We start from the raw sequence: 94976 nt of genomic DNA, 5'->3' as shown, positions 1-94976 counted from the left end.
ATTCGCAGAAAATATCAGACAGCTCCCGTTCGGTCAGAGCATAGGGCTTTGCAGGATCACTGACCACCGGCTCCACGGAAATCTGGTCAAAGCCTGCATCATACAGGCTGAACACATCATCGGAGAAATCCAGATTGTACTTGGTAAAGGTGCCCCGCACATAGTAATCCTTATCCCCACGCTGTGCCACCAGCTTCTGGAACGCAGGCAGGATCCGGTCGTAGCAGCCGGTACCGTCCACACGCTTGCGCACCCGGTCGTTGACCTCCCGTCTACCGTCCAGGGACAGCACCACGTTGGACATTTCCTTGTTGATGAAGTCGATCTTATCATCCGTCAGCAGCATGCCGTTGGTGGTAATGGTAAAGCGGAACCGCTTGCCGTATTCCTGCTCCTTGCTGCGAGCGTATTTCACCACTTCCTTGACCACATCAAAGTTCATCAAAGGCTCACCGCCAAAGAAGTCCAGCTCCAGAGTCTCCCGATCCCTGGACTGCTCCAGAAGAAAATCAATGGCTTTTTTGCCGATCTCCAAGGGCATCAGCTTCCGACCCTTGCCGAAATCACCGGTGGATGCAAAGCAGTATTCACATCTCAGGTTGCAGTCATGAGCAATATGCAGACACATGGCCTTGACCGGTGCTGCAACGGAATACTTGGCAAATTTCTCGTAATCATCCTCCGAAAAGAGAATCTTGTCCTTGTACAGCTCCAGGATCTCCTCATAGCAGGAACGGATATCCTCCGGCGCATAGAACCGGGTCAGCTTGCTGACAACCTCCTGGGGACATTCCGGTGCAAAGGGCGGCTGCACATTGTCCAGCAGATCGTAGGTCAGCTCGTCCACCACATGGACACCGCCGCTGTTCACGTCCAGCACAATATTGAATCCGTTTAGTTTAAACTTGTGTATCATATCCAGTTACCCCGTTCCGCCGCATGGCAGCGGCATAAATCTGCTGATAAAATGAAAAGGGACACTGCTGCCCCTTTTCATCACGCTCATTTTTTGAATCAATTATTTCTCACACTTCTGATTTGCAACTGTGCAAGAAGTCTTACAAGCAGACTGACAGGATGCCTGGCACTTGCCACAGCCGCCCTTCTTTGCAGTTTCCTTCAGGTTTGCCTTATTGATTGTCTGAATGTGTTTCATACTAACCTCCACCAATCTCATCAGAATTTACATCTATTATATCACAGGATCCGCGACATTTCAACCCTTTTCTAATCATTAAATAATAAAAATATGTAGAATCTCGACTCAGATATACAGAAAGTATGAAATCTACTCCTCCGGCACCCCTGGCTGCTTCTGATTGACGCCTTGTACGCCCCCTGCGCCGCCGCAGACCGCCATCCACACCAGCCGCACCAAAGCGTGCAGATGCGGTACATGTCCTGTACAGGCTGTACTGATCCCAAGCACGCAGATTCCCAACAGCACCCCCAGCAGTCCCCCGTTCCGCAGCCCATGCCGACGGTGGCGCCGCCCTGCCAGTAAGCCGGTCAGATATGCGCCGCAGCCCAGCGCTGCCAGCACCAGGCTGTTCATCACCCACCGGGGCAGATCCGCCAGAGATGCAGCCAATGCCCCCAAGCTGAGAATGCCTATACAAAGAAGCAGCCCCCCGGCAATCGCAAGCCAATACTTGCGATACCACGGAGCTGCTCTGCGTGTTCGTCGGCTCATACCCATGCCCTCCATGTCCTATGCTGTTTGAGCATATGCATGGATGCAAGGGCTTATTCCTCGGATTCGCTCTTTTCCTTCTTGGGCTTTTCCTTTTTCGGTGCGCCGGGGGTCAGCTTGGCATTCTGCTTTTCCTTCTTCTCCTTAGCCGCTTCCTCCTGTGCAGTCAGATTTTCCTGCACAGCCTCGATCCGGATCCGCAGCTTGCTGCGGTCGCCGCCGGTTTCAATGACTACAGTATCCTCGCCCTTGCGCACAACGATGCCTACAATGCCGCCGATGGTCAGAATCTCGTCACCGATCTGGATATTGGAGCGCATCCGGATAGTCTCTTTTTCCTTCTTGCGCTGCGGACGAATCATAATGAAGTACAGCGCAACCAGAACGATCACCCAGGGCAGGATCCCCACCAAGCCATACGCACCACCGCTGGTGGCACTCTGTTCAGCTGCGAATGTGTGCAAACTCGTAAACATACTGTTCCTCCTCGTTGATTTTACTTGTTCTGAATGTACTTGTCGATGGACTGGGCAGCAGTCTTGCCGGCACCCATGGCCAGGATTACCGTTGCTGCACCGGTCACTGCGTCACCGCCGGCATACACACCTTCCTTGGTGGTACACATAGCCTCGTCCACGATCAGACAGCCCCGCTTGTTTGCCTCCAGACCGGAAGTGGTAGTCCGGATCAGAGGATTCGGAGAGGTGCCGATGGACATGATTACCGTATCCACCTCCAAATTGTAGTTGGAGCCCTCCACCGGGATGGGGCTGCGACGTCCGCTTTCATCCGGCTCGCCCAGCTCCATGCGGATGCACTCCATGGCGCAGACTCTGCCGTTTTCGTCTCCGATGATCTTCACCGGATTGTTCAGATTCAAAAACTCAATGCCCTCTTCCTTGGCGTGATGTACCTCCTCCTTCCGGGCAGGCATCTCCTCCTCGGAACGGCGGTACACGATGTATACATGCTCAGCGCCCATACGCATTGCGCTTCTTGCAGCGTCCATGGCAACGTTGCCGCCGCCCACCACTGCGACCCGCTTGGACTTGATGACCGGAGTATCATACTCTTCCAGATAGCCCTTCATCAGATTGATCCGGGTCAGATACTCGTTGGCGGAGCAAACGCCTACCAGTGCCTCGCCCTCGATGCCCATGAACCGGGGCAGACCTGCACCGGAGCCGATGAAAATCGCCTCGTAGCCATCCTCCAGCAGCTCATCCACGGACAACACCTTGCCGATCACCATATCGGTCATAATGTTCACGCCCAGTGCCTTCAGAGTCTTGATCTCCTTCTGTACAATGGCCTTGGGCAGACGGAACTCCGGAATGCCATACATCAGCACGCCGCCGGCAACGTGGAATGCCTCGAATACGGTAACCTGATAGCCCAGCCGAGCCAGATCCCCCGCACAGGTCAGACCGCTGGGGCCTGCGCCGACTACCGCTACCTTATGTCCATTGGAGGCAGGAACCTCAACCTTGGTATTTCCCTGCTCCATCTTGTAATCCGCTACAAAGCGCTCCAGTCGACCAATGCCCACCGGTTCGCCCTTGATGCCCCGAACGCACTTGCTCTCGCACTGATGCTCCTGGGGACATACACGACCGCAGACCGCCGGCAGACCGTTGGTGGAGGTGATGATGTCATACGCCTTGTCAAAATCCCCTGCTGCAACACATGCAATAAACTCCGGGATCCGAACTCCCACCGGGCATCCGGACACGCAGGGCTTGTTCTTACAGTTCAGACAGCGGGAGGCTTCCTCCATTGCCATTGCCTTGGAATAGCCCAGGGTTACTTCCTGAAAGTTCCGTGCCCGCACTTCCGGCTTTTGCTCCGGCATAGGCACCTTCTTTAAAGACATGTTAGCCATAGCTTTCTATCAATATGGGCAGAGCCTGTCCATATATGCTCCTTTCCGATTATTTTTCAGCCTGTGCCATCAGCCGACAGTGCTGCTCGTATTCTCTGTATGTGCCGTTACGGCGCATCAGCTCGTCAAAGTCCACCTGGTGGCCGTCGAAATCCGGGCCCTCTACGCAGGCATAGCGAATCTTGCCCCCCACTGTTACCCGACATCCGCCGCACATGCCTGTGCCGTCGATCATGATGGGGTTCAGGGATACGATGGTCTTCAGATTATAAGGCTCTGTTACCTTGCAGACAAACTTCATCATAGGCACCGGTCCGATGGCAATGACAGCGTCATAATTTCTGCCTGCATCGATCAGCTCCTGCAGGGCGTTGGTCACAAAGCCCTTCTTGCCGTAGCTGCCGTCATCGGTGCAGAGCACCAGTTCATTGCACACAGCCTTGAACTCATCCTCCAGGATCACAATATCCTTGCTGCGGAAGCCGGCAATTACGTCCACATAGATGCCCCTACTGTGGAGCGCCTTGGCCTGGGGATATGCAATGGCGCAGCCTACGCCGCCCCCCACAACGCATACCCGCTTTACATCCGGATCCAGGTGGGTAGGAACTCCCAGCGGCCCTACCAGATCCAGAATGGTATCCCCTTCGTTGAGGGTGGCAAGATGCTGTGTGGACTTGCCCACGATCTGAAAAATGATTGTGATGGTGCCGTTCTCCCGGTCGTAATCAGCAATGGTCAGCGGAATCCGCTCCCCCTGCTCATCGATGCGGAAAATAATAAACTGCCCTGCCTGTGCCTTCTTGGCAATGTAAGGGGCTTCAAATTCCATCAGTACTACCGCATCATTGAGTACTCTTTTCTGAACAATTCGGAACATATTTTAAGTATGACCTGCGTGAATACGCAGACCTTTCTCCTTTCCCGTTTTTTCACAGAGGGATGCTGTAACTCCGCCCTGCATCATAATATTGTACCATATTCCCTGTCGCCTTGCAAGCATTTTTCGAAAAAACCCAGTGCCGTATCATGCAAAAACGGAATGGAGTTACATTTCCGCAAGAATATCCCCGTAACTGCCTCCGGTGGCTTTGATAAAATCGTCCGGTGCGAGAAAAATCTGGCTGCCGATGCGTCCGCCGCTGATGATGATCCGGTCAAATTCCCCGGCAGACTGATCGATCACCGTAGGATACTGCTTTTTCATGCCGATGGCAGTACAGCCGCCCCGGATGTATCCGGTGACAGCGTTGATCTCCTTCACCGGCAGCAGTTCCACCGCCTTGGCGCCCACTGCACGGGCGGCTTTTTTCAGATCCAGTTCCCGGGCAACCGGCAGTACGAATACATAATAGCCGCCCCCCTTGCCGCTGCACACCAGGGTCTTGAAGGACTGGGCAGGATCCTGCCCCAGCATATCCGCAATGTGTACCCCGTCAATGAACTCCTTGCACTCGTAGCTGTTCAGCGTATAGGGCAGCTTCAGTCTGTCCAGGATCCGCATCGCATTTGTCTTTACTTCTTTTCCCATTCTGATCCCTCACATCTGGTGTCTGACCACACCGTATTCATCATCCAGCCGGTAATAGGGACAGCTGCGGCATTCTCCCCGGAGGAATCTGCCGTATTCGTCCTCGTCCAGCTCTACCAGGCAGCTATAGCAGTCCAGCTCCTCATCATATACATAATAGACACAGCTTTCACATTGCATGACGCTCCGCCTCTTCCCACTGCTTCCATATCTCCGGACAGTAGCCCACAGTAGCCTGTCTGCCGTTGCGGACGATGGGGGTGCGGTACAGGCTGGGCTGCTCCATCAGCTTTTCTAGCTTTGCATCCTCCAGCAGATATTTGATCATGCAGTAGTCCTTTGCCGTATCGTCAATCACCGCCTCCAGACCGCCCACTGCCCGAAGCACGCTGTCCAGTTCGCCCCGGCTCAGCCCCTTCCGAAGAATGTCTACCGACTGAAAGGGAATGCCCCGTTCCTTGAAATACCGCTCCGCCTTCTTGGTGTCAAAGCTTTTTGCCTTTCCGAATATCTGAATTTTCATATGCTACCTCCCTGCTTTCTGTCGACACCATTATAGCACACTTTTTCCCCAGCCGCAAGCGGATATCCCTGCCGCTTGCATTTTTTCCGGGATTCGCTTATAATAAAAGGGTATATCAATCAAAGAAGGAAGATAAACATGGCAGTCATTACAAACATGCCCCTGATCCCCGTGGATACCATCAGCGGTTTTCCGGTACGTCCAGGCAATCACCTGATCCAGGGGGCAACCGCAATGCCCAATGCAGTCAACTTTACCATTTCCTCCGCCAACGCCACCAGTTGTGAGCTTCTGCTGTTTCACCGGAAGGAAAAGACCCCCTATGCAGTGATCCCCATTCCGGACTCCTACCGGATCGGAGATGTGTTCTCCATCATCGTGTTCGGGCTGGATATTACGGAATTTGAGTACGCCTACCGGATGGACGGCCCCCACGATCCCCGGAAGGGACTGCTGTTCAACAAGGAACGGATCCTGCTGGATCCTTACGCAAGAGCCGTCACCGGTCAGCATGAATGGGGCGAAAATGCCGCAAACGATCACCAGTATCACGCACGGGTGGTTACCGAAAGCTTTGACTGGGGCGATATGCGCAGTCCGGAGCTCCCCCTGCGGGATCTGATCATCTATGAAATGCATGTCCGCGGCTTTACCCGGAGCAGCACTTCCGGCGTTGCCCATCCGGGCACCTTTGCCGGCATTCTGGAGAAGCTGCCCCATCTGCTGGCGCTTGGAATCAATGCAGTGGAGCTGATGCCGGTGTTTGAATTCAACGAGCTGGAGGATGCCAGAGTCATTGACGGCAAAACCCTGTACAATTACTGGGGCTACAACACCGTCAGCTTCTTCTCTCCCAACACCAGCTACAGCTCCGAAAACGAATACAACCGGGAGGGCAATGAACTCAAGCAGATGATCCGTGTGCTGCATGAACACGGCATTGAAGTGATCCTGGATGTGGTGTTCAACCACACAGCAGAGGGCAATGAACAGGGCTCCGCCTTCAGCTTCAAGGGCATCGACAACAACGTGTACTATATGCTCACGCCGGACGGCAGCTACTTCAATTTCAGCGGCTGCGGCAACACCTTCAACTGCAACCACCCGGTGGTGCAGCAGTTCATCCTGAACTGTCTCCGGTACTGGGCAACGGAATACCGGATCGACGGCTTCCGGTTTGACCTGGCAGCCATCATGGGCAGGAACGAGGACGGCTCTCCCATGCGGAATCCGCCCCTGCTGCGGAATCTTGCCTATGACCCGGTACTCAGCAAGGTAAAGCTGATCGCCGAAGCATGGGATGCCGGCGGGCTGTACCAGGTGGGCAGCTTCTCCTCTCTGCGCCGCTGGGCGGAATGGAACGGCAGATACCGGGACGATCTGCGCTGCTTCTTAAAGGGAGATGCGGACATGGCGCAGGCAGCCATCAACCGGATCACCGGCTCTACGGATCTGTACGACCCGGTATACCGGGGGGACAATGCCTCTGTCAATTTTCTCACCTGTCACGACGGCTTTACCCTGTATGATCTGTACGCCTACAACACCAAACACAACGAAGCCAACGGCTGGAACAATACGGACGGGGACAACTGTGGAAACAGCTGGAACTGCGGCGCTGAGGGAGACACGGACAATCAGGAAATCCGGGCACTGCGCATGCGGCTTATCAAGAACGCCTTTGCCACCCTGCTGTGCAGCCGGGGTGCAGCCATGTTCCTTGCGGGAGATGAATTCTGCAACACCCAGTTCGGCAACAACAATCCCTACTGTCAGGACAACGAAGTATCCTGGCTGGACTGGTCCCTGCTGGAGAAAAATCAGGAAATCTTCCGGTTCTGCCGGGATATGATCGCTCTGCGGAAGGCACACCCCTGCATTACAGAAAATCTGGAACCGGCAAGCACCAACTTCCCCGCCGTCAGCATTCACAATGCATTTCCCTGGCATACAGACTGTCACCCGGATACCCGGGTCATTGGCATTCTCTTTTCCGGCAAGCATCCGAAAACCGGAGCGGACGATATGGTATTCCTGGGCATCAACACCTTTTGGGAAAACCAGAAGATCCAGATGCCGGATCTGCCGGAGCATCTGTACTGGCACATTGCCTGCAACACCGCCCTGCCCCATGCGGATCCCCCCATTTACCAGACCCAGAGCAGTTGGGAGGGCTGCACCAACATCTGGGCTGCCCCTCGTTCCGTGATCGTGGCTTATGCCCGGGTGAAGGGAACCTGATCCGTCACCGTGCAAAACTTGCGTATGATACAGCAAACGACCCGGAGGGATATTCCCTCCGGGTCGTTTTTTATGATAGAAAATGATTCAGCACGGGAGCGCCACATCCAACGGAAAAGGCACTCTCCATGGCACAGGACAGATACCGCTTCGCCCCCTGTACCGCCTCCGGCAGCGCCATGCCCTGTGCAAGCCCTGCCGCAATGGCGGAGGACAGGGTACAGCCGGTGCCGTGCACATCCCTGCCGGGAATACGCTTCCCGGTGAAAACATGCAGACTGCCATCATACAGCACATCCACCGGCTCTCCGGCACTGTGCCCCCCCTTGATGAGCACGCCGCAGCCATAGGTGCGGTACAGCAGCTGTGCCGCTGCCTTTACAGCATGCAAATCCGACAAGGGCAAGCCGGTCAATGCCTGTGCCTCCGGCAGATTGGGGGTAATCAGAGCTGCCCGTGGAAACAAAAGCTGCTCCATGGCGGATACTCCCTCCGGATCCAGTAAGGGGTGTCCGGAGGTGGACAGCATGATGGGATCCAGCACCACCGGGACATCCGGATACTGAGCCAGCACCCGGCTGACAGTCCGGACGATGTCCCCATTCCCCAGCATGCCGATTTTGATGGCTGCCGGATGCAGATCCTCCAGCACGGCGGAAAGCTGTGCCGCCACAATCTCCGGGGGCAGCGGATAGCTTTCCCGTACCCCCAGAGTATTCTGGGCAGTCACTGCGGTAATGACAGATGCTCCGTACAGATGATGGGCAGCAAAGGTTTTCAGATCCGCCTGGATCCCAGCGCCGCCGCCGGAATCCGAACCGGCAATGGTCAATGCGCAGCGCACGGTGCATCCTCCAGCAGTGTCCGGACGGCTTCCTTCAGCAGCCGGGTTTCCAGTGCCGGATCCGCTGCCTTCATGATGGCGGACACCACGCAAACGCCCCGGATGGGCACGCCCCGCAGTATCTCCAGGTTCCCCCGGTTCAATCCCCCGATGGCATTCACCGGAATGGGCACGCTTTCGCAGATCTGCCGGATGGTTTCCACAGGAGTCAACACCGTGCGCACCTTGGTGGTGGTGGGATATACTGCACCGCAGCCCAGGTAATCCGCCCCCTGGGCATAGGCGATCCTCGCCTGTTCCAGGGTTTTCGCCGTTGCTCCCACGATCTTGTCCGCTCCCAGGATCCGCCGGGCATCCTCCACAGGCAGATCCTCCTGCCCGACATGCACCCCGGCACAGCCGCATGCAGCAGCCACATCTGCCCGATCATCCAGGATCAGAGGAATCCCGTACCGGTCAGTAATCTGCCGGACAACCCGTGCCAGTCGGAGGTATTCCCGGGTAGAGCGTTCCTTTTCCCGCAGCTGCAGCAGAGTGATACCGGCGCTGCACACCCCATCTATGACGGAAAGAAATGCGTCCTCCTCATACAAACTGCTGTCGGTTACCAAATACAATGTGGGGTCAAATTTCATAGCTGTTCCTCGATTTCACAATACTTACAAAGCTGTTCCGGCGACAAATTCCACAGTCCGTCCGCCAGGGCGCTGCGGAGACTGCCCGGACCGGATACACCCGGCAACACTGCCGAAGCGGCAGCGTCCAACACGGCTGCACCGCACACTGCCGCCTCCAGGGGCGCACCCACCGCCAGGTAAGCGGCGATCAAAGCCCCCTGCATACAACCGGTGCCGGTCACATGGGAAAGCAGCTCCGTGCCTCCCAGCACACGCACATGCTTCTGTCCATCGGTCACATCATCCGCAGCGCCGCTGGTCAGCACCACCGTGTCATACCGAGCGGCAAGTTGCCGGGCGGCATTGAGATACGCTCCCGTATCTGCTGCATCCTCCCGGGACACGTCCACGCCATCCGCATGAATCTGCTCCTGCATGGCACGGATCTCGGTTCGGTTTCCCCGAAGCACCGCCGGATGCATCTGCTCCAGCAAATGCAGGGCAAATTCCCGCCGCAAATCGGAGCATGCCACCCCAACCAGATCCAGGATCACCGGTACCTTTGCCTGCATGGCTGCCTGCCCTGCCAGCTGCATGGACTCCATCCGCACATCCGTAATGTTTCCCAGATTCAGCAGCAGCGCCCCGGCATGGGCGGTGATACCCGCCACCTCCCGGGGATGCTCCGCCATCATGGGTCTTGCTCCAACTGCCAGCAGAGCATTGGCGCAATCGTTGATGGAAATGGGGTTGGTGATGCAATGTACCAGAGGCTGCTTCTGCCGGAGCTGCTCCAGCAGCATGCAAATCCGCTTCTTCATGAAAAGCCTCCCTTATGCCTGCTGCCGCAGCTGACTCCGATTCCGGATCAGATAAATGACAGCCGCCAGCAATGCCGCACCCACCAGCGCATAGGGCACAACGGTCACCCAGGTGCCGGACAGCTTCAGCAGCATTTTCAGCAAAACCACCGATGCCAGATAGCCGATCAGCCCCAGTGCCGCAATACCAACCGCATTGCTCCACACATCGGAGGAGACTGCGTAGGACACACTGCCCAAAGCGGTCTGAAACCGGGCAAGCTGTCCGTTTTTCGCCAGCGCCCGCAGGAACACAAAGGCAAGACTGCCCCCGATCAGGGTGCCGCTGATGAAGGAGGGCACATAGAAAAACCAGGTCAGCCCGGTTCTGCCCACCAGATAGGTCATCACCGGATAGGACACAATAGCCCCGATGATGCCGGTGCCGAACACCTCACCCAGAAAGGCGGCGATCAGCTTCCCCTTGGACAGCCGGTAGAACATGCCGGACAGGAATGCACCGAAAACCGCACCGGTCAGTGCCAGCGGCGGAATACCCATAAAGGCCATGCGGATGATGCCGATCAGCACGGCGCACAGCAGGGAATACCAGGGACCCAGCAGCACAGCGCAGACAATGTTGATAAAGTGCGCCATGGGGCACATGCCCTCCACCCGGAGAATCGGGGAGATCACCACGCCGATGGCCACCAGCATTGCCAGCATAACCAGTTTCATCAGATTGCTTTTGTGTGTTGTTTTCATGTTTCTCATCCTTCTTGTACAGATTTTCGGATTCCACTGTACAAGCCCAAGCTATGCACAGAGGGATCCCCTTTGACGGTCGGTAATGGAAGCATCGCTTCAATACCCTCTCAGCCTGTTCCACAGGCTCCCTCGCATAGCTTACCGCCCCAGGGCGCTCCCCCTTTGACGGGCCGGGCAGGATGATGCCCGGCATTCAGTTGCTGCTCTTATTTTTCAGAGCAGAATGTGACCTTCTTGCCCTCCAGGATCATGTTGGTGGTACGGACAGCGCACATCTTGCCGCACATGGAGCAGGAATGCCGATCCTGGGGCGGAACGGATTCAAAGTAGCGCCGTGCCTTTTCTCCGTCCGCTGCGATCTTGAACATTTCCTCCCAGTCCAGCTTGTGCCGTGCCTGCGCCATCAGATCGTCCTGCTCTCTTGCGCCGGGAATGCCCTTTGCAATATCCGCCGCATGGGCAGCGATCTTGGTGGCCATAATGCCCTCCCGCACATCATTCACATCCGGCAGCCGAAGATGCTCTGCCGGCGTCACATAGCACAGGAAATCTGCGCCGCTGGAGGCAGCAATGGCACCGCCGATGGCTGCGGTAATGTGGTCATATCCCGGGAAAATATCGGTCACTACCGGCCCCAGCACATAAAAGGGGGCATTGTGGCAGATCCGCTTTTCCAGTTGCATATTGGCGGCAATTTCATTGATCGCCATATGCCCCGGCCCCTCAATCATGACCTGGACGTTTCTGTCCCATGCCCGCTTGGTCAGAGCACCCAGCTCGATCAGCTCGGAGATCTGCCCTGCGTCGCTGGAATCATCAATGCAGCCGGGACGCAGTGCGTCACCCAGGCTGACGGTCACATCATACTTATATAAAATATCCAGCACTTCATCAAAATGCTCATAGAAGGGATTCTCATTTCCGGTCATTTCCATCCAGGCGAACAGCAGAGAGCCGCCCCGGGATACGATATTCATCGTCCGCTTGTCCCGTTTCAGAGCTTCCACGCAGCGCCGGTTGATGCCGGCGTGGATGGTCATAAAGTCCACGCCTTCTTTGGCGTGCGCCTCCACCACCTTTAAAAAATCCTCCGCCTTGATCTCCAACAGATCCTTTTCCAGATAGCCGATGGCGTCGTACATGGGCACCGTGCCGATCATGGCAGGGGACATCTCGATCAGCTTCTTGCGGAAGGTGTTGGTCTTGCCGTAGTTGGACAGATCCATGATGGCCTCCGCCCCGTAGCGAATGGACATTTTCACCTTCTCCATCTCAGCGTCATAATCCTTGCAGTCTCCGGAAATGCCCAGATTCACATTGATCTTGGTGCGCATACCGGTACCGATGCCCTCCGGAGACAGGGATTTGTGGTTGATGTTTGCGGGAATGGCAACCCAGCCCTTCGCAACCAGCTCCCGGAGCTTTTCCGGCTCCATGCGTTCCTTCTTTGCCACAATTTCCATGGCTTCGGTGATGACCCCCGCTTTCGCAGCTTCCATCTGTGTATGATACATCATAGCTTCCTCTTTCCTGCAAAATAAAAAAGCAGAATGTATCTGCCTTTCCCGATACATTCTGCTTTCTGTTTCATGAGAAAAGCAAAAAATCCCTACGGCGGCATTATCCGCATCAGGTCGGGTCGAAGCATACTTCCTCTCAGCCGAATCTTGTCCAGCTCCCCTATTTTGCATTTGATTTCAGAATACGCCGCATGCTCTGCGGCAACAGTGTCATTATACGCCCTTTTTCGCCCTTTGTCAAGAGCATACCCCAAAAGTGTGAGAGAACAATTTTTTCGTTGCCGGGGTTGAAAAATGCAGCACGATATGCTATAATGCTTTTGATATAGTAGCAACACGCATAAAGGGGAGTAACTGGCGGGCATCTGCCCGTGTCTTTGGCGTCAATACACGGCTTCGGCAATCTGGCACGAAGCCCGCTTCTGACTGAAACAGTAAGACTTTTATCGGATTTCTCGGCACAGTACCGCACAGCAGCTGCGGCACTGCTCCGGCATTCGGTGAAGGTCTTTTCTTTTGCGCTGCTGCAGGCGGCATCCCGGATGGCTCTGGGGATACTGCCTCAAAAAAGGAGGAATTTTATGCTGGAGCTTTTTTCAAATGTGACCAACATTACCTGGCAGCAGGTGGTCATGTGGGTGATCGGCGGCTGTCTGATCTACCTTGCCATCAAAAAGGACATGGAGCCAACTCTGCTGCTGCCCATGGGGTTCGGCGCCATTCTGGTAAACCTGCCCCTGTCCGGCGCCGTCACTCAGATCTACGACGGAACCGAGGAGGTAGGCGTCATAGACGTACTGTTCGGGGCGGGCATCGCCAACGAGCTGTTCCCCCTGCTGCTGTTTGTGGGGATCGGTGCCATGATCGACTTTGAGCCTCTGCTGTCCAACCCAAAGCTGATGATTTTCGGTGCCGCCGCCCAGTTCGGCATCTTCTTCACCTTCAGTCTGGCGTCCCTGCTGGGCTTTGACGTGAAGGATGCAGTATCCATCGGCATCATCGGTGCTGCGGACGGTCCCACATCCATTTTCGTTGCCAACTACATGCACTCCAAGTACATCGGCGCCATTATGGTTGCCGCATACTCCTACATGGCGCTGGTTCCCCTGGTGCAGCCCCCGGTGATCAAGCTGCTGACCACCAAAAAGGAACGGCTGATCCGGATGCCCTATCATCAGCGGAAAATTTCCAAGCGCACCAAGATCCTGTTCCCCATTATCATCACCATGATCACTGGCATCGTATCTCCCCGGAGCGTGGCGCTGATCGGCTTTCTGATGTTCGGCAATCTGATCCGGGAATGCGGTGTACTGAACTCCCTGTCGGAAACGGCGCAAAAGGTGCTGTCCAATCTGGTGACTCTGTTCCTGGGCATCACCATCGCCACCAAAATGCAGGCGGAATATTTCCTGACTCTGAACACCCTGCTGATCATCGGTCTGGGGCTTGTGGCATTCATCTTTGACACCGCCGGCGGCGTGCTGGTAGCAAAGATCATCAACCTGTTCCTGCCCAAGGAAAAGAAAATCAATCCTATGATCGGTGCCGCCGGCATTTCTGCGTTCCCCATGTCCGCAAGAGTGGTACACAAAATGGGACTGAAAGAGGATCCGGAAAACTTCCTGCTGATGCACTCGGTGGGGGTCAACGTTTCCGGACAGATCGCATCCGTCATTGCGGGCGGACTGCTGCTGAATATGCTGGGATGAGGTGAAACAAATGAGTTTGAATGTACAGGCGTTTCTGGATACACTGCCCATTATGGGCAAGGGCATGGCAGGCATTTTCATTGTCACTGGTGTGATTATTCTGGCGATGATCCTGCTTCGGGCTGTGTCCGACTCAGATCAAAAAAAGAACTGAAACGATACTGCCCCCGCACAAAGCCGTCCGGAAGCCATTCCGGGCGGCTTTTCTGTACGGATTAAAAACATATTGCGAAAGTCACAAAAGTATATTGACATGTTATGAAAATACTAGTATAATTGTATTGTTAACAAAATGTGCATACATTACGCACAGAACAGGGGGAAAACATGAACAGAATCCATCGCATCCATGCAGGGCTGCTGGCTACTGTCTGCGCAGCCGCCATGCTGCCGGGACTTTCGTCCTCAGCGGCAAAGCAAGCCGTCCTCAAGGGCTACCGGGGAGATCTGAACCAGGATCAGACCGTAACCATTGCGGACGCCGTGATCCTCTCCAAGCACCTGACCAATGCCCAGCCGCTGACGGCGGAATACGGGCTGAATGCGGATGCTGACGCAAACGGCACCGTAGACGGCTTTGACCTGGCGTATATCAAGCGCATCTGTCTGGGCTTTGCAGAGCCAATCGGCATTTATGAGGAAATCGACGTTCCGGATGCGCAGTTTATCAATGCGCCCATCAAGGAAGTCAAGGCGTCCCTCCCCTCCCAGGGAGAGGCAGAGCTGGTGATCTTCTATGTAGACTTCCCGGATTGCCAGTATACCTATGATCCCTCCGCCGAATACATCGATCAGATTGCCTTTGGACCGGAGAGTACGGAAAGCGCCATCTATCCTTTTGAAAGCATGCGTGCCTTCTACAGCCGCTCCTCCAAGGGGGCTATGGAACTGAGCGGAAAGACCTTCCGCTATACCACCAGGGAAAACGCCTCCGCATACGGGACTGATAAGGTAAAGCTGGCAAAGGAGTGCTACGAAGCCTTCAAGGACAGCGAGGACTTCACCAAATTTGACGGCAACGGAGACGGCAAGATCGATGCCACGCTGTTCACCGTGCCCACCGCTGCAGGGGATACGGACTGGTGGCCCTGCGCCGGTGCATTCGGAGACGAAAGCTACCGGGTAGACGGCATGGCGATCGGCCACATTATCACGGGCAATGCCCAGATTGAAAGCGAAACTGACTATAAGAACTTTGTCAGCAGCTATCTCCACGAAATGGGGCACTGCATGGGTCTGCCGGATTATTACCTGTACTGGGGCACGGACAGCGAAGGCATGCACGGCGCTGCCGGCATTGAACTGATGGATACGGACGCATCCTCTGATTTCGGTGCCTTCTCCAAGCTGATGCTGGGCTGGTATCAATCCGACCAGATCGCAGTGTATGACAATGCCACTGGCACCCAGACCTTTACCCTGCACAACGCACAGACCCAGAACGGCAACTGCGTCATTATTCCCTACGGGGAACTGGATGGCCAGTATTTCTCCGAATATTTTGTGATCGAATACGCCAGTGCCCAGGCCAACAACAGTGGTCTCCCCTGGTGGCAGACCAGCGGCAGCGGCGTGCGCATTTACCACATCAACGCCACCCTCCAGCGGGATTACTGGTACACCTACCTCAAGTACCAGAATGGTACCGAGTACAACAATGACGGAGTGGGCATCCGTGCCATCCGCATCGTCAATGACACAGATGGGGATAACTTCTTCCACCAGGGCGATGTAATCAACAACAGCGTATCCGGCTTTGGCTGGTATGACAGTTCCGAGAACGAGTCCATCGATCCGGGGGTTACCATCACAGTGGGCGCCCTGGAAAACGATGCATACACCATCACCATTACAAAATAAGCAAAAAATCCCCCGGCATACGGCTCCTTCCGTACACCGGGGGATCACTTTATCTTGATCGGGACAACACGGCCGCATCCAGAAAAGGTGCCACGCCCCGTTCCAGCCGGTTCAGCACATGCTCCATATCCCCGTTGCAGGCTATGGTCATATCCGCATACTGCTCATACAGGGGGCGGCGCTGTACAAATAGCTCCCGGACGGTCATGCGGTTGGGAGCCACCACGCCCCGGTCGGATAAATGCTCCGGCAGCCGTGCCTGCAGCACCTCCAAGGGGGTATCCAACCACACGATCACCCCGTTTGTCTTCAGATGTTCCATGGCACCAGATGAAAGCACCATGCTTCCCCCAGTGGCAATCACGGTGCCCTCACATGTAAGACCGGACGCTACCTGTCCTTCGATGCGGACAAAGCCATCCACCCCCTCCTGCTCCAGCAGCACCGGCAGGGGTCTGCCGGTTGTTTTGCAGATGGCAATATCCGTATCCAGAAAATCATAGCCGAGACGCTTGGCAAGAATTACACCCACCGTGCTTTTCCCCGTTGCCGGCATCCCGATCAAAACAATGTTCCTCATGCTATCCTCTACTTTCCGGGCGTGCTCCGCCCTGCATATTATAGCACACCCCGGCGGCAAATGCAACGGAGCAGCACCGTCTGTTTGTCATCTTTGCGCAGCATGCAATAACGTGTTTTATGCAAAAAGTCCATGGCATTCCATGCGAAAATATGGTATCATATAAATAGGACAGCATACGCTCCGGCACCGGAGGGACTGTCCGTTGAAACGGAGGCATGGAACATGGAATTTGAAATCGGCTCCTGGGTGATGTACAGTGCCACAGGCATCTGCCGGATCCTGAGCAGGGAGAAAAAATGCTTCGATGGAGTACATGAAACGGAATATTATAAGCTGGAGCCTCTGCGGGAGGGTACACATTCAGTATACTATATACCTGTCCTCACTGCGGCTTCCAAGCTGCGACCCCTGATGGATGCCCCACAGGTACACGAACTGATTCAGCACATACAGGATCTGCCATGCAGGTGGTGTGCGGATCGAAACGCCAGAAAGGAGCTGTTTCATCATATTCTGAGGCAGGATGACCCGAAGCAGCTGCTTGCAATGGTCAAATCCCTGCACACCCAGCAGGAAGCACAAAGTCGAGCCGGCAAAAAACTGTCCTCCTCGGACGAAGCCGCCCTGCACAGCGCAGAGCAGATACTCAACGAGGAATTTGCCCTGGCGCTGCATATGCAGCCCGGAGAAATCCCCCTATTGGTACAGCAAGCGCTCCATACAACGAGCCGAGCCGAGTCATGATCCCCAACAACAGACAGCACCGTACAAGGCAATTGCATGCTTTGTGCGGTGCTGTCCGTATATATGGGATGGAGAAAACGTAGGACAACTCCGTCAAGCCCTTATGGGGCTGACGGGTCATCCTGAGAAGTAAGCAAGTTCAGACAATCCCCCGCCAAGATGGTGTGGTACTGCCTTCAGATCAGCCAACCTGCACCAGGCAAAGATAGCTGACGGAATTGGTACGATCCACTGCGATGAGGGTATACTCCCCCGCCTCCGCAGGCAGATCCAGCTTCCGACTGGCGCTTTGACCAGCCACCTGGGGCGCTGTAACTGCTGCCAGCTTGCCGTCTGCATGCCGGTAAATATAGCAGTCCACATGCTTGGCATCCAGGTTCAGGGTCACGCTGTGCCGGGTCACGGTGCGGTATTCAATGCCTACCGCATTTTTGGTATCGATCAGTCGCTGATCCACAGCCTGGAGCGTCCCGTTCGGCAAAACGGATGCCCGCTGCACCTGGATGGAGGTGGTGGGATAATTGGCTGCGGTGCCATCGTCAGCAAAGGGACTGTCATCCGCCGTAGACAGATACTGGGTCATTTCGTCCTTGCTAATAATCTGCATAGAGGTGATGGCACTGTCCTTCAGCACCGCATCCTCCAGTCGGATGTTCAACTTCAGATCCGTCCGACTTTCCGTCACCGCCTGCATGCGGAACAGGTACTGCCGGGTATGCTGACAGCCGTACTGACTGGAAGTCTGTACGGTATACGCACCATTTTCCAGCCGGTAAGTGCCTGCCGCCTCTTCATCGATCATGCTGTAGCACTGATTCTGAAGACACATATAAGCATCCGCCGTCACCAGAAACGCTCCATCGTCCAGTTCAGTCACCTGCATGCTGTTCCGATCCAGGATCGTGCCCCCTTTTTCAATATTGCTCTGGGAGTTTAAACAAGAGAACACGCCGTCCCGATAGGTCACACCAGCCATCTTTGCCAGAAGCTCGTAATCCGCATCCTTGGGCAGTGTGATCGTCTCATTATAGGTAAGCTGCAGATATTGTTCGATCTCCTCCAGGGTGAAGTCGGAGACAACGGACAATTCCATATGACGCATGTATTCTACCTGCCGCAATGCCCATACCAGAAAGTCCTGGTCCTTTGCGGTGATCCTGGACAGATCCTCCACCGACGGCATAGCTGCCGCCCGCTGGGCGTAGTAATAGATAAAATCCTCAAGCTGGGTGTAATCGTCCGTATCATTCGGAACGTGTACAAGCGCACCCTCCTGTTCCAGAGGATACTTGTTGTACAAAGTGAAGGTATCGCCGTTGGCATCCGGACTGGTCAGTTCAAACAGGTATGCAGTGCGCGCAGTGCCCTGCTCCAGTTCAAAGGTGTATCCGGAATCGTAACTGCCGTATTTGGCATCGGCAAGATCCATCTTGGCAGAATAACTGTCGTTGGTAAAATAGCTGCCGATCACATCTCCGGTGGACGCATCCGTCACAGTCCCCTCCGGCGTCAGCAGGTACTCGTACACGATCACGCCCCAGTGCACCTCATTGTCAGTGGTGGTATATGCTGCCTCCTGCACATCATAATAGAGCTGATTGTATCCGGCACTTGCCACCCCGTTCATGGCGCAGAAGGTGCCACCCCCATCCGACAGATAAGAAATCTTCCGGCAATTCCGGGACAATTCTGTAAAATCCTGATTCGGGGTCAGCAGCACTGCCTGTGTCTGCTCCCCCAACACTGCCTCCTCCAGCTTCGTTTCAAAGCCGTCATAATTGTAGCCTTCAAACGCAAGCTCCTGACCGCTTGCCTGGATGTTTGCATTTTCCTGCTGGTCAAAGCCGGTCATCATCTGCATCAGCCACGCCTGCATGGCAGGCTCGGTCACCCGCTCCAGGAAAGACAAATGCAACGCAGGATCCCCGTCCGGCATTTCGGTATCATAATAGAACCAACTGTTGATGCGGCTTTCCAGCCTGTTGTACTGCTCCGGATCCACCGTATGCTCCATATCCTGATACAGGGCAAACGCCGTCCCGGTAAAGGGGTATTCCCGCACCGTCAGAATCGAACTGGTCAGCTCCTGACTGGTGTCGGAAAGGGATCCGTTACCCGTTCCGCTTCCCGGCGTCAAAGGGATAACGCCCTCATTGATGGGAAGCGTCATATTCACGGTCAGTGCAATAATCGCGGCGGCAGCTGCAATCGTGCCTGCCACACTGACCCACTTTCTGCGGTGCCGGCCGGGCTGCCCCGGATCCATTTCCATGACTTCTATATGCTCTCGATTTGTTGCCGCCTCTGTCATCTGGTCTGCCAGTTTTGCGATAAATGCATCATCCAGATGCATCTGGTCAATTTTCTGTCTGTAAGAGTCATCAAAACGCATAAGATTCAGCTCCTTCCAGAATATCTTTCAGCAATGCCCTTCCTCTGCTCAGCTGTGTTTTAATAGTAGGCTCCCGCAAGCCGGTCAGATCACTGATCTCCCGCACGGAGTAGCCCTCATAGTAAAACAGATGCACTACCATTCTATATTTTTCCGGCAGCGTCATCACCGCATCGTACACATCCGTGGTCTTTTCCTTGAACGGAATACAGCCGCATTGCTCCGGGATCAGCTGCATGGTTTTCTGATTCCACACGGCTTTGCGCATATCCTTTGCAAGATTGATGGCCACCCGGAGCAGCCATGCTTTTTCATGTTCCTTTGAAACGAACCTGGGTGCGGAGGTGGCATAGCGCAGGAAGGTTTCCTGCACCACATCCTCTGCGTCAGCGCGGTTGCTGAGCTGCATCATGGCAGCACGCAGCACGTCATCGCCGTGTTCCCGCACAACGGCTTCAAACCGGGCACGAAGCTGCACAGGCGTATTCTCCACATGATCGCCCCCTTTTTTGACTTATAAGACGGAATATTCATTCCGTAAGCGCTTTCACTCATAATACGATTCAGCACATCAAAAGGTTTCACGATTTTCAAAATTTTTTTCGGTTTTTTCAAAATCAATTGTACCCGGATTTCCCGGCATTGTCAAGGCAACACGCCCTCGGCAATAAAGTGTTGCTTTTGCAACAGATTTCCCGGAAATTCCGTGATAAAATAAGAAAAAAAGCACACCATAGCATCATAGCATGCAAAGGAGGATGTTTTATGGAAATTACCGTGACAAAGGATAATTTTGCGCAGCAGGTGCTGCATGCAGAGCAGCCGGTTCTGGTGGACTTCTGGGCTACCTGGTGCGGCCCATGCCGCATGCTGGCACCGGTCCTGGAACAGATCGCCCAGGAGCGGCAGGATATCCGTGTCTGCAAGATCAATGTGGATGAGGAGCCGCTTCTGGCGCAGCAGTTCCAGATCGACAGCATTCCCACGCTGCTGATCTTTCAAAACGGCAAACAGCTGGCACGGATGACCGGCTACTGTGACAGGCAGACACTGCTGCAAAGACTGGACGAAGCACTGGCATAATCAGATTACAGGAGGTATGACACGATGTATCAGCACAGAGCAATTACAGAGGATCTTTACTGGATTGGCGGGAACGACCGCCGGCTGGCGCTATTTGAAAACGTCTACCCCATCCCCCGGGGTGTGTCCTATAATGCGTACCTGCTGATGGACGAAAAAACCGTGCTGCTGGATACGGTGGACAAGTCCGTCAGCGACGTGTTCCTGGAAAATCTGGAGCATTTGCTGGGAGAGCGGCAGTTGGATTATGTGATCGTGAACCATATGGAGCCGGATCACTGCGCCGCCCTTGGACAGGTGCTGCACCGATATCCGGAAGCTGTTGTGGTATGCACCCAGAAAGCACTGGACATGATCGGACAGTTTTTCGGAGCGTTCCCGGCACTACGCAGTCAGACCGTCAAGGAGGGTGATACTCTGACCACCGGCAGACATACCCTCTCCTTTGTGATGGCACCCATGGTACACTGGCCGGAGGTGATGGTCACCTATGACGCCGCCGACAAGATCCTGTTCTCCGCTGATGCATTCGGCACCTTCGGCGCACTGGGAGGCAATCTGTTTGCGGACGAAATCCCCTTTGAAAGTCAGTGGCTGGAGGATGCACGCCGCTATTACACCAATATCGTGGGCAAATACGGCCCCCAGGTGCAGGCTCTGCTAAAGAAGGCTGCCAGTCTGGAGATTCAAATGCTCTGCCCCCTCCATGGTCCCATCTGGAGAGAAAACATCGGCTGGTTCCTGGACAAGTACATGCACTGGAGCAGCTACACACCGGAGGAATCCGCCGTCATGATCGCTTACGGCTCCGTGTACGGCAATACAGAGGCGGCCGCCTTTTTACTGGCATCCCGACTGGCGGAACGGGGCGTCCGAAACGTGCTGCTGTATGACGTGTCCGTGACCCACCCCTCCCTTCTGGTGGCAGAAGCTTTCCGGTGCAGCCATCTGATCTTTGCCAGCGCCACCTACAACGCCGGGATCTTCCCCTGCATGGAAACGCTTCTGCTGGAGCTGAAGGCACACAGCCTGAAAAACCGCACCATCGGGCTGCTGGACAATGGCACCTGGGCTGCCACTGCCGGCAATCAGATGCGCACGGTACTGGAATCCATGCAGAACATGACCATCCTGGAGCCGGTGATCCACATCAAATCCGCATTGACCGAAGCCCAGCTACCGGAGCTGGATGCCCTGGCGGATGCGGTTGCGGCATCCTTGTAACAAAACAGAAAAAGGGACTGCATAACGCAGTCCCTTTTGGTTTGCAGGAACGAAAATCAGCCAACCAGAGAAGCCGGATATGTCATAATATCAGCTGCTTCTTCCCGGGTTACCTGCTGATACTCAGAGGTCTTGCCGTCCTCATCGGTCAGGCTCAGCACACTGCCGCCTGTTGCAATGTCCCATTCCTGCTTTACAAGCTCTACATAGTTTGTGCCGTGTTGCCTTAAGAAAATCGGCATTCTCCTGCTTTTTTATTCTGGTATACAGCTTTTTGTTACAATTGTCAAAAAGCGTCATAGTCGCCGCAGCCGGCACAAAGACGCAGAAAAAGCCGCCGGAGCAGACACTCCGGCGGCACTCTTTTACAACATTCGCTTCATCATACAAAGATCAACGGAATCGATCCGACCGTCTCCGTTCAGGTCACCTGCCTGCCAATCCGACAGTGGGTCGCCCCCACAGAGCCACTTTTGCAGGGAGACTACGTCCGCAATGGAAAAGGCGCCGTCCGCATTCACATCCCCCACCAGCCGGCTGGCACCGACGGCAAACACCGCATATCCCACACAGCCAGATGACTGGCCATTGCTGCCCAGGGTGATCTGCTCCCCCTTTGCCGCCTGACGGCTGTACAATACAAACTGTACACCCTTGTCAGTTTCCGCAGTCAGCCCGGTGGCTGTCCAGTCCTTCAGCCATGCAGGTAAAGCCGTTACCCGGCTATCCAATGCCGTATACACGGTAATATGCGCCCCGGCGGTGAACACTGCCAGATCCGAACTGCTGTTTTTGGAATCGCATGCGGTGCGGATATATTCCGCCCCGGCAAGCTGTGCCGGCAGTGTCGTATACACAGCATCCCGGTCGCCGAATACCGGGTCTCCGTTCTGTATGCTCTGTACAATGGACCAGTCTGCATCATTTTCCCTATCCTGCACCAACAGGCTCCGGATCAGAGTACCCTCCAGCGGCTCGATCCGCTGCTCCAACATCCACTTCTGATTGTCACTGCCATCCCTTGCCCACTGTACCACATTGGCGCCCTCCTCCTTGGAGCCGGTTGCAATGCCAATACAGCTCTGATCCTTGGTAGGCTTGGTGGCAATGGTATAGGTACCATCCCCGTTATCCAGGAATTTAAACAGCTGTGCATCGCTTTGTGTATTGCTGTAGATGCCGATGTTGGTGCCGTTGTCCGTCTTGCCGTAATCCAGATCCAGGTAATAGGTCTTGCCGTCCCCCACTTCGGAGCAGATCCGGTAGTAGCCGTCCCCTGCATCCTGCATCATCCAGCCATTGGCACTGCCGCTGCCCTGCTGCACATTGGTTCCGTTTGCAGCAGTACCTCCTGCCACCTCCAGGAACAGACCACTGCCCACATTCCGGAACTGATAGATGTGGGCTGTGTCCATCACAGCGCCTGACTTCACCGGATCCTTTTCCGGTGAGAGCGTCACCACGCCTGCCGGAAATGCATCCACCGTCAGGTCATTCAGATAGTATTCAATATTGGTGTAGCCCTGTCCACAGTAATCCCCGTTTACATCACTGGGATCCTTGGGATTCAGTCCTCTTGCCACCTCCCAATCATCCGGCATGCCGTCATTGTCGCTGTCGGTAATGGTTTTGTTCAGAACCGGCGACGGGTATTCATAAGTCACGCCGCACTGGATCTTGTACTTATCAATGGTCGCCTTCTGGGAATCATTTGCCTCGGAATAAGGTCTGGCGCCGGTGAGATAACCGGTGCCGGTACGAGTCTCGTATGCCACCTGCTGATCGATGGCAGTACGGGTATCCGAAGTAATGCCATTGCCTGCATGGTCAATGACGTGGTTGTAAGCATCCGCCGCAGACTCCAGAGTCAGGGCAGCAGATACGTCCACCCCGTTGGACATCACCGGGAAGTGAGAATCCGACCGGGTGGTGGCTTCGCTCTTGCCGGTCTTGAAGCTGATGGCAGACCAGTTGGCGTTCTCCCCGTTCCGCACAGAATCGTCCTTGTTCAGGATCCGGTTCCCCTCCAGGAATACCTTGAATTTGTCATCGTTGGACACTTGGATATAATGGGTGCCCCCATTGGTGGAGGGACCCAGTTTCAAGGTGTTCCCTGCATAGTTCACATGGGCAATGGTGCCGTAGGCGGTCTGGTATCCCCAGTTATAAATCACGTTGTTGGTAAAATCAGAAGCATTCTGATCCGTAACCTTGCCCCGGTAATTCCGGGATACGTTATGTACGATCAGATTGTGATCCCAGGTCACATTGGCACGACCCAGCATGATTCCAAAACCGTGAATGCCCTTGCTGTGATAGGAGAAGGAATTGGAAGGGCCGATGACAGAATACTGTACCGTCAGATTGTCGCACTTGGAATACAACCCCCACTGCTCATCGTTTGCCCAACCCAGGGAGCAATGATCCACAATGGAATTGGCACCGTTGGCACCGCCCCATGCGTCATAGTCCGCATTGGTACCCCGCTCGCCCGGCCGGGAGCTGATAAACCGGACGATGCAGTTTTCGCCCCCAAGCCCCAGCTTGTAATTTTTCAAGGTGATGCCGGCACCGCCAGGTGCGGTCTGTCCCGCAATGGTCACATTGGAGGACACCACGACATCCTTTTTCAGCTCAATGGTACCGCTTACGTCAAACACCACGATCCGATTGGGCTGGCTGACTGCATCCCGGAAGGAGCCGGTGCCGCTGTCGTTGAGATTGGTCACATGCACCACCGTGCCGCCTCTGCCGCCGGTGGCATAGCTGCCGCCCCCCACTGCGCCGGGGAAAGCCTTGATGAGTCCGGCAGCGTCCGCCCTGGTATCCATCTTGGGCGGCATGGATACGGATGCGGACAACACCGTCACCACGCCCATCAGCAGCGCCGTCAGGCGCCTGAATCTATTCTTCATTCCATTTCCCTCCGTATGAACAGCAGTATGTACTGCTGTCTACATTGTTTTTGCGTATTTTTTTCTGTACTGGGTGGCGGAAATCCCTGCCCGCTCCTTGAACTGCCGCATAAAATGCGTCGGAGTTTTATAGCCGCACTGGTCGGCAATTTCCTGCACCGTCAGTGTGGTATCCGCCAGCAGCTTTTTTGCTCGCTGCATCCGTGCCTGAATGATATCCTCTCCGCAGGAAATGCCGAACTGGGCTTTGTAATTCCGCTGAAAATACCCCCGGCTGATGCCAACACTCCGGCAAAGCTCGTCAATGTTCCAGTCCCGTTCCGGAAAAGCGTAGATCCGCCGTTGCGCATCCGAAAGGGCATCCTGCAGTTCTGACCGAAATGGGGAAAGCGCCGTTTTGGAGGTCATCTCCAGCATGCAGTCATCAATCTGCTCCTGAGCATGCTCCAGGTCGGTAATCACGCAAACAGCATACCGCACGTTTGCATGCTCTCCGCCGGGGGACACACGCTTCAGATCCTCCAACGCCTGCTCCATCCGCAGGATCCACAGATCCATGGTCTCCCGCAGTTCCTTGGGTTCCCCGGCGAAAGCGGCAGCAAACACAGAATCACTGAATCTTGCATGCAGACCGCCTCCATGCAGCAGCCGAAGCACATTTGCCAGCATGAACACATGCTCCGTACTCTCCGCCCGGGGGCACTGAATCAACAGTATCCCGATTCCGCCCTGGGCGGCATGCTGGGGCAGCTGCTGCAAGAAGCCCTTGTGATTGTAAAAACCAGTGAGGATATCATGGGTATCGTACTGCGCCATCTTCTTCTGGAGAAAATCCGTATAAAGCTTGCTGCGCAGCATACGGAACCCATTGGAAACGGCGCCACACCAGTTGGAATAATGAAAATCCATCTGACAATCTGCAGCATGCTGAAACGCTGCAGCACAGTAGCCGTAAATATCCTGATCGCTGTGCAGCGGGGTCAACCGCACCAGCATGGGCGCATGAGGCTCCGCAAAACGGGGCAGAATCTGCCGTGCCGGAAAGCTGGCACCGGCACGGGCATATTCTCCGACCCGGGTGCCCATCAGAAGCAGCATCCGGTCTGTATACCGATGCAGCTGGTAGGACTGTCCCTGTTGAAATTTCCCCAGCCAGCCGCTGCATACGCACACGTCGATTTCCGTCCAGTTCGGCACCAGATAGGCAATTTCGCTGATCCGGAGCTGCAGCGCCTGCACATCCGCCGCACTGGACAGCCGGACAATGTGGTTGGCGTTCATATACGCCTCCGTCAGCATCTGCTGCCGGGTAATGGTATTGCTTTGTTCCACAGCAGCGACAGCAACCTCCGGGGACACCGGACAGCCGCAGCTGCCTCCCAGCATCAGCGTCGGCTCCAAAGGCTTACACGATCTTTGCGTGCCCAGCTGTTTCAGCAGGTTTTCCACCGCCAGCTGCCCTGCCTGCTGCCCGCAGCCTTTGACCGTCGTCACCGGCGGATCGTGGATCAGTGCCTGCATGGTGCCGTCATAACCGGTCACCGCTACATCCCCGGGCACGGAAATTCCCCCTGCCTGCAGGGCATCACACAGGGCAATGGCCATCATATCGTTGGCGCATACCACCCCGTCCGGCTTTGGCACCTCTCCGTTCAGGATCTTATTGGCGAAATCCTGCGCAGTGTTCATCCAGAAGTTCCCGTAGAAAACCTGTTCCTCAGAAACCGGAAGTCCATTGTCCCGAAGCGCCTCTAAAAACCCATCCCGCCGCTGGATCGCTTCAAACCGATCCTTCTGACCGGTCAGACAGTAGAGCAGCTTGCAGCCGTGCACCTGAATCAGATGCTCTGTGATCCGGTAAACGATCTTCCGCTGTTCTGCATACACATAGGGGTACAACTTATTCTCCTTTTCCAGCACCACGCATCTTGCGCCCCGCTGATGGAACTGCCGTAAAAGCTCTCCCACAAATTCCTGATCAAAAAAATAGTCCGCCAGGATGATATATCCATCCAGATCCGCCCGAACCGCCAGGTCATAGATCTCCTTTTCACCACTAATATGGTGGATATAAAAAGGATCCCGCACCTTAGAATAGGGCTGCTTTGGATTGGTGGAACAGGTGAACACTACCACATCATATCCGGCTGCTCGTGCTGTCCGGTCAATGCCGTCCAGCGCATCCACGATCAGCGCATGGGTGATCGGCGGTGCGATCACCCCAATTTTTCCTACTGCATGCATAGCTTCCTCCGTGCGTCATTGCTGTCCTATGCTATTATATATAGTATACAATTTTCCGCGCGGAATGTCAAATGAAATGGTATGACAGCTCAATCCAGCAGCATGGATTTCAGAATGGCAAGATCAGCTGCGTTCAAAATGCCGTCCCCGTTCAGGTCGGCTGCCTGGGCATCCGGCAAGGACGCCGTCCGACGTACCAGGTAATCACGCAGAAGCTTTGCGTCTGCTGCATCCACATCGCCGTCCGCATCCACATCTCCAAGCAGCGGCGATACGCCCTGCAAAGTCACAAAGGCAGTATAGAACACACAGCCGCTGGACTGACCGTTTGCACCAAGAACCACAGTGTCTCCCTTGGACACATCCTTTTTATAGATCCGGAATGCAACCTGGTTGGAGTTAACTACCGTATCCTCTGTCCGAGTCCAGCCCTGGAGCCATGCAGGCTCGCTGGTCACACGGGTGTCCAGACCCACATACACCGTCAGATCCTCTCCGGCAGTAAAGGATGCTGCATCCGTTGTGCATGTTTTGGAATCTGCCGCCGTACAAATGTACTCTGCACCGTTCAGATACTTGGGCAGCGTGACAAAGGTCACCTCCCGGTCGCCGAACACCGGATCCCCTGCCTTCAGATCATAGCGAATGGACCAGTCCATGTAGTTTTCGTTGTCCAGTACCTCCAGACTCCGGATCAGCTTTCCGTCAATGGGATCCCGCTTCACCGGCGTTCCATTGTATTCCACCGGATCTCCTGCCAGCTCGTTCAGGAACATTTCCAGATTGGTGTAGTCATCCCCGGACAGGCTTACCTTTGCTCCATCTGTGGGATCCTTCGGATTCAGCCCATGCTCGATCTCCCAGGCATCCGGCATACCGTCCCGGTCAGTATCGTTCTTCGCATTGCACACCCCATCAGTGCTGTGCTTGAAGTTGTTTTGATTGGGATAGCCTCCCGCATCGTTCTGGCTGTCGATAATGCCCTTGAGTCCCTGCTTGCTGCCCGTATAGGTATAGGTGCCCTTGGTGACCTCCTGAATATACCGGGCGTCAATGTAATCCCAGCCGGTCTCGGATGCGCCGCCCGCCCCTGCTCCGGCAATGACGCTCTTGTAGGCATCCTCCGCAGACTGGGTATTCACATAGGATTCAAAGAAGGGCTGATCGCTGCGCACGTCCGCTGTGGTGCAGTTTCTGTTGGCAGAAACCGCTTTGCCCTTGTCCCAGGCATTGTCCGATGCCCGCAGCAGGTAGTTACCCTTCTGATCCAGCATCACGTTGCCGGATACATACATCTTCTGGCAGTCCGCCCACCCAAGCTCATTGCCGTCGGTGGATACCACATGAAGACTGGTATTGCTTTCTGCTCCTGCTTTATAATAGTTGTTTACAAAGTTAAGCCGTCTTGCGCCCCCATCCGTGGTTCTGTCCCGCCAGTTGTAGACCACATTATTCCGGATATCCAACTGTCCGCCGTAGGTCTCATCCTGCTCCGTTCCCCCTGCCAGGGACCAGTTCCGTCCGGTGCAGTCGATGAGCAGATTGTGGTGGAAGCTGCCCTTGTTGCCGCTGATGGATGCAGCAAAGGCATGGGTCTCCGTGCCAGTACGATCTCCGTCATAATGCACAGAATCGTGGAGGGATTCTCCGATGATGTTCCACTGGAAAGAAATATTTGCTGCACTCCGGGAGGAGAAGCCCTCATCCGTCGCCCAGGAAATGGAACAGTGATCCACAATGGAGTGATTGCAGCTGCCAAGACCCATGCCGCCGGAGGATTTGCCGTTCATATCCCCCACGCGCACACGCACATCCCGGATCACCAGATCCGAGGTTCCCATGCCGCCGAAGTCATAATTGATCAGGGTGATGCCGTCTCCAGGTGCGGTCTGTCCGGCAATGTATACGTTGCCTCCGTTGTCCGGGATCACCAGACGATCCTTCAGAGCGATCACGCCACCCACATCGAACACGATCACACGGGGCACGCCCTGCCAATCCTCTGTCAGCCACTGGGGATCACACAGCGCCCAGCGCAGGCTGCCCTCGCCGCTGTCGTTCAGATTGGTAACATGGATCACCTGTCCGCCTCTGCCGCCCCGGGCAAATCTGCCATAGCCCTCTGCGGTAGGAAAGGCAAGCCGGTTAAGCTGGAAGGAATTCACGGCACCCTTAATGGTGTTTCCATTTTTATCGATTGTGTCTACCCGCCAGTAATAGGTGGGAATGGAGGAATAACTGTCATCCAGGCTATAGCTGGTGCCAGTCTGACTCCCCTTGAATTCCGGAGACTGATGGGTTGCGGAAAAGACGCTGTTGTAATCCGTACCGATATACACATCCTGGCTCTTCATATTCTTTCCTGCCGTCCAGGACAAGCCTTTTGCAGCATCATGGTGGAACTCCTGGTCTGCCGGCGACATTTTGGAAATGCCCTGTACCGGGTCTCCCCCATCCAGCTCAAAGGCGTTGAGCCAGGCATTGCCCTTACCCTCCGGTGCAATCAGCACAGTCACAGTCTGTCCCTTTGTCACCTCAAAGGTGGAGTAGGAGATCCCGGCATCATCCTCACTGGTCACACGGGTGGGGCATGCCACGCCGGTCTGGGTGGTCTTGCCGTTAATGGTAATTTTCATGGATCCGGCAGAATTGCCCTTACCCACACAGCTGTGCCAGGTCTTGAGGGAATGAGTACCGGCGGACAAACCGGCGATCTCCAGCTTAATGATGCCGCCGCCGTTGGTATTGTCCACCGTCACCCCGTCCATGGTCAGATAGGGATGGCTCAGATCCAGCTTTTGCAGTGTCTTATCGTTTTCACTGAGCAGATTGCCTGCTGCACCGCCCCCGTTGCTGAGGGTAAAGGTGATGCCTTGAAATTTCACTGAGCCGGATGCGCTGCCTCTGGGGAAGCACCAGTTGTTTGCCTTTCTGGAATAGGATGCTTTTCTGCCATCGTTCCGGTTCAGATCCACCAGGATCCGGTTCCCCGTTTCGGCAGAGCCGGTATTCTCCAGTTCCCAGTAATTCCCTCCATTGTCGTAGGTTTCGGCGGATGCGGGATTCCGGCTGCCGAGAGCATTGGTTCCGGCAAAGGTGACAGTCATTGCCACGGCAAGCGCCAGACAACGCTTCATTTTGGATATCATATTCAATTCCTCCCTGTTTCCCTGCCCCACGCGGCAATCTGCATATATTTTTCTGCCGCATGCGTTAATTTCTATACATACAGCATATCACATGAAAAGCGTCCAAAGCAATAACAAATTGCATCTATTTTATGACCAATCCAGCACAAAAAACAGCATTTCAGTGCTACCGAAATGCTGTTTCCTAAAAATCAGTACAATATTGCTTTATCCGAGTAATGCACGCTTCATACGTACCAGATCCATGCCGGTCAATACACCGTCCCCATTATAGTCCCCTGCTTTGGAATCTGCCAGCGTGTCCGTCTGCTTAATGAGATATTTTTGCAGTGCTACCACATCTGCCACGCTGCATACGCCATCCGCATTCACATCCCCCATCAGCCGCTCAGCGATGCTTTCCACCTGCCAGCTGCGGAATGCAATATTCTTGCCGGAGAACACAAAATACAGATCGTGGGTGCCGCCGATGCCGGTAAATGCCTTGCCGGATACCTTGGCGAATGCATCCGGAGCATCAAAGCTGACACTGGTCAGCAGCTGTCCCGTAGGCGCATCCAGCCGCACCTCCATAGTGCCGGTACCCCGTACCTCTGCGGTCAGCACTGCCGAATCCTCCAGCAAAGGTGCATTTGCCCCGGTTCCTCCGGATGCTTCTCCGGTATAAAGCTGAATTGTATCCGCAGACTTGCTGTAGCGGAATGCAGCATTTTCGCCGGTGTATACCGTGTCCCCATCGGAAAAGCCGTTCCAGATATTCCGCAGACCGTCCGCCCATTCCCGGGTATTGGTCAGCTCCGTGGACAGGTCAAAGGCATAGGTGCCGTTTACCAGCATGGTATCAATGGTAAAGGTGATCTGCGCATCATCGGATGCAGTAAAGTAGCCCATGTTGAACATACCTTCCGCACCACCCATGTCACAGGTAATGGTGTAATTCCCGGTGCCGGTGATCTCCGCTGTGCCGGTGCAGTCCGTCCCCGCCTTGGTGGATGGATGCATGGACAGAGTAGTGGCTTTGTCCACATCCGTCACGGAGATCTGATATGTAATGGTATCCACCTTGGTCAGCACATAGTCCGCCGGATCCACCGTGGGCTGTGCAGGTACTCTGGAGCCGGTAAAGGTCACGCTGCGGACGCTGCTCCAGGCACCGGCTGCATCGCTAATGAGGTATGGGTTCTGCATGCTGTCAGTGTTGTATACCATATCCGCTGTATTGTTTAAAGAAGCGGCATTCTGCACTGCAAAGGGGTCTACCCCCTGGATGGTCTGTACACCCTTTTTCGTGCCGCCGGTTTTTGTGATGGTCACTGTGTCCTCATCCACACTGATCCGATCCACCTGCATGCTGCGGTAGCTGCCCTTGATGCCCATACCCTGCTTCAGCATCAGGGTATGATAGAACATATAGTATTGATCCCGGAACTTCTGCATGTGAGTGTGGTTGTTGGAGTAATCAAAACCGCTCTGCCCCGGGTTCTGGAAGCATTCGCCCCGCATAACCCAGCTGTCCGGATCCAAGGGGGTCTTGGTGGTCATGTACACCATGCTGCATCCGGAAGGGGGATCACAGTCGTACTCCCACTGCTTGGAATGATCCGACCAATCCGTATTGTAGGTATACACATAGGTGCCGTTGATGTAATTCAGCTCGCTTGCCTCAAACAAATAGGGTGCCGGAATGTTCTGAAAGTCGCTGTCGAAGGAAACCATATCCTCCCCTAGCCGGACGATCCGGGCAGAGCCGGGCATATAATCTGTGCCGCCGGGTGCCTTTCCGGCACCGAAGGACAGCCAGCCCACGCCGTTCTCATCGATCACTGCACCCGGGTCAAAAGGGTTGGGGCAGCCATTCAGTCCGGGGGTGGAAGTGGAAATCAGAGGCTTGCCCAGGGGATCCGTCCAGGGGCCCAGCGGATCCGTTGCGGTGATCACGCCCACACCCAGACCGTTGTTGGAGAAATACAGATAAAAGTGGGTCAGTCCGTCATCCTCCACCCGGGAAACAATGGAGGGAGCCCAGGAGTTGGTGATCCAGGGAGCAACCTGATCCACATGAATCTCCCCATGATAAGTCCAGTTTACCATATCATCTGTAGAAAGCACCACCAGAGACTTGATCTGCTCATAGGTATTATCCACCTCGGAGCCCTTGACCTCAAACTGCTGGTGGTCGTTGGTGCCAAACAGGTACAGCCTGCCGTTATACTCCACTGCGGTGGGGTCGGCACAGAAAAATGCCGGGGAAATCGGGTTGTTGTAATTGATATTTTTAAACTGGTTGGTGCTGATCTGACTGTTTGCGATGGTACTCGCCTCCTCTGCGGCTTCTGCAATGGATCCGGCAGTGAGCCGGGATGCGGGATACGTTCCGAAGCACAGCGTCAGAGACAATGCTGCCGCCGCTGCGTATGCAAATGCTCGTTTTTTCATAATACCCTCCTGCCCTTTGTATGGTGATATAATCAGTATAGCACATCCAAATGCAGGGCGGTAGAAGGATGCTGTCCGATTTTTAGCACAAAACAGACATGGCATTGACAGGCTCCAGACTCCATGCTACAATAGAAGCATACAACCGGAAGGGGGAGAAATATGATACGTCTGCCGCTGTGGATCTTTACAAAATCTGAAGACTTCCCGTTTTTCATTCAATACGGCTACCATGATTCCGAGTGCTATCTGCACAGTCATGAGGACTTTTCGGAACTGGTCATCGTGCTGGAGGGCAGTGCGGAGCATACCGTAGGCACGGAGCATTACCCCATCTCCAAGGGGGATGTGTTTGTCATCAACCAGGATACGGAGCACGGCTTCACCGGGGTCAGCGATTTTCGGATCTGCAACATCATGTTCCGGCCGGAGGTGCTGTTTGAACACATTTACAACATCCGCCAGTCCCCCGGTTTCCAGGCACTGTTCGTAGTTGCGCCCCACTATTTGCAGAATCACCGTTTTTCCAGCCGGCTGCATCTCCAAAGTCAGGAATTTGCCGCAGTCAAGGCCATGATCCGGGACATGATCACCGAGTACAACCGGAAGCAGGAGGGATGGCAGACCTATTGCTACGCCTGCTTTCTGCAGCTTTGCGTCCGGCTTTCCCGGCTATACCAGCTGACTAATACGGAGCAGCACCGATGCGTCATGCAGCTTGCCGCCGCCACCGCCTACATGGAAGGACATTTTTGCAGCAGCATCAGTGTAGCGGAGCTGGCACAGATGTCCGGCTATTCCCAGCGGCAGTTCAGCCGTCTGTTCAAGGAAGCATACGGCGTGTCCCCCAACGCCTACATAACCAATCTGCGGATCCAGAAAGCCCAACAGCTGCTCCAGAACACACAGCTTCCCATCGGCGAAATCGCCTGGAACTGCGGCTTTGAGGATCAGAATTATTTCAGCCGCATGTTCCGGCAGACCGCCGGGGTCACCCCCTCCGCTTACCGGAATCGGGAACGGAACAATGTCGGCAAGTCTGCCCAGTAATCTTGCCTTAGCGTCAAAACAGGCTATCCGAATACACTCGGATAGCCTGTTTTTATGTATGCTCTGATATTAGTCTGAATCAAAAAAGTGCCCGGTAAAAAAGTTTTCATTGCCCAAGGGGGTTGCAGTCAGCCGGAACAACACACAGCCATCCGGACAGACCACAGTAGTCTGATAGCGGCCGTCTCCTCCGATCCGCTCCAGATCACCGCCTGCCCGGATCGCCTCCATCTTCGGATACAGCACCAGCATTGCTTTCGGACAGATGCCGTAGCCGTCCTGATTCACCGGACAGCCATAAGTACAGGTGTATTTGTCGCCGATCTCCTCACCGTTCCGGCAATACCGCTCGGTATGCTTTCCCCGCAAAAAGCCAGCCACTTCAATTTCAAATTCGTATTCCTCCGCATACCACTTCTTCATACAATTCCTCCTTTTGCCGCATCCGGATCGGCTGCCGCAGCAGGGTTCGCAAACGATCCGGCGGAATCTTTCTCGCATCCGACAGATAAATCTCGTGGTGCTGTCTTTGCTCCGTCAGATCAAAGGCATAGCCATTTGCCCCAAGGAAGTGATGCATCCGCTCAATGGTGCGAGCCCGTTCCGCATAAGAACCAATGTGCAGGCACTGGACGCACAGCCCCTCCTCCATGGTCACAAACCTGGCATAGGCACAGTCCATATCCCGCTGCTCCGTTGTATGCTGCACTGCCCAGTCAAAATCCGCCCGGGTCACAAAATCCGGTAACCGACTTGCCAATGTCCAATATAGCATGCCCGTTCCGGCTGCATCCGATCTCCCCTCCTGGCTCTTGTACCAGAATCTTTCCAAGGGCGGCAACACATAGGGCACAAACCCGTCGATCTGATGAGCTGTCCGGTAACTCATTTTTAAAGTGCGACCCACTGCGTACAGGATCATGACCGCCTGCTTGAAAAAACTGTTTTTCAGGCTGGATTCCCCGACTCCACGCACCACTGCGTAATGTACCGCCGGTACCGTCACGATCATCGGCTGATTGGTTGCCATATAAAATTCCCTATGGGCTTTTTTCAAATCCAGTGGCATTCCGCCGTCTCCCCTTTATGCTGCCGCCCTATTTGCCGGATCATGATTTCCGGATCCGGCTGCCGATCAGCGCACCGATCAAAGCGCCTGTGCCCAATGCCATTCCGTAATTGAGCCCTATGACCGATGCCGCAGCCACACCCACGCACATGCCGATGCAGGCACCTTCGTTGATCCGGCTGTCCTGCTGTTGCTGGCGCTCCGGATGCCGCCGGCGATCCGCCTTCTGCCGCAGATGCAGCGAGATACCCAATACCAGGCACAGTGCTATGACAATCCAGGGCATTGCCCGCATCAGAAACGTCTGCATGGTTTACTCTGCAACCAGCTTCCGAAACTCTGTATCCCGGTCAAAGCTGCCCTCCACAAATCCCGGTACTTCCTTGATGGCCTTGCAGATACTGATGCTGATGCCGGTCATCATGGAACTGATTTCCTCCTCCGTGTAGGTACACCCTCCGGTCACAATCAAGGTTGCGATTCCGTGAGTCATGAGCCACACATCCCGGAAGTACAGATCCGCAGCCGCCGCATCCAGATGATACACCTGCTGCAAACAGGTACGCAGCAGCTCCTGTGACCGATGCATGGCACCCATGGCTCCGCCGTTTTCGCTCTCTGCCGGCGTCAGAAACAGCAGCTTGTAAAGCTCTGGCTCTTCCCGTGCAAAACGGATATACTGCATGCCGAAGCCGTAAAATGGAATGGGCATACCCAGTCCCCGTTCTGCATAACCCCGATAAATCCGCTCTGCTGCGCAACGAATTTCCCGCTTGGCCTCTTCCATGGTGTGAAAACAGGTGAAAATCGGCTGGGTAGACACTCCCAGCTCATCGGCAATGTCTCTGGCGGTCACTGCGTCGATCCCCTTAATCCGGGTCACACGCACAGCAGCGTCTATCATTTCTTCCCGTGTAAATTTATATTTTGGCGGCATTTCCGCTCCTCCGCTCCTTAAATTCCGGTCTGTATATACCGGATCATCTTGCATGTTTCATTGACAGCACCATACAGAGCCTGCATGATGCGCTGCATATATATCATTCGATATATATTGAATTTATTATAGCACATCTGGCGAAACCTGTCAAGAGGCTATCCGGCCAAAAGCTTTACGAAATTGCGCCTGTCATCCCCGCTATCCGGAACGCAGACATCAACAAAATCCCATGGTCACAGCCATGAAACAATGGAAATCACACACGGGTTCTTGTTGAGTAAATTGTTTCTAGGCAAACAGGAAATCGCCTGAATACGTCCTTTTTTTGTATCTACTCACAAAAATCATCACACATTTTTTACCCATCTCACAAATTTGCCTGCACACACTGGTATTTTCCTGTATACGCTTGACAAGCGGAGGAAGTACCGCTATAATAGGTACAAAGGTTTAAGGAACGACCGAGCGTTTCATAAGCCGCAAGAAAGAGGTGATTCCCTTGGACAGTATATGCTCCCAGCAACCGCACTTCAAACCAAACAATGAAAGGATGATTAGAATGACGAAATTCAAAAAAGCGCTCATCACGACCGCTGCCCTGGCAACCGCCGCCCTGTGCTCACTAACAGCTTATGCCGCTGTCCACATTGTGTGGGTCGACACGTACCAGGATGGCGTTGTCGTTTCCTCCGTCGGGATGGCCGCAGACAGCATAAAGGGCGAACAGGTTTCAAAAACCGTCGGGAACATGACTACCTATTACACCCACACCACCGCAGCTACAGCCAGCACGCAGGTGCTCGTCATGAATGCAGTGAACAATTCCAGCGAGACAAAGTACATGTCCGGATACGTTACCGTTTGTGATAGATCCGGAAATATTATCTGGTCACACTATCAGGCAAGCAGCGGTCATGTAAGTTCCCACACGCCACTGCTGGCTTCTAATTCCTTTAGCAACTCTTCTCTCTCAAGTGGGGATTACTATTTGGAATACTCATCCAACATCTTTAAGGCAAACGATTCCCATTCCCCGGTCGCATACAGCACACAGCTTGATGTACCCTTTAGAATCTCGTAAGCAAACCGCCCGTCCGGAGCATATGCTTTATATGCTCCGGACACCACTCTGAATTGAAGGAGGACACCTTCATGCTGATTCGCAGTCTGCGCAGTTTCCTGCAAAGCCACACGCCTTTCTTTCTGATGATGATCCTATGCATTATGATCTCCTCCCTTCTGATGCTGTTCGGATACGGTCTTTACCAGGATTATATGCTGGAACAGAAAGATTTCGACAGTTCTTCAAAAAGATTTCTTTTTAACACAGCCGCCAAATCCGATGATATGGATCTGGATGGTTTTTTTTTGAACAAGGATCTTATAATAACCAAGAGCGAATTAGATCATTGCATTGCTTCCATTCCAGATCAATATCTTGAGACATCGTCCCTCGTTACTGTGTATTTTTATAATCCAGACATCATAATGACCGGACCTTCGGTAAAAGACATCTGTACTTGTTATTTTTTTGTAAAAGATGGAGTCAAATATCCTTCTAAAGAAACATTTACAAACAGAATGGAGCATCCAGGAGCAAGCGGACGTATGTTTTCCGATAAAGAATACACTTCAGGTGAGTCAGTTATAATACTAGGAAAAGGCGGACAAGGGAATCCGGGAGAAACTGTAGAATTTTACAATAGAGAAAAATATACAGTGATTGCCAAAGGAGGGTTGTTTCAAGAAATTCCATATGACCGTGTCCCCTCCGACTCTATTGTTGAATATGTTTCCCTGGACTTTGACAAGCCCCTGTCCTTTGAACAATACAACACACTAAAAAATGCCTTCTCCTCCATTCTGGATCGGATAGAGGTCTGGCGTTACATTCCCTTCTACGACGAGGACTACTGGATGTACAACTCCGCCATGCTGGCGTCCCTGCTGATCGCTGTAGTGGCTGCCTTTAATCTGGTGGTGCTGTATCACTATGTGCTTGTCCGCCGGCAAAAATCCCTGGCGATTTTCCAGCTATGCGGCTGCACCAAGGGCAGAGCCATCCGGCTGTATGTGGCAGAAAGCCTGATGCTGACCGTGCCCTGCTACTGTCTGTCGGCGGTGCTGTACCACTTTGTGCTGTTGAAGCCCTTCACCCGGATTTTCCCCTACATTGACACTGCCTACTCCTGGCGACTGTATGCCACCGGCTTCGGCATCTTTGTCACTGTCTGCACCATTGCTATCTGGATCCTGTCCGCACGGATCGTTTCCAAGCATTCTATCGTGGAAAGAAAGGGGGGTGTGGTATGATACACTTTTTGCAGTATTCCTTTCCCAGAATACTACTATTGATTGGAGGAAATAATATGCTCTTTCGCAGTCTGCGCAGTTTCCTGCAAAGCCACACGCCTTTTTTTCTGATGATGATCCTATGCATTATGATCTCCTCCCTGCTGATGCTGTTCGGATACGGTCTTTACCAGGATTATATGCTGGAACAAAAGAGCTTTAACCACTCCACACAAAGGTTTACTTTGAATGCAAATGCACGCTCTGAAGATATGGAGCGTGACGGTTTTTTTATGAACCCGGAGCAGCTTATAACTAAGGACGAACTGGACGCTTGTATCGACCGAATTCCAGAAAAGCATCTGGGCACGTCATCCCTTATTAGCGTATACTTCATCAACCCAGCCAGCGTTATAATGGGTGCATCTATTTACGATATTTGCACCTGTTATTTCCACATAAAAGATGGAGTAAAATCCCCTTCGGAAGAAACATTCGGCTCCAGAATGGAACATCCTGGAGCAAAAGGACGTATATTCACAAACGAAGAATATGCCTCCGGTACCCCTGTTATAATAGTTGGGGCTGGAGAATCCAGACAATTAGGTGGAAAAATACAGTTCTATGATGGAAAAGAATATACAGTTATTGCAGAGGGCGGACTATTCCGAGAAATTCCCTACTGCTTGGTTTCTCCTGACTCTGTTGTAGATTCTGTTTCCATAAAATTAGAAAAGCCCTTATCCTACGAGCAGTACACCGAGCTGAAAAACGCCTTTTCCTCCATCGAGGATCGCGTTTCCTTTTCTCGATACATTCCCTTCTACGACGAGGACTACTGGATGTACAACTCCGCCATGCTGGCGTCCCTGCTGATCGCTGTAGTGGCTGCCTTTAATCTGGTGGTGCTGTATCACTATGTGCTTGTCCGCCGGCAAAAATCCCTGGCAATTTTCCAGCTATGCGGCTGCACCAAGGGCAGAGCCATCCGGCTCTATGTGGCAGAAAGCCTGATGCTAACCGTGCCCTGCTACTGTCTGTCGGCGGTGCTGTACCACTTTGTGCTGCTGAAACCCTTCACCCGGATTTTCCCCTACATTGACACTGCCTACTCCCTGCGGCTGTACGCCACCGGCTTCGGCATCTTTGTCACTGTCTGCACCATTGCTATCTGGATCCTGTCCGCACGGATCGTTTCCAAGCATTCTATCGTGGAAAGAAAGGGGGGCGTGGTATGATACAGCTGCGTCTGGCACTTCGAGAGTGCAAAAAGGAGTGGCCCAAGCATATCCCCATGGTTCTGCAAATGGCATGCATTCTGTTTCTGACCATCGTCAGCGTCTCCACTGTAATTTACCGGTTCTCCTACTTCCTCCCCTTTGCAAATTACTGGAAGCATGATGGCTTCGTATTCTACGCCGACACGGTGCAAATGTACGAGGAGGATTTTTACCAGGAGATGACCGGGGTAACAGATGTGGCACTGTCCTATCGGTATACGGGTCTGAAGCTGAGTATTGATAATCCCTTGATCTATTCCGATAAATTGCTGGAACGCTACACACCGCCGCTAAAAAGCGGAAAGCTGGTGCTGTCCGATCCGGCGGATCCCCTGCCCAATGTGCTGGTGAACGAAAGCAGCGGCTACCGGGTGGGAGATGAGATCCGTTTTTATCAGATCCAATACGAATATACATACGACGACGAGGGCAATGTGACCGATTCCCGGGAAAAGGAACCCACAGAGTCGGATTACCAGTCCCTGCGGGTTTCCGGTGTCTATGGGGACAATACCAAGCTGCTGCTGATGAACGGCGGTGCCGTAGATTCCGAATTGGCGGATTACCGCACCATCTACAATGACATCTCCTCCCTGCAGAGCGGAGGCTGCACGATTCTGATGTCGGAGTCCGAAGCCAAGAAGTACTGGAACAACCAGGAGCACTACGCAGTGTTCGGCATCGGCATGGTGATGTATGAGGACGGTCTGGACAGCAGCGTGAAGCGTGCAAACCTGGAAGCCTTCACAGCCAAAAATGTCGGCCAGAACTGGACACTGAACAACAGGGATCTGTACAAGGACAGCCACACCTACTGCTTCCAGCAGGTGTACACCATGATGCCCTTTATGATCGGCATCCTGATCCTGTTCTTCCTGAGTATGATCAGCGTCAACAGTGTTTCTGCAGTGAGAAAGCTGCGCACCTACACCATCTACCGGGTCTGCGGCATGCCCTGGGGCAAATGTCTCAGCATCGCCGCATACAAAAGCCTGCTGATTACAGCGGCGGCAGGCATTCTCTGCGGACTGCTGATGCTGCTCAAGGAACGGTTCAATCTGTTCAGCAACTTCCTGGTTTCCTTCGGTTGGATGCAGGGGCTGTTCTGCCTGCTGTTCCTTCTGCTGAATATGGGCATCGCCGTCCTGATCAGCGCCGTGGTGCTGCGGCATGCACAAATCAACCAGCTGCTGCACGAAACATAAGACTATGCAAAACATCCCCCTGGCAGAATTTCTGTCAGGGGGATTGCTTTTTCACAGGTTTACGCAGATCCTGCGGAGTGGATGGGGCTATATAGGCAGTCATAGTCCCCTGCAAAATGCGAAGACAGCCTTGACAGGATCACCGGAAAGGCGTATAGTTAAGGCAATACCGCAAGGAGATTGCACGAAAGGAAGAACCCCCATGAAACGCCAATTACAGCCCCATCAGATCATCACCCAGAGCCTCACCGGCCCTTTTCAGAAAACCATCTGGAAGCCCTTTGTCAAAGCAGTGGATACCTATGCTCTGATCGCACCGGGAGACCGGATTGCCGTGTGCGTATCCGGTGGCAAGGACTCCATGCTGCTGGCAAAGCTGATGCAGCAATTACAGCGTGTCCGGCAAAACGACTTTACCCTGGAGTTTCTCACCATGGATCCTGGCTACGATCCGGCACATACCCAGCAGCTATTGGACAATGCAGCTCTGCTGGGCATCCCGGTGCAGGTGTTTGAGACGAATATTCTCCGGATCGTCAACAAGCAGGCGCAGCACCCCTGCTTTCTGTGCGCCCGCATGCGCCGGGGGCATCTGTACGCCAAAGCCCAGGCATTGGGCTGCAACAAGATCGCCCTGGGACATCACTTCAACGACGTAATCGAAACCACCCTGATGGGCATGCTGTACGGGGGACAGATCCAGGCCATGCTGCCTCGGCGCAGGAGCGACAACTACGATGGCATGGAACTGATCCGGCCCCTGTACTGCGTCCATGAGGAGGACATTTTAGCGTGGCGGGATGCAAATGCACTGCATTTTCTACAATGCGCATGCCGCTTCACCAGTCGCAGCCAGGAGGATGCCGCATACTCCCGCCGTGCCCGGGTGAAGGCGCTGATCGCCCATCTGAAAACCGAATCCCCGGAGGTGGAACGGAGCATTTTTCACAGCATCCACACGGTTCAGCTGGACTCCATGCCCGGCTATAAGTCCCGGGGCATAGCCCATAGCTTCCTGGAACGGCTGGAATGAAAATTTGAAAATGCAGTGCAATTTATGAACGAAATCCATTCATGCTGTTTCAGACATTCGATTGCCCCAGCAGCATGGACACAAAGCCCTGGGTATGGAACACATCCGTCCGATAGCTTGCCTCCGCCAGGGTGTCCAGATTTTCCATAGAGTATTCCACCTCCTGGGAAAAGATCTTTGCCTGCCGGATGATTTGCTCCAGGGACAATGTTCCGCTCTGGTTCCAGTCCGCCATACAGCAGACCCCCAGGATCAGAGTGGCAATGACGGTCAGCTGTGCCTTTGCCACCAGATCCCCGTCAAACACCGCCTTGAGAAAATACCGGTATGTATGGTACACCGCCCCATGCTCAAAAGCGTAGGCAAAGGGAGCCGCAGTCTCCCGAAAGGCATGCCCCTTGCAGAAAAGCACCTCCGGCTGTTCTGCAAGCTGCTCCAATCCCCGCTTCCAGGCGGTGTCCAGAATGTCCAGGCCGGTAATCAGCTCCAGTAAAGCCCGCCAATGGGCGGCATGATCCGGATCCTGTCGGCTCCGGACAGAGAGTGTGTTCAGCAGAGCCTTGCAATAGGCAGTATCCGAAAACTGCCGGATGTCCTGGTAAATCTGCTCCGGCTCGTCCAGATCCAGATCTTCCTGCAAGCCGTCTGCAAACACCAGGAACAGGGCAAGCCGTTCCGTCAGAGGCATGCTCCGGTTCTGCAGCAGCTGAAATGCAGTCTCCCTGGCGGCAAACAGGGCATCAAACACTGCCGGGTCATAGTCAAAATCGTTGTCCTCCTGGCTCTCCTCCGTGAGAAACGTATCCGGTGCCGGATCCGACAAAATCAGCCGGGCAGCCTCCTCACAGCACATGCCCACCCCTGCTTCGGTCAGCCCGCGAAACCAGGCGTAATACCGGGGATGCTCCCGGCAGATCTCTCCCAGCATATCCGCTCCAAGGATCTGCTGGATGCTGCAAAGATTCTGTGGATCCAGAAAGGGGCACTTCCCATCCACCTGTCCCATGCAGGTGCAGCCATCCTCCTCATACAAAGCCGCCCGGAGCCGATCCCCCAGTTCTCCCTCCATGTTGCGGTACGCCTGTGCAGTATCCGGGTCGATCTCAATCTCCCAGCCCACACAGCAGCAGTTATCCCGGCAGGCTGTGCCGGTACAGTGAAAATCGCGAAAATAATGCGGCATTCTGCGCATAGTTCCCACCTCAATCCAATTGTCGTGCTTTATCATGTTGATTATATCACATTTACGAGAGCTTGGCAATTATGCAGTGGTGTTTCCGGAAATGGACGGTTGGCAAAAAGGCTGAATTACATTATGTGTAAATCTCAGAATCGACGTAAGATCGGGAATTACTTATGCAAATCTTCAAAATGGATTGTGATAAGGAGGTCGTTATGTATTCATATACTTTAGCTAGGGAAATAAACAGTCAACTGTTCAAAGAAACTTGCGATAAAATAGAAAAATCGTTTCCTTTTGTTGAAAAGAAAAAACTACTGATTGATGTTGATGGATCACTGCTTCAGGATTACTTCATCAATGGTAAAAAGATTCGTGTACAAAATGATTGCGATGTATACTCTGTTTATGTGGACTCCGAAATTGATTTGAAGGATATATTTGTGTCACTAGTCTAGCGTCAAAGTCTTCCATTTCATTATTTGCAGCAAGCGGATATTTCAGAATCGCTACCAACCTTGCTTTCCGTGATAGCCTTTACAAGCAGGAAGTTCGCAGCGCACCTTCATCCGGCTTGGGCTTTCGCCCTCCGATCAGGAATGTATCTGCACAGAAAAAGCCCGCTGACCGAAATCAGCGGGCTTAAATTGTATGGACTTTTCATAGGTAATCTCAATCCATCTTTATTGGATAAATGCACTCGATGGGTTCCTCCGACAGCTTGAGATACATACCCCTTATACAGCCTTATTCAGTCCAACGGCTTCATTGTCGGGATTTTCGTGACCAGCCTTAGATAAGCTCCGCTTAGCGTCTATAAGTCCCGACCGGCACCTACTCATTTGAAGCTGGGGTAAGCTCAGTTACGCCTAATTCAGATAGCGGAAAATCTAATGGCGTAAGCCGTGGAGTAAGCTGGCGTAAGGTGGCTTCATTTTTTTGAAAACGAGCCGTGTGCTATACTGAAACTTACGACTAAAACAGTATAACACACGGCTTAACGAAACTCAATATTTTCCGTTCAGTTTACAAGCATTTCGATATTTCCATTCTAAAAATCTCTCTCGAAGCACTTGAACATCTTTCTCGGAATCCGTATGGAGATAGATATGATTGCGGATAAATAGCGTTTTGATTTCCGCTGCCATTTGCGAAGCATCCGCAGTTCTTTTAATAAGGTAGTAACCCAGCCGGTTACTTTGACAAATGTGGGCTTTCACGCTTTGCTCTCTTTTCTCCGTCACGGTTGCTCCGGCAATATCGACCGCACAATGTAATTCAGGGAGGTATGCAACAAGTCGCATTCCAAGCTCCGAGTCGCTATTGCTTTTGACCGTAATGCCGTTCTGTGCTCCATACATCATTATCAGCATCTGCGGGAGAGCCTGTTGAAACTCCGCTTCACATTGAGGGCAACCCTTTTGCTCAATAGTTCTATCTGTGATTTTGGCACGGTAAGAGTGTCCTGCTCCGCATTTCCACCAAACGACCTTCATTGAGTTTCTCGATACATTGCTCGGTGTCCACTTGGAGTTCTTTTCATAGTCCCATTCTGAGAGCAAGTGAGGATCAGTTGTTCCAAGATCATTATAGCCTTGCAGAACGGCTCTCTCAGCACAAACAGGACACATACCGCCTTTGACCCGTGCTTTGACGACGGCTTTCCATTCATAGCCGCAGGTACGGCATTTCCACCAAACATTCTTTGTTGACTTCTCATTGACTGCATCGGGAGTCAACGGCAGATTCTTTTCCGACCACTCTGCGGCAAGGGATGGGTACTTTGTTTTTAAGTCATTAAATCCTTTGAGTAGCTTAATCCCACTACAATAGGGACACTGACTTCCTCCGGCACGGGTTGAAATCAATGTGTTCCATTCGTGACCCAAGTGACATTTCCACCAAACTTTAATATTCTTGAAAGCCGTAACCTGATCCGGCGTCAGTGGAAGGTTGCGCTCTGACCACTCCTTAGCGATTTCAGGGAAACGGCTTGCCAAGTCGTTGAAGCCCGGTAGTACAAAGTTGTGTGAGCAGTAGGGACAACCTGTGCCGTTCACCGTCCGGCTTTTCACAGATGCCGTCCATTCGTGTCCGAGCTTGCACCGCCATATTACCTTCCTGTGCGTAGCCGCTGTAATCATCGACGGTCTTAGCGGCTCATTCTTGGGCGACCATTCCTTCGCAAGCTCAGGGAACTTACTCTCAAAGTCGTTATAACCTCGAAGCACCCTCGCTCCCGAACATATTGGACATTGCTCGCCTGCGGAGCGAGCTTTAATGCTTGTCTGCCATTCGTGACCGCAAGCCCCTTTCCACCACACAGTTTTATTAGACCCAAAGGTCACTGTATCAGGAGTCAACGGAAAGTTCTTTTCTGACCACTCTGATACAAGATGCGGTCGCATCCTGCTTAAACTATTCTCCATATCTGAACGCTCCATTTCTCATTACTGCTTATAGTATAATTTCCATCCTCAGTTTTGAGAAATGTGCGAAAAAGAGAAAGCACTCTGCGAATTACTCACAGAGTGCTTTCCCTTCAAGTTTCCAGCTTGGTTGTCATATAGTCATCAAAGGCGGTGATCTCTTTCTTTTTCAGAGCGTCGGTCACATCAACATAGATATTCATCGTCGTCGATACATCAGCGTGTCCTAAGATGCTCTGAATGAATTTAAGGTTTGCTCCCGACTCACATAGCCTTGTTGCGAATGTGTGCCGGAGAATGTGGCAACTGAACTGTGGCAGAAGAACCGGATCAGAGTCTGCTCCATATTTTTCGAGGATTTCATCATTACAATCTCGCATCATACGGCGGAGTGCTTTGTTGAGGTTTCCCTGATTTTGAACATCCCCGTAACGGTTGACAAAAATAAAGTCGTCATATTGTGACTTTTTCTACCGTCAAGTTCCCAGTATGTATCTGCGGTATGGGGTTGCTCCCACACCGCAGACGGATTATCTTTCCGGCTCATTTTTGCGCTTTGCGCTTCTCTGAACCGGAATGGAGAGCAGCTCTCTTGTACGCTCTCCAAGCTGTTTTTCAATGGCTGTCAGCCGCTGCTCCGGCAAATTGAGGGACGGATGACGGGTGAATTTGAAGTCCACCATTCGCCGCAGCTGCGCTTTCTGCTTTGCACCCATTACCTCTTTACACACATCCTCATAGGAAATGCGGTAAGGATTGGAACGGGTCTTTGCGTACGCACGCAGGTTCTTGAAATCATCCGGCATTGCATAGTTGAACAGCGACAAGCCGTTATCGAAGATGGGCGCCGGAGCTATAATTTCGCCCGTGTGATTGTTCCGCAGCAAGCCGAAGTTGCCGAAGTGTCTGTCCTCGTTGTAAATCAGGGCATCGAAAACCAGCATACTGCAAAGCTGCTCGTAGAACTCGTCGCCCAAGGTCTTGTAATAATCAAGACAGGCTTTCAGCGTCGTCTTGCAGAGAATACGCCCGATAGGGACGAAAGAGGTATCAATATCCGTGAACAGCCGGCACTTGGAGGCAAGGATACCTTTCCAGTTTTCCAAGTCGTACTGTACGCAGCCGATGCCCATTTTGTCTGCGATCTGACAGGCATAATACTCGCTGTACGGCTCGTTTCCGGTGTTCGCAGCGCCCTCCGTGCCGCCCTTATACAGATAGATGCCGTCATCCTCCACGAACCGCCAAGCCTTCCGCAGCATACCGTTGGTAGTCAGCTCCGGCGAGGTGGAGAATGCCTCCCGGCTGCCGCCCACACCGGTATAAGCCACCAGCGACAGCGCTTCGGAGAAGCGGTTTTCATAGAGGTTATAATCGGCATACTTGCCGTCAAAGTCGGCGGGGACGACCCAATAGCTGTCGTTGAGGGACAGCCCCATACAGACATCAATGATGCCCTTCGTGTTGTTTACGCTCAGCCCCAGCGTCTTTAAGATCTCGTCTACAAACTGCCGGTTCTTCGGGATCACCCGTCGTTCCAGCCACTTCACAACGCCCTCGTTTGTCAGCTCCAAGTCGAGGGGAAACAGCTTTTGCTTTTCCGTTTCGGTGTGAAGAATTGTCGCCTGCAAGCCCTCCAAGCCTCTTTCCTCCAGCGTGAAGGTCAGCAGGGTTTCATCATAAAGGCGCAGGCTATATACTTTTTCCATTGTGCTGCTCCTTTCCTCAAGCATTACGGACACATCCTTGTCAAGCGCTTCTGCGATCTTGATCATCAGGTCAAGGGAAAGATTTTGTGTTCCTTTTTCGATGCGGCAGATGTTGGAACGCTGGGTTCCGATGCGCTTTGCAAGCTGCTCCTGCGACAATCCTTTTTCCAGTCTTGCCTGCGTCAGCTTCTGCACGATGCTCTGCCTTGCCGCCAACAGTTCCTTTTCGGTCATACAAAACCCTCCCTTCCGATCCATTATAATGTTATCATATATGATAACGATTGTCAAGGGGTTCGGCTATCTTTCCAAGTCCCTCGGTTTCTTTTCGGGCGGTTCTTCACCCTCATCGGGTTCACCGCCAACGATCTCGTTCTCACGCTTATCCACATTGAGCAGGGCGTTGAGTTCATTCAGCCGGTCGGTCTTGGCTTTCAATTCTTCCTCCTGCGGGAACGGTCTTTCCACATCGACCTTCGCAGTTTCAAACTGCTTTTTGAGGTTATCAAGCTCCATTTCGTTCATCTCCAAACGCTTTGGAAGCCCCTCCAGCGCATTATCCAAGCGGGTGATATTACCGAAGGTGTCCGTGCCGAGGGTTACGGGATAGCCAAGCTCACCCTTGAGCCGCACTTTGTATTCTCTTGCTTCAAAGTACAGCTCCATCGTAAAGCCACGGTACTCACCGAGGGGAATGGGGTCGGGATTTGTCATTGCCTTACACGCCTCCAAGATAGCGTTGCCGGCATCCGCTTTCTCTGAATAGAAAGCACCCTTGACCGTCATACCAATAAAGGTTTCATCAGACGGCTTCGGGTGCTCTGCCACTCTTTCAATATCGGATTTTAAGCCCGCAATTACATCAGCCCGCCGTGCGATCTCCTGCGGATAGAACTTGATGATCTTATCCTCCAAAGCATATTTTTCGGAAAGGAAACTGGACTTTAAGAGCCGCAATTTCTGCACCTGAATGTCCAAGTCCATCTTCTCTTTGATGTGGGGATTGCCGGTCGCCAGCATCTTGATCTCAGCATAGGACAGTGCGGTTTCGTCAATATCCTCGCAGGATCGCACCGGCGATTTACTGGTCATTATCTGCGAAGCGAACTTCTGCTTGCCCTCCACGAGCTGATACAAATAGGCATCAAAGGTTTCCTCCGTTACGAAACGGTAGATGTGAACCTCTGCATTTTCGTTGCCTTGCCGGATACTTCTACCGAGCCGCTGTTCCAAGTCAGAGGGTCGCCACGGGCAATCGAGATCGGAGGATGCGGCAAGTTTGTTCTGCACATTCGTACCGGCTCCCATCTTCTGCGTACTGCCCATCAGGATGCGGACATCCCCTCGGCGCACCTTCTTGAACAGCTCCAGCTTCTTTGCTTCGGTATCCGCTTCGTGGATGAACTTTATCTCATCGGCGGGTACGCCACGGGCAATCAGCTTCTGCCGGATGTCATCATAAACATTGAAAGAGCCGTCGTTTTTCGGCGTAGAAAGGTCGCAGAAGAATAGCTGGGTCAGCCGCTTTTCACTGCCACGCTCCCAAGTTTCAAACATAGCGTCCACGCAGGCGTTGAGCTTGCTGTCCTCAAAATCAGGGAGCAACGGATTGATAAGCCGCTGATCAAGAGCCAGCTTTCTGCCGTCGTTGGTGATCTTGAGCATATTATCTTCCTTGGCATCAACCATACCGTTTCGTACCCTTTCGGCTCTCTCCGCAAGCTCGGCTACCATCTGCTTTTGGATTTCAGAGGGCTTCACCGAGATATTGTGAAAGACCGCTTTCGGCACTGGCAGGTCAAGCATATCCGCTGTTTTGATGTCTGCGATTTCCTTAAACATCGCCATCAGCTCCGGTAAATTGTAGAAGCGGGCAAAGCGTGTTTTGGCTCGGTATCCCGTTCCTTCGGGTGTTAGTTCTACTGCCGTAATGGTTTCTCCGAAAGTGGAAGCCCAGGCATCGAAGTGCTGCAAGTTGTTCTGAACAAGGGTGTTGTACTGCAAGTACCGCTGAATGGTGTAAAGCTCGACCATTGAATTGGAGATCGGCGTTCCTGTCGCAAACACTGTCCCACGCCCTCCGGTCAACTCGTCCAAGTACCTGCATTTCATAAAGAGGTCGCTGGATTTCATCGCTTCGGTTTGGGCGATGCCGCCTACATTCCGCATCTTAGTAAAGAGGAACAGATTCTTATAGTAGTGGCTCTCATCAATGAAAAGTCTGTCCACACCCAACTCCTCAAAGGTCACTGTATCATCCTTTTTGGATTGGTCGTTGAGCTTATCGAGCTTCTGCTTGACAGATTTCTTTGTGCGCTCCAGTTGTTTTACGGAGAAGTTATCTCCACGGTTCTTTTTCAATTCCGCAATGCCCTCCGTTACCTCATCAAGCTGCTGTTCGAGGATCGCCCGCTGCCGTTCAATGGACATCGGTATTTTCTCGAACTGCGAATGCCCGATAATGATGGCATCGTAATCGCCGGTGGCAATTCTGCCGCAGAACTTTTTGCGGTTCTTGGTTTCAAAGTCTTTCTTCGTTGCCACCAAAATGTTGGCTGAGGGATAGAGCTGTAAAAACTCCGATGCCCACTGCTCAGTGAGGTGGTTGGGTACGACAAACAGGGATTTACTGCGCAATCCGAGCCGTTTGGACTCCATCGCCGCCGAAACCATCTCGAAGGATAGCGATAGGTAATCCTTTGGGCGGGATATGCAGCCGCAGGCTGCATATCCGTTCCTCCGGATTTTCCCCCGCTCCAAACCGTGCGTGACAGTTTCCCATCACACGGCTTTCCATCGTCAGCACTTTTTATGACAATCTATACATCAAACAGATTTGCCCTTTAGAAAACGAGTTCCAGCATTTCTGCCATCACACGAAGTTTATTGAGCTTTGCCAACTGCTTTTTATCCGGGTTCAGCACTTTTAGGTATTTTCGGATGGTGCGCTCATTACTGGAATGAATGATAATGTGAACCACATCGGAGACAATAATCAGGTTTTGGTAGCTGTCATTGCCCCCAAGCACCAACGGCTTTTTGTGGTGACAGTCCACTTGATTTGCTTCCAGTTCCACACCGGAGACGGCACATTTTCCTTTCTGTGCAACATAGAGCGCAATGCGGTTATCGTTGTATTCCACACTTTGCTTACCGCATGGATTGTTCATCAGATGATAGAGTACTGCCATATTGATACCGGCAAGATTCTTATGAATCTCAACCCGTCCTTCTGGCGTGTACTTGTTTACCCGACTTTTCTTATCCATAGGTACTCTATGCTGAACATAGGCAATCGGGACGATGGCATGACCATTCAGATAACGCACCTCCCGGCTTGTGCCGTATTTCTCCTTGATATACCTGTTTGTGATTTGACATTTCTTTTGCAGTCTGTGCTTCAATCTGTTGTAAAGGCTCTTTTTGACATCGAAAGCGATTTTGTGAAAGTCAATATTCACATGGGTTGCAATGCTGTAATAGTTATGAACGCCCATGACATAGGAGTTGTATTTCTGTATCAGACGATATTCCATTCCTGGGTCATAGGTCTGCCGTATCTGCCCAATAATTTCCTTGCTTTTCTCCCGGATTTTCTGCAATGCTTTATCCTTGATATGCGCTTCTACTACATACCTTGGTTGTCCATCTGGCTTCTTTCCTTTTGTTCGAACTTTCAGCTTAAAGCCAAGAAATTCAGAATAATGGCGTTTCAGATTTACGATTTTCGATTTCTCCGGGCTGGTTTCCAGTCCCAGACGTTCCAAAAGCCATTGTTTCGTTGCCTCGAACAGCTTGACTGCATCTGACCGCTTTTTACAGAAGATTTTGAAATCATCTGCATAGCGGACAACATAGCACTCTTTCAGATTCGTGTAGTTGCGCAGGGTTCGGATGGTACTGCTTTTATCAGGGGTTCCATTCGCATAGATTCTGTGTACATAGTTCCTTTGGGTAGGCATTTCTTCCCACTGGCTGACAATCCACCAATCCAGTTCATTCAGGACGATGTTTGACAACAGTGGGGAAATGATACCGCCCTGTGGCGTACCCTTTTCGGGAAAACCGATTCCAGCCACTTCTGCCTTTAGCATGGCAGAAATGATAGACAGCAGCTTTTTATCCCTAATTCCGAGTGTCCACATCTGCTTCAGCAGTTTTCCGTGGTTCACATTGTCAAAGAAAGACTTGATATCTATATCAATGACATAGTGGCAACCTACGTTCTGTATCATTCTCTCCGCTTGGGCAATGGCATTTTCTGCACTGTGGTTTGGTCTGAAACCATTGCTTCGCTTGAAGAATTTTGCTTCACAGATAGGTTCTAATACTTGCAGAATACATTGCTGAATGAGCCTGTCCATAATCGTGGGTATTCCAAGGGGGCGGGTTTTCCCGTTGTCCTTTGGTATCTCAACTCTGCGGACAGCATTAGGAATATACCAGTCCAGCTTGCGCTGAACATGGGCAACTAAGGCATTTTCGTTCCACTTGTTCAAATCGCTTATTGTTTTATTATCCACACCCGCCGTCCGACTGCCGCTGCTCTTTCGGATATTTCTGTAGGCCAGCTTGATGTTTTTAGGGCGTTTTATTAGTTCCACCAGATTGCAGAACCGTTGCCCCTTGACACTTGCGGCATACAATTCGTCAAGAGCGAGCTGCATATCGTAGTATTCGGAGTTGCGGATTTTCTGTTTCTTTAAGGGTTTCTTCTTGTTTGCCAAAGTCAGGTACTTTCCTTTCTTTCGAGAGGATTTCGCTTTTCTTAGTCATACTCGAACCTTTGTGTCTGTATAGTTTTCAATTTATTGATTGCTGACGACTAATGGCCATCCCTCCACCGTATTTCTACGGCTTCAACGGTACTGTGCCATCTCTCTCAACTGGATAAAGGATTGTTATACGCAATACGCTTTCCAATCCAACACCTCATAGCCTGTAACCGGCTCCGTGTTCCAGCCTTTCCACGTTCCAATATTCCTATCTGTACATATCTGCCCTTAGGTGTCCCTCTGAGCCTGTATGCTGGGCGGTGCCTATAACACCGCAAGGACTTTCATAGTAAAAATTCTTACTCATCCTCACATACTTCCGTAATCGGAAAGGAGCATTTCTGCTCCTGCGCCTTTTAGACCCGTACATTCGGGATTTCGTCAGTCATCCATGACATTCTGACCATAGGCAGTTTATAGACCTCCGGCGTATCATGCACATATCCCACCTCTGGGACACTTTCCACGGCATAATCCGTTTGGGTGCATTTCCGCCGACTTTAGCGAGCGTTATACCGTAGCCCTTGTTACAGAGGACTGCCGCATATCGCAGTTTATAAGGTAGGCGTTTCAGGGCGTTACCCCATCATTCCACCTATCGGAATATTAGTTCTCCAAGTCTTTTCAGGGACTCCTTTCAAATCCCGATTCTATTGTTAGCTGACTTGTGCGTAACCTTTTCAGTTACGAACGTGTCGCACTTTTCCCCGCGCCCACGGCGTGTGCAAGCAGCGTATTGCCGCCGTATAGGATGTGCGCCACCGCATTTCTTTGGTGTTCCCGAAGCTCGATTTCCGGGTTCATACCACTGAAAACGATGTGGCTTCCATCGTACTCACGGGGACGCAGGCTATTGAATTTATCGTTGTAAAGGCGGCAGAGCCGTTCTCTGCGCTCAGGGTCAGACCAGACCCAATCCTGAAAGCCCTGCTTAATCAGCTCCTGCTTTGCCTGTGCGATTGCCGTTTCCTTCTTGTTCAGAATGGCTTTCTTTTTGCCGTCTGCGTCCTCTACATAGTCGAAGATGCGGACATCCTTCAGGTTCAGTGTTTCCTCGATGATCTTATAGGCGTTGATGCGCCCCGTACCGTAGGTACTGTATGCCTTCACATTGCTGCGGTCATAGGACTTACCCTCAATATTCCACTCGCCGGTATAGGCAGAGAAATGAACCTTGATGTTCCACTGTGCGTACCTCGGTGTTCCCAAGAACTCAAACATAAACTGTTCGACAATTTCGGTCGGCAGCCAAGTAGCACCAAGCCGAACAGCGATCTCGCTGGCGGTCAGGTCTTTCGGCTGTACCCGTTCCAGTGCTTCCACATTGACGGTGTAATCTTCGGGGTAAAGCTCCGCCGACTTTCGGGCGAGTACCAGCTTTTCCCGGACATTGCCGGAGAGGTATTCGTCTGCCATCAGATACTTTGCCTGCGTGGAATTGCCGTACCCGTGCATTGGATTCAGAAAGATAACGCCCTTTAAGTCTGCAAAGATTTCTTCCTCGGTCTTGCCGGTCAGCTCGCACATATAATCCATATCCACACGGGCTTTTTCGCCCATAGAAACGGCAAGTGCTTCACTGGCGGTATCTACGGAAGTGACCGGGGTATGTGGTTTGATGGTTCGCTTGTAGAATATATCCGCCTTGCGTTCAAGCTGCCCTTCATCGCCCAAGACCTCAAGAGCCGAGAGCAAAGAAAAGGAACTGTCCTGCGAAAATGCGGAGATGTTGGCACGGCTGTTTATAAGTCCGTACTGCTTGGAAAAGGTATCATAAAGAGCGTTTAATCGCTCCTGCTCCGCTTTGATTTCCGAGTCGGGGTAATCCTCTGTCTGCAATTCGATCAGCTTTCTGACCGAATCACGGATGCGGATCATACCCTTTATGCGGTTCTCTGCGGTAGCGGATACCTCCACCGGAGCCATACGGCTGTTTTCTCGGAAGTAGATTTTATCGTCCAGCACCGTATAGGAGAAGTTGCGAACGGTGGGATCTGCGGGAATGGAATTGTCCTCCTCTGCAAGCTCATCCTCCACCTCATATGCGGTCAGCTCACCGTGAATATTGGAAACGGCTTCGCTGAGCTGTTCGGCAAGGTCTGCCCCCTCGTAAGGGACGCAGGTGGCTTCGGGACCGAAACGCCCCGACACCATTTTCATCTCTCCGAGTATCATTTCGGGATGCTCAACAAAGTACCTGTTCATCAGGATACCGTTTTCATCTGTGCCGAGCTGTACCCAATCCGGCTCTATATCCACAATGCGGTCACGCTTTTGCAGAATAAGAATGTCCGAAACGACTTCCGTCCCGGCATTTCCCTTAAAGGTGTTGTTCGGCAAACGGATAGCACCAAGCAGGTCAGCTCGCTGAGCAATATACTTACGGACAGCGGAGTTTTCCTTGTCCATTGTGCCTTTGCTCGTAATGAGCACCATTACGCCGCCCGGACGGAGCTTGTCCAAGGATTTGGCGAAGAAGTAGTCGTGGATGAGGAACTTGTGCTTGTCGTAACGCTTGTCAGGGACTTTGAAATCCCCGAAGGGTACATTCCCCACAACGGCATCAAAGAAGCTGTCGGGGAGGTTGGTTTCCTCAAAGCCCTGTGCGGCGATAGAGGACTTTTGATATAACTGCTGTGCGATGCCGGCAGAAATTGTGTCCAGTTCTACACCGTAAATCTTGCTTTCCTTCATTTCTTCGGGAAGCATACCGATAAAATGCCCGATGCCGCAGGACGGTTCCAAGATGTTGCCCTCACGGAATCCAAGCTGTTTCATCACCTTATACACGGCATTGATAACCGTTGGCGGCGTGTAGAAAGCGGTCAGAGTGCTTTCTCTTGCGGAAGCGTATTCCTCCGGCGTCAGGATGTTTTTCAGCATCCCGAACTCTGTCTGCCAAGAACCGGCTCTCTCATCAAAGGCTTCGGGAATACCGCCCCAGCCCACATATTTAGAGAGAATGATCTGCTCGTCCGGTGTGGCGAAGCGGTTTTCTTCCTGACATTTTTTCAGAACGGTGATCGCCGCATAGTTGCGGTGGAAACGCTCCTTTTTGTTGACCTCCTCGACCTCGTGAGAAGCAAGGTCAAAGGTATGACGGTCTGCCATTGGGATTTCGGGATGAATATCAAAGGTCTGCACCCGGCTTTTCTTCGGATGCTCCCAAACAGGGGTAAGAGGTGCTTCCACCTGTGCAAGTTCTTCCTCGGAGAGATAAATAGGAATGGAGGAACGGTATATCTTAATAACGCTTCCAAAGTTCTTTCGCAGTGCGTCGGCAGTGCTTTTTGCGAGGTTGGTGCGGTTATCTACGATATTCAATAGGATACCGTCGATTCGCAGGCTCGGATTGATGTACTGCCTGACCTTTCCAATGGTCTGCATCAGTTGGGTCATTCCCTTTGCCGGAAGATATTGCGCCTGCACGGGAATGATTACGCTATCTGCCGCCGCCAAAGCATTCAGAGTGACCATACCGAGCGAAGGCATACAGTCAATCAGTACATAGTCATAATTGTCTTTGACCTTGCTCAGATAGCTTCTCAGAATGGTTTCACGGCTCATTGCGGTCACAAGCATCATTTCCATAGCAGACAGCTCGATGTTGGCAGGGAGCAGATCGACATTTTCCTCGTGATGCAGAATGCCGCTTCGTGGGTCTGTATGATCTTCACGGATAACCCCGGATAGCTTATCGGTAATGGTCGTCGTAAGACTGTCATTATCTCGCCACCCAAGGCAAGTTGTGAGGTCGCCCTGCGGGTCGGCATCTACAAGGAGTACCTTCTTGCCGAGTCGTGCAAGCCCGACACCCAAATTGACCGTTGTGGTCGTTTTGCCTGTGCCGCCTTTCTGATTGCAGATAGCAATGGTTTTACAGTTTGGCATTTCGCTTTTCCTCCTTCTTATTAGATTTGGATCGCTTGATCCACCAAAACACAGGAAGCGGAGTCCTGTGCTTTGGTGGTCGCATTTAACTCGATCTCATCCCCCAAATGCGTAAAAGGAAATCAACAGGCGTTCGGCTGCTGACCGAACTCATAGGAATCTCACCTCTGCCGGGTACTCCGCCAGCCCCATAGGGAAGTATCATTGTCCCTGAATCGTTTCATCGCCTTATCCGCAGCAAGCGGATATTTCAGAATGGTTCGGAATCGCTACCAACCTTGCTTTCCGTGATAACCCTTGTGGGCAGGAAGTTCGTGGCGCACCTTCATCCGGCTGGGGCTTTCACCCCCGATCAGGAATGTACCTGTTGAATGTCTATTCGATTTTCAAGGTTCGTGAGGTTTTTGCCCTCACTAACCAACTGGGAAATTTTTTTCGATTTGTACGAAGTTTTTTTGAGATTTTTCAAAAAATTTTTTTCGACCACCTTTCAGGGATAAAAAAAGCCCCTATCACATCTCAGAGATGTAATAGGGGCAGAAATAGGAAAAGCCCGCTGACCGAAATCAGCGGGCTTAAATCATATGAAATTATCGTATGCTATCGGAACTTGTCTGCAATCGCAAAATTCCAAACGCATTTTTGGCGTAAGCTCGGAGTAAATTGGCGTAAGTTGTGGCGTAAGCACCGACAATTTTAGGTCAATCAATAGAGCTTTGCGCCTGCCGGAATGTGAGGATCGACCATCAGCAAATGCAACTTTTCTTCACCGTTTTCGTGATGCACGGCGGAGATGAGCATACCGCAGGAATCAATGCCCATCATCGGGCGAGGCGGCAGGTTGGTGATGGCGATGCAGGTCTTTCCAACCAGTTCTTCCGGCTCATAATAGTCGTGAATACCACTCAAAATGACCCGATCTACGCCAGTTCCGTCGTCCAAAACGAACTTTAAGAGCTTTTTGGACTTCTTCACGGCTTCGCATTCCTTGACCTTTACGGCACGGAAATCGCTCTTGGAGAAGGTGTCAAAATCGACCTGATCAGCAAACAAAGGCTCAATCTGAACATTAGAAAAATCAATTTTTTCTTCCACAACGGGAGCCGTCTGAGCAGCCTCCGCAGGAGCCGAAACTTCCTTGGAAACCTTCTTGTCAGAGTCCAACGGCTTCATTGTGGGGAACAACAGAACATCCCGGATGGATGCGCTGTCAGTCAGCAGCATCACCAGACGATCCAAGCCAAAGCCCAATCCACCGGTGGGAGGCATACCATATTCCAGTGCGGTAACGAAATCCTCATCCACGGTAGCATTGTTGTTGCCCTGGGCACGCTTCGCAGCAACCTGCCGCTCAAAACGCTCCCGCTGATCGATAGGATCGTTCAACTCAGAGAATGCGTTGCCCATTTCACGAGCGTAGATGAAATACTCGAACCGTTCGGTAAATGCAGGATCAGTGGGCTTCCGCTTTGCCAGGGGAGAATTCTCCACCGGATAATCGTAGATGATGGTGGGCTGAATCAGCTTTTCTTCCACAAATGCATCAAAGAAGGCGATCAGCACATGCCCCTTGGTGGCAGCATCTCCTTCGTCCACTTCCACGCCCTTTTCCTTTGCCACGGCACGTGCCTGTTCATCCGTTGCCCAATCGTTGTAATCCACACCGGCATACTTCTTCACAGCCTCCACCATGGTCAGACGCTCCCAGAGCCTGCCCATGTCGATCTCCACACCCTGGTAGGTGATCACATCACTGCCGCATACCTTCCGGGCAATGGTCCGGTACATATCCTCGATCAGATTCATCATGCCAATATAGTCGGTGTAAGCCTGGTACATTTCAATGGAGGTGAACTCCGGGTTGTGGGAGGTGTCCATGCCCTCGTTCCGGAAGATCCGCCCTACCTCGTATACCTTTTCAAAGCCGCCCACGATCAGTCGCTTCAGATACAATTCGGTCTCGATCCGCAGATACATATCCAGATCCAGGGCATTGTGGTGCGTAATAAAGGGACGTGCGGATGCGCCAATCTCCAGCGTATGCAGCACCGGCGTATCTACCTCCAGATAGCCCAGATTGTCCAGGTAGCTGCGAACCTCCCGCAGGATCTGGCTGCGCTTGAGGAAGGTGTCCTTTACGTCCGGGTTGACGATCAGATCCACATACCGCTGCCGGTAGCGGATATCCTGATCCTTCAGACCATGCCATTTTTCCGGCAGGGGCAGCAGGGACTTGGACAACAGTACAATGGATTTGGCATGTATGGAAATTTCGCCCTTGCGGGTACGGAACACAAAGCCCTCTACGCCCACAATGTCACCGATATCCCACTTTTTAAAGTCAGCAAAGGCTTCTTTACCAATCTCATTCATCCGCACATAGACCTGGATCCGGTCAGAACCGTCCCGCACATCGATAAAATTCGCCTTGCCCATGTCACGCCAGCTCATAATTCTGCCGGCAATGTGCACGATCTTTTCCTTCTGGGCCTCCAGCAACGCATTGAGCTTTTCCTCATCGCCGGCAGCCTCAGCGATCATCCGGGCTTCCTCTTTTTCAAAGGCAGCCTTCAATTCTGCATTGTGGGCATCCACCGGATATTTCGTGATCTCGTAAGGATTCTCATGCTTGACCTTTAATTCATCCAGCTTTTCCAGGCGAACCTTCTTTAAAATATGGACATCCTGCACTGCTTCTTCCAATGCAGCGCTGTTTTCTACTTCACTCATGCAACTTTGCGGCAGCTCGGCGGCTCCGCACACTCCTTTCTGTTACTTGGAAATTGCTACAACCTCGAACTCCAGCTCACCGGCGGGTGCCTCTACCAGGAAGGTATCGCCCACACGCTTTTTCAGCGCCGATTTGCCGATGGGAGATTCGTCGGAGATCTTGCCCTCCTTGAAGTTTGCCTCGTTGGTGCCTACGATCTGGAGCCGCTCGATCTTGTCCGTGCCAACCCGGCGAATCTCAATGATGGAGCCCATACCGATCTCGTCCACGGAAATGTTATCATCTTCCACGATCTCCGCATTTTCCAGGGTGATTTGCAGCTCGGCAATTTCCGCTTCCAGGATGCCCTGTTCGTTTTTTGCCTCATCGTACTCTGCATTCTCGGACAAGTCGCCGAAGGAACGTGCCTCTTTCAGTTTCTGTGCTACTTCCGCACGGCGCACGGTAATCAGATAGCTTAGCTTCTGTTCCAGCTTTTCGTAACCCTCACGGGACATCTGCTTCTTTGCCATAGTAACAACTCCTCATTCACTTCAATATCAGGTTACACCTATACAATATATTAGTATATCAGATTTTTGACGCCTTGTCAATAAAAAGCGAAAGATCTCCGTTTTAAAACATTAAATCAAGTATACTAATTTTAAGAAAAATGAGGGCTTTATACAATACAAGTCCGGTCTATGTATCAAACATTGGAACTGTAAAAGGTTAAGTTAAGGCAACGCCGCATAAGCTTTGTCCGATGTTGCCCTAAGTACAATCGTAATCATATAAGCTGCTATACCAATCAAAGTGATCGTGAACCCGAGGTTCATGTTTTTCTCTAAGATATCTGGAGAAATGACTTCGATGAACTTATCCGTTATAATCAATGAATCCTCTTCGGATTTCAGAGTTTTGGTATTAATAATGCTTGCATCATATTTGCTTGCATCGCAAACGATTCCACGAAATTCAACTTTTTCATTGGAATATTCATCATAAGATGAACTATCATTTTCTTCAGTACGATTATAAAACTTAGCGAAAATCTCTTTGTATTGCAAAGGAACTTTTATTGTAACACACTCGTCACCAATTATACACCAATAAATATCTTCAGCATTTTTATCCATACCGGTATTTGATATACCACATATTTTATTTGTTGAACCACAGAAATAAGTGCCGTTTGGAGAGCTTGAGACCGTATTCATCGCCCCTGCACTGTTGATCTTTACTGAAGTGTTCAGACCGTTACACATTATAATGATTCCGGCAACAACCCCGACTACTCCCAATAGACGTATAACATTTATCAATGGGCTCATCCGGATTCTCTTCATTTCACTTTTTAACAGAGGATCATTGTCTATCAAACTATATTCAGCAATCACTTCGTTGGAAAGAGACTCGTCCTTTTTTAATTCGTTGATAATAAAAAAAGCATGAAAGGTCGGGTATCCGTAGAGCGAGTTGATTTTCTTTTCAATAACACATTGCTTTATGCGCAGACCATAAATCATGAAGGCGATTATAAATGCAGCGGCTGTATTATAATCTATTATTTTAAAAGCAAATGCCATTGCAAAGGCTGATAAATTGAGTGCTGAGCATATAGCACATGATACAGTATCTCGTTTCATGCTCGTAAGTACCGCTTTCACTATAATAACAATCAGCGTTATGAAAGGCAATGCATAGAACGACGATATTAGTTCCATAAGCAAGCTTGAAAACAAATAAACGTCGGTAATCAACTGGAGAATTATAAGGACTTTACTTTTGCTTTTTATTTTTTTCAATCCAAAACAAATTGATTGGATCATGTCTTCCTGGGCTTTATCGAGCATATACTCCTCCGCTTATAAGCTGTAGGGCAACACTGCGCAAAGCCTTCGGCGCGCTTTGCACAGTCCGCCTCCGAAATCCGTGCTTTGTTCAAAACGCAAGGAAGCAATCCGGCGATTCATTGAACTTTTTTGTCCATTTAATTGAGAATGGAGCAGCTACGCAGGATAATCCCCCCGGTCAGTCACCAAAGTGTAGCCGATGGACTCCATCCGCTTTTGGAGACAGGAACGGCACTGGGCGCTTTCCTCCCCGGTGCAGATCTTGTTGTCGTACAGAGAATATTTCTTCCGCACCGCCACCGGAGAAAGATTCGGCATCACCACATTGGCACCAGCCAGAATCCCAAGCTCCCGCCCTCGGGGATCAATCGTACCCAGCGCCGTGGTGGCAGGCAGCAGCACCTGCTTCTGCTGGATCCGGATCAGGCTCAGCAGAAACAGGGTCAATTCCAGAGTCCCCTGGGGCTTATTATGAAAAGGGGTGTCCCCATGGGGAATGAAGGGGCCGATACCTACCATTTGCGGTTGCAACCGCCGGATAAACAGCAAGTCCTCTGCCAGGGTTTCCGGAGTCTGCCCGGGGGATCCCACCATAAAGCCGCAGCCGGTCTGGAAACCCAGTTCCTTGAGCGTTTCCAGGCATTTGATCCGATGCTCCAGGGAAAGAGGCTCCGGATGCAAAACACGGTAATGTGCCGGATCCGCCGTTTCATGCCGCAGCAGATACCGGTCAGCCCCGGCCTGTCGGAATGCTGCATAATCCGCCCGACACCGCTCCCCGATGGACAGGGTCAGAGCGCAGTCCGGATAGGCACCTTTGATCTGCCGGATTATGTGTACCATCCGCTCCCTGGTGAAATAAGCGTCCTCTCCCCCTTGCAGTACAAAGGTGCGGAAGCCGAGGGCATACCCCTCCCGACAGCAATCCAGGATCTCCTCCTCCGTCAGTCGGTAGCGCTCCGCCTTGGGATTGCTCCGGCGCAGACCGCAGTAATAGCAGTCATTTTTGCAGTAGCTTGTAAATTCGATCAGTCCCCGGACGAAGATCTGCTTTCCAAAGTATCGATCCCCGATTTTCCGTGCCTTTTCCTGGGCATACAGCCTGTCTTCCTCTGTATAGTCTGACAACAGCCGGATGTATTCTGCCCGCTCCAGGGGCTGTACCTCCAGCTTGTCGATCCATTCCTTGCAATGCATGGCGTTTCCTTTCTGTGTAGGTTTCTATGATATAGTATACCGAACCCATAGGATTTTGTCAAGGTGAGAAGCCTTGCTGTGATGCCTCGTTTATGATACAATAAGGACATACTTACAGCAACACTGCACAGAGCTAGCCTGGCGGCTTTGCCCAGCATCTGATGACGAAAAATCCGCCCAACATCTACCGCATATTCTTTGTGCGGTGCTGCCTTATTCCAATCAAGAGGCGACCACAGTGAATCGAACAGAATTTGAACAATTCATCCTTGCCTGGTACCCGTCGGAGTCGGACTGTCCCTGGGCAAGTCATCCCCGGCACAAGGTGTTTCGCCACAGGGGCAACCGCAAATGGTTTGCACTGATTATGAACGTATCCAGAGATAAACTCGGGCTGTCCGGTTCGGATATGCTGGATGTGGTCAATCTGAAATGCGATCCCCTGCTGATTCCTTCCCTTCGGGAGCGGCCGGGCTGCTTTCCTGCATATCACATGAACAAAACCCACTGGATCACAGTGGCGCTGGACGGCAGCGCATCAGACGAAACCATCAAAATGCTCCTGGATATGAGCTACGCTGCCACCAAGTCAAACGCATGCAAGGGGAAATCCTAAGGCAATAGTTGTCCCCATACGCAAAGCCCCGAAGGTGTTGCCTTAAATCCAATTATTGCGGCGGGTCCAGGTTTTTCTGTACCCAGCGGCGAATCCGATTCACCGCATTCCAGCAACCCAAAAGCAACAGGATCAGATAGGATACTGCAAACCAGCATAGTTCCTTTGTGGAAAAATGCATAAGCTCGAAAAACCGCTTCCACGCTTCCTGGTTTGTCAATGTGCTCTGGAATGCCTCGTACAAGGTACAGCCCAGATAGATCAGGCTTGGCAGGCACAATGCAAGAAAATATAATTGGTAATAGCGGTTGGAAACACCCGCCCCGCCAGTCCATCTTCGTACCAGTATTGTAATCAGAGCTGCAATGGCTGCCCAAGGCACACTCTTCATCATCCTGCATAGGATCAAATCCCGGATCACTTGCGCAAAGGTCTGCCGATACCGGTACTGGGGCAGCACCGTATTGGTTTCCGGATTGTATAGGATGGGCGGCACCAGATAGCTCTGCTTTCCGGACTGAAAGGGGTATTCCTCCGACAGCTGAAGCAGATTCCCCTGGGAATCCACCAAGGCGATCCTGAAACTCCGACGAGTTTCACACAAATTGAGAAACTCATCAGCTGCATTGAAGCACAGCGTAGTCTTTCCCGGATTCGTGCGTATATCTGACAGATGGGAATACCATTGAATGCTCCGATATGTGCTCCCATCCTGCAGCGCCACCGGGGGTGCGGATTTCCTTACACCCTCAATCTCCTTGTATTCACGATACTCCGGATCCTCCTCCGCCAGTGGAATCAGCAGCTCCAGCATCCCCTCCGCCTCTGTTCCCTCCTGGAACTGAATGGTACATTCATATTCTGCATGACATCCATTCAGCATTACCAGCACCATCAGCAGGATCAGTCCACACAAAGCAACCCTGTATCGTTTCAAGCATGCCACCTCTTTTCGTCCGTTTATTCAGATGCTTTGTATCATATTTTATCACAAATATCCATTACTTGCAATCACTGAAGGCAAAAACAGCCCCATCGGTTTCCCGATGAGGCTGTTGGTTTATCCAATTACGTTTTTCAGATATGCTGCCGCCGCCTGGTTGTACAGATACAGAGCCGCAGCAAGCTGCTGCAGATTCTCCGGCGCATCCGGACTTGCCAGCACTGCATGCACATAGCACATGGTGTCATAGTGCAGGGTGTAATCGCCGATCACACAGTCAGCAGCGGTTCTGCCGGGGGTGATCTGCTGATCCATATAGTAATACTCCCCCTTGTTGCCGCTAAAGCCGTATTGGCTCACGTCCACACCGGTTTTCACCTTGAAGTAATGCCGCAGGATCATATCGGATTCCAGCACCAAGCTGGAGCCGTAGTAGGTAATGCCCGCCGGCAATGTGCCGGATACGGTGGGATTTGCATCCGCCAGAGTATCCGCAGTGATGCCGCGCATTTCCTCAGCAGCGCCCAAAGTATCCCCGTCAAAGTATGCCTTGGCGTATGCACCATACCGCAGGATCTCCTGGGTCAGTGCCACCGTTTCCGCAGAATACTGATTCTCGTGGTCGAAAATATAGTCTGCATAGTCCGCCACCATAAAAGTGTAAAGTTCACTGCACAGCGAGCCGGCATACATCTGTGCCGTAATCGGGGCAGTCATTTCCTTCGGAGCGACCTCGCAGTTGAAGATATAATAGGTCTGGTTGTTGCGGGTCTCCCTTATGGCATCCGATACATAGATCTTCTTAGTCTGACCATCTGGCAAAGTAAACAGCATATAGCTGTCGAAGCGTGCTACAGTGCGAGGATCCAGCTCCATGTAGAAGCGAACGCCGATATTGCCGCCCAGGCTCAGAGAATAACCAACCAGGTGTGCGCCAACCTGATTTTCAAAGAAATCGCAGTACTTGCACTTGCCGTTTTCGTACACATGCCCCCGGAAGGTATCCTGCAGCGCCGTGTTGCTGTAGGAAACGGTATAGGGCGCCTGGTTGTTGCAGCCTTCATAGGTTAAGTACTGATATACTTTTTCGCCGTCCAGAGAAGGTTCACTCTGATGGATCTTTCCGTTGTCCAGGTCCTGCCCCCAGATCTCACCCGACTGTCCCGATTGCAGGAGGTATGCCACCTCGCCGGAATAGAGTTCCGCAGCGTTCTTTCCCAGAACGTCCTTTGATTTTCCAGTCTCGGTTCCGATCCCATCGCCGCTGAACACGTCGCTGTTGTAGAAGCAGATTTCGATGCTTCCCTCAGCGTCATTGATGCCGCTGATACCACCTGCGTATAGGTTGCTGGTCACCTGCCCAACGCTGCAGCATCTCTGAATGGTTCCGTCATTTCTGCCGCAAATGCCGCCGGCATTGGCATCTGCCGATACACTGGCAGCATTCTGGCAATTCTGAATGCGACCGAGGATAGCCGAATCATTGACGCCGCAGATACCGCCTACACTGGTACTGCCTTTTACAACGCCTTCCACAGCGCATTGCCGGATGGTACCATCATTATAGCCGCACACAGCCCCTACGGCAATCCTGCCCAGCAGATAGGAATCCATGATGCGGACATTGCAGATCTTACCCTCGGACATTCCAAAGAGTCCCACATGATCCAGGTCAGCATCGTTCACGTACAGTCCGCTGATGCTGTAACCGTTTCCGTCAAAGGTACCTGCATAGGCTGCTCCGGGTGTTCCAATGGGCGTCCACTTACGATGATCTTCTCCCGATAGCGCCCCACCGCTCAGCACAAATTGGTTCACTGTGATATTCGCCGTCAGCACAGCATTGGCATACCGGTTCTGATCCACATTTTCCAGTGTATCGTTCACAAGCCCGGCAAACCAGTACAGCTGACCAGCATTGCTGATCTCATACTTCATGTTGTCGTTCAGAACAGCAGGCTGCACCGTCTTGCCGCAGGCGCAGAAGCCGTTGCGGGACTCATAGCCTCCGTGTCCGTTGTAAACCGGCTCCGCCGGGGCATTGCCGTAAACCGTACCCGCTTCCAGCTCACAGCTATCGTATGCTTGATTTTTGTACACAATATTCGGGTTGTAGAGCGTCGGCATGGGATCCATACCAAGCAGCTGTCCCCAGGGAGAATCCAACAGTCTGGATTGAAAAAGGTATGCGACCTCACCGGAGGCAAAGGCATCCGCAGTCATGGGGGAGGACTTCTCCATTTTACCGTCCTCGCCGCCGAATACCGGACCGCTGAACAGATCGCTGTTAAAATAGCAGACTTCCATTTTTCCTTTCGTGCTCTGCAGACCCGCAATACCGCCGACATTTTCGTTGCCCGTTACGTTGCAGAAGCTGTAGCAGCACACAAGAGAGCCAGTATTCAATCCGCAAACGCCGCCTACATTGCTCAGACCTTCCAGGTCTCCCGTGCTGTAGCAGTTCAGAATCGACTGATTATTGCTGCCGCACACACCGCCAAGATTATAGTCCCCCTGCAGGGAGGCTGTATTGGCGCATCCCTGTAGATAAGCGTCGTTTACGCCGCAGATACCACCAATCGCGATGGCATCCTCTGTGCCGGTCACCCAGGCATCATTGATGCAGTGCTCCACCACGCCGCTACTACAATTCCATCCACAGATGCCGCCCAAATAGGAATTCCCCACAGCCAGACCGTAAGTGTAACACTCTCTAATGGTTCCGCTGTTTCTACCGCAAAGCCCGCCGACTTTAGATCGCCCGTTTACATAGAAATCATCCAGGCATAAATTGGTGATCGTACCGGATGCAGAACGGAACAAGCCTACATAGTCGGTGTCGCTTTCATTCAGATACATTCCCTGGATGGCATGCCCTTGTCCGTCAAAGACGCCCATATAAGGTACATCGCTGATCCCCATTGGTGTCCAGGGGCGGAACGTACCCTGGTTCAGTTCGCCGGCATCGTTCAGCACATGTTTGTTCAGTACAATATCCGCTGTCAGCACAGCATTGGCAGATCGTTTCTGCTCCACGCTTTCCAGCGTACCGTTCACAAGCCCTGCGAACCAGTACATCTGCCCGGCGTTGCCAATCTCATAAGTACCTTCCGCATTCTGCACCGCCGGCTCCATGTAACCGCAGGTTTCACAGAAGCCGTTGTTCAGATCATGAGCCGGAGCCTGATCCCCGTTGGTATTGCTGTAAACAGTGACGGGGGTATCCGACTTGGCGCAGGTGGTGTAAATCCGTCTCAGGTAAACCCTTGCGCCTCCAAGCACAGGTATGTCCTGAACCGTTTCTCCGTTGTCAATGTTCTGTCCCCAGGCTTCTCCCAGCTGACAAGCAACTTCACCGCTTGCCAGCTCTGCGGCAGTCTTGCCCGAAGAATCCGTGATTTCGCAATTGGTATCTATTGGTATTACCTTACCGTCAAATACATCACTGTTAAAATAGCTGTTCTGTATGATTGCATACATTCCTAAATAACCACCGCAGATGCCGCCTTGTAAGGTGTTGCCGCTGACGGGCCCCAAAACCAGGCAGTATCTGATGATTCCGCCGCTGCTGCCGCAGATTCCACCGGCTCCATAAGCGGTAGCGGTTACACGAACATCACTCAGGCAGTTTTCCACCACCCTATTTTTCTCCATGTAGCCGCAAATACCCCCTACATTTATAGTGCCTGTTACCATACCGGAAACAGCGCAATTGCGAATGGTTCCGTTGTTTAAGCCGCAGACAGCACCCACTTTACGCTGTCCGATGACATAGCAGTCCACCAGGCGCAGATTGGCGATCGTGCCGTTTGATGCACGGAACAAGCCTGCGTTGTCCGTGCCGCTTTCATTCAGATATATTCCCTTGATGGCATGCCCCTGTCCGTCAAAGCTGCCGGTGTATGGCGTATCCTCCGTACCCATGGGCGTCCAGGGGCGGAATGTTCCCTCGTTCAGTTCTCCCTGGTCATTCAGCAGGTTTTCGTTGAGCACAATATCCGCTGTCAGCACTGCATTGGCGGACAGATTCTGCTCCACATCCGCAAGGGCTCCGTTTACAAGCTTTGCAAACCAGAGCAGCTGTCCGGTGTTGCCGATCTCGTATGCGCCTGCTGCATTCTGCAGTGCAGGCTGTATGGTTTCTCCGCAAGCGCAGAAGCCGTTGTGGGATGCATAACCACCATGTCCGTTGTAAACCGGCTCCGCCGGGGCATTGCCGTAAACCACAACTGGCTCCAGCTCACAGCTTTCAAAGATGCCGTTTTTATACACAATGTCCGGACTGCCGGGGATGGGGTATGCATCCGTCCCCAGCTTCTGTCCCCAAGCCTGCTCCGGCTGGGAGCCTTGCAGCAGAAATGCCGCCTTGCCGGAGGAAAACGCCTCCCCGTTCAGCGACTCCGCATTGGCATCCGGCACTGCCTTCTCCAGGTAATAGCAATCAGTGATGACCGCTCCCTGCCCGGTGCTGCTGCTGGTGCTGGGCTGACCGCAGATGCTGGCACAATCCTGGTCGTTGGTCACAGTGCCGATGTTGGCACAGTTCTGAATGTAATACGTATCATACCCGGATCCGCAGATGCCGCCGGCACAGCCTCCTGCGCTGACGGAACCGGAATTGAAGCAATTTTTGATGGTTGCAGTCTTCCCGGAATAGCCGCAGATGCCGCCGCCGATATATGTAGCAAAGATCCTGCCGGTATTGGTACAACCGGAAATGACCGTTCCCGTGCCGCTCTGTCCGCAGATACCGCCGCCGGAAGCCGTACCGGACAGGGTTGCCCCATTGTGGCAGTTCTGGATATTGCCGTTGGCCACACCGCAGATACCGCCCACGGATGTCTGCGCCTTGAAGTAGGAATCCGCAATGGTAAGATCGGAAACAGTTCTCCCGCTTTCCAGAATGCCGATAAAACCGCCGTTGCCCTGTTCCATATCCAAATACAAGCCGCTGACCGTATGATTGCCGCCGTTGAAATTACCTGCATAGGGATTCATGTAATCGTCACCCAGGGGCGACCAGGGTCGGAACGCAGCTGTCTTCTCCGCATTCAGGGTACCGTCCTCCAGCAGCACGTTTTCATTGATCGTGATATCCGCCGTCAGCACTGCATTGGCAGAGGTGTTCCGGGACACGCCTGCAAGCGTGCCGTTCACAAGCCCTGCAAACCAGTACAGCTGCCCCGGGTTGGAGATCTCGTAGTACCCCTCTGCATTCTGTGCAGCAGCCTGGGGAGTTGCACCGCAGGCGCAGAAGCCATTATGCGCCTCGTAGTCCACATGCTGGCTGTACAGGGGCTGATCCGTATTGCTGTATCCGACTCCAGGCTCGCCTGCCTTGTCACAGGTGCTGTATACGTCTACCTGATAGACCTTTGCGCCGCCCAGCATCGGATCACTGTCCTCGCCGAGTTTCTGTCCCCAGAACGGCTCCGACTGTCCCTCCTGGAGCAGATATGCAATCCTACCGCTTGCCACCTCTGCGGCACTCTCCCCCGAGGAATTTGTAATGGTAGAAGAAACGGTACGGCTCACGACCTCTCCGCTGAACCGCTCCTTGTTGAAATAACAGTGGTCGATCGATGCCGAGTCTACGCTGCCGCAAATGCCGCCCAAATACGACAAAGAATTGGTCACGGTACTGTTCGCATAGCAACGCTCAATGTTTGTGCTTACAGCCCTGCCGCAGATACCACCGACGCTGTTATCCGCAGTAACGGAACCGGCAAAAGAGCAGTTTACAATGTCGCTGCCATTCTCTATAACTCCACAGATGCCGCCTACATAATCCCTTCCGGAAAAATAGGAGTCCACAACACGGATGTTGGAAATGCTTGCAGAGGCACCGGCTGCACCCACAAGCCCCACACCAAAAATCAATTTCTGCATATAAAGACCCCTGACAGTATGGCCCTTTCCGTTAAGCGCACCTTTAAACCTATTTTTCTCTCCAGTGCCATAATAAGATCCAATGGGTGTCCATGGGCGAAAGCTATCCGCATCATATTCATTGAGCGAGCCGTCCTCGTTCACTACATATTTGTTTACCGTAATATCCGCCGTCAATTCGGCGTTTGCTGCTGTATTCTGTTCTGTTCCGTCTGTAAGGGTACCGTTGACCAGAGCCGCAAACCAGAACAGCTGTCCTGCGTTGCCGATCTCATAGGTCGCCTCTGCATTCTGCTCGGCTGGCTGGAGTGCCTGACAGGAGGTACAGAAGCCGTTGTCATAGCTGTGCTCCGTATGCTCCGTTTCCTCTGCCGCCCATGCTAAAAGATCCAGGCGGAAGCTGCCGTCCGGGAACTCCAGGAGGGGTGATCCGCACATCAGCAATGCGGCAAACAGAGCCGTCAGTTTCTTCAGTGTTTTTTTCATCGCTTTCATTCCTTTCTGTATATTTCAGACAAATCCCCACAGAACCTGCGGGGGGTACTGCGTTGCCCTTATTATACCACATCCAGCGGAGCATTGCAATCAAACTGTCGTGAACGTCAATTTTCTGTCGTAAACGTCAGCGAAAGGAGTGGAAAAAGCCTTGCGGATATTGTATAATAGAGTGGGTGACTGTGAACAGCCGGATGCTATGTATTGACAGGAGCGAGGTGTGAAAGGTGCGTATTGGGATTGTAGATGATATGCCGGAGGAATCCGCCAACATGGAGCATGCTCTGAACTGCCTGGGTGCGGAGCTGGCAGTGGAGTTTGAGATCCATTGCTTTTCCAGCGGCGAAGACTTCCTGAAACACTTTGAACCGGGTGGCTTTGATGTGGTGTTCATGGATATCTACATGCAGGGCATGTCCGGAACAGAAACAGCCGCCGCTCTGCGTCATCAGGACAGTCGCTGTATTCTGATTTTTCTGACCACCAGCATGGAGCATATGCCGGAGGCATTTGCCTGTCACGCCTTTGAATACATACAAAAGCCATTTGAGCCAGACCGAATCCGCAAGGTCATGGAGGATGTGCTCCGGGTCATGCCTCCCAAGGCGAGATACCTCACATTCACCAGCAACAGGCAGACTGTCCGCCTGTTGTATGAGCAGTTTGTTTCTGCCGTTGCAGACGACCATTATGTGCGCATCACGGACAGCAGCGGGAACAAATACAGCACACGCATGAAATTTTCAGACTTTGCCGATCCCCTTGCCCGGGACAAGCGGTTTCTGCTGATCAACAAGGGCGTGCTGGTCAATATGGATCACATCACCGCTTTCGGGGAATACGGCTGCCGCATGAGCAGCGGTGAAACTCTTCCGGTTAAGGTCAGGGACAGGGCAAACATTGAAGAAGCCTGGCTGCATTACAGCTTTTCCGCAATCCGCAGCGGACAGAAAGGCAGGCGATCCTCTTGACGATTCTGAATTGGCTGCAACAGGCAGTACAGTTTCTGGTGCTGATCCCTTCTGCCATGCTGTGCTACCTGCCCATGCATCGACAGCTGCGATTCTCCCCGGGAAAAACCGCATTGCTTGCGGCAGGTACGCTGCTGGTCTATATTCCGGCTGCTGCCTGGTGTGCAGCTGCCCTGGGACTGGACTGCAACATAATCCTGCTGCCCTCTCTGCTGCTGTTCAGCGTGGGCTATCGCCTGACATTAAAAACCGACTGGAGCCGCTGTATCTGCACATTCTTGTTCAGCTGTGTGGTGTCCGCATTCGTCTCCAATTTTTCCTACGCCTATGACGCATGGCTCCATCCGGGGAGCACCTCCGGTCAGTTCAGCTGGCAGGCAGCTCTGTTTCAGTTTGCAGCCACCGGCGTGGCGGCGGTACTGCTCATCTTCCCCCTGCGCAAGTGGGGCAGCATCCTGATTGACCGGCTGCTGGTTTCCGGCGCATGGGGCTCTATGATCGCTGTGTCCGCCACCTTTCTACTGCTGAATCTCGCCATCATCCCCCGGCACTACGCCACCCTGTACGTGGGCAGGTGCTTCCCCATATATATTACGCTGCTGCTGGTGCTGCTGCTGTTTCTGATTGCGATGTACGTTTCCTTTTACCATACGGCAATGGGGATCTTACGCACAGCCGCCATCCAGGAACGGATCCAGTTCTTTGAAATGGCGGAGAATCAGTATCGGATGCAGAAAAAATACATCGAAGATACTGCCAAGGAACGGCATGATTTCAAGCAATCTGTGTTTACCCTGAAGCGGCTTGCGGATGCAGGAAATTTAACCGCCCTGCAGCAGTATCTCACAAAGTATGTCAGCAGCCTGCCGGAAACGGAGATCCGGCATTTCTGCAAAAACCATGCGGTCAACGCACTTTTGAATTATTACGCACAGCTGGCTGCAAGCAATGGAATCCAACTGGACTGGCACACGGATATCCCGGAATGGATCCATGTTGCAGAGCCGGATCTGTGCAGTCTGCTGGGAAATCTCATTGAAAATGCCTTTGCCGGATGCAGTACGGTGGAGGATACCGCCCCACGCTATCACTGCCTGTCTGTGGAGTTGAGAAACAACGTCAACCTCTATATTGTTTCTACCAACAGCTTTGATGGCTTTGTCCGGCTGAAGGACGGGCAGTATGAATCCACCAAGCGGAAGGGCAGCGGAATCGGGATCCACTCCGTAAAAATGATTGCTGAAAAATACCGGGGCACCGCAAGGTTTCATCACATGGGAACCGAGTTCTACGCCGATGTGATGTTACAGGTGAAAAGTGGCACTTTGGACACGCAGGCATAAAAAAGCCGTCTGTGATAACTCACAGACGGCAATGTTCTGTTATGTGACACCGTACACGTTCTGCATGGCGCCGCCCTAGGGCATCGCCGCACAGAAATTGTGCAGTAGATGTGTCAACAGATTCCCCAATTGCTTTTCAAAGAAAAAGCACCCACGTGATTGCGTGGATGCTTTGGTGCGCTTGACAGGATTCGAACCTGCGACACCTGGCGTCGGAGGCCAGTGCTCTATCCAGCTGAGCTACAAACGCATAGACTATAGGGTGTTGAGGGCTCCCGTTCCTCACCTTTATAATTATACCAAACTCTCTTGAATTTTTCAAGAGAATATGCTATAATTATAGAAAATAGTTTCTTTGCACGAAAATCATTAGGAAGTTTTCTACTGCTTTTGTGTGTTTTCACAATATTCATGTAAGGAGGTGTGCGTGTGCAGGACTATATCTACGTGCTGGTCAGCCGAACGGGTACCAACATTGCTAAAATCATCCGTTTTTTCACCAGAAAACCCTACAACCACGCTTCCATCTCTGCGGACAGCAATCTGCATGAAATGTACAGCTTCTGCCGCAACTCTCCTTCCATGCCCCTGCCCGCCACCTTCAACCAGGAGATCGTAGGACGGGGCACCTTGGGCAGATTCTCGGACATTCCCTGTGAGCTGTATGCCATCCCGGTAACTCCGCATCAGCGACTGATCTTTGAGCACGAATTGGAGCATTTCAAGCTGCACCGAAGCATGTATTCCTATAGTCTGCTGGGAATGGGCACGGTGCTGTTCCAGATCGGGCTGCACCGACGGTATAAATACGTCTGTTCCCAGTTTGTCGCCCATATAATCGAACAAAGTGGCATTGTCCTGCCCAAACCGGCAGTGCTGTGTACGCCGGAGGATCTGCGGCACATTCCCGGCGCTCTGCTCATCTACCGGGGAGAATTGAATGACTATGCAAACCGACTGTTTTTCCATCAGCTAGCCTGAGCATTGCCTGCTCCAGCCAGTCATACCCCCAGGCAGCATACCGCACTGCCGGCGGCAGCAGCACTTCCCGCTGATGTGCCCCCTGTTCCGGTACGATCAGTTCCAGCTGTGCCTGCGCCACCTGCACCCGGTATGCACTGGGCTGCCGGGTGATCTGCACCGCCGGGATCGGCTCCCGGTTGGTTTGATTATAGGATCGTACATAAACTTGCAGCATCCCCGCCGCCAGCCCGTTCAGCAGCATGTAATACACCAGGGCCAGGCAGGCGGTTCTTTTTGTACGCCGTTTCATATTACGTTTCCTCCTTCAGATCCAGCAGTGCCCGGGCGATGGATGCACCCAGCACCGAGCCTGCACGCTTCACCTGCGCCAGGGTATTCCCGTGACTGCCCACCTCGATCAGCAGGCTGCCGGTGGTCAGATCCTGGTTATACTTCCGGTAATCGAACAGCACCGGCCGGGTCAGACCCGGCGTGTCGGATTCGATCTGCTGCTGCAGGCAGCTGGCAAACCGGAAGTTTTTCATGTAGTTTGGCATGTTCAGAGAACCGTTGTCGCACCCGGAGATGATCATCACCTGGGCGGTGTCCTGTCCATCCACATCAATCACCGGCTGCAACAAGTTTCCGTTGCTGACAATGGCATCCCGGTGGATGTCCAGCACCACCTTAATGGTGGGGTTCTCCTCCAGGATCCGCTTGACCACCACCCGGCTCCGGTCATAGGAACCGGTATAACGGGGATAGTCATGAATGGTACCGTCATGGATCACGCCGATGCCTGCCTTTTTCAACTGGGCTTCAATCTGATCCCCCACCATTACCACGCTCAGCGCCGGATCTGTCGTGCGGTAATTGAATTCCGCATCCCCATACTCCCGCACATAGGGCTCAAAGCTCTCTGTGGTATGGGAATGCATGATCAGCACCTCCGGCGAGCCATCCCCCATAATGGTAAAAGCTGGCGCTTTCCGGCTTTCCTCCAACAATGCGGCATTGTCCACACTGGTACAGTTCCGAACCTGTCCGCACTTGTCCAGATCCACAATATTTCCGCCGGAATAGCGCTGATACGCCATCCGGACGATCCGTGCGCTACCCGGATGCCACACAGTGGGATAGGGCTTTTCCCCCGGATCCCCACTGGCGTAAAACACCGGCTCCGCCTCCGGCTGAGTGGCGACTTCCGTGGTCTGTTCCGGTTTCGGGGCGTCCGGCTCCTCTGCAAGCCAGCCATAGCCGCTGGACAAACAGGGCGGATCCTCCCTGTTATCTGCCGGTTCCTGCTCCAGATCCGTCCGCAAATCATTCAGCCGATTGGCTGCAACCGGGATCTGGGGAATGAGCTGGAGCATACCTGCTGCCAGCAGGGGCATTCCTGCCAGAACGCATCCCCACATCAGCACACGCAATCCGTTTCTTCTTCTGCGCATTCTTCCACCTGCTTCCCAGGCGTTGCCGCATGCTGCGGTGCCGCCTATATAGTATGAACCCTCTGCTTCATCCTATGCGTCCTCCATTCCGGTTATGCCGGGAATGTGACAAGCCCAATGCACATAGTCTTTAGAAGCAACAGAGGAAAGGAAGATGCACATGTACCGTTGCTGCAATGTAAAGCGCTTTTTGATCATGCTGCTGTGTGATCTGGTGGCGGTGGGGCTGCTGATGCTGCTGTTCCGATGCAGCCTGTTCCGGACAGAAGGCGTATCGGATCCCAGAGAAAATGGAATCCCCCTGCCGGTTCTGATGTATCACAGCGTCTTTTCCGGCAGGCACAGCGACTATGTTGTCCCCCCGGAGGTGCTGGAAAGTGACCTTGCCTATTTGTCCGACCATGGCTATCAGGCAGTGCTTGTGTCCGATCTGGTGGAGTATGTATACAACGGAAAGCCCCTGCCGGAAAAGCCGGTGATGATCACCTTTGACGACGGCTATTACAACAATCTGGAGCAGTGCCTGCCCCTGTTGGAAAAGTACGACATGTGCGCTGTGATCTCCGTGGTGGGCAGTTACATTGTGAACCAGGCGGAACAGGATTCTCACATAACCGCTTATTCCTATCTGACCTTTCCAGAAATCCAGACTCTGCTGGAGTCCGGACGCATTGAGATCGGCAACCACACCTATGACCTGCACAGCCATACCCACCGACAGGGCTGCGGCATTCTGCCGGAGGAGTCGGAAACCGCATACCGGGAACTGCTGCGCTCGGATCTGGAACAGCTTCAGTCCCTGCTGGCGTCCCAGGTGCAGATGCGGCCTGTCGTGTTCACCTACCCCTATGGCTATGTGTGCCGGGAGAGCATCCCGGTGCTGCGGAGCATGGGATTTCTGGCTACCCTGACCTGTTATGAAGAACCCAACCGGATCACAAGAGATCCGGACTGTCTGTTTGGCATCGGCAGATACAACCGCCCCTACGGCATTTCCACCGATGCCTATATGCAAAAAGCATTGAAAGGAAGTTAAATCATGACCCCATGCCGCAAATGGCTGACCCTTCTGCTTCCCCTTGGAGCTGCTGCCCTGTTTCTGCTGCTGAAGCTGTACCTGGATCAGATCGCCATATTCCACATTCCATGTGTGCTCTGGTTTCTGACAGGGCTGTACTGTCCCGGCTGTGGAGGCACACGGAGCATCACGGCAATGCTGAACGGGCAACTGTGGCTGGCAGTCCGGTACAATCCGGGAGTACCCCTGCTGGTGCTGCTGGGGTTACTGTGGTACGGAGAGCAGTTGCTTGCGGCATGCGGCATACAGAAAAAAATCATTCCCAGAAGCAGGCGTTTCTGGCTGCCGCTCCTGGGAATGCTCATCCTGTTCTATTTGCTGCGCAACGGGATCAGTATGCTAGCTCCACCCCGGTGAAGCTGGACTTGGGTGCACCGGAGGAGGTTTTGTTGCCGCCGGTACTGCCGAGGGCAGACTGGAGGTCATCAAACTCACCCTGCTGGTACATCTGATCCAGATAATCCATTACATCATCAAAGGTGATGCCGAACTTGTCCAGGGTTTCCTTGTATTCACCCTCGTAGTACTTCTGGAGGTAATCCGGCACGGTACCGTCCTTCTCATAAGCCGGGAATACGGTATCCGCATCCTGAATGAGCTGGGTGTAGTCCTGCATGATCTGATCGCTGTTCTTCCAGAACACGCTGGTGCTCTGAAATACGATAAAGAGCAGCAGAATGCTCACTACAGACAAAATGATGCCTGCGATGGACAAGCCCTTGCCGCCCCGGTGCGTGGCAAGAGAAATGATGCCCAGTATGATGGAAATGGGCGCTGTGATCACGTTGAGGCAGCAGCAGCACATCAGCACGATGCTGCAAATACCCAGTACCAGGGACGCAATGGCAAAGCCCTTCCGCTCCTCCGGCACCGGCTGCTGGGGCTGCATGGACTGCCAGTTGTTGGGGTACTGATTGGGATACTGGTTCGGATACTGATTGGAATAGTCCTGTGGATTCATGTTTGTCCTCCTCAAAGCGGCGTGGCTGAGCCTGCCGCAGGTTTGGTGTTGCCGCTATATGCCGATCTCCCATTCCCAGTTGCGAACGGAGAGCTCGTCCAGATTGTAGGGGGTTCGCTGGTATACGCAGTAGTTGAGCCAGTTGGAAAACATCAGATTGGCGTGGCACCGCCAGGTCACTCGTGGAGTCCTGGTAGGGTCATCCTCCGGGAAGTAATGATAGGGGATCTGAATATCGATGCCCTTGTCCCGATCCCGGAAGTACTCCTGGGCAATGGTATCCCGGTCGTACTCGGAATGACCGGTGATAAAATACTGTCTGCCGTTTTTGTTGGCAACGATATGCACCCCGGACATGGGAGAACTGGTGAGGATCTCCAACTGGGACACCTGTTCAATATCCGCCCGGCGAACCTCCGTATTCCGGGAATGGGGCACATAGAAGCACTCGTCAAAGCCCTTCAGCAGCAGGGAATGCTCCACCTCCACCACATGGGGAAAGATGCCGAACATTTTCTGCGCCAGAGGGTATTTGGGGATGCCGAAGTGGTAGTACAGCCCAGCCTGCGCCGCCCAGCAGATATGCAGGGTGGAGAACACATGGGTCTTGGACCACTCCATGATCTGGCAGATCTCATCCCAGTAATCCACCTGTTCATAGGGCAGATGCTCCACCGGCGCCCCGGTAATAATCATCCCGTCATAATGCTTGTCCTTAATCTCCCCGAAGGTGGTATAGAAGGTTTCCAGATGGCTCAGGGAGGTATTCTTGGAAACGTGGGACGCTACATGCATCAGTTCAATATCCACCTGCAAGGGGGTATTGCTGAGCAGCCGCAGAATCTGGGTTTCGGTTTCGATTTTCTTGGGCATGATGTTGAGAATCAGGATCTTCAGCGGACGGATGTCCTGCTGCTCCGCCCGGTCATGGGTCATCACGAAAATATTCTCGTTCTGTAAAATCTGATATGCGGGCAAATCCTGTGAAATCCGGATCGGCACAGCCGCCACTCCTTTCCTGCTGATTTGTGCTACCCTGCACGGAAAGTGCTGATGAGCAACGCTTCATCAGCACTTTGTCTGTTCATCAAACCGGATGGATCTGCTTTGCAGCATCTCCGTGTACGCCGTCAATGCCGTACTGTTGATTGCGGCGGCGTTCAAAGAACTTCACTGCAACCTGACCGAACTGTGCATAGCTCAGTACGTCCTCGTCCTGGGTGACCCACTCTGCACATTCCTTGCGGAGCTTATCCATCTCCGGCTCCAGCAAATCTGCCGGACGGCAGTCGATGGGCTTTTCGTCCCCGATGATCTTCTTGCGGAATGCAGGATCGATGGGCACCGGCGTTCTGCCATACTCGCCCCGGACAATGCCCTTGAATTCCTTGGTCACGGTCTTGTACCGCTCCCCCATAATCACATTGAACACAGCCTGTGTGCCCACGATCTGGGAGGTAGGTGTTACCAGGGGCGGGTAGCCTGCGTCCTTCCGGACTCTCGGTACTTCCTGGAGCACCTCGTTAAGCTTATCCTCCTTGCCTGCCTGCTTCAACTGGGACAGCAGGTTGGAAAGCATACCGCCGGGCACCTGGTAGATCAATGCATTGGCGTCAACCGCCAGCATCTTGGGATCCAGCAGACCACTGTCCAGATACTTCTGACGCAGTTCCATAAAATAGGAGCGGATCTCGGTCAGCAGCATCAGATCCAGACCGGTATCATAGGGCGTACCCTGGAGGGCAGCCACCATGGACTCGGTGGGCGCATGGGATGTACCCAGCGCCAGAGGGGACATAGCGGTATCGATCACATCCGCACCGGCTTCAATGCCCTTGAGCAGGCACATGGACGCCAGACCGGAGGTGTAGTGGGTGTGCAGCTGGATGGGCAGCTTTACGTTTGCCTTGAGTGCCTTCACCAGACGCTCGGTGGCATAGGGCGTCAGCAGAGCCGCCATATCCTTGATGCAAATAGAGTCCGCACCTGCTTCCTCGATCTGCTTTGCGTAATTTACATAGTATTCCTCGGTGAATACATCCCCCAGAGTGTAGGAAATTGCCACCTGGGTATGTGCGCCTTCCTTCTTTGCCGCATCGATGGCGGTTTTCAGGTTCCGGATATCGTTCAGCGCATCAAAAATCCGGATCACGTCAATGCCGTTTGCCACAGACTTCTGTACAAAATACTGCACCACATCGTCTGCATAGTGCCGATAGCCCAGCATATTCTGACCACGGAACAGCATTTGCAGCTTGGTGTGGGGCATATGCTTTTTCAGCGTGCGCAGACGCTCCCAGGGATCCTCGTTGAGAAACCGCAGGCAGGCATCAAAGGTCGCACCGCCCCAGCACTCGATGGAGTGATAGCCCACCTGATCCAGCTTTTCCAGGATCGGCAGCATATCAGCAGTGGTCATACGGGTTGCGATCAAGGACTGGTGTGCGTCACGGAGCACGGTTTCCGTAATCTTTACTTTAGCCATATCTTTCACCACTCTTCCGCACAGAGCGGAAAATCCTTTCTATCAGAGTTTAGGCAATGGTCACCAGAACATCGTCAGAATTTACGGTATCGCCCTTGCTGACCAGAATGCTTGTGATCTTACCGTCGCAGCTTGCAACAATGTCATTCTCCATCTTCATAGCCTCCAGGATCACAACGGTCTGACCTCTGGAAACGGTATCCCCAACTGCAACCTTGATATCCAGGATAGTGCCGGGCATGGGTGCCTGTACCTTCTCCCCTGCACCGGCAACAGGTGTTGCTGCGGGGGTAGGAGCTGCTGCGGGAGCCGGTGCCGGTGCAGGCGCTGCTGCCACAGGTGCAGGTGCCGCAGCAACGGGAGCCGGCGCTGCGCCGGTGATCTCCTCCACTGCTACATCGTATGCCTTGCCATTTACGGTTACGCTAAATCTTTTCATTGTATGTACCACCTTTTCTCAATATAAACTGCTTAGAACGGAATGTTGTTGTGCTTCTTGGGCAGCTTGCTTACCCGCTTGCCGCTGAGGATATCCAGAGCAGACAGCAGAGTCTCTCTGGTGTCTGCCGGTGCGATCACTGCATCCACGCCGCCCTTTTCCGCCGCACTCTGTGCGCTTGCCAGAGTTGCTGCATACTCCGCAGCCAGCTCCTTGCGCTTTGCATTTGCATCCGCAGCGCCCTTCAGCTTATCATGCCACAGGAATTCTACGGCAGTCAGGGGTGCCATGGGAGAGATCACAGCCTGATCCCAGGCATAAGTAAAGTCTGCGCCGCATGCTGCACCAGCCAGAGCAGTGAATGCTGCGCCCACAGCATTGCCGGTCACAACGGACAGCTTGATGGTGGTTGCCTCTGCGTAGCATGCTACCAGCCGGGTCATAGCCTGGATACTGCCGGTCTGTTCGGCTTCGGAAGAAGCGGCAAAGCCCATGGTATCCACAAAGGTGATCACCGGAACGGAGAAAGCATCGCAGGTGCGCATAAACCGTGCCAGCTTTGCAGAGTCCTCCGTATTCAGCGGATCCTCGGTCTTATTGGTTGCGGCAATGCCCACCGTGGTGCCTCCAAGGGTTGCCAGGGCAGTGTATGCCGCTTTACCGTAGTCCCCATACAGCTCCAGCAGGGAATCTGCGTCTGCCACAGCCTTTACCAGATCCGGCAGGCTGGGGGATGCCTGGCTTTCGCTTTCAGCATACTCAAACATGGGTGCTCCAGCCAGGTTGTTGATGGGCATCAGGTTCACCAGTGCTCTTGCCTGCTCCATGGCAGCGATGTCATCCTCGCACACCAGTGCGCAGATACCAGCCTTGGCAGCGGATTGTGCAGTTCCTGCATGCTCTGCAAAGGGCGGTGCTACAAACAATTCTGCGTCCTTGGTCATCACCACAAAATCGGAGCCGCATGCCAGCAGTGCAGCGCTTCCTGCACAGGTGCCGGCTACCACTGCGATCTGGGGTACCACGCCGGACAGCTGGGACGCAGCCTCCAGCATTCTGCCATAAGCGGTCAGGGAATCCACTGTACCGTTGACAAAGGCGCCGTTGGAATCGTGAATACCCACAATGGGGGTACCGGTCTTGGCAGCCAGTCCGTACAGCTTGGTGATCTTTGCTGCATGCTGCAAGCCTACCGCACCGTTGTTTACGGTTTTATCCTGGGAAAATGCATAGACTGCGTTTCCGTTTACATAGCCGTAGGCACAAACGACCCCTGCCGCATCCTCTGCTTCCTTGACAGCTGCATTGATCTCGGTAAATGCACCATCGTCAAACAGAGCGGCAAGGCGTGCATATGCCCGGCTCTCCATGTTTTTTTCCATGTGCGGATCTTCCTTCCTCATATGTAATAGCCAAAAAGTCAAGACAGCACCTCACAAAGCCTGTGGGTGTTGCGGTACATCGCACAATCCCTGTACGGTGTTACCTTGACTCAATATACATGTTTTATTATACAACATTTCTGCGCAGAGTGCAAGTGTTTTTACACGATTTTTCGGCTTCCTCGGAAAACAAACGCCGGGAAAGAAAATCAGGAGCATACGGACACGCCGCATGCTCCTGAAATTTTTCTGTGGTTTGATTACGCACGCTCAACCTTGCCGGAACGCAGGCATCTGGAGCAAGCATAAATATGACAGGGAGTACCCTTCACAACAGCCTTTACGCGCTTTACATTAGGTTTCCAAGTTCTGTTGGAACGTCTGTGGGAATGGGAAACCTTAATACCAAAAGTAACGCCCTTGCCGCAAATATCACACTTAGCCATGGTAGGTTGCACCTCCTTCATGCATCGTAGAAAGTCAATAGTCTTATTCTAGCAGATTTCTTGAAAAAAAGCAAGGCTTTTTTGAAAAAAATCAAAAATTTTTTACGGCACTAAAAGAAAGTGCAATTTTGGCTTGTAAATAGCCCAGAATTCATGTATAATAAATGGTGTATACGATTACAAACTGAAAGAGAGGACGCAATCTTGAATCTGGATCTTTCCACCTTTTTGGATTTTTTCACACGACTGATCGTCATCTGCATGGTCACCCCCATCCACGAATGTGCCCATGCCTATGCGGCGTATAAGCTGGGGGACGACACCGCCAGCATCCAGGGACGCATGACCCTGAATCCTCTGGCGCATTTCGACCCGGTTGGCACCATCTGTCTGTTGTTTGCCGGCTTTGGCTGGGCGAAGCCCGTACCGGTCAACCCGAATCGGTTTGACCGGAAGATCAGCATGCGGGGGGGCATGGCAATCACAGCCCTTGCCGGGCCTCTGTCCAATCTGCTGGTGGCCATCCTCAGCATGGTCATCTACCGGGTATTCTGCTGTTTCCAGGTGGTGCAGACTGCCGTGGTGGATTACTACACAAGCGGCGGGGTCAACACCTATTTCGTTCTTTACTACATGCTCCAGGCGTTTATTTTCATCAACCTTGGGCTTGCCATCTTCAACCTGATCCCCATTCCGCCCCTGGATGGTTCCCACATTCTGGGCTACTTCACAAGCTCCAAGGTGGACGCCTTCTTCTATAAGAATCAGCGGGTGATTTCCATTGTATTTATGGTGATCCTGGTGACCGGCGTGCTGTCCGGCCCCATTGGATTTGTAGAACAGCACATATACAATTTGCTGCTCACTCTGACCAACTGGATCCCAAATTTGCTGGGGACACTGTAAATGGCACAGATTTCATTCAAGCTGCCTGTGTTTGAGGGGCCTTTGGATCTGCTGCTGCATCTGATCGCCAAGCATAAGCTGAACATCAACGACATCGAGATCTCCAAGCTGCTGGAGCAATACCTATTATATATAGAGCAATGCAGCGAGCAGGACTACGAACTGGCAGGAGAATTTCTGGAGATGGCGGCACGGCTGATCTACATCAAGACCGTGTCCCTGCTGCCAAGCCCGGAAGAGGCGGAGGCAGTCAAAAAGGAACTGGAAGGTGCCCTCATCGAGTACTCCCTTTGCAAGCTGGCTGCGGCAGAGCTTGCAAAACGGGATATCGGGGACTGCATCTTTGTCCGGCGGCAGATGCCGGTGCAGATCGATCCCACCTACCGGCACCAGCACGAACCGGAGGTGCTGCGGCAGGCGTATCTGCAAATCGGAGCAAAGCCCCAGCCCAACGCCAAGGCTCCCCTGACGGATCGGATCCAGGCTGTGGTACAGCAACGGGTGGTATCCGTCATTTCAAAAGTAGTCTATGTGTTGCGGCGGCTGTATGCGGAAGGCTCTGTCCGGGTGGACAACCTGTACGAGGGCATGACGGATCGCTCCGCCCGGGTGGCAACCTTTCTTGCGGTACTGGAGCTGACCAAAACCGGCAGAACCCGACTCAATGCGGACAATACGGAGCTGTCCTTCTGCAAGCCCCATTCCATTACGAAAAAATACAGGATTGTGAGAGAACATGCAACTGAAGAATAAAATTTCGGAGGCGGAAGCCGTCCTCTTTGCCTACGGAGAGCCTATCCCGGCAGCACGACTGGCAGAAGCATGCGGTCTGGAGGAGGAAGTAATCCCCAAGGTGATCGCTCTGCTGAACGACCGGTACGATGCCCAGCAAAGCGCCCTGCGGGTGTTGCAGTTGGAGCAATGCTACCAGCTCTGCACCCGTCCCGCCTTTGCGGAATCTATCAAAAAAGCCATTGAGACCAAGCGTACCGCTCCCCTGTCCAATGCAGCCATGGAGGCACTGACCATTGTGGCATATAACCAGCCCGTCACCAAAAGCTTTGTAGAAAATGTCCGGGGCATCGACAGCTCCTCGGTCATCAACAACCTGGTGGAAAAAGATCTGCTGGAGGAGGCAGGGCGGCTGGATGTACCCGGCAAGCCCATCGCCTACCGAACCACCAGTCGGTTTCTGCGATGCTTTGGACTGCATTCCATTGAGGAGCTGCCCCCTCTGCCCGGAAAGGATCCCCAGGGCAGTCTGCTGGATCTGGATCCGGCGGATGCTCCTGATCCGGATATTCCGGAGGAGCTGTTCCCGGAGGAATAAACACACGGAAAGGAGGCGCAAAGGCAATGATCCTGCGGATCATTCTGCTTACCCTGCTGCTGATACTGCTGATCCTGCTGTTTGCGCCGGCACGGGTCTGGCTGTCCTATGACGAAGGGACATTTTGCTGGCGTGCCCGGTATCTGTTCCTCCGGAAGGGGGCGGATTCCCCGCCCCCCGGCAAGCAATCTGACGAGTCGGCACCCCGGCAGTCCCCTGCCCCGGATAAGCCGCCGATGACGTCTGAACCAAAGCCGGCGCCCGGCTCCCAAAAGCCGGAGCAAACGCCCCAGCCCCAGGAAGCATCCAAAGCCGAACCGGAGCCTTCCAAAGAGGAATCCTCCCGGAAGGAATCGGAAAAGAAATCCGGCGGTATATTGGCCAAATACAAGCCCCAATCCCTTTCGGAGGGTATCGACCTGGCGCTGGATCTGCTGCATGCGGCAGGGAAGCCCCTGCGGTGGCTGCTGCGGCGGATCACCATCCGGGACATTGACCTGGACTTGACCGTATCCGATCCGGACGCTGCGGTATGCGCCATCCGATTCGGCAAGGTGAACATCGCCGTGTACAATACCTTAGCGCTGCTTTGCCAGTTCTTCCAGGTTCGCAAAAAACAGATCCGGATCTGCTGCATCTACAACCAGCCTCATGGCACCTACCGGGGTAGCTGCCAGATCCGGGTATGCCCGGCGGTCATCCTTGGGGCAGTGATCGGCTTTGGCGCACGGTTTCTGTACCGACAGCACAAAGCCGGAAAAGCTGCATAATTCTGCTGTATCCCGTCCATGCTGACAAACATGGACTCCTATATCAATCGGCTGCCGCACAGCCGTCCAAAATCCAACCGTGCGGAGAAGGAGTAAGCGATGAATAACACTGAGCATCCTATCAACGATCTGATGGGCGTAACCATGGAAAAAATCCGGGAAATGGTGGACGTGAACACCATCGTGGGCACCCCCATCACCTGCGCAGACGGCGCAACCATCATCCCCATCTCAAAGGTATCCTACGGCTTTGCATCCGGCGGCTCCGATCTGCCGGCAAAGGTGGAGAAGGATCTGTTCGGCGGCGGCTCCGGCGCAGGCATTTCCATTCAGCCGGTGGCGTTTCTGGTGATCCTGAACGGAGAGGTCAAGCTGATGCAGCTGTCCATTGACGCCTCCACCCCCAACGCACTGATCAACCTGGTGCCGGATGTGATGGAAAAGATCTCCGGCTTTATGAGCAGCCGGAACGGCAAGAATCCAAAGGCAGAATAATCAAAGCCCGTCTCCCATATGTTTATACAAAAGAACATATCGGGAGGCGCTTGATGAAAAAATGGCTGAGTCTGATGCTGGCGGTACTGTGCTGCCTGCATCTTTGCTGTCCGGCGGTGCATGCTGCCGACCCTCTGGGCATTTCCGCCCAGGCTTATGTGCTGATGGAGGCGGACACCGGCAAGGTGCTGTTGTCCAAAAACGGGGACGAAAAGCGTCCCATCGCCAGCACCACCAAGATCATGACCACCCTGCTGTGCCTGGAAAGCGGCGGACTGGATGACTGGTTCGTGGTGGATCCGGAAGCCATCCGGGTGGAGGGCTCCTCCATGGGACTCCAGGAGGGGGACGTGGTCACCAAACGCATGCTCTGCTATGGCATGCTGCTGCCCTCCGGCAACGATGCAGCCAATGCCACAGCCGTCCGGCTGGCTGGCTCCATCCCGGAATTTGCAAAGCTGATGAATGCACGGGCTGCCCGGATCGGCATGACCCACACCTGCTTTGTGACCCCCTCCGGTCTGGATGCGGAGGGACACGGGGCATCCGTCCGGGATATGGGACTGCTGGCACGGACAGCCATGCAGAACCCGGACTTTCGTGCCATTTGCAGCCAGTCCCGGGCAGAGGTGTGCTTCGGCAATCCGCCCTACAACCGGTGGCTGAAAAACACCAACAAGCTGCTGACCATGTATGAGGGCGTGGTGGGCGTCAAAACCGGCTTTACGGATGCAGCAGGCAGATGCCTGGTGTCCTTCTGTGAACGGGACGGGGTATCCCTGCTCTGTGTGACGCTGCATGCCAAGGACGACTGGAATGACCACATGAAGCTGTACGACTACGGCTTTGCCCATGTGGTATCCCAGCCTGTGGAGCCGCCGGATGCCCTGTCCGTCAGCGTGGTGGGCGGCACGGCGGATACCGTTGCCCTGCGCACCCGGGATCCCCTGTCCGTTGGCACGGATAACGGAGATCTGCGGCAGTTGATGGTGCAGGTACAGGTGGAACCCTTTTTGTATGCCCCTGTACCGGAGAATGCCCGGGTGGGCAATCTGGCTTATTATTATGAAGGACGGCACGTCGCCGATGTGCCCCTGTATACGGTAGATGCGGTTGCTGCCCAGGAGCAGGAACCGGAAACCCCCGGCTTCTGGCAGGCGTTGCTTGCCCGCATCCGAAGCTGGTTCTGACACGGATCCCTGTGGGGATGCCTGGTTCCAGGAGGAACGGATCATTATGGAAAAGACAAGAATTCAAAAAATCATCGCAGACAGCGGCTATTGCTCCCGGCGGAAGGCGGAGAGTTTCATTGCCGCCGGACAGGTCAAATGCAACGGCAGACCCGTGAAGCTGGGGGACAAAGCCGGCAGCCGGGATCTGATTACCGTCAACGGCGAACGGATCGCCATTCCGAAAAAGAAGCAGAAGCTGTACCTGATGCTCAACAAGCCCCGTGGGTATGTGACCACCATGTCCGACGAGCTGGATCGCCGGTGTGTGATGGATCTGCTGGAGGATGTACCGGAACGGGTCTACCCGGTGGGACGGCTGGATCGGAACTCGGAGGGTCTGCTGCTGCTGACCAACGATGGGGACTTTGCCAACAGCATCATGCACCCAAGCCGCCACGTGTCCAAAACCTATCGGGTCACAGTGCGGCCGGACATTACCGACCAGCAGCTGGTACAGCTGTCGGAGGGGGTGGAAATTGACGGCAAGCCCACTCTGCCTGCAACGGTGAATGTGCTCACCAAGGAACCCGGACGGGTGGTACTGCTGATTACCATCAGGGAAGGTCGAAACCGACAGATTCGCCGCATGTGTGAAGCGGTAGGGCTGGAGGTTGCACGTCTGCGCCGGATCAGCATCGGCCCTCTGAAGCTGGGCATGCTCAAGCCAGGCACCTATCGGGAGCTGACTGCTGAGGAGCTGCGTGCCCTGCGGACAGCCATCGGGAAGGAGTAAGCCATGCTGGAAATTCTGGAGGCAAAGGATCTGACCCCCTATGCGGCATACGAAACCCCCGGCGTGACCCTGCATGCGGTAGAATCCATGACCGCAGGGGGGTGCAGCGGCTTTGCGGTATTCTCCTACGGCACGGACACGGTGACAGTGTATGCCTGTGACGCAAAGGGCGATCTGGCACTGTATGACGGCATCGCCCGGACAGTTCTGTTCAAAGCCATGCTCCGGGGCATCGACCGGGCGGAATATTTGTGTGATACCACACAGTTGAAAAAACTGCACCTGTGTGATCCGCACAGCAACACATGCAGCAGTATTGCAGAGCTGATGAACGGCTGCGCAGGCTGCAAGGAAAAGAAGGACTGAGAAAGCTATGGCTCATTTTGCAATTAACTGCTTTTCTGATATTTTACAGATGAGCGTAAATCTGAACGTGATCCTCCCCCAGCGCACCACCCGGCACGGCTTCACCGGCTCCACGCCGGATGGAAAATTCCCGGTTCTGTACCTGCTGCACGGCATGGGGGACGATCAGACCATCTGGCAGCGCCGCACAGCCATTGAGCGCTATGTGGAAGGCACACCTCTGGCAGTGGTGATGCCTACCACCCACCTGGGCTTCTACACGGACATGCAGCACGGGCTACCCTACTGGAGCTTTTTCAGCCAGGAGCTGCCGGCTCTGTGCCGACAGTTCTTCCCCCAGCTGACGGACAGGCGGGAATATACCTTTGCCGCCGGCAATTCCATGGGAGGCTACGGGGCTGTGAAGCTGGCACTGGGCATGCCGGATCAGTTCGGCAAGGCGGTATCCCTGTCCGGGGCGTTGGATCTGGTCGGCATGGAAAAGCACACTCCTGCAACGCCCTTGATGCAGAATATTTTCGGCAGTACAGAACAGCTTACCGGCTCAGACAATGACCTGCTGGCACTGGCGGAGAAAACCTGTAAAACCCATACGAACCTGCCGAAGCTGCGGATCTGCTGCGGCACGGAGGATCCTCTGCTGCCCTTCAGTCGTTCTGCCAAGGCACGCTTGATCCAGTTGGGCTACGATGTGACCTATCAGGAAAGCCCCGGCGTTCACGACTGGGCATACTGGGATACTCAGATCCGGCAGGCGATCCCCTGGCTGCTGGAGGGTATGGAAATGTAGTCCACGCCCTGTAGCAGAGTAATAGAAACAAAAACAGCCTTACGATCCGAAAACCGTAAGGCTGTTTTACTGTGGAGCGGATGATGGGAATCGAACCCACGACATCAGCTTGGGAAGCTGAAGTTTTACCATTAAACTACATCCGCGAATGAAGGAATAAAGAGAATGACGTACAAAGACTGTACGTCATTCATGGTGCGGATAAGAGGACTTGAACCTCCACCCCCTTGCGAGGACTAGCACCTGAAGCTAGCGCGTCTGCCGATTCCGCCATATCCGCTTTTGTTTTTGTGTCATCTCCCTGACGACTATTATATTATAGCACGGGTTTCTCCAAATGTCAACCCTTTTTTGAAAAAACTCAAAAAATTTTTTAGGCATGTAAAACTGGGCTTTTCTTTGCATTTTCCCCGAAAATGTGCTATACTGTACAATGAAATTGAAACCGAACACGAAAGGAGTCGGTCGGAGATCCGACCGGAAGCATCATGGCTATTTATCTGGACAACGCAGCAACCACCAAGCCCTGCCAGGCGGCGATCGGGGCAATCAACCAATGCCTGACAGAAAATTACGGGAATCCATCCTCCCTGCATCACGCAGGTTTGCAAGCCCAGCTGGCTATAGACGGGGTGCGCCGTACCCTGGCTTCCATCCTTGCCTGTGAACCGGGCTGCATCTACTTCACCTCCGGGGCAACGGAAAGCAACAATCTTGCCGTCCGTGGAGTTGCCGGGGCATACGGGAAGCACAAGCCCCGGGTCATCACCACCACTGTGGAGCATGCCTCTGTGCGGGAATCCTTCCGGCAGCTGGAGCAGGCAGGGTTCGAGGTGATCCGTATCGCCCCGGATTCCCACGGTGTGTTTGATCCCAACGCCTTTGTAGAGGCGGTAAACGAGCGAACCTGTCTGATCAGCATGATGCTGGTCAACAACGAGACCGGGCACATTCTCCCGGTGCGCCGGGTATTTTACGGTGCAAAGCGGAAGAATCCCCAGATCATCACCCACTGCGACGCCGTACAGGGCTTTCTGAAGGTGCCCATCCGCATTTCAGAGCTGAAGGCGGATCTGCTGTCCCTGAGCGGTCACAAGATCCACGCCGCCAAGGGCGTGGGGGCTTTGTATGTGCGGAAGGGCGTGCGGCTCACGCCCCTGCTGTTTGGCGGAGAACAGGAGCATGGCATACGCCCCGGCACGGAGCCTGTGCCCCTGATCGCCGGTATGGGTGCGGCGGCAGCGGAGCTTGCTCCCACCCTGGCACAGCGGAGTCAGCGTGTTGCTGCGCTGCGTGCGTACCTGTTGGAACAACTGTCCCCTTTGCCAGGCATTACAGTGCATTCCCCGGAGGATGGCTCCCCCTATATTCTCAACTTCTCCGTGGCGAACATCCGGTCGGAGATCATGCTGCACTTTCTGGAATCCAAGGGCATTTATGTGTCCAGCGGTTCCGCATGCTCCAAGGGTGCCAACAGCGGCGTACTGGAACAGTTCGGCGCCACCCGTGCCCAGGCGGACAGCGCCATCCGGGTCAGCCTTTGCCCGGAGAATGCCAAGCACGAGCTGCGCAGTCTGGTGCAAGCCATTGCAGAAGGACAGGCAACCTTGAAAACCGCAAAATAGTGGGACATTGCATACAGATTGTGGATGATGTTCCGGCATGCAAAAGCGCTCCGGCTGAAAACCGGAGCGCTTCTTTTATTTCTCGGAACGCTTCCGAAGGATCGCTGCCAGCAAAGAATACAAACCTGCCGCTGCCACCCAGATGATCCAGGTCAGATCCCAGCGATCAGTCAGAAAGCTGCATGCCAGATAAATCGCAGTGATGAGCACCCAATAGCCCCCGGATGCGCCGAATGCCTTCTTGTTCTTGGGAGAATAATCCCCCTCCTGGAGCAGCTGCTGAAAGCTGTTCCAGACTGTGCCTACCCGGATAAAAAACGTAACGCCCACCGCAATCATCGCCAGCATGCCGCAGACCATACCGCACAGCAGCAGATCGTTTTCCTCGTCAATGAGAATCCCGGCAAAGAGGGGGATGACAGACAGTACGCATAAACAGGTGCCGATCACATTGTTCCGCACATAGGTTTCCCGGAATTGCTCCTTCCGCTCCCGCACCATACCAGTGACCCCGTACTCCGTTTCAAAGGGCTCCTTCTCCAGGATTTCATAGGAGGAGGTGCGACTGCCGCTGAGAATGAACATGGCAGTTGCCGCCGCAACCAGGAGCAGCAGCAGGATCATGCCGATGCCCGCCGCCGCATTTTCCGGAATACCGTACTTCGGCACCTCGCTCATCGCCCCCAGCAGGATCAGACCGATGGGGGAAAGCACACAAAGCATGGTTGCAAAAGCTATGAGCCTGGCACTACGCTGCTTTGCCTCCAAAAAGGCGGACGCCTCCTCCAGGGACACCCGGCGCAGAGGTTCCCCCGGATCCTCCCCAGGTGCAGGCTCCGGCTCCCCCTCCTCATCCTTCAGCAGATAATCCGTGGTCACATGAAACAGCCGGGACAGCTGCACCATCTTTTCCAGATCCGGCACAGACTGGGCGCCCTCCCACTTGGATACGGACTGCCGGGACACATGCATCTGCTGCGCAAGCTCCTCCTGGGACCATCCGCTCTTTTTTCTAAGTTGGATCAGTTTGTCTGCAAAAATCATAATTCGTCGCTCCTTTTCGGTTTAGATGATGTCCCTATGATACCATACACAGCGGTTGCAGACAACCAACCAGCACCTTGCAATTTGTCAACCGGCAGTTGCAGTCCCGGTTTTCCGGGCTTTTGCCTACTGCACGCAGTCCTCGGTGAGAAATGTGACCTGATCCGAATTGTAGCAGTTCTCCCCTGCTTCGGACAAGCCTTCCCCATAATCCACCAGGTTGTGCTGCACGGAAAAGTCGCTGTACCAGCCGTCCACCACATACATACGCCGACTGGTGTCCACTTCCCCGTAGGGTCTGTCCATGTACAAAGTATTGTTTGCAAAGTGGGCGTGATACCCCCAGCCGCTGACCTGCTCGTGCAGTTCAAAAGCAGCCACGATCTTGCTGTTTCCGTCCCGGTATCCGGTATTGTCGTGCACATAGCAATCATTCCCTGCGATATCCAGAAAGCTGCCGGCATAATTCTCCCCGGTCATGCCCTCCCCATGAAAGGTACAGCCGCTGATCTCCGTGCCAGTGGTGTTTTCCTTCACGTCCACATGCTCCGCTGCCACATTCCGGAAAACGCAGCCATCCACCCGGTTGTAGTCGCATTTGTAATCAAAGCCGCTGGTGCTGTAGGCACTGCCGATGTACACCCCTTCCCCATAGCCGGGTGTAACCAGTCCTGTATCGTGAATGCTGCACTGCTGCACCAAGCAATAGGAGCTGCCGTCCCGGATGGCGACCGCCTCCGCACCGGTGTTTGCAATTTCACAGCTGCGGATCACGGTGTGGTTGGAATTGTCCAGCACGATTCCCTTCTGTGCATTGGTAAGCAGCAAATGCTCCAGTACCCAGTAATCCCCGGTGATATGCATCACATAACCGCTGCTGGTTCCGGTACCGGTCAGTACCGGCGGGTCTGCCGGATCTGCCGCCTTCAGGGTGATGGGCTGCTGCTGACTGCCCTCCGCCGTGCCGTAGAATTTCTGTGCACCGCTGTCGGATACCTGATACACCCCCGGCTCCAACCGGATCACATCCCCGGTCTCTGCCTGCGCCATGGCTTGTGCCAGCTCCGCAGCATCGGAAACCGTCACCTGTCTCCCCGCATTGGTCAGAAGTCCTCGCTTCAGCAGACAAAGATCCATCCCGTTCAGCATACCGTCTCCGTTCAGATCCCCTGCCTGCCCATCCGGCAGGGTCACTTCCTGCCCCAGCAGCCAATTTTGCAGCAATGCCACATCCTCTGCATCAGATGCCCCATCTGCATTCACATCCCCGGCAGCATCCGCTGCCTGAGCGCCCATGCCAAAGGACACCGTCAGCAATGCTCCGGCCAGCAGCAGACTGATCCGATTCTTTCTTCGCATTTCTTGCCCTCCCATACAGAAACGCCCCGATTCCATCCAGGAACCGGGAGCGTTTTTTCACCACAACGCCGCACCATACTGTGCAGGTCATCTCTTGCGGAACAATACCTTCAGCAGCAAGCCGCAGCCTCCGCCGATTAGCAAAAACATCATAACGAACTCGAACATCGTTGTCCGGGTGAACCGGATCTGGATGCTCATGATAATGGCAAGCACGATGATCGCCAGACCCAATGCAGTCACGATCCAGCCATAGATACGGCGATCGCAGAAAAACAGCAGGATTACGCCAATGAAAAACGGCAGGATCACTGCGCCGCTGGGAATGGTCACACTGCCAAGCATCCACCCTCCCAGTGCAAAAATCCCACTGGTGGAAACGGTGGTTTTCTGGAACAGCCAGAACAGCCCTGCTCCCAGCATAATCAATCCAATGAAAAATTGCAGCAGGTCATTGCTTTCCTTTTTCGGCTGTGTGCCGATCCGGGAAGCAGCCTCATTTGCCTTGCGCATCCGGCGAACGGTTTCTTCCAGCTCCTTGATGTCCCGATCTGCCATATGCTCCACCTCCTTTTTTGTTATTATACCGGAAAGAATGCCAATTGTCAAGGATGGAACACTGGGACGCATGTTACCCAAGCCCAGGCTCATACAATGAGCCGAAGGAAGGTGATGCAATGTTTTTGCAGTTTTTAAGCGGTATTCTCAGCAATCTGTTTTTCTTTGCGCTTCATGTGAACACCGCCATGGCATTTCCCAAGCCTCTGTCCCCAAAGGAGGAGGCGGACTGCTTTGCCCGGCTCGCCCAGGGGGACAGCCAGGCACGTGCCATGCTGATCGAGCATAATCTGCGGCTGGTGGCTCACATGATCAAGAAGTATTACGCCAACAGCAAGGATCAGGATGAGCTGATCTCCATCGGCACGATGGGGTTGATCAAGGCGGTGAATACCTTTGACGCCGCCAAGGGCTCCAAGTTTGCCACCTATGCGGGGCGGTGTATTGAAAAAGCAACCGTATCATTACGGCTCTAAACGCACGAGGAGAAGCAAAACGAGAGCCTTCGCAGAGTCAGTGGCAGGTATACCAAAAGATTCACGACTCCTTCTACATCCTTTATCGATTGCACCACCACAGAGTATCCTATGCTCCCCTGTACATCCATTCCTTCTATTTTCCTTGCCATCGTCATCTAACAAAAGCGCAGGCATACTTGCTTGAAAATCCAGACCCTCAAAATATTTCTACCATCTCAGGAAAACTAAAATGGTATCGATTTCACAATGGACTTCATCAACAAGATGTTTGTAAAGCTGTCGGTATTGACCGAACAACTTACTCCCGGTATGAAGATACTGTGCTGGATACTTATTCTCTGGACAAGCTTACGCAAATAGCAAACTTCTTTCAAATAGAACCGACCGAATTACTTGATGATTACCATCTATTTCTCTATCACGGTCAAGGTGCACAAATAAAAAGACTGCGAAAGTCTCTGAACCTTACGCAGTCTCAATTTGCAAACTATATTGATGTTCCTCTCGGTACACTGAAAAAATGGGAACAAGATCGTGTCAACATACAACGAACCACTTACGAAAAACTTTCACAACTTTCTTCCCCCTCTCCACACGTCTAACAAACCTATGCAGCGTTTTTCTTTCTGCAAGCGAAAAAGCCCCCCTCCTTAAAAAACAAGCCTTCATAGCGTTGCTGAAGGGCAATGTGATTCGTTGCTGCTACAGGTTTCATCATTTCATCATATACATTGCATATCATAAGACAACTGCTTTCACAGATTTAGGCACAAATAGAAAATTTCGAGTGCTGCATAAACAATAGAGGCGGAGCCATCAGGCACCACCTCTAGTTCTTGCTATGTATGCACAGGATTGTCATCCTCGCACACATATCTACATATCATGTCTACTAATTTTTTGGATTCCTTCTCTGTTAATTGCGACTGCATGTCTTTTATACGATTGATAATAGATTGTGCGTGTATTTCAGCTTTCTTTTTGCTTAAAGCGATCTGTCCATCTTTACTATTTGGATAATGTGATACGATCTGCATTGCATACACCAGCTTTCAGTTCGATTATATTTTATACTGGTTGTACGTTATTCTGCGGGATTGCAAGTTTCTTTTTTATCACAGTAGCTACCACATTCACATGACTGGAAATTACGGCAGTAATCCTCCATTTCTTTACGTTCCAGTACTTCATGTTGATAAGCACTCCTATAATATATTACTCTGGATCTCAGAAATTCAAGCGTTTCCGCAGTTTCTTTTTTAATTTCTAATGTGTTCTCTTTCTTTTCATCTAAAAGCTTACTCAGTTTTACAATCAGCTTACCCGTAATAACAATTTCTTCATATGAATTTTTAAATATTTCCTCGTACATAATCATTCTCCTTTTACATTTTTCTTGAATTGTAGTGCTTTCTATAAATTCTATTAACAGCAACTTTTTCTTTTGTATCTTCATATTCCAAACAGACTTCTTTTGCAGATGCATATACCAACTCCTTCTTCTCTACATATTTCATCGCCTTTTTATACGTAGTTGTAAATCGAACTGGTTGAATAATCCCTCTGGAATACCCATAGAATCTCTTATGTGGAGGATAAAAGTGTAATCTTTCGGATTTCCCGGTACTATCTCCATCAGTTTGATTCTTTGTATCATCCGCTGTATCAACTCTTTTTACTAATGCTGTAAAATATGCTCCTAGGTTATCACAATCTTTCATAGCTTTTATGAACACAAACCCATGTCCCCACAGTTTTTCAATTTGCGAAACTGGCAAAACAAGTTTCCTATACTGTTTGCGTTTAATAAGAATATGAATATGCCATGCACCATTTTGATGCGGCTCCATAACCCGAATGAATTCCAGGTCGGCATAATGGTAGATAAGCCTTTTCCAAAACTTTTTGAAATCCTTGGACACCTGATTAAAATCAAGCTCTTGTTTTGAATAAGTCAATATGACGTGACGTTCATTAATTTTACCGATAAAATTGGCGTTGATAAGCTGTCGCAATTTCTCAAAAGAATGATTCATATTTCGCTGGCAAGTTCCTGCTTGTTGCCTGTACTCCCTCACCTCCCCTGTTCGAGTATCACAGTACTCATTTTGATTGATTCGTTTGATGCATCGTAAGTTTTGAAATCTTTTTTCTACGATGTGAAGTTCTGTCACATTACCTGATAAGCATACATCTGTGATTGCATCATCATCAGGAATGAAGCTGCTACTGTCTTTTACAGTAACCCTGGATTCTAGGTTCATAAAAAACACCTCCATTTAATTTATCAGGAGGGAAAACCTCCTGACACTAATAGACTCAAACTAAACATGCTAAAAACTCCTCTTTTTCAAGCGTTCACAGAAAATTAATAAAGCATTGTGTATAATAACGTCCTGATTTCTCAGGACTAAGATCATTTTATATGTTTTCGGCTGATGTAGCGGTAATAA

General features: G+C 52.8%; 81 protein-coding genes, 3 tRNA genes, 3 pseudogenes and 1 riboswitch. Of the genes and pseudogenes, 32 read left to right on the top strand and 55 right to left on the bottom strand.

Going from position 1 to position 94976, the window contains the following annotated elements; translation table 11 throughout:
• From scfB to RUM_RS06915, 9 genes are all read right to left on the bottom strand, one after another.
• Nucleotides 1-916 (bottom strand): thioether cross-link-forming SCIFF peptide maturase (gene scfB, locus RUM_RS06945; protein WP_041326331.1); only part of this gene is annotated, 916 nt, incomplete at its 3' end.
• Between the two features lie 102 nt (nt 917-1018).
• Nucleotides 1019-1156, bottom strand: coding sequence for a six-cysteine ranthipeptide SCIFF (gene scfA, locus RUM_RS12430; RefSeq protein WP_015558444.1), 138 nt, complete (start codon nt 1154-1156; stop codon nt 1019-1021).
• Nucleotides 1157-1288: 132 nt separating this feature from the next.
• Nucleotides 1289-1693: a TIGR04086 family membrane protein gene (locus RUM_RS06940; RefSeq protein ID WP_157864614.1), complete on the bottom strand. Its 405-nt coding sequence runs from the start codon at nt 1691-1693 to the stop codon at nt 1289-1291.
• 53 nt (nt 1694-1746) lie between these two features.
• Nucleotides 1747-2169: a preprotein translocase subunit YajC gene (yajC, locus tag RUM_RS06935; protein ID WP_015558443.1), complete on the bottom strand. Its 423-nt coding sequence runs from the start codon at nt 2167-2169 to the stop codon at nt 1747-1749.
• Nucleotides 2170-2189: 20 nt separating this feature from the next.
• On the bottom strand, nt 2190-3575 hold the full coding sequence (gene gltA, locus RUM_RS06930; RefSeq protein WP_041326329.1) for an NADPH-dependent glutamate synthase: 1386 nt from the start codon (nt 3573-3575) through the stop codon (nt 2190-2192).
• A gap of 49 nt (nt 3576-3624) precedes the next feature.
• Nucleotides 3625-4455, bottom strand: a complete 831-nt coding sequence (locus RUM_RS06925; protein ID WP_022357629.1) for a sulfide/dihydroorotate dehydrogenase-like FAD/NAD-binding protein — start codon at nt 4453-4455, stop codon at nt 3625-3627.
• Nucleotides 4456-4623: 168 nt separating this feature from the next.
• On the bottom strand, nt 4624-5106 hold the full coding sequence (gene ybaK / locus RUM_RS06920) for a Cys-tRNA(Pro) deacylase (protein ID WP_015558440.1): 483 nt from the start codon (nt 5104-5106) through the stop codon (nt 4624-4626).
• A gap of 9 nt (nt 5107-5115) precedes the next feature.
• A complete protein-coding gene (locus RUM_RS12915; protein ID WP_015558439.1) occupies nt 5116-5286 on the bottom strand; it encodes a DUF6472 family protein in 171 nt (56 codons plus the stop codon).
• Nucleotides 5276-5629: an arsenate reductase family protein gene (locus RUM_RS06915; RefSeq protein ID WP_015558438.1), complete on the bottom strand. Its 354-nt coding sequence runs from the start codon at nt 5627-5629 to the stop codon at nt 5276-5278. The genes RUM_RS12915 and RUM_RS06915 overlap by 11 nt, the downstream gene beginning before the upstream one ends.
• 138 nt (nt 5630-5767) lie before the next feature.
• Here RUM_RS06915 and glgX point away from each other — a divergent pair, with 138 nt between their 5' ends.
• Nucleotides 5768-7870 (top strand): glycogen debranching protein GlgX, encoded by a 2103-nt coding sequence (gene glgX / locus RUM_RS06910; RefSeq protein ID WP_015558437.1) that lies wholly within the window; start codon nt 5768-5770, stop codon nt 7868-7870.
• A 70-nt stretch (nt 7871-7940) separates the two neighbouring features.
• Here glgX and thiD read toward each other — a convergent pair whose 3' ends face one another.
• The 5 genes and pseudogenes from thiD to thiC form a co-directional block, all read right to left on the bottom strand.
• Entirely contained in the window at nt 7941-8714 is a 774-nt protein-coding gene (gene thiD / locus RUM_RS06905) for a bifunctional hydroxymethylpyrimidine kinase/phosphomethylpyrimidine kinase (RefSeq protein WP_041326327.1), read from the bottom strand.
• Nucleotides 8699-9349, bottom strand: a complete 651-nt coding sequence (gene thiE, locus RUM_RS06900) for a thiamine phosphate synthase (RefSeq protein WP_015558436.1) — start codon at nt 9347-9349, stop codon at nt 8699-8701. The genes thiD and thiE overlap by 16 nt, the downstream gene beginning before the upstream one ends.
• Entirely contained in the window at nt 9346-10152 is an 807-nt protein-coding gene (gene thiM, locus RUM_RS06895; protein ID WP_015558435.1) for a hydroxyethylthiazole kinase, read from the bottom strand. Before thiM ends, thiE begins: the two co-directional genes overlap by 4 nt.
• Before the next feature lie 222 nt (nt 10153-10374).
• Nucleotides 10375-10896 (bottom strand): annotated as a pseudogene (gene thiW / locus RUM_RS06890) (energy coupling factor transporter S component ThiW); the annotation flags it as partial.
• 209 nt (nt 10897-11105) lie between these two features.
• Nucleotides 11106-12416 carry a phosphomethylpyrimidine synthase ThiC gene (gene thiC, locus RUM_RS06885; RefSeq protein ID WP_015558433.1) on the bottom strand — a complete coding sequence of 437 codons (1311 nt, stop codon included), beginning with the start codon at nt 12414-12416 and terminating at the stop codon, nt 11106-11108.
• 72 nt (nt 12417-12488) lie between these two features.
• A riboswitch (TPP riboswitch) is annotated at nt 12489-12591 on the bottom strand.
• A 409-nt stretch (nt 12592-13000) separates the two neighbouring features.
• Between thiC and RUM_RS06880 the strand changes: the two genes are divergently transcribed.
• The 3 genes from RUM_RS06880 (at nt 13001) to RUM_RS06875 (ending at nt 15988) form a co-directional block, all read left to right on the top strand.
• Nucleotides 13001-14128: a sodium ion-translocating decarboxylase subunit beta gene (locus RUM_RS06880; RefSeq protein WP_015558432.1), complete on the top strand. Its 1128-nt coding sequence runs from the start codon at nt 13001-13003 to the stop codon at nt 14126-14128.
• A gap of 10 nt (nt 14129-14138) precedes the next feature.
• Nucleotides 14139-14282, top strand: a complete 144-nt coding sequence (locus RUM_RS12910; protein WP_015558431.1) for a hypothetical protein — start codon at nt 14139-14141, stop codon at nt 14280-14282.
• Between the two features lie 173 nt (nt 14283-14455).
• A complete protein-coding gene (locus tag RUM_RS06875; RefSeq protein WP_015558430.1) occupies nt 14456-15988 on the top strand; it encodes a dockerin type I domain-containing protein in 1533 nt (510 codons plus the stop codon).
• Between the two features lie 49 nt (nt 15989-16037).
• On the opposite strand, the gene RUM_RS06870 is transcribed toward RUM_RS06875, so the two are convergent.
• Entirely contained in the window at nt 16038-16568 is a 531-nt protein-coding gene (locus RUM_RS06870; protein WP_041326326.1) for a shikimate kinase, read from the bottom strand.
• 225 nt (nt 16569-16793) lie between these two features.
• On the opposite strand from RUM_RS06870, the gene RUM_RS06865 reads away from it, so the two are divergent.
• Nucleotides 16794-17315, top strand: a complete 522-nt coding sequence (locus RUM_RS06865) for a CarD family transcriptional regulator (protein WP_015558429.1) — start codon at nt 16794-16796, stop codon at nt 17313-17315.
• 181 nt (nt 17316-17496) lie between these two features.
• Here the strand turns inward: RUM_RS06865 and RUM_RS06860 are convergent, their stop codons facing one another.
• Complete coding sequence (locus tag RUM_RS06860) at nt 17497-19707, bottom strand: hypothetical protein (protein WP_015558428.1); 2211 nt, start codon at nt 19705-19707, stop codon at nt 17497-17499.
• Nucleotides 19697-20200 carry an RNA polymerase sigma factor gene (locus RUM_RS06855; protein ID WP_049775524.1) on the bottom strand — a complete coding sequence of 168 codons (504 nt, stop codon included), beginning with the start codon at nt 20198-20200 and terminating at the stop codon, nt 19697-19699. Before RUM_RS06855 ends, RUM_RS06860 begins: the two co-directional genes overlap by 11 nt.
• Before the next feature lie 272 nt (nt 20201-20472).
• On the opposite strand from RUM_RS06855, the gene trxA reads away from it, so the two are divergent.
• Nucleotides 20473-20790, top strand: coding sequence for a thioredoxin (gene trxA, locus RUM_RS06850; protein WP_015558427.1), 318 nt, complete (start codon nt 20473-20475; stop codon nt 20788-20790).
• A 24-nt stretch (nt 20791-20814) separates the two neighbouring features.
• Nucleotides 20815-22014 carry an FprA family A-type flavoprotein gene (locus RUM_RS06845; RefSeq protein WP_015558426.1) on the top strand — a complete coding sequence of 400 codons (1200 nt, stop codon included), beginning with the start codon at nt 20815-20817 and terminating at the stop codon, nt 22012-22014.
• Between the two features lie 56 nt (nt 22015-22070).
• On the opposite strand, the gene RUM_RS06840 is transcribed toward RUM_RS06845, so the two are convergent.
• The 5 genes from RUM_RS06840 to RUM_RS12090 all read right to left on the bottom strand — a co-directional run bounded on the left by RUM_RS06840 (nt 22071) and on the right by RUM_RS12090 (nt 32758).
• Nucleotides 22071-22256 (bottom strand): hypothetical protein, encoded by a 186-nt coding sequence (locus tag RUM_RS06840; RefSeq protein ID WP_015558425.1) that lies wholly within the window; start codon nt 22254-22256, stop codon nt 22071-22073.
• Nucleotides 22257-22379: 123 nt separating this feature from the next.
• The gene (locus RUM_RS13120; RefSeq protein ID WP_015558424.1) at nt 22380-24929 is read right to left on the bottom strand and encodes an RICIN domain-containing protein; all 2550 of its coding nucleotides are present in this window, start codon (nt 24927-24929) and stop codon (nt 22380-22382) included.
• 39 nt (nt 24930-24968) lie between these two features.
• A complete protein-coding gene (locus RUM_RS06830) occupies nt 24969-27173 on the bottom strand; it encodes a substrate-binding domain-containing protein (RefSeq protein WP_015558423.1) in 2205 nt (734 codons plus the stop codon).
• 89 nt (nt 27174-27262) lie between these two features.
• Nucleotides 27263-30322 (bottom strand): dockerin type I repeat-containing protein, encoded by a 3060-nt coding sequence (locus RUM_RS06825; RefSeq protein ID WP_015558422.1) that lies wholly within the window; start codon nt 30320-30322, stop codon nt 27263-27265.
• 207 nt (nt 30323-30529) lie between these two features.
• Nucleotides 30530-32758 carry a family 43 glycosylhydrolase gene (locus tag RUM_RS12090; RefSeq protein WP_015558421.1) on the bottom strand — a complete coding sequence of 743 codons (2229 nt, stop codon included), beginning with the start codon at nt 32756-32758 and terminating at the stop codon, nt 30530-30532.
• A 162-nt stretch (nt 32759-32920) separates the two neighbouring features.
• Between RUM_RS12090 and RUM_RS06815 the strand changes: the two genes are divergently transcribed.
• On the top strand, nt 32921-33808 hold the full coding sequence (locus RUM_RS06815; RefSeq protein ID WP_015558420.1) for an AraC family transcriptional regulator: 888 nt from the start codon (nt 32921-32923) through the stop codon (nt 33806-33808).
• 69 nt (nt 33809-33877) lie between these two features.
• Here the strand turns inward: RUM_RS06815 and RUM_RS06810 are convergent, their stop codons facing one another.
• Genes RUM_RS06810 through RUM_RS06795 form a run of 4 tightly spaced genes read right to left on the bottom strand, consistent with a single transcriptional unit; the run spans nt 33878 to nt 35814 of the window.
• Nucleotides 33878-34231: a TIGR04076 family protein gene (locus tag RUM_RS06810; protein ID WP_015558419.1), complete on the bottom strand. Its 354-nt coding sequence runs from the start codon at nt 34229-34231 to the stop codon at nt 33878-33880.
• Nucleotides 34197-34877, bottom strand: a complete 681-nt coding sequence (locus RUM_RS06805) for a GyrI-like domain-containing protein (protein WP_015558418.1) — start codon at nt 34875-34877, stop codon at nt 34197-34199. The genes RUM_RS06810 and RUM_RS06805 overlap by 35 nt, the downstream gene beginning before the upstream one ends.
• Before the next feature lie 40 nt (nt 34878-34917).
• The gene (locus tag RUM_RS06800) at nt 34918-35187 is read right to left on the bottom strand and encodes a glycine zipper family protein (protein WP_015558417.1); all 270 of its coding nucleotides are present in this window, start codon (nt 35185-35187) and stop codon (nt 34918-34920) included.
• A gap of 3 nt (nt 35188-35190) precedes the next feature.
• Nucleotides 35191-35814, bottom strand: a complete 624-nt coding sequence (locus tag RUM_RS06795) for a TetR/AcrR family transcriptional regulator (RefSeq protein ID WP_015558416.1) — start codon at nt 35812-35814, stop codon at nt 35191-35193.
• A 562-nt stretch (nt 35815-36376) separates the two neighbouring features.
• Between RUM_RS06795 and RUM_RS06790 the strand changes: the two genes are divergently transcribed.
• The 5 genes from RUM_RS06790 to RUM_RS06770 all read left to right on the top strand — a co-directional run bounded on the left by RUM_RS06790 (nt 36377) and on the right by RUM_RS06770 (nt 41627).
• A complete protein-coding gene (locus RUM_RS06790; protein ID WP_015558414.1) occupies nt 36377-36898 on the top strand; it encodes a hypothetical protein in 522 nt (173 codons plus the stop codon).
• A gap of 656 nt (nt 36899-37554) precedes the next feature.
• Nucleotides 37555-38130 (top strand): FtsX-like permease family protein, encoded by a 576-nt coding sequence (locus RUM_RS12645; RefSeq protein WP_041326325.1) that lies wholly within the window; start codon nt 37555-37557, stop codon nt 38128-38130.
• Nucleotides 38131-38186: 56 nt separating this feature from the next.
• Entirely contained in the window at nt 38187-39347 is a 1161-nt protein-coding gene (locus RUM_RS06780; RefSeq protein WP_015558413.1) for an ABC transporter permease, read from the top strand.
• Nucleotides 39344-40594 (top strand): ABC transporter permease family protein, encoded by a 1251-nt coding sequence (locus tag RUM_RS06775; protein WP_015558412.1) that lies wholly within the window; start codon nt 39344-39346, stop codon nt 40592-40594. The genes RUM_RS06780 and RUM_RS06775 overlap by 4 nt, the downstream gene beginning before the upstream one ends.
• Nucleotides 40595-40796: 202 nt before the next feature.
• On the top strand, nt 40797-41627 hold the full coding sequence (locus RUM_RS06770; protein ID WP_015558411.1) for a tRNA 2-thiocytidine(32) synthetase TtcA: 831 nt from the start codon (nt 40797-40799) through the stop codon (nt 41625-41627).
• 49 nt (nt 41628-41676) lie between these two features.
• On the opposite strand, the gene fliB is transcribed toward RUM_RS06770, so the two are convergent.
• Entirely contained in the window at nt 41677-42819 is a 1143-nt protein-coding gene (fliB, locus tag RUM_RS06765; protein WP_054683463.1) for a flagellin lysine-N-methylase, read from the bottom strand.
• Nucleotides 42820-43022: 203 nt separating this feature from the next.
• On the opposite strand from fliB, the gene RUM_RS06760 reads away from it, so the two are divergent.
• Nucleotides 43023-43265: a hypothetical protein gene (locus RUM_RS06760; RefSeq protein WP_049775523.1), complete on the top strand. Its 243-nt coding sequence runs from the start codon at nt 43023-43025 to the stop codon at nt 43263-43265.
• Nucleotides 43266-43814: 549 nt separating this feature from the next.
• On the opposite strand, the gene RUM_RS06755 is transcribed toward RUM_RS06760, so the two are convergent.
• From RUM_RS06755 to hydE, 10 genes and pseudogenes are all read right to left on the bottom strand, one after another.
• Nucleotides 43815-45236, bottom strand: a complete 1422-nt coding sequence (locus RUM_RS06755) for a zinc-ribbon domain-containing protein (RefSeq protein ID WP_015558408.1) — start codon at nt 45234-45236, stop codon at nt 43815-43817.
• A 113-nt stretch (nt 45237-45349) separates the two neighbouring features.
• A pseudogene (locus RUM_RS06750) lies at nt 45350-45691 on the bottom strand (tyrosine-type recombinase/integrase); the annotation flags it as partial.
• Between the two features lie 75 nt (nt 45692-45766).
• Nucleotides 45767-47179 carry a helix-turn-helix domain-containing protein gene (locus RUM_RS06745; RefSeq protein WP_015558406.1) on the bottom strand — a complete coding sequence of 471 codons (1413 nt, stop codon included), beginning with the start codon at nt 47177-47179 and terminating at the stop codon, nt 45767-45769.
• Nucleotides 47180-47245: 66 nt separating this feature from the next.
• Nucleotides 47246-49627: pseudogene (locus RUM_RS06740) on the bottom strand (helicase-related protein); the annotation flags it as partial.
• A gap of 161 nt (nt 49628-49788) precedes the next feature.
• Nucleotides 49789-51672, bottom strand: coding sequence for a group II intron reverse transcriptase/maturase (ltrA, locus tag RUM_RS06735; RefSeq protein WP_081460011.1), 1884 nt, complete (start codon nt 51670-51672; stop codon nt 49789-49791).
• 732 nt (nt 51673-52404) lie between these two features.
• Nucleotides 52405-55611 carry an AAA family ATPase gene (locus RUM_RS06730; protein ID WP_015558404.1) on the bottom strand — a complete coding sequence of 1069 codons (3207 nt, stop codon included), beginning with the start codon at nt 55609-55611 and terminating at the stop codon, nt 52405-52407.
• A 705-nt stretch (nt 55612-56316) separates the two neighbouring features.
• On the bottom strand, nt 56317-58341 hold the full coding sequence (gene lysS / locus RUM_RS06720; RefSeq protein ID WP_041326321.1) for a lysine--tRNA ligase: 2025 nt from the start codon (nt 58339-58341) through the stop codon (nt 56317-56319).
• A gap of 42 nt (nt 58342-58383) precedes the next feature.
• Nucleotides 58384-58854: a transcription elongation factor GreA gene (gene greA / locus RUM_RS06715; RefSeq protein ID WP_015558403.1), complete on the bottom strand. Its 471-nt coding sequence runs from the start codon at nt 58852-58854 to the stop codon at nt 58384-58386.
• Nucleotides 58855-59058: 204 nt separating this feature from the next.
• Nucleotides 59059-60177, bottom strand: coding sequence for a hypothetical protein (locus RUM_RS06710; protein ID WP_015558402.1), 1119 nt, complete (start codon nt 60175-60177; stop codon nt 59059-59061).
• 156 nt (nt 60178-60333) lie between these two features.
• A complete protein-coding gene (hydE, locus tag RUM_RS06705; protein WP_015558401.1) occupies nt 60334-61374 on the bottom strand; it encodes a [FeFe] hydrogenase H-cluster radical SAM maturase HydE in 1041 nt (346 codons plus the stop codon).
• 238 nt (nt 61375-61612) lie between these two features.
• Here hydE and RUM_RS06700 point away from each other — a divergent pair, with 238 nt between their 5' ends.
• Nucleotides 61613-61990: an MmcQ/YjbR family DNA-binding protein gene (locus tag RUM_RS06700; RefSeq protein ID WP_041326320.1), complete on the top strand. Its 378-nt coding sequence runs from the start codon at nt 61613-61615 to the stop codon at nt 61988-61990.
• A gap of 52 nt (nt 61991-62042) precedes the next feature.
• On the opposite strand, the gene RUM_RS06695 is transcribed toward RUM_RS06700, so the two are convergent.
• Nucleotides 62043-62927 (bottom strand): hypothetical protein, encoded by an 885-nt coding sequence (locus RUM_RS06695; protein ID WP_147645585.1) that lies wholly within the window; start codon nt 62925-62927, stop codon nt 62043-62045.
• A 123-nt stretch (nt 62928-63050) separates the two neighbouring features.
• Nucleotides 63051-69308 (bottom strand): M26 family metallopeptidase, encoded by a 6258-nt coding sequence (locus RUM_RS06690; protein WP_015558400.1) that lies wholly within the window; start codon nt 69306-69308, stop codon nt 63051-63053.
• Between the two features lie 236 nt (nt 69309-69544).
• On the opposite strand from RUM_RS06690, the gene RUM_RS06685 reads away from it, so the two are divergent.
• On the top strand, nt 69545-70288 hold the full coding sequence (locus tag RUM_RS06685) for a LytR/AlgR family response regulator transcription factor (protein WP_049775522.1): 744 nt from the start codon (nt 69545-69547) through the stop codon (nt 70286-70288).
• A complete protein-coding gene (locus tag RUM_RS06680) occupies nt 70285-71631 on the top strand; it encodes an ATP-binding protein (RefSeq protein ID WP_041326318.1) in 1347 nt (448 codons plus the stop codon). Before RUM_RS06685 ends, RUM_RS06680 begins: the two co-directional genes overlap by 4 nt.
• A 173-nt stretch (nt 71632-71804) precedes the next feature.
• Here RUM_RS06680 and RUM_RS06675 read toward each other — a convergent pair.
• Nucleotides 71805-71881 (bottom strand) — tRNA-Arg (locus RUM_RS06675).
• Between the two features lie 179 nt (nt 71882-72060).
• On the opposite strand from RUM_RS06675, the gene RUM_RS06670 reads away from it, so the two are divergent.
• A complete protein-coding gene (locus RUM_RS06670) occupies nt 72061-72612 on the top strand; it encodes a hypothetical protein (RefSeq protein ID WP_041326316.1) in 552 nt (183 codons plus the stop codon).
• On the opposite strand, the gene RUM_RS12085 is transcribed toward RUM_RS06670, so the two are convergent.
• Nucleotides 72551-72904: a hypothetical protein gene (locus tag RUM_RS12085; RefSeq protein WP_049775521.1), complete on the bottom strand. Its 354-nt coding sequence runs from the start codon at nt 72902-72904 to the stop codon at nt 72551-72553. The genes RUM_RS06670 and RUM_RS12085 overlap by 62 nt on opposite strands.
• Before the next feature lies 1 nt (nt 72905).
• Nucleotides 72906-74045: a stage II sporulation protein P gene (spoIIP, locus tag RUM_RS06665; RefSeq protein ID WP_015558398.1), complete on the bottom strand. Its 1140-nt coding sequence runs from the start codon at nt 74043-74045 to the stop codon at nt 72906-72908.
• Between the two features lie 160 nt (nt 74046-74205).
• Here spoIIP and RUM_RS06660 point away from each other — a divergent pair, with 160 nt between their 5' ends.
• On the top strand, nt 74206-75081 hold the full coding sequence (locus RUM_RS06660; protein ID WP_015558397.1) for a polysaccharide deacetylase family protein: 876 nt from the start codon (nt 74206-74208) through the stop codon (nt 75079-75081).
• 3 nt (nt 75082-75084) lie between these two features.
• Complete coding sequence (locus RUM_RS06655) at nt 75085-75480, top strand: DUF2752 domain-containing protein (protein WP_015558396.1); 396 nt, start codon at nt 75085-75087, stop codon at nt 75478-75480.
• Here the strand turns inward: RUM_RS06655 and RUM_RS12080 are convergent.
• The 6 genes from RUM_RS12080 to rpmB all read right to left on the bottom strand — a co-directional run bounded on the left by RUM_RS12080 (nt 75455) and on the right by rpmB (nt 80836).
• Entirely contained in the window at nt 75455-76084 is a 630-nt protein-coding gene (locus tag RUM_RS12080; RefSeq protein WP_015558395.1) for a DUF4190 domain-containing protein, read from the bottom strand. The genes RUM_RS06655 and RUM_RS12080 overlap by 26 nt on opposite strands.
• Before the next feature lie 54 nt (nt 76085-76138).
• Nucleotides 76139-77086: a homoserine O-acetyltransferase MetA gene (gene metA, locus RUM_RS06645; RefSeq protein ID WP_041326315.1), complete on the bottom strand. Its 948-nt coding sequence runs from the start codon at nt 77084-77086 to the stop codon at nt 76139-76141.
• Nucleotides 77087-77171: 85 nt separating this feature from the next.
• Nucleotides 77172-78569, bottom strand: coding sequence for an oxaloacetate decarboxylase subunit alpha (locus RUM_RS06640; protein WP_015558394.1), 1398 nt, complete (start codon nt 78567-78569; stop codon nt 77172-77174).
• Between the two features lie 49 nt (nt 78570-78618).
• A complete protein-coding gene (locus tag RUM_RS06635) occupies nt 78619-79008 on the bottom strand; it encodes a biotin/lipoyl-containing protein (protein WP_015558393.1) in 390 nt (129 codons plus the stop codon).
• A gap of 32 nt (nt 79009-79040) precedes the next feature.
• Nucleotides 79041-80390, bottom strand: a complete 1350-nt coding sequence (locus RUM_RS06630) for a carboxyl transferase domain-containing protein (protein WP_015558392.1) — start codon at nt 80388-80390, stop codon at nt 79041-79043.
• A gap of 260 nt (nt 80391-80650) precedes the next feature.
• The gene (gene rpmB / locus RUM_RS12415; protein ID WP_022357813.1) at nt 80651-80836 is read right to left on the bottom strand and encodes a 50S ribosomal protein L28; all 186 of its coding nucleotides are present in this window, start codon (nt 80834-80836) and stop codon (nt 80651-80653) included.
• 204 nt (nt 80837-81040) lie between these two features.
• Between rpmB and RUM_RS06625 the strand changes: the two genes are divergently transcribed.
• The 9 genes from RUM_RS06625 (at nt 81041) to RUM_RS06585 (ending at nt 87458) form a co-directional block, all read left to right on the top strand.
• Nucleotides 81041-81742, top strand: coding sequence for a site-2 protease family protein (locus RUM_RS06625; protein WP_049775519.1), 702 nt, complete (start codon nt 81041-81043; stop codon nt 81740-81742).
• Entirely contained in the window at nt 81743-82495 is a 753-nt protein-coding gene (locus RUM_RS06620) for a segregation and condensation protein A (protein ID WP_015558391.1), read from the top strand.
• Complete coding sequence (gene scpB, locus RUM_RS06615; RefSeq protein ID WP_015558390.1) at nt 82479-83072, top strand: SMC-Scp complex subunit ScpB; 594 nt, start codon at nt 82479-82481, stop codon at nt 83070-83072. Before RUM_RS06620 ends, scpB begins: the two co-directional genes overlap by 17 nt.
• Before the next feature lie 26 nt (nt 83073-83098).
• On the top strand, nt 83099-83842 hold the full coding sequence (locus RUM_RS06610; protein ID WP_015558389.1) for a hypothetical protein: 744 nt from the start codon (nt 83099-83101) through the stop codon (nt 83840-83842).
• A 99-nt stretch (nt 83843-83941) separates the two neighbouring features.
• Nucleotides 83942-84337, top strand: a complete 396-nt coding sequence (gene ytfJ / locus RUM_RS06605; RefSeq protein ID WP_015558388.1) for a GerW family sporulation protein — start codon at nt 83942-83944, stop codon at nt 84335-84337.
• 53 nt (nt 84338-84390) lie between these two features.
• The gene (locus RUM_RS06600) at nt 84391-85527 is read left to right on the top strand and encodes a D-alanyl-D-alanine carboxypeptidase family protein (RefSeq protein ID WP_015558387.1); all 1137 of its coding nucleotides are present in this window, start codon (nt 84391-84393) and stop codon (nt 85525-85527) included.
• Nucleotides 85528-85573: 46 nt separating this feature from the next.
• Nucleotides 85574-86302, top strand: coding sequence for a pseudouridine synthase (locus RUM_RS06595; protein WP_015558386.1), 729 nt, complete (start codon nt 85574-85576; stop codon nt 86300-86302).
• A gap of 3 nt (nt 86303-86305) precedes the next feature.
• Entirely contained in the window at nt 86306-86668 is a 363-nt protein-coding gene (locus RUM_RS12075) for a hypothetical protein (RefSeq protein ID WP_015558385.1), read from the top strand.
• Between the two features lie 7 nt (nt 86669-86675).
• On the top strand, nt 86676-87458 hold the full coding sequence (locus RUM_RS06585) for an alpha/beta hydrolase (RefSeq protein WP_015558384.1): 783 nt from the start codon (nt 86676-86678) through the stop codon (nt 87456-87458).
• 72 nt (nt 87459-87530) lie between these two features.
• On the opposite strand, the gene RUM_RS06580 is transcribed toward RUM_RS06585, so the two are convergent.
• Nucleotides 87531-87604 (bottom strand) — tRNA-Gly (locus tag RUM_RS06580).
• Between the two features lie 47 nt (nt 87605-87651).
• A tRNA-Leu gene (locus tag RUM_RS06575) sits at nt 87652-87738 on the bottom strand.
• Nucleotides 87739-87946: 208 nt separating this feature from the next.
• On the opposite strand from RUM_RS06575, the gene RUM_RS06570 reads away from it, so the two are divergent.
• Nucleotides 87947-89083 carry a cysteine desulfurase family protein gene (locus tag RUM_RS06570; RefSeq protein ID WP_015558383.1) on the top strand — a complete coding sequence of 379 codons (1137 nt, stop codon included), beginning with the start codon at nt 87947-87949 and terminating at the stop codon, nt 89081-89083.
• Nucleotides 89084-89158: 75 nt separating this feature from the next.
• Here RUM_RS06570 and RUM_RS06565 read toward each other — a convergent pair whose 3' ends face one another.
• From RUM_RS06565 to RUM_RS06555, 3 genes are all read right to left on the bottom strand, one after another.
• Nucleotides 89159-90127, bottom strand: a complete 969-nt coding sequence (locus RUM_RS06565; protein ID WP_015558382.1) for a helix-turn-helix domain-containing protein — start codon at nt 90125-90127, stop codon at nt 89159-89161.
• Nucleotides 90128-90253: 126 nt separating this feature from the next.
• Nucleotides 90254-91486 (bottom strand): dockerin type I domain-containing protein, encoded by a 1233-nt coding sequence (locus RUM_RS12070; protein ID WP_015558381.1) that lies wholly within the window; start codon nt 91484-91486, stop codon nt 90254-90256.
• 87 nt (nt 91487-91573) lie between these two features.
• Nucleotides 91574-92044, bottom strand: a complete 471-nt coding sequence (locus tag RUM_RS06555) for a hypothetical protein (RefSeq protein WP_015558380.1) — start codon at nt 92042-92044, stop codon at nt 91574-91576.
• Between the two features lie 119 nt (nt 92045-92163).
• Here RUM_RS06555 and RUM_RS06550 point away from each other — a divergent pair, with 119 nt between their 5' ends.
• Together RUM_RS06550 and RUM_RS12410 are read left to right on the top strand one after the other, a co-directional pair.
• Nucleotides 92164-92520: a sigma factor gene (locus tag RUM_RS06550; RefSeq protein WP_015558379.1), complete on the top strand. Its 357-nt coding sequence runs from the start codon at nt 92164-92166 to the stop codon at nt 92518-92520.
• A gap of 179 nt (nt 92521-92699) precedes the next feature.
• Entirely contained in the window at nt 92700-93125 is a 426-nt protein-coding gene (locus RUM_RS12410; RefSeq protein ID WP_147645583.1) for a helix-turn-helix domain-containing protein, read from the top strand.
• 482 nt (nt 93126-93607) lie between these two features.
• Here the strand turns inward: RUM_RS12410 and RUM_RS06545 are convergent, their stop codons facing one another.
• Together RUM_RS06545 and RUM_RS06540 are read right to left on the bottom strand one after the other, a co-directional pair.
• Nucleotides 93608-93895 (bottom strand): hypothetical protein, encoded by a 288-nt coding sequence (locus tag RUM_RS06545; protein WP_015558377.1) that lies wholly within the window; start codon nt 93893-93895, stop codon nt 93608-93610.
• Between the two features lie 13 nt (nt 93896-93908).
• Nucleotides 93909-94787 carry a rolling circle replication-associated protein gene (locus tag RUM_RS06540; protein WP_147645582.1) on the bottom strand — a complete coding sequence of 293 codons (879 nt, stop codon included), beginning with the start codon at nt 94785-94787 and terminating at the stop codon, nt 93909-93911.
• Nucleotides 94788-94976: the final 189 nt, after the last annotated feature.

The sequence above is a fragment of the Ruminococcus champanellensis 18P13 = JCM 17042 genome (genome assembly GCF_000210095.1).
In the GTDB taxonomy this organism is placed as follows: Bacteria; Bacillota; Clostridia; order Oscillospirales; family Ruminococcaceae; genus Ruminococcus_F; species Ruminococcus_F champanellensis.
Note: the sequence above shows the minus strand (reverse complement) of the source record. Positions and strands in the feature narration are given on the sequence as shown.

Bases quoted from the DNA above. Each gene is read 5' to 3' on its own strand.
- scfA (WP_015558444.1), bottom strand. From the start codon at position 1,156: ATGAAACACATTCAGACAATCAATAAGGCAAACCTGAAGGAAACTGCA.
- RUM_RS06940 (WP_157864614.1), bottom strand. From the start codon at position 1,693: ATGAGCCGACGAACACGCAGAGCAGCTCCGTGGTATCGCAAGTATTGG.
- yajC (WP_015558443.1), bottom strand. From the start codon at position 2,169: ATGTTTACGAGTTTGCACACATTCGCAGCTGAACAGAGTGCCACCAGC.
- gltA (WP_041326329.1), bottom strand. From the start codon at position 3,575: ATGGCTAACATGTCTTTAAAGAAGGTGCCTATGCCGGAGCAAAAGCCG.
- RUM_RS06925 (WP_022357629.1), bottom strand. From the start codon at position 4,455: ATGTTCCGAATTGTTCAGAAAAGAGTACTCAATGATGCGGTAGTACTG.
- ybaK (WP_015558440.1), bottom strand. From the start codon at position 5,106: ATGGGAAAAGAAGTAAAGACAAATGCGATGCGGATCCTGGACAGACTG.
- RUM_RS12915 (WP_015558439.1), bottom strand. From the start codon at position 5,286: ATGCAATGTGAAAGCTGTGTCTATTATGTATATGATGAGGAGCTGGAC.
- RUM_RS06915 (WP_015558438.1), bottom strand. From the start codon at position 5,629: ATGAAAATTCAGATATTCGGAAAGGCAAAAAGCTTTGACACCAAGAAG.
- glgX (WP_015558437.1), top strand. From the start codon at position 5,768: ATGGCAGTCATTACAAACATGCCCCTGATCCCCGTGGATACCATCAGC.
- thiE (WP_015558436.1), bottom strand. From the start codon at position 9,349: ATGAAATTTGACCCCACATTGTATTTGGTAACCGACAGCAGTTTGTAT.
- thiM (WP_015558435.1), bottom strand. From the start codon at position 10,152: ATGAAGAAGCGGATTTGCATGCTGCTGGAGCAGCTCCGGCAGAAGCAG.
- thiC (WP_015558433.1), bottom strand. From the start codon at position 12,416: ATGATGTATCATACACAGATGGAAGCTGCGAAAGCGGGGGTCATCACC.
- RUM_RS06880 (WP_015558432.1), top strand. From the start codon at position 13,001: ATGCTGGAGCTTTTTTCAAATGTGACCAACATTACCTGGCAGCAGGTG.
- RUM_RS12910 (WP_015558431.1), top strand. From the start codon at position 14,139: ATGAGTTTGAATGTACAGGCGTTTCTGGATACACTGCCCATTATGGGC.
- RUM_RS06875 (WP_015558430.1), top strand. From the start codon at position 14,456: ATGAACAGAATCCATCGCATCCATGCAGGGCTGCTGGCTACTGTCTGC.
- RUM_RS06870 (WP_041326326.1), bottom strand. From the start codon at position 16,568: ATGAGGAACATTGTTTTGATCGGGATGCCGGCAACGGGGAAAAGCACG.
- RUM_RS06865 (WP_015558429.1), top strand. From the start codon at position 16,794: ATGGAATTTGAAATCGGCTCCTGGGTGATGTACAGTGCCACAGGCATC.
- RUM_RS06860 (WP_015558428.1), bottom strand. From the start codon at position 19,707: ATGCGTTTTGATGACTCTTACAGACAGAAAATTGACCAGATGCATCTG.
- trxA (WP_015558427.1), top strand. From the start codon at position 20,473: ATGGAAATTACCGTGACAAAGGATAATTTTGCGCAGCAGGTGCTGCAT.
- RUM_RS06845 (WP_015558426.1), top strand. From the start codon at position 20,815: ATGTATCAGCACAGAGCAATTACAGAGGATCTTTACTGGATTGGCGGG.
- RUM_RS06840 (WP_015558425.1), bottom strand. From the start codon at position 22,256: ATGCCGATTTTCTTAAGGCAACACGGCACAAACTATGTAGAGCTTGTA.
- RUM_RS13120 (WP_015558424.1), bottom strand. From the start codon at position 24,929: ATGAAGAATAGATTCAGGCGCCTGACGGCGCTGCTGATGGGCGTGGTG.
- RUM_RS06830 (WP_015558423.1), bottom strand. From the start codon at position 27,173: ATGCATGCAGTAGGAAAAATTGGGGTGATCGCACCGCCGATCACCCAT.
- RUM_RS06825 (WP_015558422.1), bottom strand. From the start codon at position 30,322: ATGATATCCAAAATGAAGCGTTGTCTGGCGCTTGCCGTGGCAATGACT.
- RUM_RS12090 (WP_015558421.1), bottom strand. From the start codon at position 32,758: ATGAAAAAACGAGCATTTGCATACGCAGCGGCGGCAGCATTGTCTCTG.
- RUM_RS06815 (WP_015558420.1), top strand. From the start codon at position 32,921: ATGATACGTCTGCCGCTGTGGATCTTTACAAAATCTGAAGACTTCCCG.
- RUM_RS06810 (WP_015558419.1), bottom strand. From the start codon at position 34,231: ATGAAGAAGTGGTATGCGGAGGAATACGAATTTGAAATTGAAGTGGCT.
- RUM_RS06805 (WP_015558418.1), bottom strand. From the start codon at position 34,877: ATGCCACTGGATTTGAAAAAAGCCCATAGGGAATTTTATATGGCAACC.
- RUM_RS06800 (WP_015558417.1), bottom strand. From the start codon at position 35,187: ATGCAGACGTTTCTGATGCGGGCAATGCCCTGGATTGTCATAGCACTG.
- RUM_RS06795 (WP_015558416.1), bottom strand. From the start codon at position 35,814: ATGCCGCCAAAATATAAATTTACACGGGAAGAAATGATAGACGCTGCT.
- RUM_RS06790 (WP_015558414.1), top strand. From the start codon at position 36,377: ATGACGAAATTCAAAAAAGCGCTCATCACGACCGCTGCCCTGGCAACC.
- RUM_RS06780 (WP_015558413.1), top strand. From the start codon at position 38,187: ATGCTCTTTCGCAGTCTGCGCAGTTTCCTGCAAAGCCACACGCCTTTT.
- RUM_RS06775 (WP_015558412.1), top strand. From the start codon at position 39,344: ATGATACAGCTGCGTCTGGCACTTCGAGAGTGCAAAAAGGAGTGGCCC.
- RUM_RS06770 (WP_015558411.1), top strand. From the start codon at position 40,797: ATGAAACGCCAATTACAGCCCCATCAGATCATCACCCAGAGCCTCACC.
- fliB (WP_054683463.1), bottom strand. From the start codon at position 42,819: ATGCGCAGAATGCCGCATTATTTTCGCGATTTTCACTGTACCGGCACA.
- RUM_RS06760 (WP_049775523.1), top strand. From the start codon at position 43,023: ATGTATTCATATACTTTAGCTAGGGAAATAAACAGTCAACTGTTCAAA.
- RUM_RS06755 (WP_015558408.1), bottom strand. From the start codon at position 45,236: ATGGAGAATAGTTTAAGCAGGATGCGACCGCATCTTGTATCAGAGTGG.
- RUM_RS06745 (WP_015558406.1), bottom strand. From the start codon at position 47,179: ATGACCGAAAAGGAACTGTTGGCGGCAAGGCAGAGCATCGTGCAGAAG.
- RUM_RS06730 (WP_015558404.1), bottom strand. From the start codon at position 55,611: ATGCCAAACTGTAAAACCATTGCTATCTGCAATCAGAAAGGCGGCACA.
- lysS (WP_041326321.1), bottom strand. From the start codon at position 58,341: ATGAGTGAAGTAGAAAACAGCGCTGCATTGGAAGAAGCAGTGCAGGAT.
- greA (WP_015558403.1), bottom strand. From the start codon at position 58,854: ATGGCAAAGAAGCAGATGTCCCGTGAGGGTTACGAAAAGCTGGAACAG.
- RUM_RS06710 (WP_015558402.1), bottom strand. From the start codon at position 60,177: ATGCTCGATAAAGCCCAGGAAGACATGATCCAATCAATTTGTTTTGGA.
- hydE (WP_015558401.1), bottom strand. From the start codon at position 61,374: ATGCATTGCAAGGAATGGATCGACAAGCTGGAGGTACAGCCCCTGGAG.
- RUM_RS06690 (WP_015558400.1), bottom strand. From the start codon at position 69,308: ATGAAAAAAACACTGAAGAAACTGACGGCTCTGTTTGCCGCATTGCTG.
- RUM_RS12085 (WP_049775521.1), bottom strand. From the start codon at position 72,904: ATGAAACGGCGTACAAAAAGAACCGCCTGCCTGGCCCTGGTGTATTAC.
- spoIIP (WP_015558398.1), bottom strand. From the start codon at position 74,045: ATGCGCAGAAGAAGAAACGGATTGCGTGTGCTGATGTGGGGATGCGTT.
- RUM_RS06660 (WP_015558397.1), top strand. From the start codon at position 74,206: ATGTACCGTTGCTGCAATGTAAAGCGCTTTTTGATCATGCTGCTGTGT.
- RUM_RS06655 (WP_015558396.1), top strand. From the start codon at position 75,085: ATGACCCCATGCCGCAAATGGCTGACCCTTCTGCTTCCCCTTGGAGCT.
- RUM_RS12080 (WP_015558395.1), bottom strand. From the start codon at position 76,084: ATGAATCCACAGGACTATTCCAATCAGTATCCGAACCAGTATCCCAAT.
- RUM_RS06640 (WP_015558394.1), bottom strand. From the start codon at position 78,569: ATGGCTAAAGTAAAGATTACGGAAACCGTGCTCCGTGACGCACACCAG.
- RUM_RS06635 (WP_015558393.1), bottom strand. From the start codon at position 79,008: ATGAAAAGATTTAGCGTAACCGTAAATGGCAAGGCATACGATGTAGCA.
- RUM_RS06630 (WP_015558392.1), bottom strand. From the start codon at position 80,390: ATGGAAAAAAACATGGAGAGCCGGGCATATGCACGCCTTGCCGCTCTG.
- rpmB (WP_022357813.1), bottom strand. From the start codon at position 80,836: ATGGCTAAGTGTGATATTTGCGGCAAGGGCGTTACTTTTGGTATTAAG.
- RUM_RS06620 (WP_015558391.1), top strand. From the start codon at position 81,743: ATGGCACAGATTTCATTCAAGCTGCCTGTGTTTGAGGGGCCTTTGGAT.
- scpB (WP_015558390.1), top strand. From the start codon at position 82,479: ATGCAACTGAAGAATAAAATTTCGGAGGCGGAAGCCGTCCTCTTTGCC.
- RUM_RS06610 (WP_015558389.1), top strand. From the start codon at position 83,099: ATGATCCTGCGGATCATTCTGCTTACCCTGCTGCTGATACTGCTGATC.
- ytfJ (WP_015558388.1), top strand. From the start codon at position 83,942: ATGAATAACACTGAGCATCCTATCAACGATCTGATGGGCGTAACCATG.
- RUM_RS06600 (WP_015558387.1), top strand. From the start codon at position 84,391: ATGAAAAAATGGCTGAGTCTGATGCTGGCGGTACTGTGCTGCCTGCAT.
- RUM_RS06595 (WP_015558386.1), top strand. From the start codon at position 85,574: ATGGAAAAGACAAGAATTCAAAAAATCATCGCAGACAGCGGCTATTGC.
- RUM_RS12075 (WP_015558385.1), top strand. From the start codon at position 86,306: ATGCTGGAAATTCTGGAGGCAAAGGATCTGACCCCCTATGCGGCATAC.
- RUM_RS06585 (WP_015558384.1), top strand. From the start codon at position 86,676: ATGGCTCATTTTGCAATTAACTGCTTTTCTGATATTTTACAGATGAGC.
- RUM_RS06570 (WP_015558383.1), top strand. From the start codon at position 87,947: ATGGCTATTTATCTGGACAACGCAGCAACCACCAAGCCCTGCCAGGCG.
- RUM_RS06565 (WP_015558382.1), bottom strand. From the start codon at position 90,127: ATGATTTTTGCAGACAAACTGATCCAACTTAGAAAAAAGAGCGGATGG.
- RUM_RS12070 (WP_015558381.1), bottom strand. From the start codon at position 91,486: ATGCGAAGAAAGAATCGGATCAGTCTGCTGCTGGCCGGAGCATTGCTG.
- RUM_RS06555 (WP_015558380.1), bottom strand. From the start codon at position 92,044: ATGGCAGATCGGGACATCAAGGAGCTGGAAGAAACCGTTCGCCGGATG.
- RUM_RS06550 (WP_015558379.1), top strand. From the start codon at position 92,164: ATGTTTTTGCAGTTTTTAAGCGGTATTCTCAGCAATCTGTTTTTCTTT.
- RUM_RS06545 (WP_015558377.1), bottom strand. From the start codon at position 93,895: ATGTACGAGGAAATATTTAAAAATTCATATGAAGAAATTGTTATTACG.
- RUM_RS06540 (WP_147645582.1), bottom strand. From the start codon at position 94,787: ATGAACCTAGAATCCAGGGTTACTGTAAAAGACAGTAGCAGCTTCATT.